The sequence below is a fragment of the Mesotoga sp. UBA5557 genome, from assembly GCF_002425715.1.
GTDB lineage: Bacteria > Thermotogota > Thermotogae > Petrotogales > Kosmotogaceae > Mesotoga.
Genome location: NZ_DIMV01000044.1, coordinates 1 through 86,873, shown reverse-complemented (window position 1 = coordinate 86,873; position 86,873 = coordinate 1). Strand labels below are relative to the sequence as shown.

The window sequence follows — 86,873 nt, the reverse complement described above, 5'->3', positions numbered from 1 at the left end:
GAGCGACAAGCAAGTACGCATTCTTCTAACTCACGGCCATGCCGATCACACGCACGATGCCGATCAGATTGCCGCAAGCGCGATTATTATACATGAATTGGACAGACCATTACTACTAGATCCAAGTAAAAGCTTTCTCACCTTTTTCGGAAAGACTCGTCTTCTTATAGAAGAAGGCTTGATTGTAACTCCCGAGATTCTTCACAGACCCTGGAAGTGTCTTCACACTCCCGGACATACAAAGGGTTCCTGCTGCTTCATGTACGGAGAGAGATACCTTTTTTCTGGCGATACAGTCTTCTCGAATTCGGTTGGAAGAACTGATTTGCCAGATGGCAATGGAATAGAGATGGAGAGGAGTCTTAGAAAGCTCAAGCAGTTCTTCATTGAAAGACCTGATTTGATAGTGCTTCCAGGCCACGGGCCGGAAACGACGGCTCAAAGTATTCTTAGGGAGAACCCCTTTTTCACGTAGGAATCTCCTTCTTGAAGTTCCTTGATTTCAGCTCCTGAAGCTTCTTGTTCTGTCTGTTCCAGTACTTTCTATTGAAGAAGCCTGCTTCTACCTCTTCTTCCTCTAGAAGCGAGGTCATTTTTCTCGCAATATTCCTGCTCTTATCGAATGCCTGCTCCGAGAGATCATCTGCTTTCATTTTCCCGGCAGTCAACAACAGATCCTGTTCAAACTGAAGGCAGTACTCTCTCCACAACTCTTTTGCCTTTGAGTCTCGTAGAATAGCTAGCCGGATGAATTTCTCCCAGCTCCCCCAGTAGTTGATCCCGTCTTCCGGTTCGTCAAATGGAAGGCTTGATTCGTAGCTATCAAACCATACTGGCTTGAACACAGATAGACAGGGGACACTACTATTAGTTATCCATATTTCTGGCTTCTCTCCCAGAACAACTACCATCGAAGAAGTAGTCTGACTGCTGACTAATGAGGCACCGGCGTGCATACAAATATTTCGCATTGAACCGAGGTGTTTGCTATTTTCGTGATCTCTAAGAATCTCAAAGCTTCTTTCGATACTTACTTCTCCCTCTTCCAGAAGCTCTTGCATTCTTCTAAGTCTTGTTCCTGCGCCCGAGAATTTCCTAATTAGTTTCTTTTCGTATGATTCGGCAAAGCTAAACGCTTTCCCGGGCTTATGCCATCCGTGATTTTCTGCGTTTCGAATGACCTGAGGATGACCGTCATCAAAGTCGTCTCCAAGAGTCAGACAGTTTGATATCGCGGCAGATCCTTTCACCTTCTTCGAAACCCAATAGCTATCGGAGGTTTCCAGAACCCACGCATTTTCTCTATCTGCTATCAGAAAAGAGTTGTGATAATATAAATATTTGGTGAAACCTCCGTTAGCTCCCTGACCGTAATCTTCAATCAACTCAACAATCGTTTTGACAGCATGTTCGGCACTTTCCGATCTCTCCAAAGCAATCCTCAATATGTCCATACCCAGGAGACCGTCTCTCCGGACCGTCTCCTTCGTGAAAACCGCTTCATTTCCTATAACAACTCCCTTGTCATTGACTCCCATTTCGCCACCCCACATCCACGATGGCTTCGAAATGAGGATCGCGTTAGTCTCGCTAACCTGGCTGACTCTCTGCGTTGTTGTGAACAAATCCGTTCCATTACCTGTTAAACGAGGAAAGAAATGGATCGATTGCGGCTCATTTGGCTCACGGTCGCTGTTCTTTCCGAAAATCGTTCTGCCATCTGCTGTAGAACTACCAAGAACTACAAAGGAATCACACATGATCTCACTTCTTATGGACTCTTCAGAAGATATCTCAACTGCCCAAAATACTCATGAAGAGCAGAAAGATTTGCATCGAGCGCCCGCTGGTTAGGAAGAAAATCTACGTAGCTGAGTTTTGTGTGGTCATACATGTAATCCGTTGGAAAAGGCGTAACACGTAGAGAGAACTTCTCAAACGAACTTACCGCCCTTTTCATATGAACGGCAGAAGTCACGAGAATTACACTGCTCCAGTTGAACTGACTGCAGATATCTGCCGTATAATGCGCATTTTCCCAGGTTGTCTGAGCTCTAGGCTCGACAATCACCCTGGCAGATGCGACACCTCGATCAAGAAGCCAATCCCTCATTAGCTCGGCAACAGTAGACGTTGATCGACCGGGCATGAATGATCCTGTCACAATTATCGGCAACTTTGTCTGAAGATGTAGAGTATATGCCTTCGATAACCGCGCTACGGTGTGATTGTCGAGCACCTGACCTTCAGGAGAAATGATTATCCCACTGCTTAGTACCACTATTGCCTGACCGTTCACGGCACGAGGAGCAGTGTATGCCCTCTCTAAAGGCTGAAGATAAAGGTGAGTACCAAGACCAGTTGAAAGTAGATACACAAAGAAACACAGAACAATAACAACAATTCCTATTACCTTTGTCCGTCTTTCTTCGCCCTTTCTGATCAAGATAACTGCAATTATTAGAAAGATGAGTATGAAAAGTCCTGGCGGTGTCAATATTGCCGAAGCGAATTTTTCAAGATACAGCAATGCCGTCACCTTCTTTCGCTCTTTCCTCCAAGTGCAGCCATTATACCTTGAAGATTGTCAGTTATTATTATGTCGGCTTCACCCTTGACCTTCATAAGTAGTCCAGGATCGTTTAGAGTCCAAAGCGCAACTTTTATCCCTCTGCTTCTGACAAAGTCGATTAGACTCACTCCCAGCTCAAAACCAATCTCATCAAACAGCTGAACCGGAAGATTAAATGAAAAGGGTTTGTACTCCATGAGTTCTTCAAAATACTTGGCAGGATTCTTTCCTCTTGCTTCTTCACCGATAAGAAGCCCAATATTCGCCTGAATATCACATTCCTTAACTCTTCGCATACAATCGTGATGGAAGGAAGAGAAGAGAGTTCTTTCCATCGCATTGAAGCTTTTCACCAACGGAACAACTACATCAGCGGCCCGGGGATCCTTGATCTCAACATTGATATAGGCCGTTTCGGGAAGCTCAAGATAAACTTCTTCGAGCGTGGTAAGGCCTTCTGGATTGACGAGATTCATCTTCTTCAAGTTCTTGAAAGTCGTCTCTCCGACTACAACATCTGCCCCGAATGTTCTCTTCAGATCGGGATCGTGATTCACTACAAGCACCCCATCACTGGTAATTTGAACATCAAGTTCTACACCATCTGCTCCAATCTGAACTGCCTTGATTAAAGAAAGGAGGGAATTTTCCCCATCCCCTATACCCATGCCCCTGTGTCCTAGAATTATAGGTCTGGAATCCATAAGAACCTCCGTCTCCTGCAAATGACTTTCATCAATGCAAATCAACTTGACTAACATCTGAAACCCCGTTTCTCGCTCCTCAATTCCGGCAACTGCACATATTTACAATTATAGCAGCATACTTTGCCTGTTCATGAGTATACGTGAATATGCTGATTTTCTTCAGGAGAAGAAAAGGAATTATACTTGTAATAGACATTATATGGAGGCGATACCTTGGAGAGAATTACTGAGCATCCATTGCTTTCGTTTGAGCGCAGCGAGAAGATCACTTTCTTTTTCGAAGGGAGAGAGCTTTTGGCGTATTTGGGTGAGTCCATTGCGGCTGCTCTACATGCAAACGGTATAAGAAATCTGCGATACAGCCCCAAGAAAGACCGCCCTCAAGGGCTTTTCTGCGCAATAGGAAAGTGTTCTTCCTGCTTAATGGAAGTAGATGGAAAACCAAATGTTCGCACTTGCATAACTCCGGTGAGACCCGGAATGAGAGTTAGAAGGCAGCCAGGTAAGGGTGAGATCAGTGAATAATCTCGATCTTCTTGTTGTAGGCGGTGGACCGGCCGGATTGTCTGGCGCATTAGAAGCAGCGAGAAGCGGTCTGTCGGTACTGCTGGTAGATGAAGCGGTTTCCACTGGAGGACAGCTCATCAAGCAGACACACAAGTTCTTTGGCAATGAGGGTTTCTTTGCGTCAGTTAGGGGATATGAGATAGCCGATAGATTGAACGAAGAGCTGAACTCATTCGAGAATGCCAGAATACTGACGGAGCACTCTGTCATCGCAATCTATCCCGACGGTGTCCCAGTAGTAGATATGAAAAGGGACACGACTGAAGTGTTAATGCCTAAGAAGATACTTCTAGCAACGGGCGCATCAGAGAAATTCCTGCAGTTCGAGAACAATGATCTACCAGGTGTATACGGAGCCGGTGCCGTCCAGACTCTCATGAACCAGTTCGGTATTCTTCCCGGCACGAACGTTCTGATGATCGGGTCTGGAAATATCGGTCTTATTGTCTCTTACCAGCTGATGCAGGCCGGTGCAGAGGTAAAAGCAATAATCGAGGCTTCTGACAAAATCGGGGGCTATCAGGTGCATGCCGACAAAGTGAAACGACTGGGTATCCCAGTAAATCTAAGGCACACAATCTCAAGAGCCATCGGAAAGGATTCAGTCAAAGGAGCTGTGGTTTCTGAGCTTGACGAGAGATGGAGACCGATTCCGGGAACAGAAAGAGAGTTCGTGGTCGATACCATATGCATCGCAGTGGGATTATCTCCATCGATAGAACTAGCTGCCCAAGCTGGTTGCGTGATTGAATACATACAGGAGTTAGGAGGTTATGTCCCTCTGAGAAATGATGACATGAGAACCTCAGTACCCGACCTGTTCGTGGCTGGTGATGTTTCGGGAATAGAAGAGGCAACAACGGCAATGATAGAAGGAAGAATCGCTGGACTTACAATCGTTGAAGACTTAACTGGCAGATGTGATCAGGAAAAGCTGAACTACTTGAAGGAAACATTAAGGAAGTTCCGCAGTGGTCCTTCCTCATCAAAGACGAGGTCCGGTATAAGAAAACTCGGAGGGAAAGTTGAGGAGGCTTCTTTTAGTGAAAGAATCGAATGTGACTTTGATAGCTACAAAGGGAAGTTGCGACCCATAATCGAGTGCTTTGAGCCGATCCCCTGTAATCCTTGCGAAACGAGTTGCCCGGTTGGAGCAATAAGAGTTGGAGAGAACATCAACTCTATTCCCACAATAGACTATTCCAGGTGTACTGGTTGTAGCATTTGCGCCACTAAGTGTCCAGGTCTTGCGATTTTCATGTTCAGAGAGAACAAAGACGGAACCTCATCGATCGGTATCCCCTACGAGTTTCTTCCCCTGCCCGTAAAGGGTCAGTATGTAAGTGCATTGGGAAGGAATGGGGAAGTGATATGTACGGCAGAGGTGGAAAGAGTAGCTAGGTCTCCAAACAAAACAAATCTTGTCTACATCATTGTTCCTTCGGAAGTTGCACAAGGAGTCAGAAACATTTTCGTGCCTTCACAAGAGGCAGAAACCATTGTATGCCGTTGTGAAGAAGTCACAGTTGATCAGATAAGAAAAGCGATAAAAGATGGGTATAAGGATTTCGAAGAACTGCGTAGGTACTTGAGAATAAGTATGGGACCCTGCGGGGGTAGGACGTGCAGACTAAATACTTTGATGATTCTGTCAAGGGAGACGGGAGTGCCTGTTGAAGAGCTTGCTCCAGGGATCTTCAGACCACCTTCTATGCCTGTAAGCTTCAAAGCAATAGCTGAAACTGGAGTTGATGATAGTGAAGAGTAGGTACAAAGTTGTTGTTATCGGCGGAGGTGTAATCGGAACTGCAGTTGCCTTCTATCTTGCAAAAAACGGTGTGAGCGATGTTGTTGTTCTTGAGAAAGACTATCTTTCTTCAGGTTCTACTGGTCGGTGTGGCGGAGGCATAAGACAGCAATGGTCTGAGAGAATGAATGTGAGACTGGCAATGCGGAGTGTTGAGCATTTTAAGAGATTCGAAAGCGAAGTGGGGTTCGATATCGAATACTTTCAGGGAGGTTATCTTCTTCTGGCCTACACAGAAGAAGAGGTTTTGCTTTTCGAAAGAAACACCAAGATGCAACAGGAAGAGAATCTTGATGTTGAGCTCCTGACAAAAAACGAAGCATCTTCGAGGTTCTCGTTTATCGACATGTCAGGTGTTAGAGCCGCCGCTTACTGTTCAAGTGATGGTCACGCAAATCCTCACCTGACAACGTTTGCATACGCTAGGGCCGCTGAGAGAATGGGGGTTGAGGTCTTAACTCATACATCTGCAGAAAATATCATTACCGAAGATGGAAGAATTGTGGCTGTACAAACAAGCAAAGGTAAGATCGAAACAGAAGTTGTCGTTAACGCTGCCGGCGGATACTCCCATGAGGTGGGAGCGATGGCTGGAGTTGAGCTTCCTACCGAGTCCTATAGACACCAGATCTTCGTAACGGAGCCTCTAGAGCATATTATGGATCCGCTGGTCATAAGTTTCGAGAACAACTTCTACATAAGACAGACAAAGGCGGGAAACTTCATCATGGGGCAGGGTGACAAGGACGAACTCCCTGGACATAATGTTACCCCAACTTGGAAGTTCCTAAGAGAAATGACCGAGAAGATGCCTAAATTCTTTCCATTCCTACGCGACGTTAGAGTATTGAGACACTGGGCAGGTCTCTATAACATGTCTCCCGATGCTCAACCCATCATCGATCGCGCCGTCGATATTGATAACTTCTACTATGCAATCGGGTTCTCCGGTCACGGATTCATGTTAGCACCGGCTGTTGGAGAGGCTGTCGCCGAATGGATAGTACATGGAGAACCGAGAAGCGTTGACATTTCAAACCTGAGCCTAAATAGATTCCAGGAAGGCTTTACAATAGAAAAAAACGTAGTATAGGAGGTTACGAAGATGTTTGAAGCGACAGATTTCCAGATAATTCCGCCTTTTAGAAACGAGCCTTATATCAATCCCGACGACCCCGACGTAAGATCCTTAATGAATCATGCTTTTGAGAAGATCCGATCTCAAGGTAAGGATTATGATCTGTTCATCGGAGGCAAATACTATTCGACCGACAAGAAAATCATCTCAACAAATCCAGCAAATCCAAATGAAGTCGTCGGGAGGGTTTCAAAAGCCAACAAGGACCTTGTTGACAAGGCAATGGAAACCGCTTATCAAGCATTCAATACATGGAGCAGGCTGCCGGCTTCAGAAAGGGTCAAGCCTTTCCTAAGAGCTGCACGCATTATGAGGGAAAGACGGTTCGAACTTGATGCAACTATGATTCTCGAAGTTGGTAAGAGTTGGATAGAAGCAGACGCCGATCTTGCAGAAGCGATAGACTTTCTTGAATTCTACTCTAGAGAAGCCCTCAGATACGCGAGTCCTCAACCACTTGTTCAGATTCCAGGCGAACTAAATGAACTGATATATATCCCGTTAGGAGTTGGGGCAATCATTCCTCCCTGGAATTTCCCTGGGGCGATTATGGCTGGCATGACAACAGCGGCCGCAGTTTCGGGAAACTGTGTACTACTGAAACCCGCATCGGACTCACCGGTGATAGCTGCTAAATTTGTTGAAATACTTAAGGAAGCGGGACTTCCAGATGGGGTAGTCAACTTTGTGCCAGGTTCGGGAAGTGAAATCGGCGATTATCTGGTAGAGCATCCGCTTACAAGGTTCATCTCGTTCACGGGTTCGAAAGAAGTTGGATTGAGAATTAACGAACTGGCGGCAAAGCATAACAATGGGCAGATATGGGTGAAGAGAGTGGTTCTGGAAATGGGAGGCAAAGACTGTGTGGTCATTGATGAAACGGCCGATATTTGTGCAGCTTCATCTGGAGCTGTAATTAGTGCGTTTGGCTTTCAAGGACAGAAATGTTCCGCCGGATCAAGGATTATCGTGGTCGAGGATGTCTATGACGAGATAGTTCGATTAGTGAAGGAGAAAACCGAGGCTCTAACCGTCGGAGATACAACTGATCCTAGCAACTACATCGGCCCCGTCATCAACGAAGACGCAGTGGCCAAGATTCTGAGCTACATTGATGTTGGGAAGAGAGAAGGCAAATTGATAACCGGAGGTAACTCTCTCCAAAGAGAAGGATATTTCATAGAGCCTACAGTGTTTGCCGACGTGTCGCCTGATGCAGTGATTGCACAAGAAGAGATCTTCGGACCGGTAACAGCGATTATTAGAGCACACGATTTTGATCACGCAATCGAGATTGCCAACGGTACGGAGTACGGACTAACTGGGGCGCTTTACAGCAAGGATAGGAAGAGAATCGAGAGAGCTAAGGCAGAGATTCACGTTGGAAATCTATACTTTAACAGGAAGTGTACTGGAGCACTTGTAGGCGTCCAACCGTTCGGTGGATTCAATATGTCTGGTACAGATTCCAAAGCAGGTGGAAGAGATTATTTGCTGCTTTTCCTCCAGGGAAAATCGATTAGCGAAAAAATCCTCTAGTATGCAAGAAGGCCCTTTGCGGGCCCTTCTTGCATTATCAATTTCGCTCCATAACTCTCTTGACCCAAACTGTTCCGCTGAGATGGATGGTTGCTGTTGAACTTGAAGTGGCGGCATAATTTTAGATTGCCACCCAATGGACATCTTCTGCCATTCCAGTGATAATCTCGAGAAACATTTCCAGAGTCTTGGAATCTCTCGATTCAATTTCGAAATAGTTTTCTCCCGGATTAATCACATTAAATAGTCAGTGATCTGCTATGAAAGACGGGCTGTCTAAAAACCTCGGCAGATCTTTGTTTTCTTGGCTCTCTGAACACGTAGAAGTCGATGTCTATTGAGTCTTGTGGGTGAGGCTTTTGGAGAGCCCATTCAACTCGCGCCATGACTTCAAGACCAACAACTGCGAAATTGTGAGGAAGATCCAACTGCGTCTGCTTTCTGGCCTCGTAAATGATCTCGTCCAACTAAGGAACTGTCTCGGTTCCGAAGGCAAAGCTCGAAAACGCAACGGGACTCCCGCGAAGTTCAAAATCAATGGCTTCTATTATCCCTTCAACGATCGGAATAGATACTGGAAACAAGTACAAGCATGAACTCGCGAGCATGATCACGAAAGATCAAGAGAGTAACAAGAATGCTTTCTTCAGTATTTATAACGCCTCCCTTCTCATTTTCCATTTATTGAGACGAAAATCTTAATCGATTATCGCCATTACTTCTTTCACAACATCGTCGGTCAATCTTTCCTTCAAATCTAGGGCTTTGAGGTTTTCTCTAAGCTGTTCAACCCTACTAACTCCAAGGATAATTGAACTAACGTTTTCGTTCTTGAGGATCCAGGCAAGTGCCAGCTGAGCGAGTCCCGTCTCGAGCTTCTCTGCGACATCTGCCAGCTTGGCAACCTTTCTTAGATTTTCTTCAGAGAATATTCTGTTCTCTTCAAGATGCTTTTTCAAACCGGGGAACTTGGCTAACCTACTGTTTTCCGGAATACCACTGTTGTACTTCCCCGTAAGAAGACCACTGGCAAGAGGGCTCCAAACAGTAAGACCAAGACCGTACTGTTTGTAGATAGACTGATACTCCGATTCAACCCTTTCTCTCACAAACATGTTGTACTGCGGCTGCTCAACAACAGGAGGAATAGCATTCAACTTCTCGGCAGCTTTGTGGGCTTCTTCCAGCTCTTTAGAACTCCATTCAGATGTCCCCCAGTAGAAGGCAAGACCGTTTCTGACAATGTAATCCATTCCAAGGACTACTTCCTCCATCGGAGTCTCGGGATCTGGTCTGTGAGCATATAGTATATCAACATATTTAAGCTGGAGTCGTTTGAGAGAATTCCAGGTCCCCTCAAGAAGGTGCTTTCTTGAGAGTCCCTTCTGATTTGGTTTGCTTCCTCCCCAGAAGATCTTCGTGGAAACGACAACTTCCTCTCTTTTGAACTCCTTCAGGATCTCGCCCATCATTGATTCGGCCATACCGCTGGCGTATGCCTCAGCGGTATCAAAAAAGTTAATTCCCGCTTTATATGCCTCTCTCATGGTTTCTCTTGCGTTATCGATATCTAGTTGCGCTCCAAAAGTAAGCCATGATCCGAGACTGAGCTCACTAATAAGAAGACCACTTCTTCCAACTTTGCGATATTCCATAACTTGTCGAACCTCCTTCTCAATGCCGATATAGATTGTTTTAATTATATCATTGTATTCTTTGATACAAATCATGTGGAGGGGGAAACGACAATCGGTTAGCGAAAAGCTTTTGAGAACACGAGAGCGTGGTTTGATGTCAAAAAGCAGGACGATAAGGGCTGGAGCAAGGTTTGGTTATGCAGCCAGAACGGCCAGTCAAACTGCGTATGGTAAGCCTCTGGTTGCCCGTCAACCGCTTCTTTCATGCACTCGGCAAATCCCTGATCTCATCAACAGTATCTGGACTTCGATTTCTACATATGAATTAGGATCAACGTTTGGCGACTTTTTATCATCGACAGAAAGAGTATTGGAGTGAACCCGTTACACACAACTCAGTTGTTGAATGGATTTTCTTTCTTCTCTGATAAACTTGGAGTGAGACTAGAAGAGGAGGTGTTGCATATGTTGGAGAGAACGGATGGGGCATCCGGCATAGAAGGTATCACTTATCAAACTTTGAGCGGTCTCAGCTATTGGGCTGGATTTGTCGGTATATGGACTATAGTAGGTGCCGTTCTTGGGATTATTGGGTCTATCGTAGGTATGGTGGCAAACCCCTTCTCGATTTTCGGTGCTATAAGCGCAGTAGTTGCTTTGATTATGGGGCTGAAACTTAGGAGTTCGAAGAAGGAATTAGACTCGTTTGTCCAATCAAAGGCGTCAATCAACTTGGAAATTGCGCTTGACAGCCTTAGACATTACTTCAGAATTCAGGGAATACTAATAATCCTAGCCCTTGTATTCATAGTTATAACAATAGTTTCCATGGCTGCTATGGGTAGTCTAATGGCAAATTACATGAATAGCTTCTGAAATAGCCAAACTTTGGAGGTGACTAGTTGTTCGTTCTGAATATAGTACTTTTCGCAATAATAGCTATACTCGTTTTCCTTTTCTTCCAGTCGAGAAAGAAGACGAGTTTCAAATCGGAATCGATAATCCATAAGGTAGAGAGAATCTCTGAGTTGAGCACTGCCAAGATGACTACCTTGCTGATTTTCGAACCCGAGAGAGGAAGTCTCGTTCCAGGAACGGTCCAACGATTCATCTTCATCGTTCCATTCCAGGTACGTGGTTATCTCGATCTGAGGAGATTAAGGGAAGATTCCATAGAGGTCCATGAAGGTGAAGCAAGAAGAATAAAACTCACCCTTCCTGCTCCCAAACTCGAAGTGACGATACCTCAGAGTAAGATTCCAGACATCAAAGTAATCAATCAAAGCGGAGTACTCGTAAGAATCTTTGGGAACAGGGATATGCTTAAGACATTTCAGTCATACAGTAAGGAGATTGAGAAACAGGCACTTCAGAGTGCATATGAGATGGGGGTTGAAGAGACTTCAAAAGAAAGCGCGAGAAATTTCTTTCATGGGCTCTTTCTTGGAATGGGGTTCGATGAGGTAGTTGTTCTTTTTGAGCAAGATCAGGTGCCTGACGCACAACCTTCATCTGAAACAATCAGAAGTGATAGAAAAGGTTGAGCTTATAGAAGCTGACGTCCACGAAATGAAAACATTTAGGTCAAGCAATACGAACGAACTCAGGTTTCGATTAGATAGAAAGGGGGATGTTTATGAAGAGATGGATGGTCTACGTTCTAGTTGTTGCTGCCGTGGCTGCAATAATACTTATTATTACGCTTCCCGGAGTCCTAAACAAGGAGCCGCAGATCGAATTACCTGTGCAGGTGGTCAACCAGGGTGAAAAGCTCTCTGTGAATCTGAAGCAATTTGTCAGTGATGAAAAAGTTGACGAGGTTGCTCTTGAACTGATAGATGGGCCCGGTGATTTGTCTGGCTTTTCTTACACTTTTGAACCAGGGTTTTCGTACGCTGGGGAGATCGCTGTCAGGATTCGCGCAACGGATGAACAAGGAAAGAGCTCTGAAGATGTAATGCTTGTTAATGTGATAAGGGTGAATCGACCTCCCGAAATCGATACATCTCCTGTTGTAGTGAATGAAGGAGAGACGCTTTCTATAGACCTGAATTCAATTGCCGTTGATCCAGATGGAGACAACCTGGAATTCTCGGTTGAGGGGCCGGGCGAGCTGGAAGGAAGTATCTACACCTATTCCCCAGGCTACAACGATGCCGGTGATGGCGTCTTGAGAGTAACTGCCAGAGATACTCACGGTAATGAGACAGCTCGCGACATTCCACTCGAAATCATTGATGTCAATGCTCCACCAGTAATGCAAATCAAGAATCAAGTAGTCAACGAGGGAGAACGTATATCGGTGGATATTGCCTCTGCTGCCGTCGACGTAGATGGAGATGAAATCTTCTTCAGTATAGAACAAGGTCCTGGACTACTTGAAGATGGTCTATTCGTATATGAGCCTTCTTTTGCAGATGCTGGAACGAAGAGCGTGATTATCAGGGTAGTAGACAGTTACGGGAACGAAGCCTTTTCAAGCTTCGAGGTCGAAGTCAAAGACTTTAACCGTCCCCCAGAGCTTCTCTTAAGTGACATTGTCTTGAACGAGGGGGATACATTGGAAATTGACTTCCTCGAAAGGGTTATCGATCCCGATGGAGACGAGGTAAGCTTTGCTATCGAAGGACCGGGAGAAATTGTCGATGGCAAGTACAAGTACACTCCTCGTTTCGGCGAAGCCGGCGAGGAATCAGTTACAGTATTCCTGGAAGACGAGAAGGGTGGAACAAGCACTACAGCTTTTAGGATAAGAGTGAACGAAGTCAACAGACCGCCAACAGTATCTATACCAGATTGGGGAGTTAAAGAGGGTGAGACCTTAAGGATATATCTCAGGGCTTTCGTTTTCGATCCCGATGGAGATGATTTGGATTTCGAAATCGTTGAAGGACCCGGCGCTATCGAAGATGGTCACTATCTTTACTCTCCCGATTTCGACTCAGAAGGCACTCATGAAGTCAAATTGCTTGCCAGAGACAGCAAGGGACTCGAAAGCATCGGCACATTTACCGTGGACGTTGAGAACGTGAACAGAGCCCCTGTCAAGGTCATCCCTTCGCTGAATACAACGATTATGGAGACATTCACCCTTAACCTGGACCTGAGCAGTCTCTTTTTCGATCCCGATGGAGATGATCTCGAGTTTGAGATGGAAGGTTATGGAAGAATAGAGGAGTCCAGTTATGTATTCTCTCCCGACTACAACGACCAGGGGCAGAAACTCGCCACTGTCACTGCATACGACAGCCTCGGTTTGTCGGATAGCCTTCTTATTAGAATAGACGTGAGAGACAAGAACAGACCAGCAGATCTATTCATACCAGACGGCATCGCGGAGGTAGGAAGCGAGTATTCTTTATACCTTAGAGAGTTCGCGAGCGATCCAGATGGCGATAATCTTGAATTCAGGCTTTTGTCGGGACCTGGCGAAGTAGTTGAAGGGAGGTATTCATTCATTCCCACCAGAAAAGATATCGGAAAGAATGAGGTCCTCCTGGAAGTCATGGACGAAAAGGGAATGAAAACAGAGAATCGATTCACAGTTATGGTTGAAACCTCAGAAAAGGTAACGATAATCTCATATGCACTTCGCTCAGTTGATAGTGATTTGGTAAGAATCGTTGCTGGTCAGCACGAGATTCTGTCTCAGGAAAGACAGTCAGTAGTTAAAACAGACTGGATCTTCAACTTCAATGAGATTCACTTCTTCGCGGTCAACGAATCGGGAGATACTTTAATCGGTACTGCGGTATTTGATGATGTTGATTCTCAACTCAACAGAAAGATATACTCTCCTGCAGGCGATTACATGGGAAATATCATTCTAGTGACCGAATAGAAATCCCGATATTTCACCAATACTAGCCCCTCTTTCCGGAGGGGTTTTTCACTTCTCTCTATACCCCCGAGGTGTATGGTCTTGTAAAGCTCATTTGAAGATCCATAATGAGATCATGCGTCGATCTAAGCGAGGCACAGTAGTTCATGTGTTATAATTTATCGTTATTTGTGCACAGACTCATGTTTCTTGAGTGCGAAGCTGGCTTACTCGTATGATTAATATCATTGATACTTCGTGTTCCTCTAGGATAAGTGTAGGTTCATGGTTAATGTTGAGTAGTCCAGTTGTTCGGGAATCTGGTTTTTTGTGATCTTCTCGATTTAGAAGAGAAGTGTTCTAGTGTAACCAAATCCAAATGTAAGGAGTGGTGAATTTGCATAGTCCTAAATACCTCACAAGTGTTGACAAAATCGAGGGCCTTAGTGAAGAACGGATAAGAGAAATGAGAAGGGTTACGGAAGTCTATCCCTTTAGGGCCAACGACTATTATCTGGGACTTATTGACTGGAAGGATCCTCACGACCCAATAAAGAGGATAATCGTTCCCGATCTTGAAGAACTCGACGAGTGGGGGGATTTGGATGCTTCTCAGGAGCACAAGTATGCTGTAGCCCCTGGAACGGAACACAAGTATACGGATACTGCTTTGCTCCTTGTTTCGAAGGTCTGTGGAAGCTTTTGCAGGTTCTGCTTTAGAAAGAGACTCTTTTCGACAGACAACAAAGAGATAGTGAATGACGTCAGGCCAGGAATAGAGTATATTAGGAAACACAGAGAGATTACAAATGTTCTTCTCACAGGAGGAGATTCACTAATACTATCCACAGAAAAACTCGGTGACATTGTGAGACAGCTAAGAGAAATAGATCACGTGGGCATAATAAGGTTCGGGAGTAAAATGGTTGCATTCAATCCTTATAGGATAATAAACGATCCCGATCTGCCAGAAATGATCAGTAAGTACAGTACTCCACAGAAGAGAATCTATATAATGTCCCACTTTAACCACCCGAGAGAACTGACAGATCAAGCGGTAAAGGGCCTAAACATTTTGAGGGATGCCGGAGCGGTAATATGCAACCAAACACCTATGATAAGTGGAGTGAACGACAGCGTTGAGGTCATGTCAGATCTATTCAAGAAGCTCTCGTTCATTGGGATTCCCCCTTATTATGTATTCCAGTGCAGACCTACAAAAGGCAATCACACCTACGCAGTCCCTGCCGAAAGAGGTTACGAAATCTTCAAGAAGTCAATAGACAGCGTCTCGGGCCTTGCCAAGAGAGCTCGATTTGTTATGTCTCATGCAACTGGAAAGATTGAATATGTAGGTCTTGATGAGAGCAAAATATATATGAAGTACCATAGAGCCGCAGATCCCAGAAGATACGATCTCTTTATGGCTTTCGATAGAAATCCTGATGCCTATTGGCTGGAAGACTACGTAGATCCAGATACTCTTGTTTAAGAAGGACGGCACACACCGTCCTTCATATCCACTCTGTTCTGGCTAGCGTCAGAAGCTTTTCACGCTTGCTTATTCTATGAAGGCCCTCAACGAAACTACTTTTATTTTGAAATACCCCGTCCACAAGAACCTCATCCTCTTTTCTAGATTCATGCCGGTACTCAATAGTAAGTCTTCGAAGTGTCTTGCCATCAAATTCTTCCGGAATCGCTTCCATAAGCCATTTAACATACGATACGTTATTCGAATGACCATTAGTGTCTAGATCTGACTTTCGAACTCTCAGAGTAGTCATTTCTCCCTTTGACTCAAACTCAGAGATCTTAGGGAAAGAAAGTGGTCGGTGAAAACCCTCGTCAATACCATATCTTCTGTAGAGCTCTTCTCCAATTCGAACAGGTCTTCGTCGATTCTGATCGATCAAGATCCACTGCGAATTTGCCTCAACAATACGTTGCCCTGAATTGTCGAATATCTCGAAACGCCTATAAGCATAGAACCTATCCATTGAATGCGGGGTAGTCCTGACAACCACGCTCTCCATGAAATCTGGATACCTGCTAACTGCAATATCCCAACGAAGCAAAAGCCAGGCATATTCGCCCTTACTCATAACCTCCACGCCGTGGCCGATCTCAACTGTCTGAAGAGTGACTATGTCGTTAAAATAATCCATAATAGCAGAAATTGAGGCCTTCCAATCGTTCTTCAGCTCGTAGTATCTCACTTTGTAAACCTCTTCGGTTACTATTGGTTTCAAGTTCTACCTCCATAGATTTGTCTTTTTCTCTCATAATGCTATGCTCTACTCATGTGTAGACGCTATTGATTGTCGCAGGTTCAGGTACTGGTATGAATATAATAGCATTCTGCGGGATCGACTGCACTCAGTGCGACACATACAGAGCCACTCTAGCCAACGATGATTCAATGAGAAGGGAAACGGCAAGTAGATGGTCAAAAGATTTCGGATTCGACCTCAGCTTCATGGATATCAACTGCAGCGGTTGCCACGGTGATGTGCATTTCAGACTGTGCGATGGTTGCCCTTTCAAGATCTGTTGTGAAAAAAGGGCTATTTCAAATTGTGGAGAATGCGATCGCTACCCTTGCGAGACACTTGATAGGTTTCTAAGAACTCTACCCGGCGCAAGGAGCAGGCTAGATAAGGTACACAGAGAACATTTCAAGAACAGTGAAGAGCAGGTACGATATGAAGGCTTTGCCGGAACCGCGATTATTCTTTTTCTCGAGAATATCTTTCTTCTAGTGTAACATCTATCTACTGCATGTTGCACTGTCCATTTCTATAAGCACCTATATAGTGTAGCTACAGCCATTGATTTCAGACAGCGCTATGTTAAAATCTCGAACGGGTATTAAGCAATAAGTAATTCATCCTGCATAGTGTTGCCCTATTAACACAAAGTGATATTAACAAAAACAAACTAGAATAATTATAGTTTATAACCCCCCTATCCCCCTTAGATAGGAACCCCATATAGTCCGGATCATTAGATCCGGCTTTTTTTCAATATCATGATTTTGGTTTATAATTGTTTTCATAACAAACCTTTGGAGGTGCTGTCGTGAAGCTGATCGATATTAGAAGTGATACAGTTACAGTTCCAGGAGAGGAAATGCGCAGGATGATGGCCAACGCCGAAGTAGGAGACGATGTTTACGGAGACGACCCGACAGTAAACAAGCTTGAAGAGATCGCAGCAAGTATTCTCAAAAAGGAGGCCTCTCTCTTTGTACCCTCCGGAACTTTTGGAAATCAGCTCTCAATTCTTACTCACACGCTCAGGGGTGATGAAGTAATAATCCCGGCCTCAAATCATATAATAGTTCACGAAGCGGGTGCTTCTGCGGTCATAGCGGGCGTTCAAATGAGAACCCTTGATTGTGACGATGGGATGCCCTCTGTGGAGAGAATAAGGAAAGCGATCAGATCAGAAGACCTTCATTATCCAAGAACCGGCCTCATTTGCCTTGAAAACGCGCACTCAAGCGGTATTGCACTCCCTCTAAAGTATATGAGTGAAGTCTACGAATTGGCAAGAGCGAGAAATGTCCCCCTCCATCTAGACGGAGCGAGGATTTTCAACGCTGCAATTGCCTCTGGGGTTAGCCCGGCAGAAATCGCCGCAAATTCCGATTCGGTAATGTTCTGCCTATCGAAAGGACTTGGGGCGCCGATTGGTTCAATGCTAGCCGGGACCAAGGAGTTCATTGCCAAAGCAAGAAAGGGAAGAAAGATTATGGGAGGAGCGATGCGCCAGGTCGGAATCATCGCGGCAGCAGGAATATACGCTCTAGAAGGGATGACAGATCGTCTTTCAATCGACCATTGTAATGCGAAGTATCTCGCCGAAGGCCTTTCGAAGATCCCGAATGTGGATGTTTTCAATAAAAGGCTGGATATAAACATGGTCTTCTTCAGAATCACGAAGAAAGTCAGTTCACAACCTATAGTAGAAACACTGCTGGATAAAGGTATTAAGATAAATCCCCCAGAAGGTGGAGAGTGGCGCTTTGTGACGAATCTGAATGTCTCGCGCGATGATATCGACAGAGTCCTGATAGAATTCGAATCTGCTCTCAATACTGCCTTAGCAAACTAGGCAAATCCTCCAAACTTTCGATTCTGGGTGCGTAATCAAAATAAGACTTTGAGCGATCAATAAGTATACCCTTTATCCCAGCTCCGGCGGCTCCAAGCATGTCGACCTGTATGCTGTCGCCAATGAACAAAACCTCGTTCCGGGCAAGTTTCAACATTAGAAGAACCTCGTTGAAAATCACTTCTGAAGGCTTATATGATCTTGCCGTTTCGGAAGTCAATAGCACATGATGAGGGATTCTATTTCTCTCAACCACTTTTCTGACAAAGACGTCATCGGCATTCGTCAGAATTGCGACTTTATAGTCCTTGCAGATCCTCTTCAAGACCCTTGAATCGGGATAAGCCGGCAGTTCTGAAAAAGAATCATACATGTAATTACAGTATGATTCCATATCTCCCGGCAACTTGTACTTGTCGATGAGATCCGCTATAAGGAGATAGTAGTAGTATCTCTCAGGTTGAAACGGCATCTTATGACAGTCATTGAAGTACCTTCTGTATAGACTGACAAAGTCTCTTTCTATCTCTTCCGATTGAACTTCAACGTCTTCTGCCATCTTCGAGCAAATTGGTCTGAAAAGCCTTCTATTACTTACAATAGTGCCGAACAGATCGAAAATGATCCCTCTAATCATACGCTCTCCATTGCCCTCTTCTGGATTTAGTCTATTCAATTCTGTATAATACTAATGCAATTCTATCATCTTCAAATACGGTTCTGCGAAGATGGCAGGCTTCATCCGAGCTACCGGAGGTGGCAGACATGTCTAGAGAAATGAGAATTATCTGGCTTCACAACCGCCTGTCAACCAACGACAAAGCCTCCATGAAAGAGTATACTCAGAAGTTCGGAATCTCAAGCCGGCAGGCATTAAGGGACTTCAGATACTTGAGAATAAACCTGGGAGCACCACTCAAGTACTCTAGAAAAAGAGGGAAATACTTCTACTCTGAGTCTTACCGCCTTCCTTCTCTCTTCGAAGACAGCATGAAATCACAGATGATAGCTGAGGATCGGGTGAGCTTCACTTTACTGAAAGCAGTCGAGCGGAAGAAAGCGGTGAGGCTAGTTCTTAGAGGGGGAAGTGAATTCTTATTCCATCCTGCTTGCTTTGACCAGAGGCACGAGGTATTCTACGGAATACACGAAGATGGACATCTATGTATCATAAGGACCGACACAGTTGAGACAGCAAGAGTCTCCAGCATACACTACGTTGAGGAGCCAATGCTGTGGAACAGAGTGGTTCCCCGCGAGGCTGAATTCAAAGAGGTTACCTTTGAACTTGACAGTAAGCTTCAAACTTATCGCTTCTTCCGATTTGGGGATCTGATAATGTTTATTGCTTCAAATGAAGCGATAAGGATCGTTGCACCGGATGATGTGATTGATAGGCTAAGAGTAGTTACCAATATTCTGGAAAAGGTATTGAGTGATTGATATGAGGATTATGTCATTTCGTCAATTTTGATTGCTGCAACTGCACTTTCAGGAGTCACGATAAATGCTTTTCTCCAAACACACGCTCTTCCTTCAACCCTCCAAGAAGCAAACTCACATGTTGTAGATACACCCTCGCAAGGACTGATAGAGATTGAAAAAATTCGATTCGATTCCGTTTTATGACAGGATATTCAGTGGCAGAACCACCTAATGATTATTAGACCGCCCAGCGTGAAATCTAATGTTGCGGTAGTATTCATCACAGGGAATTTCAAGTATTCTCAGGAAGAACTCTCCCTATTTAGATTGCTGGCACTTCAAAACCGAACATATGTTGCAGTCCTATTCGATATTCCAAACCAACCCCTCTTTGGTGGCCTTAGGGAGGATTGGTTATTGAGTTACTCATTCTCCTAATGCATTGAGACCGGTGACTACAGTTGGCCCGCTCTCTTACCTGTAGTTCAATCGACCATCATTTCCATGAGTCTCCTAGATAACTATGCGAGGAATAACGGAGACACTGTAGACGGCTTCATCTTGACAGGCGGGTCTAAACGGGGATGGACTTGCTGGCTCACCGCTGCCATGGATAAGAGAGTTACAGGAATCGTTCCCATCACGTTTGATAATCTGAATGTCGCTGCAAAATGGAACATCAGCTCGAGTTCTGGGGAAGCTTTAGTACCTCAATAAGAGAATATGTTGAAAGTGGAATCCTAGATGGTTTAGATGATCCGACAAAGAGAGATTTGCTTGAGTACATAGATCCCTTCACCTATCGTTCTGAACTGGATATCCCGAAACTCATTGTTGTTGGAACTAACGATCCCTACTGGCCAATAGACGCTTCAAGGTTGTACATAGACGAACTATCAGGCTATTCTTCCATGGTTTACGCTGCGAACGCAGGACATGAATACGAAGTCTTTACGGTAACCCAAGCAATCAGTTCGATGATCCATAATCTCAATACGGGAGAGATTCTCTCTTCATTGAGCATTTCAGAAGAACGATCCGGGAGTTCCACAAAGTTCATCCCGACAGTCGAGAGAGGGGACTCAGAGCTGAAGGAACTAAGAATCTTGACATCTTCTTCTCCTGAAGGCCACTTCAAAAGATCAGAGTTTGACTTCAAGGTTATCGAAGATAACCAGGAACTGAATCTCGTTTGAACAACCGACAGTCTATTACGTTGAGGGTGTTTTCACTTTTGGTGGTAAGGGCTTCTTATTTCAACGCCTGCGTGAGTATTGGGCAAATAACTTGACCAGTGCAGCCAAAAGAAGTATAATCGATTAGATAAGCATCTAATCGTTAAGGGGGTTTTTGATGAGCACTCTTTGCCCAAGTCGAGAAATCCACGTCGACAAAGAGAGATACAGAAAGTTTGCGGAAGAAGTCTCAGGTCTTTCGGAGCTTTTTAGGGTTATTTCCGATGAGACCAGAACAAAGATCGTCTTCCTCCTTTCAAATGCCGACCTATGCACATGTGATCTTGCAGAAATTCTTGGATTAACATTACCAACAATCTCTCATCATCTCAAGCTACTTAGGTCATTCAGACTCGTAACGAGTAGAAGAGAAGGGAAATCAGTCCTATACTCTTTAGGCGACTATCACGTTATTGATCTGATAAAGATCGCAAAAGAGCACTTTGACGAATTGGTTGAGGTTGAGTCGGATGAAGAAGTACAGAATTGAAGGTCTAGATTGTCCTAAATGCGCAGTCAAAATTGAAGACCGGCTTGAACGATCAGGGATTAATGCAAAGATTGATTTCTCTTCTGCAACTGTTGTTATATATGGTGAGAATAATCACTCACTGGACGAACTGAATGAGATAATAAAGAAACAAGATCCAGAACTCTCACTGCTAGAACACTCCAAGATTGTGAGAGACTTTCCCGTTGTGGAACTGACAAGACTGATTGTTTCAACAGCTCTGCTTCTAATTGCGATCGCTTTGTCCACAATTCTTCACGGAGACAGAGAGTTTCTCGAATATGGTCTGTTTGTGATTGCTTATCTCGTCGCCGGTGGCAATACTATCTTGAGGGCCCTGAAGAACCTCCTGAGGGGAGACTTTTTCGATGAGAATTTCCTGATGACTGTGGCGACCCTGGGTGCATTTCTGATTCACGAACTGCCAGAGGCAGTGGCAGTAATGATCTTCTACGGTCTTGGCGAGCTTCTGGAATCGCTGGCTTTGCAGAAGTCTAGGAGATCGGTGAAAGAACTCATTGATTTTCGAGCTGATGAAGTTGTCCAAATGGTAGATGGAGTGTTGAAGACAGTACCTGCAAGAGAGATTAGGCCCGGCGACAGATTCATTGTGAGAGTTGGTGACAGGATCCCTATCGATGGAGTAATAGACTCAGGAAGCACTTCACTCGACAAATCGCTTCTTACGGGAGAAAGCGATCCTGTTTTGGTCGGTGAAGGAGACGCTGTTATCGCAGGAACACTCAATAAGTCCGGTGTGATAGAAGTTGTAGCTTCAGCTACTCTTGAGAAGTCATATACAAGCAGAATGCTTGAATTGGTAGAAGAAGGAACTCTGAGAAAGTCGAGCAAGGAGCGTTTCATCACAAGATTCTCAAGAATCTATACTCCGTTTGTTATATTGATTGCAGCATCTGTCGCCATCTTCCCGCCTTTGCTTTTTGGAGGTACGATATCTGAGTGGCTTCACAGAGCGCTAATACTCCTTGTAATCTCATGTCCATGCGCTCTGGTAATATCCGTGCCATTAAGCTACTTCATAGGAATCGGAAAGGCTTCGAGAGAGGGAATACTCTTCAAAGGAAGCAACTATCTTGAGTCTCTAGGAAAAGTAGACTCGATCTTTTTTGACAAGACGGGGACACTTACTAAAGGAAAACCGGAAATCACTAGGATGGAAAAAGTGGGCCAATACAGTGAAAGAGAGTTGCTGGAATATGCAGCTCTTATTGAGAGCTATTCTACTCATCCTATTGCAGATCGTTTCGTTAGGTTGGTCTCTGAGATTCCCAGTTACAAGAGCGTTTCCAACTACTCAGAGATAGCTGGGAAGGGCGTCAAAGCCGAAGTCGACGGCAAGGAAATCAGTATAGGCAACTATCGCCTCCTAGAGGATCTTGGAATCGAGTACAAGGGAGACAATGGATCCAACAAGCTGTTTATGGTAATAGATAGCAGCATTGAGGGAGTGTTTGAGTTGTCAGATGCTCTTAAGGACGATTCATCAGAAGCCCTGGCTAGATTGAGAAGACTTGGGATCAAGGAGATAGTGATGCTTACCGGTGACCACTACGATGCTGCGGCCTCTGTGTCCACCAGCCTTGAGCTTGATGGTTTCGTTTTTAGAGCAACCCCCGAGGAAAAAATGAACATTGTGGAATCGGCTTTGAGAAGAGGGAAACATGCAGCTTTCGTTGGCGATGGCATAAACGACGCTCCGGTAATCGCTAGAGCTGACGTAGGGATCGCTATCGGAAATTCTGGAGCAGATGCAACGATAGAGACAGCAGACGTAGTTCTCTCAAGTGACTCCCTCACAAAAGTCGCGAGAGCGATAGAGCTTTCAAGACTGACAAATAGCATAGCTATCCAAAACATCGTAATCTCTTTGGGAATAAAAATCCTTTTCATCTGCCTTGGCGCTCTGGGTCTCTTGAACATGTGGGGGGCTGTATTCGCAGATGTTGGAGTAACTCTCGTAGCTGTTATGAACTCACTAAGACTACTTAGAGAATGAACGAGAAGAACCTTTTCTTTTCGCAATCCGATGTCTGCAGGAAGTCAAAGTTTCAGAACGAAGCAACAACTAGCCGCTAACTCATGATCACTCTGTATTTGTCTCCGGCAGCTTTTTCTATCGAAACCTTCGAGAAGAATTCAAGCGCAGTGATATATGCATGTGAAAGCACAATCCCAAGATCTATCCAGTGGCCCCCTCCAATCACGTTGCCTTTTGTCCAGATGTATAGATCGCCATTCTGAACGTTGAATCTCCAGGGTTGCCTATTCATCGAAGAAGGGGCAAGTCTGCATGATTCCAATATTTGAAGCAACCTCTCATCTTTGGGCAACGGTCCCTCGACAAGAGATTTCAACTCCTTCCTTCTCACCATTCCGGTAAGGACATCGTTTAAGGTTACCTTCCCTGAATCTTCCTTACCAAGGATAATCCCTGCAGGAGAGCCTTCCTCTCTAATCCCGGCATTCCAGCAACTGCCTAATCCCATCTTGGTCACTTCCAGAACAATGATTTCTCCCTGGAATCCGTATTCCACAAGGCAGTTCGGCTTTTCGGGACACGGTGCAAATATAACACCCGATCCTTTGTTTAGATCTCTAAGGGTCCATTTCAGGTGCAAAGAATGAAGAGTGGGAAGCTCCCTGAAGAAGTTCATTAGCCTTTCCTTCTCCTCAGCAGACAGGTCGTAACTGAGGAACTTCCTCGTTGAATGCCTCATTCTTATTGTCTCAATAATCATGTGCACCTTCGCAAAAACTACTCACCCGAAATCTTCAACCCCTCTATTGCTATCGAGATCGGTCCATAGTAATCTCCGTCCAGTTCTGTCTCTTTCGACAGATAGATTGAATCAAGTTCTCTTAGATTACCGGTTACTGAACCTCCCGACACCGCGATTCTCTCCGAACCATCGAAATACCAGCCTAATCTTATCTCTCCTCCGAAATCACCCGTTGTTTCATCAACGTCAACTGCCGAAAAATTACTAACCTCCAGATGATCAACTTTTCGCATCTCGTCAATGCTGAGACTGCCACGACCAACCGAGAAGTTCATAACAGCACCTGTTGGTTCGATTCCCAGGTAGTGGGAATATTTGATGTCACCCCAGTAATTCTTCAAGATCCCATTTTCGATAACCGTCCTCTTCTCAATGAGAAAACCATCATTGTCAACAGGAAGGCTGAAGTATGAACCTTCAAGTTCCGGTACGACTTCAAGCGTTATCTTATCTCCCGATTCTCCTGACTGAACAGAGTCTCCAGGTTCAGCTTCGGATATCCTGTCATACTTAAGACGTGCATTTGCCTGTTTCAAATAGTATCTCATTACCTCTTTCGCCGGCTCTCCCGTAAGTAATACCGGTATCCTGTCTAAAGTTGGCGTAGGAACAGCATTAGCCCTTTCACAGACCATCAGAAGTAGCCTGGAAATCCTTTCGCTTATACGTTCAACATCGGGAAGCGCAAGGAGAAACTGATCGTACAGCTCAACTTCTTCTCTGCCAGAAGCACTTACAATGCTTTCGATGTATGTTCTATATTTTGAAAAAGTCACATCGAGACCTTCAGAGTTGAGAATGTGGTACCCGTTTCTCGTCACAAAAATCTCAACAGAATTCAACCATGAATTGGACGGTTTTTCATTGTAAAAGATTGCTCCAATCGCGTCTCTTGAAAGATCGTGAAGGTCATGTTCGGCTGTTTCGAATCTCCGTGAAAATCTCGGTGCCATTGGATACCAGGGATTCTTAACGAACCCTGCAGCAAAAAAGGCCTCCTGTATTGACTGGACGATTTCCTCAACCGTTGTTCCCGGGTTTACGGTAACCGTCGAGCTTCCCCTGTATTTCTTTTCGCCCTCTTCAAAATCACGGTAGACAGTTACTTCATACTTCTTTACCTTTTTCGCCCTTCCAAGATCTGCCTTGTTCCCTACAAAGAAATACTCTTCACTCTCAATATTCTCTTCCCTTATTCTCCATGCATCTACTGAATTTGCTTCAAGGTTCTTTACAATTGTCTCTATCATTATCCCAACCTCGCTTTTGCCTTAATATACGGTCCGCCCGCAGAGACTTTAGCGAACTCCTTGTGACCTTTACCGCAGGCTCCCGTTCCTGAGAGCTTGAAATCTCCAGATACCATGGAAATCGACTTCAGCAATGAAGGTACATATCCTGTCATCATTACTGGAGATACTATGCGACCTGTAAACTGGCCTTTATTGATCTCGCGTCCGTAGGCTATGACACACTGAATCCCCCAGTTTTTGGGATCCTCCATTCCACTGTAATAGTCCTCAAGAAGAAAACCATAATCTATTGATTCGATCATATCTTTTAGATCATCTTTTCCCGGAGAGAAATATGTGTTCGTCATGCGTGCATATGCTTTTCTCTCAAACGATTCCCTCTTACCGTTGCCGGTCGGCTCAGTTCCAAGAACAGATGCAGAAATCAAATCTGAAATTCCCCTCTTGAGAATTCCCTTTTCTATTATCACCGTGTCCTTTGCCAGACTGCCTTCATCATCAAAAGCGTAAGATGAAACCTCTCTTACACCGGCCGCTCCGTCATGCATCGTAACTAACTCAGACGCAACCTGCTTTCCCAGATACTCGACGGCCTTTGCCCTCCCCTTCACAAACATGTCCATTTCGACTCCGTGTCCGAAAGCTTCGTGAGCAATCAGTCCCGCAACATCGGGCGAGCAAATTACATCGTACTCACCTGGATCTATTCTCTCGGCCGAGAGCAGAAGTCGAGCATTCTCGACGACTTTTCCGACGAACGCTTCCATCTCGTCTAGAACCTCCAGACCCTTCAGTCCCGAAAAACCTTTCATACTATACTTGGTCTTCTTGTTTCTTCTGGCAACGACGTACAAATAACCTTGAGACCAGATGTAGGATTGTGAGAGCTCCTTCCTGGAAGAAATGAAGAGCTTACTCACTTGCACGTTTTCCATGAGGGCCATTACGTTTATCACTTCATTGGAGAGTTCGTGAGCCCTATCCTTAAAAGAAGAAAGTCTATCGATTATCTCTCCTGCCGAAAGAGAACCCGGAAGAATTACAACTTCGTCATTGAAACAGAGTTTTGATTCCTCTTCTTCGAACATCGATACTTCTGAAGCGTCTAGACTTTTCTCATTCATACTTTTCCTGAACGCAGAAAGCTTTCTCTTGACATACTTGACAATTTCCTCAACTGATTGATTCCCCATTTGATTAAACGAGAATTCAAAGTAACCTCTTCCATCATGAATCCTGAGCACGAACCCTCTTTCGGACCATCTCGAATCGTTGACGCTAATCCCAGTTGTCATCACCTGGTACTGTTTACCCCTGACATCCGTGCCGAGAACTGAAACGTAAGGAAAGTCACGTTCCAGAGAACGCAAAAGTTTTTTCATCAAGTCCCGTTTATCGTTTAGATATCTTGAATCTTCTACCTTCATCTAGAACCTCCTAATGCAATGGTATTTTGTTCATCACTAAGCAAGCCTTCTCCGAAGAGTAGACTCTAGGATTTCCGAGCAGGTTTCTTATGACAAATTATACTATAATTTATCAAGGATTGAAATAAATGAATTCTGTTGTGAATATAATTAATCAATATCCACGCTATAATGAAATATTCTTTTGCGATTCTTATTTCTTCACTTCACATTAACAACAGAATGCTATTCTACACCCTGGAACAAACGTTTTTAGGAGGCAAAAAATGGTCAAGGTTGAGAAAATCACAAAGACTTTCGAAAGTCGAAGAAAAAAGGTCGTAGCAGTAGATTCGTTGAGCTTTTCCGCCGAGCCAAAGAGCATTTATGGCCTTCTAGGGCCAAATGGTGCCGGAAAGACTACAACCCTCAGAATTATCTCAACTCTTCTCAAGCCAGACAGAGGAAAGACAAGCGTAATGGGATTCGACTGCGTAGTTCAACCCACAGAAGTTCGGAAGAGAATCGGTTTCCTTACAAGCGATATGAAACTATCGGGAAACCTAACACCAAAGGAACTGCTTAAATTCTACGGCGAACTCAGTCATATGAGGGACACAGATATCTCTAGACGGACAAAGGAATTATCAGAATATCTGGATATGAATGACTTCCTTGACAAGAGAATCGGGAAGCTCTCTACAGGAATGAAGCAAAAGGCTGCGATCGCAGTCAGTCTTATTCATGATCCCAAAGTTATAATCTTTGATGAACCCACAAATGGTCTGGACATCCTTACGGCAAAAACAGTCACCGACTTTCTCAAAGACTACCGCGACCAGGGAAAGACGATAATAATCTCCACTCACATCATGTCTGTTGCCGAAAAGCTATGTAATAGAGTTGGAATTATCTTCAAGGGCAGGCTAGTTGAAGACGACACTCTTGAAGGGCTTTATGAGAAGTTTGGCGAAGACAATCTTGAAGACGTGTTCTTTAAGATTGCCGACAGAGAAGGGGTGATTGAGATTGTTTAGGGATGCTCTAATTATCTTTCGAAAGGAACTCAAGAATATATTCAAGGACGCCCGAACTGTCTTCGCAGTTCTTATTTTGCCGATGTTGATCATGCCAGTGATCTTCCTCGTAATGAACACAGTTTCTTCATCCCAAGCCAAAACCTACGAAAAAACAGTCTACAAGCTGAAGATAGTTAATTTGCCCGATGGGAGGTTCCTGAGTTTTCTTGACCAGATGATTTCATTTGAAATTGACGAAAATCTTAGCGAAGAATCGGTCAGAAACCAGGAGAACTCAATCATGGTAGAGTTTCCCGCAGATGCCGCGGAAAGAGTTCGTGGTGGAGAGAAGATAGATGCGCGTCTCTTCTATAATTCGACTTCAAGAGGTTCTTCGTATGGGGCTCAAATAGTTCAGAATGCCCTATTGTCATATTCATCTCTACTTCTTTCGGAGAAGCTTCTCGAACATGGATTGACACTCGAAGATCTCAATCTAGTAAGTGTAGAGAAAAGAGATGTTGCGCCGGAAGAATCTCGGGGAACAGAGTTGCTGGCCACATTGATCCCGTATTTCCTGCTCATTTACATCTTCGCCGGATCCATGAATATAGGCCTCGACACAACTGCGGGCGAAAAAGAGAGGGGAAGCATGCCTGTCCTGCTTGTTAATCAGGTGTCGAGATCATCAATTGCTGCAGGGAAGATTCTGTATGTAATGACTATTGCGATCCTGAACAGCATATTCACCTTCATCGGCCTGATAATCGCTTTTAGAGTTGGAGGACCTGCATTTGGGGCTGGTGAGCTCAATTTCTCATCCCTGTCAGCCACAACTCTCTTTGGTCTCTTCATTACACTGGTGACAATGTCTGGGCTCGCAGCCGCCTTAATTGTTCTCCTTGGCTCCTTAGCAAGAAACATGAAAGAGGGAAGCGGTTATGTGATGCCCATATATATTATCGCAATAGTACTGGGAGTTGCAACTATGCAGATGGAGTCACCCGATAACCTCCTGCTTTACTTCATCCCGCTTGTAAACTCCATCTTCGTCATGAAGGATATTATTACTGCTAACTTTGTGATGACGAGATTTGTGCTAATGTTGTTGAGTAATCTGGCTTACATATCTCTGTTCATATACTTCTTGACAAAGGTCTTCAACAGCGAAAAGATAATGGATAGTTCAGGTTCTTGAGATGCCTTTGGTATGAAGTAGCCTGATTATTGTAAATGGAGGGCAAACGCCCTCCGTTTTAATTTCATCAATTGAGGGCTGTTGGTTTATCATTGAGTTAGAAACGAAAATGTTGGAATCTTATTTTAGGAGAAGCCAGGGTTGAGAAGAATAATTTCATTAGGAATTGCTGCTTTTTTAGCTTTCACACTACTCCTTGGGTCTGAGGTACTGGCCGATAGGTACCTCCAGTTGTTGTTGCGTGGCAACTATTATCTTGCATACGAAATGCAGAGCGTGCGGGCAAAAGGTCTGTACAATGTTGAAGAAATGGAAAGAGAATTCCAGCAGCTAAGAGACGAGTACGGAAACTATCTTTTTGTCTTCTCGACAGAGAGGAGCGAGATAAGAGGTTTCACGGTCTTCATCTTTCACGCTCAGTTCGAGAGAGGATTTATAGATTTCAACGTAGTAATTGATGATCAGGGAAAGGTCGACACTTTTGTAATTCAACCGACTCTTCAACCGGGAAGTATAGCCGAGTATATCGATACAAGCAAGTTTGATGAGTTTGAAATAACAATTGGCGAGGGAAGATACCGGCTTCCCGCAGTAATTACCGTTCCCAAAGAGATTGACAAGTATCCACTTGTGATTCTCATACATGATTCGGGAGCTATGGACAGAGATTCTACAATTGGGCCGAACAAACCATTCAGGCAGATAGCCTGGGGACTGGCGACTCAAGGTGTGGCCGTTCTGAGGTATGACAAGAGATCCTTTGTATTCGGAGAGCGGCTGTCTCAATCCCCTCCTAGCATCGAAACAGAAGTGATTGAGGATGTCGTCAGTGCAATAACAGCCGCGTCGAGAATACCGTCAGTTTCATCAATATTTCTTGCTGGGCACGGACTCGGAGGCAGAGTTGCCCCAGTAATCGCCGCCAGAGACCCTAGAGTTGATGGGATTATTCTTCTTGCCACCCCGGCCAGAAGAGAGCTTCAAGTAATAATCGATAAGCAGAAGTACTTTGCATCGATTTACGAAACAGATAGAGGGCAGCAGACACAACTTCTTACAGATTACTTGCAGGCCGCGCTGGATGGCAAATTACCCCCAGGTACTCCTGTTCTTGCGGCAACGGCCGGCTACTACTATGAACTTGACAGAATGAATCATATTGAGACCATAAGGGAATTGGAAATACCGGTCCTAATAGTCCAGGGTGATGCAGATTTCGAGTCAACCGTTCAGGACTACATAATGTTTATGAATGCACTCTGGACACGAATCAACGTCTATTTCCAGTTATTACCCGGTCTGGACCACTATTTCATGCCTGTAAGAGATGGCTTGTCAACACCCGATCACTACTATGAGTTCAGACATGTCGACAGACAACTCATCGACACAATGTTCTCCTGGATATACATCTTCGACTAAGGAACGCTCATGGTGTTTCCGCAATCGAGCATTTAGGCCCATAGAAACTTTGATAGGCTGCTCACGGCAATCCTCATTCACCATAAAGAAAACACGATACAAAATGACCGTCACTTGCTTCTTTAAGCGACGGGCTTTCTTTACCGCATCTGTCGAAGGCTTTCGGGCATCTCTTTGCAAATCTGCATGTATCGGGCGGATCGACAGGTGAAGGTATGTCTCCTTTCACTATCTCTCTCTTTCCCGTCTTTCTCAAATGAGGATTCGGCACGGGGATAGAAGAAAGCAGTCCGCGAGTGTAGGGATGAAGCGCATTATTGAAAAGCTCGTCTGTCTCCGCGGTTTCCACTATCTTTCCCAGGTACATAACCGAAATCCTGTCACAAATGTGCTTTACTACCGCGAGATCGTGTGCAATGAATAGGTAAGTCAGCTCGAACTCATATTTTAGATCTTCAAGAAGGTTTATAACCTGTGCCTGGACAGATACATCAAGCGCTGAAACAGGCTCGTCGCAAATGACAAGAGCAGGATTCAGGATCATCGATCTGGCTATTCCTATTCTCTGTCGCTGCCCTCCGGAGAACTCGTGAGGGTAACGATACATATACTCTGGCCTCAGACCTACCTTTTCAAGGACATCGGATATCATAGACTTTCTCTCTTCTTTACTCTTGCCAACGGAGTGTACTCTCAATCCTTCCGCAATTATGTCATGTACTGTCATTCGCGGATTGAGAGATGCATATGGATCTTGAAAGACCATCTGTATCTCTTTCCTGAAGGGTCTCATTTTCGATTCGGAAAGAGAAAAGATATCTACGTTGTCATCCGTGGAACCTCCCCCTCTGTAAAGAAACTCTCCATCTGTAGGCTGGTAGATTTTTATTAGAGTTCTTCCTATTGTAGTCTTTCCACAACCCGATTCTCCGACAAGTCCTAAAGTCTCACCTTTGAATATGTGCAGATCCACGCCGTCTACAGCCTTAAGATACGATTTTTTCCTGAAACCGCTCTTTATAGGAAACCACTTCTTCAGATTCTTGATTTCTACTATTGGAGATGACATCATCGATCATTCCTTTCGAAAAGCCAGCAACGAACTGAATGCCCGTTTTCAGAATCGATCAGAGGAGGTTTTTCCAGGCACCTATCAAATGCCACCGAGCACCGGGGCCTGAATCTACATCCTTCAGGAAAGCTTGAAGGATGCGGAACATAACCACTTATAACATTCAGTTTTCTCTGTTCTTTCTTGGAAATTTCTATCTTCGGTATCGAGTTGATCAGCCCCTTTGTGTAGGGATGCATTGGACTGTCAAAGATATCGAATATCCCACCGCTCTCTACAATTTGACCGGCATACATCACAAGAACTCGATCACACATTTCGGCAATTACTCCCAGATCGTGCGTAATGATTATCGTGGCTGTGCTGAACTTATCCTTCAGCTCGTTCATTAGCTCCAAAACCTGGGCTTGAATGGTTACGTCAAGCGCTGTAGTTGGTTCGTCGGCAATGAGCACCTCCGGGCTGCAGGCGAGCGCCATAGCAATCATTACTCTCTGCCTCATTCCTCCAGACAGTTGATGTGGAAATTCCGTGACACTCTTCTTAGGCTCTGGAATCCCAACAAGCCGGAGCATTTCCACGCTCCTCGACATTGCCTCCTCCTCACTAAGACCTTCGTGCAGTCTATATACTTCGGAAATCTGCCATCCGATCGTGTAGAGGGGATTCAATGAGGTCATGGGTTCCTGAAATACCATAGATATCGACTTGCCTCTAATCCTCTGAAGCTCTTCCTTGCCGAGCGTCGAAATGTCCTTCCCTCTGAAAGCAATTCTTGTATCTTCACCGAGAAAGGAGTTCTTTGGGAGCAACCTCATTATTGAGAAAGCTGTGATTGTCTTGCCACAGCCAGATTCTCCCACGATCCCGAGAGTCTCTCCCTTTGATAGACTAAAGGAGACCCCGTCTAGAGGTGTTATCCTTCCAAGCTGGGTTTTAAAGGAAATCTTCAAGTTGTCAACTTCGAGTATTCTTTCCATGTTTTTCAACTCTCACTCACAAATTTCGGATCCAGAGCATCTCTAAGTCCATCTCCAAGAAAGTTCACGTTCAGTACTGTGATGAATATGAAGAATCCCGGGAAGACGGTAAGCCACCATGGATTTACCCCAGTAGTTGTGCCAAGAATATAGTTCATGGCTCTCTGAAGCATATTACCCCATGACGGCATGGGAGGCTGTATGCCAAGCCCAAGATAGCTAAGGGACGACTCGGCGAGAATCGCGTAAGACATGTTCAATGTTGCAGAGACAATTACAATTGGTACTACGTTTGGCAGAACGTGTCTGAGAATGATTCTCACATTTCTGACCCCCATAGCTTTGGCCGACATAACATACTCGGTCTCTCTTATCGATAAAACCAGTCCCCTGACCAACCTGGAAACACCCATCCAGCCGAAGACCGTTAACACTAGAATGATATTAGATATCCCGGAGCCAAAGACAAGTGTAAGGGTGATTAGAATTGGAAACATAGGGATAGAAAGCATCACATCCACAAATCTCATCAGGAATCTATCTACCAGTCCTCCATAGAAGCCTGAAAACAAACCTACGGCAGTTCCAATGAGAGTGGTTATGACTGCAGAGGCGAAACCCACGAATAGAGATATTCTTCCACCATACATTACTCTAACAAGCACATCATGTCCCAGTTCATCTGTTCCAAATAAATGACCTTCTGTAAACGGCGGAGAAAAGAGGTTAGAGAAATCCATATCCTCGTAGCCCACATCGATGAAGAGCGGACCTATCAGAGTGAATATAACAACTCCAATGAGCATCACGGCACCTAACACGGCAAGTTTATGACTCTTGAACTTTGCCCATACCAACTGCCTGTAACTGTTTATATGGATCGGGCGCGCCTTCTCCTCGATTTCGTCAAGTTTCCTTTTATAGAAGAATTTTCGCATAGCTAAGCTCCCTTTCTGCCCATTCTGATTCTTGGATCGACCAACACATACAGTAAATCGGCAACCAGATTCGATATTAGGGTTACAATCGCTAGAAACATCAGACAACTGATCGCCAAATTGTAATCGCTTGAAATAACCGCGTTGTACATAAGTCTCCCCATTCCCGGCCAGGAGAAGACCGTTTCAATGATCAATGCTCCGCCAAAGAAATACGGAATGTCTAGGGCGATTATGGTGATAATCGGTATCATAGCATTCTTAAGAGCGTGCTTGATGATGACCTTTCTATCGGGAACCCCTTTCGCATACGCAGTTCTAACATAATCCTGATCAAGAACTTCCAGCAGAGACGTTCTTATATACCTTACCCAAGAAGCAACCTGTACCAAACCTAGAACAAAGGCCGGAAGTACGAGATGTCTCAGTCTGTCAACAAAGACATTCCAAGTACCTGTGACCCCATAGGTTGACATACCGGAAACGGGAAACCAACCGAGACCAACGCTGAAAATTATTATCGCGATCAAAGCAAACCAGAATCCAGGCAAAGAGATTCCCACAAAAGCAAATACAGTCGTTGAGTAATCGAAAACAGAATATTTCTTTACTGCCGAAAGTATCCCAATAGGAAGAGCTACTACCAGCCCAATCAACCATGCGGTGATAGTAAGGATTAAAGTATTCGGCAGCCGTGAAACAATGAGGTCTATTACCGGAGTCTTGTACATGCTCGAATATCCCAGGTCGCCAATCATAACACTCTTCAGCCATGAGAAGTATTTCACCGGAAGAGGATCATCAAGGCGATAATACTCCCTTAGTTCCTTCATCCTCTGAGGATCGTTGGCCATTGCCCGAGGATTCTGCATTCTCATCTGGAGGAGAGGATCTCCCGGCATGGAGTTCATTATCACAAATATTATGATCGATATTGCAAAGAAGACCGGGATAAGTTCGAGAAACCTCTTCAGGAAATATACTTTCACGATATCCGGCTTTCCCTTCTCTGAATATAATCGGCAACATTCAAACCTGCAATCAGCTGAACACTGACAAGACTCTTTATGGGGATTGTAGTGTAGTTGAGATTTTCTTCAAGATACTCCATTTTCCTCTCAAATGCCTCATCAGCCATCTTGGAGATTGCCGACAGCTTCTCCGATCCGTCATCATTCTCCCTGACTAATCTTTTTAGCATCCCTAGCATCAATGATTGATAGAACTGGCTGACAATCTTATTATCAAAGACCTCTGCCATACTTGCCTTTCTCTCCAGAGACTGGTCATTTTCAATCCAATTCTTCTGCGCTTGAAGTTGATCTGGGTAGGTTTCAAGAACATTCTTGAAGACTCTGTAGAACGGCGAATTTCTGTCTATAACGTAAGGTTCAAGCGCTTTCAACACTTCGCTCACAAACTCAAAATTCTCGACGGACCTCTGATAGTTGAATCTCTGCGCTTCCTTCCTCGTAATCTCGGCTTCAGACATATCTTCGACCCTTGCATCATAATAGTATGGCATCTCACAAACCAAGGAAAACGTATCGGCCACGGATGAAGCAAAATCATCAGAACTAGTACCGGCTTTGATGACGTCTGCTGGGTCTTTGTTTGGACCAAGATTCTTCTTTAGATAATCGTACTCTTGAGCCATTCCGAAAAGCTTGAAAATAGCAGGTTCGAGCTGCTCCAAAAAAGGCGCTTCCGGCTCTCCAAGAGAAAGGGGCAAACCAAACAAACCTGGAAGTTTCCTGAAAGTTTCATGGAGTTCTGGAACTGCGTCACTCACATAATAATAGACCCCTCCAAACCCGGAATTGTGAAGAGAGTACATGAAATCCGGCTTCTTCTCTTCAATAAGCTTCATAAGCACTTCTGTCTCCGGCAATGGCGAGTGGAAATGCAGAGTTTTGTAATCAACAGGGAAGGTCCATTCAACCTGTTCGTGGCCCGGCGGTCTGTAGAAGTTGCCTGCATACTTTCTTATTGAAGAAGAGTCTTTGAACCATCCCTCATTCAGCTTTGTGCCATCGACATCAATTACCTTTATCAGATGCCAGGTGAAGTCGAATCCATCGCGAAAAGCGTCATCGCTTGCAAGCTTCTCACTCAGGAAATCCAGCATCATTGCACCTATCGGCTCGTTTGGATGGGGACAGCCGAACAGAAGTGCGTTCTTTTTACCTTTACCAATTTCCAGAACATAGATTGGATTTCCGGCACGTGATCTTCCTGCCTCATATATCTTGACTTTGTCTGGATACTTCTTTGCGAGTTCGAACGATCTCTGGTCCATTTCCTCGACTGTGAAGAACTCCTTGTAGTCGGGGACTGCATCGATAAGTTCTCTGAACTTCATGTCGAAACCTCCGAAAGATGATGTAAGAAAACATGGGGGAGAAGCTCATCTTCTCCCCCAAAGAAGCCAATTATCTATCTATGTACCAGTTCTGGATTATCCAGCCGAGTCCATTATCATATCCAGAGTTGAAACTCTTGATGTACTTCTTTGCAAAATGAGGTGTTGGTGCAACTACTAACGGCAGAACGGGAAGCTCATCCGTCCAGAGCGCGAAATGCCTTTCATAGAGAGCCTGTTTCCTCTCTGGATCAAGCTCCTTTGCGGCCGCGTTAATTATCTCATCGTTTTCAGCGTTTGCCCAGCCGGTATAGTTCATTCCTCCCCAGTAGTTCTCGTCAGAAGGTATCTGATCGGTGGTCCAGTAATTGGCTGCTTCGTCGCTGACACCATAACCCCAGCCGGAAAGCAAAGCATCATAGTTTCCGTAAGGGAAAGCCTCTGTCCATATAACGAGAGCAGGCTTCACATCGATCTCGACGTCCATTCCGACCTGTTTCAGCATGCCCTGGATAATCTGTGCCATCATCTGATAATCTCCACTTCCCGAAGCAAGAGAAAGCTTGAACTTAAAGGTTTTACCCTCTTTCTCATAGATACCTCTGTTGTTGAGCTTCCAGCCAGCCTCTTCAAGCAGTGCTTTGGCCTTTGCGGGATTGTATTCGTAATGTTTAACATCTGGCGCCTTAAGAGCTTCTCTCATTTGATGAAGATCAGTAATCCAGGTATCCACCACTTCGGCCAGTCCAGCGTATACTACATTGCTTATCTGCTCTCTGTTTATACCATAGAGAACGGCCTGCCTTACCCTCTTATCTCCAAAGATCGGATGGGGTTTTGTTGTATCCTCGGGATCCCTTAGATTCAAGTTCAGGTTATCGTAAGCAATGTTTGGTGTATAGAAAACGTTGAACATGTCTGCCCGTTGATTCTCCAGCTGTACCGACTGTTTGAGGGAGAGGGTGTACCTACCGAAATCGATTTCTCCATTTAGTGTGGAAGCAAAAACAACGTCCATGTCAGGAATGATTCTCATTACCAGCTGGTCGATGTTCGGCCTACCCATATAATAGTCATCAAAAGCTTCCATTATCACATACTGACCTTCAGCATATTCTTTGAACTTGTAGGGTCCTGTCATAATAGGATTCTTCGTAGCTTCTTCAACAAAACGATCCCAGTTTCCGCTTGCTTTTGCTGCTTCGAAGCTTGTTCTGTAGACATGTTCCGGCAGCTGGAACCAGCCGAAATAATAGGCATAGACGGAAGACCCCAGCTCGGCATTACTTAGGGGTTCAGGAAGGGTAATAGAGTATGTATAGTCGTCAATTACATTGACTTCGGATACTGACCTCTCGAAGTAGTTCGTCGTAACCGGGGCGCCGCTGTTCATAACTTCCCACTGGAACTTCGCATCATGGGCAGTCACTGGCTCTCCATCGTGCCACTTCATTCCCTTTCTTAACTCGTAAGTTATCGTAAGTGAACCGTCTTCGTTTATTACCATCAGCCCGTTTTCTAGACTTGGCATTCTCTTGACCATTCTCGGGAAGTAGAATCCGTCCTTGTCTGTTCCGGTTATTCCATCGCCAATGATATTGCAGATCGTCCATGTCAGTCCGGAAGAAGTGAACAAGGTGTTGAAACCAGGAGCATCGGCAGTAACCGCAGTCGTTGCCATTCCGCCCCTAACTGGAGGATTCATAGCCATGTAGATCGAAATGGCGGCCTCTTCCCTTGTGATGGGTGAGCTGGCCTCGATCAAGTGGCCATATCGGAAATCGAGAAGTTGGTGATTGCTCCTGTAAGCAACAGTGAGGGCTCCCCATGCCTCCACCGGAGCGTCCCACTCGTCAGTTGCTGTGGTGCAAATCTCATCGTAGGACTGAGCTTCAGACTTCAGACCGAGAACCTCAACCATCGCAACGGCGAAGTCTGCTCTCAAGACCTCTCCTGCTCCGGAGATCAGATTTCCCTTGCCGGGAAAGGCCTTTTCAACTGCATTCCTGAATTCTGAATAAGTTAACGGTGATTCATCGACTGAAGACATGATTCCTTTTGATTCGATTACAGGAATCGCCTCTTCCGGGAGAACCTGTCCCAACAAGAACGCTGAGAAGAGAATAATTAGAAAGAAAACCAGGAGCTTTTTCATCCCGCACACCTCCAAGAAAGATTATTTGGAACACGGAAAATTTATGTAATTATATACCAGTCACAGAGAAGATTTCCCAAAACAGGGAAGATTTATACGCATTGTTTACCTTCCAACACAAGTTAATACCAAATCATTCACCTGGAAGAGAAGAAGAGATCTTCGTAAGACTGCATTATCTGTCTAGTATAATCACCACAAACGCTAAAACAGACTTGGTCTATCGCTCTGACAGGCATCACCCTGGAGACTGTGCTTACGAGAAAGACTTCCTCAGCCTCAAGGAATTCATCTACGGTAACCGGTTTTTCGACAACCTGATAATCCAGTTTCTTAATAAGGTCGATCACTTTTCCCCGCGTTATGCCCGGGAGAATGTTATCGATTTCTGGAGTGAAAAAAACACCGTCCTTCACAAGAAAGTAATTCGAACTGCCACCTTCTGTGGCAACTTTCTTGCCTTCAAAGTCTCTAAACATCAAAGCTTCGTAGCCTCCTTTGCTATAGGCGAAGTTCTTGGCAAGAACGTTGGGCAGCAGATTTATCGTCTTGTGCTCACATAGCTTGTGTCTTAGATCAGGATAGGTTAAAAGCTTAACTCCATTCTTCCAGTTCTCTGCATCAATTCTTCTCAATGGAAGTGCAAGCATAAAGAACGTGCTTGGGGTTTTCTCTGAAGGAAATCTGTGTTCTCTGTGAAGATCTGTTCCTCTTGTAAGTTGTATATAGAGCTCCCCATCTTCAATTGCATTTCTTCTGATTAGTTCCGATGCAAACTCCTTTGTCTCTTGCGAAGTGAACGGAATCTCCATGTTGAAGAAAGCAGCGCTCTTAATCATCCTCGTGAAGTGATCTTCGAAGAATAATATCCTGCCTTTGATTGTCCTTACAACCTCAAAGAGACCGTCCGCAAAAGTGAGTCCCCTATTCTCCAGTTGAACATGCTTACCCTTTTCTTGAACAAATTCGCCATCGTAAAATGCCCACATAAGTGCCTCCTCCAGCTTCACTTCGTTCATAACACCATTATGCATCAACAGACTATTAGTTTGCGGTAAGACAGCACATCAATGATAGAATATAACGGAACCGTAAGCAGATTTTTCTTTTGGAGGTTTTTCATATGGACGATGTTTTGGCGGTCTTTCCAGGGGGCTCTTCGGGGCTTCTTGGAAGCAAGGCTTACGATGTTGTTGTGATTCCAGAGGGACTCTTGTTGGTGCAGTTGACTAAATCAATAACAAATGAAGCCGTTAAGAAGGCAAAGGAAGCCTCCGAAGAAAGAAACGAAGGGTTCTTTAAGAAGATGGCATCTGTGATGTCGGCAGGCTCTTCTATGCTTGACAGGTACAACGAAAAGACAAGAGAAGAGGTTTTGAACGAAACACCTGGCAATCTCTTCATTCCGAAAGATTCACTGAAAAAGGTCAAGGTCTCCAGTACTATGGACTCTTCATCAGGAGGTGCTAACACAGACAGTACCGTGATGAAGATAGTCTGGACAGGCGGAAAAATGAAATTGACCTTCAGGAGATACCTAAACGTAAGGGAAACTAAGCGTTTTTTTAGGGACACGTTTGGAGTATAACGTGTCGTTCACGGGTAGAACTCATTCACCTATGATCTGAGGCAGGAGGTATGCCATGAGAAAAACGATACTATTGGCAGCCGTGGCTCTAATCGCAGTCATTTCGCTGGCCAACAAAGTTCTTGAATTCCCAAATGCTGATATCTACTACCATAAGGGGTTCGAGGAGATCGCTATCCATGTAGGTAATGTTTTTGAATCTATAAGACCGAAAGCCGTTGAACTGGTGGGCAACGACCCCGGAAGAATAAACATCGTTCTGAAAGATTTCGGGGCAAATACGAACGGTATCGCTCAGCCTCAAAACCACAAGACTATTCAGATCTTTGTGTGGCCTGCCGACACAATACTCTCAACGAGAATGAATGTGTCAAATTTGTATAGACAGTTGTTGATGCATGAATTCACTCATATCGCCCACCTGACTTACACAACAGGTGTGCCTGCGTTCATTTCTAGAGTGCTCCTAGGAACGGAACTCTTTTCGCCGCAGATGTTCTCACCATTTATTGAAGGAGTGACCTTGTTCGCCGAATCCTCTAATTACTTCTCCGAGGGAAGATTGAACAACCCATTGTGGGGGAAAGAGATGACATATCAGAATATGAAGGCCGACTCCTTCGCTGGCCTGGACTATGCTCTGTCCGTATCGCGTGAGGACTACCGCGGAGGAGCTCTCTATTACAACTACATTGCCAGTTTCTATGATTATCTCGTCAGAAGGTTCGGAATAGAATCTGTGAAGGAGTTTCACAAAGAAGTTTCGGGGAGAATGCCTGTAATAGGGGTAATCAACGCCTCAAGAATCGCATTTGACGAAACACTAGACGTGCTTTATAGTGACTGGAAAGAAGAAGTGGAATCTGAAGCCGCAGACTACGGAACATTGAACGAAGTCAAGACAATCAAGAATGGACAGATACTTGACATGACCAAGACGGAAAACGGCGTCATTTTCTCTTATTCTGTTTTTGGAGAAGCAAGTTCATGGAATGGGGCAGTTGAAAGAGGAATTGAAGAGTTTGTTGATGGAGGTTTTTCTAGAAGACTCTCTGACTTTGGAGCAATTACCCTTAAATGGCGCGAAGGGAACATCTACCTGATGACTTCAGTCACTGAGAGAAGTACAACTTTTAGAGAGATCTGGTCGTACAGACCTCCTCTCTCAGTTAGGCTTCTGGACAAGGGCATGGTAACTGCCTTTGATATCTACAATGGAAGACTGATAAAAGCGCTTTATGACACGAAGACGGGATTTTCAACAATCTACTTCGAAGAAATGCAGCTAACAACAATCCCGTGGTTGATCAAGGACATAATAGCACTCGAAGACGGTAGTTTGATAATGCTCCTCTCGAAGGACGGTATCAACGGAGCGATCGCTAAATTTACCGAAGGTGAATTCAAGATCATTCTACAAGATCCATACCTCAAAGGAAGGGGTATCGACTATAACAATGGGCAAATAATCTTTACCTCCTCCTACGAAGAGGGGTTCATGGATGCCTTTTCCGTAGATGTTGAATCAGGTGAGGTTTTCAGACTTACCGAGGGAGCCAATCTCGAAAAGGCCGTCGTGCTCGATTCTACTGTATATGGATTTGGACATTCCAGACAAGAGAAAGGAATGTCGATATTTACCTTTGATCTACAGAGTAGCCCATACGTTGTCAAAGAAGTTGAACCCGACGACTTCGACCCTGCAGCGGCGGACTACACAGAAGGCAATTATCTTAAGAAAACCTTCCTTCACTTCTTGAATCCAATCCTGAGAGCGCCTCTTGTATCGTACGATGGCGAGCACTTTTCTTTGGGCTTTTTAACTCTTCACCTGTCCCATGATTCCAACCACTCTATGACGCTAATGCCATCGTTCACATTCGGAACCAATAAACTCTCTCTAACTGCCGAGTACAGTGGGCAGGTATTTGAAGGGGTCAATGCAATTCTTACTGTCAATCTGGGCGTTCCCGAAGCTCCTATTGCAAGCGCCGGCCTCTCTTCTGAGCTCTTCCAGTTGCCTCTCAATCCTTCCACAAGATTCAGATCGCATGCTTACATTGGACTGGACACATCGGGTGGAATAACAACTTCCGTCCCGTTGAGTCTAAACGGAAGTCTCTTCTCGATTTCCCTAGAACCGGGCGTAAGAGTCTCAAATGGAAAGATAACACCGTTGCTTGCTCTTGATGCAACATTCTCTCCAACCTTGGGAACGTCTGTCGGTCTTGGAGTGGGTTTCTACGAAGACTTCTACTGGTATATCAATGGAGCCCAACTACTATATCGGATCAACTGGGGATGGAGTCCACTCTTCTTTCTGAAAGAGATGGGAGTCGGAATTGAGGTAAATGGATCAAACACTAATCTAGATCATTCTGCTATGTATCTATTTGTAAATGTCGGTTCAACTATCGGTCTCGGAGATCTTTTCCCAAAGATTGGCATTCAATACAGCAATTCTCGATTGGGACTCTACTTAGGATTAGAGACCAGGCCCTGAAAGAGGTTTCGCGCTTCAGTCAGGACTTTGCATTAAGAGTAATCAAAGAGGGGGGATACTCCCCCTCTTCTTCATGTAGGTGTCTCTAACATTCTCATAGAAACTTGCATGCACCTGTTTTCCACAATACCCACAACCTTTGTTGGAAACGAAGAACCTGAAACATTTTTATTCAGGAGCACTATATCTGTACCGTTGACCGAGATCTCATGTAGTCACAAATCAGAAGTGAATGAAGCAAGAGAAGCGTGGGCCAAAGAGCTAGTTACACCCTGGCATTTTATTCGTAAAACTGAATCTTTCGATGATGGGGATTCAAAATCATTATGTTATCCTACTTGTTAAAGGAACTTAAAACTTGCCCGCCAGTCGACTTTGCTTAAACCACAACAACCGTATGAGGTATAATGCTGTTATCGGAGATAACAAAGAGAAAGGGGGAAACAACATGAAGACTATTGAGTACTCGGCTTTTCTTATAAGTGATTCAGGCTCAGTGTTTATTGAAGAATCGAAGCATGACGGAATAACTTTCACATTTCCTTCCGATCCAGTCTTTGCCAAATACAGAGACCGATTAATGGCCGTTATCGAAGTGAAAATGGAAGCTTCGAGATTCTCTCTAACCAAGAGCAAGCTGGACTTCAGTTCAGTTAAACTACATGGAATCAAAGTCGTAGGCGACAAACTTTACGAAGACTCGGTATCGCTCTGGGCATTCGAATCGAGAACTTTAGGCAAGACTATTAGAGTCGTATCGGACAACGAGGCATCGATGATTCCCGCAAAGAGAGATACAGATTACGTGGTTCCAATTATTGTTAACACAATAGAGTTTTCTTCAAAGGAAGAGCATTTGGGAAGATTTGTCTTTCCGCTACCTGACGAATGGTTTGTTCTTTCTGGAGTTTTCTTCGGACAAGACGGCGCAAAGATCCGCAAGGAGAACTCAAAGGTTTGTTTAGATTCATTCAGTACGGAGATTATTGTTGATGAATTGAAAAAGCACAGAGTCTTCAACGACAACTTGTGGGATCTTTATCAGCTGTACAAGTCTCTAGAGAGTTTTGAAACTAAGAATGAATCGCTGCCTGAACCGCTCGGTGAGGAAATATCAGTATCCTCTCTGGATCTGGAAGAAAGCATTCCAGAATCTGCAGACCTGTATCTGGCCGGGGATCGAAAGACTACCGACTCTCTCCATCGTGAAGTCGTGGTTCAATCAAGTATAGAGAAGGTCGGAACCTTCAGCAAGAAGAAGGGAGTTGTTCTGAGGATAAAAAATAATTCAGACCTTGGGACGGTTAAGGGAGTCCATATATCCTTCAGACTGCTTGATCCTATGGGCAAGGAGCTTTACGTTGCTGAGAAGGAGCTAGAGGGCCTAAGCGTAGGACCCGGGGAAGCAAAAAAGCATGATTTCACCGACTTTCCAGAATTTGCTGATCATCAGCTGGAAAGAGTGGCGATTAATCTGATAAGTATTTCGTGGAGTAACGGTCTAGAGACCTTCACTTCTGCTGAAAAATAGACAGATTTCTGAACTGTCTGTGTTCGGCCGCCTTCACTATTTCCATGATCCTCACGGCCTTCTTGTCGTGAGGGTTTGGTTTTTCTCCGGCTTCTATCTTTATGAGTGCCTCATCAAGCTCAGTAAAAGACATCCCAAAAGCAGTCTCATCGGTAACACCAGGAATAAGGTCAGGACTCGGCGGCTTCTCTATGATCCTCTCCGGAATTCCCAATTCTCTAGCAAGGCTAATGACCTCAGTTTTGAACAGATGCTTGATTGGCTCAATGTCGCTTGAATCATCTCCCCACTTCACATAAAGTCCGCAAAGCCATTCGGTCTTGTTTGTCGTGCCAAGTACAGCGTAACCCCTTTTCTCAGCTTCCAGATACAACGAAACCATCCTGACTCTGTGCTTAGCTCTATAGAAAGCCAGTCCCCTTTTGAATTCTTCACTGCCCCTGTCGGCCAGGTCGTCAAGGAAAGGGTCTGAAGAAAGCTGCTGCCACTTATCCCTTACATACCTTTCCTTAACCGACTGAGGTATTAAAAGCGCCGGCGGTTGGAGTCTATAGCAACCAACAGCACGGAGAATCGAACTTATGTTCTTGACTTTGAAGTCTATTCCCAGGAAGTGCGCTACGAGCTTCGAATCCTCCAGGGTATCCTTCGAAGAGTCGCGTTCGGGCATGAGAAGGCCAAATACGTTTCTATTACCTAGGGCGTCTACGGCTAGCTTACCTACCACCGCGGAGTCTATTCCTCCGCTTATTCCTATCACAGCCCCTCGATAGCCCCACTTCAGAACAGTGCTTCTTATAAAATCGACAATTTCTCGCATACGATCACCAATAAGATTATACTAGACTAATCCTCCGTTCTTGAAAACTGAATATTCAACTCAAAGAACCCATTGGGAAGTCTGACATCGAATGTTTGCTGCAGAATATAATCGAAGAAATTTCAGTTGCCGGAAATGCTAGACTTATACGTTAAGGTAATCTCATGTTTAAGGAGGAGGAGAGAAAAATGAGAAAAATCATGTTTCTTCTTGTATCAATACTAATCGCTGGGACCGTCCTGGCATCGAACCCTCTTAACCTTTATGGAAGGGATGCAGACGGAAGAAATGGAGTTGTTGCGGCCGCAAAACCCGAAGCCTCAGAAGTAGGCGTTAGAATTCTCGAGATGGGAGGGAATGCGGTAGACGCTGCGATAGCTGCGGCATTTGCGATAGGTGTTCTGGAACCTAATGCTTCTGGAATTGGCGGCGGAGGATTCATGATAATTAAGCTGGCCGATATGGACGAAGCAGTAGTTATTGATTTCAGAGAAACTGCACCGAACGCTACAAGCCCCACTTTTTTCAATCTTGACGAGAATAATCGCCCAGTAAACTATGAGAGCGTCATCGGAGGAAAGGCCGTCGGGGTTCCGGGTGAAGTCGCCGGCCTGTTGTACGCTCTTGAAAACTACGGAACGCTCTCTCGAGAAGAAGTAATTAAGCCAGCCATAGACTGGGCCGAGAAGGGAATCCCTGTAACAGTTAACCTTTTTTCAATTATTAGCGATAACTACGAGAAGATAATGATGATGGAAAATGGCGTAGACCTCTATTTGAAGTATGGAGGTATTCCTTATGAAGTGGGTGAGACTATTGTACTAAAGGACTTGGCCGATACGCTAAGATCTATCGTAGAGAACGGGAAAGATGCGATATATTCTGGGGAAATTGCCGAGAAGATTGTGGCCGAAGTTCAGAAACGCGGCGGAGTAATGACAATGGATGATCTTGCAAATTATGAAGTGAAGGTTCGAAAACCAGTTGTTGGCACGTATCGAGGTTACACTATTCTGTCAGTTCCACCTGCCAGCTCTGGAGGAACTCATGTGATTGAACTCCTAAATATTATGGAAAATTTCGATGTCGGATCGATGGGAGACAACACTGCCGAGACGATCCACATCTGGTCGGAGGCAATGAAACTGATTTTTGCAGATAGATCAAAATACATGGCAGATACTGACTTTGTAGATGTTCCTCTCGAGGGACTAACTTCGAAAGATTATGCTAGGATCCTTGCTGAGAAAATCGATAAGCGCATTCCACTTGATTCCGTCGAACCCGGTGACCCCTGGAAGTTCGAAAGCGGAAGCACTACTCATCTTTCTGTTATGGACAGAGAAGGAAACATGGTTGCTATTACAAAATCCATAAATTACTTCTTTGGTTCCGGCGTTGTTGTACCGACAACAGGAATTATTCTCAATAATCACATGGACGACTTCGTAAAAACCCCCGGCTCAGCAAACTCAGTCGAACCCGGGAAAAGGCCTCTCAGCAGCATGAGTCCTACACTCGTTCTTGATCCTGAAGGTGAACCATATATGGCTATCGGCGCGCCAGGAGGTACACGGATTATCACTACTGTGGCTCAAACGATAAGCAACATCATTGACCACGGAATGACTGTACAGCAAGCAATTCTCGCACCCAGAGTATTTAGGACACAGACTGGCCCGATGACCATAGAAGGAAGGATATCAATTAACGCTTACAATAGGCTAATCGAAATGGGACATGACATAACTGTAAGAAACGACTATGATCCCTACTTCGGTGGGGTTCATGCCGTCTTGTTCAACAGAGATATTGGAATACTATTTGGAGGAGCCGATCCCAGAAGAGACGGGCAGGCTGTCGCTTATTGAGATGATGTTTTGGAGTTCCCCGAAGCTCAATCGAAAGCAATGCAGAGTCTAATTTTAATAATGGTGTTGGTGAGTAGATCAAAACGAACCGCTTATTAAGAGTGTTTTGGACTTTGCTTTTGGAATTAAACCAGATTATAATCTTTTTATAACGTCATGGGTAGAGGGGGGTGAGTGGTGTGTGGAAAGAGTTCAAGAAGTTTATCAGTCGCGGCAGCGTCATTGATCTTGCTGTTGGTATCATAATCGGTGGTGCGTTTCAAGTAATTGTGAGATCTCTTGTAGACGACATACTGATGCCAATTCTCGGTCTATTCACAGGCGGCATTGATTTAAGCAACCTATTCATAAACATATCAGGGGAATCTTATGCAACACTCGCAGAGGCAAAAGCGGCCGGTGCAGCAACTATAAACATCGGTCTTTTCATCAACGCGATTATTAATTTCATTATTCTCGCTTTTGTGATCTTCTTGATTATAAGAGCAATCAACAAAATGCGGGACAGACTGAAGAAAGAAGAGGCTCCGGCTGCACCAACAACCAAGACCTGTCCTTTCTGTCACACATCGATTCCTATCGATGCAGTGAGGTGTCCTAACTGTACATCTGAACTTGGAAAGAAAACTTGAGATAATAACAAGCAAAAAGCGGCCTAGCGGCCGCTTTTTTTGTTTGCGTGTTTCCATTCGTGGTTGTTATCTAAATCGATTTGTCAAAGGAATACAATGCTTCAGAGATGATGGTACAATCTTTCTATCTAGATCCGGAGGTTCAGATGCTGCTTAGGAAATTTTTCGCGCTTTTGATTACGCTTTTTATTGTTCTTTGTTTTTCGCTAACGGGATGCATCAAACCCGAGGTTTATTACTCTCTTTCAGGTCAGGTCATTTTTTACTTTCCAGAAACTTCAGCAATCGATAATTTTCAAAGAACCGCGGCATATTCTCCCACGTTTTCCACTAAAGACATTGAGCAGGGTTTCCTGAGTAATCAATTCGTTGTCCTATTTGATAGAGGGTTTAATTCAGGAATAATCTCAGGCGTTTCTGGAGTAGAGATCCTTGATGAGTTCTATTCAAGAGACGGGTCTCTTGGCTATGCAGTTGTGAAAACAAACGATCCATCTTCGTTGTATGGCATTGAAGGAGTTAAATCAATCGAGCCGGAAAAGATTTTCACTCTTCAATCCGAGGAGAGTGTCCCCAACGATCCGTTGTATCCTTATCAGTGGAACTACCCGATGATTCAGATGCCTCAAGCCTGGACAATTGCAAGGGGATCGTCAACGGTTGTTGTAGCTGTTATTGACTCGGGCGCTAGGCTGGATCATCCGGATTTAGAAGGTGTCTTTCTTCCGGGATACGATCTAATAAACGGTGATGATGACCCTACAGATTATGATCCCGTTAGATCCCACGGAACCCATGTCATAGGTACGATTGCTGCGAAAACGAATAATTCTTTGGGTGTTTCTGGGATTACATGGGGAGAGTATTGCACAATCATTCCAATCAAAATTTTCGAAGCAGGAAAAACCACCGATGACATACTCGCTAGTAGCATCATTTTTGCGGTTGATCACGGAGCAAAGATTATAAACATGAGCCTTGCGGGGCCGGACTCTCCGGTTGTTGCAGCAGCCATCCAATACGCATCGGAAAATGAAGTCTTGATGATAGCTGCCTCAGGCAATTACTATTCCTCAAGGCCGTATTATCCGGCTTCCTACGAAGAAGTACTATCAGTAGGCGCAGTCGACAATACGATGCAAAGGGCAAGCTACTCGAACTACGGAGAACATCTTGACTTTGTCGCTCCGGGAGGTTCGTCATCCCCACAGATATTGAGCACGGGATACTCGTTTGGCGAGGGAAACACTTATTCCGCTATGTATGGCACTTCGATGGCGGCGCCACATGTAACGGGGCTTGCGGCTCTCTTGATGGCACAAGGTTACGCAGGCAGAGATTCTTCTGGCGAAGAGATTATCAGGAAGATCCTTCGGGGAACGGCCCTTGATCTGGGAGATCCGGGATGGGATCAGTACTATGGATACGGCCTTATTCAGGCATTCGATGCTCTAAATTTCGACGAAGAGCGGAGACCTCTCTTGGTCCAAATCCTCTCCACTTCGGGCCAGGTTCTGAAGGAAGCCGAAGTTGAGGCAGACGGTTCATTTTACGTAAGCGGACTCACGGAAAATTACATCAAAATAAGGGTCTGGAGAGATTTCAATGGAAACAAAGAGATCGACAAAGGCGACCTCCTGGGCTATTACGGTTTCTCTAGCTCCAGTGCAACTACAACCTGGCACCCGGAAATTGAGAACGCCGTGACTCTATCTTTTTTCAGCAGCGGGCATAATGAGCTCGAGACTCCGGTCCAGTTCTTTCCGGTCAACGAATCGTCCGGTTATTAGAATCTGAAAGGGCTCCTCTGAAGGAGCCCTCTCAGATTTATCAGACCTATGTAAGTTCTTTTGCAACCACCCTTACCGGTGTAGAATTTCCCAGGTTATCAGAGACCGGGCAACGGTCCTCCACAGCCTCGACCCATCTTTTGAGTGTCTCTTCATCTGCGTCGGTGTCAACCTTCATCTCTGCGGTTATTTCCTTGTAACCCGCTCTGTCTTCATACGATTTGCCAAACAATCTGGCCGGGTTCAGCGGGCCATAAACATCGATCTCCAGCTTGTCTATTTGAAAGCCCATCTCATTTGCTACAAGATGTCCGACTACATTCAAACAACCGGCCAATGCGGCCAAAACATACTCGACAGGATTGGCACCCTTATCGTCACCACCGAGATTTGGTGGCTCATCAACTATCATAGTAAAATTCCTTGCCTTTACGGCAACTCGCGTCGGACTTTCCGAAACTGCTCTCACTCTGAAATTCGCATCTGGCATACAAATACCTCCTAATTTGTTATATCTTTCACAAATATTCTAACAGCATGGAGATTCTTCTCAGTTAAGCCGATATAAATTATCAGTTAAATACCCGCAATAATGACGGACCAAGTCTGCAGAAACGCAATGAACAGAAGTCCTTTGTCATTTACCTACTGGTTCTGAGTTCATAAACTGAAGTATTTATATCGTACGATATGGTACGGATGGACAGATCGTTGTCTGAAGTGAGAACCGTGAAGAAAACCGAACCTGTAAGAAAAACCTCCTTCACAAGTCAAAAAACTCTGCTTGAAGACAGATCTTAGGCCAAGATCCTACTGCAAACGTGACATCGAGAAACGTTGAATTCACGGAAAACTCTTCATCTACCGGTGTTCGCTGCGATTCACTTCTTTCTTATCTTGTATCCGTCTCTTTCGTCCAGAACTTCATACCCCTTTTCGGAAATCAGTTTCCTCAGTTCATCTGCTTTCTTCCAGTCCTTGCCCCTTCGAGCCTGATCTCTCTGCTTTGCAAGCTCTTCTACTTCTTCGGGAATTACCTCAGTTTCGATTTCGGAAAGACCTAGTCCAAGAACTCTGTCAAATTCGTTGATCAATGAGAGCTTTTCGCCAGGACAAAGATCCTCGCTGTCTACTACCTTCCACAAAACAGCGAGTGCCCTGGGTGTATTCAGATCGTCGTTTATTGCTTCATGAAATTCATTCAGAAGCACTGAATTGAGTTTACTAACAGGTGCTTCTGATCCCTTCAGTTCTCCTATCTTAGTGGTAAGCCTCTTCATGGCGCTTTTCGCTCCATCGAGAGCCTCGAGTGTGAAAGCCAACTGCTTCTTATAGTGAGCTCCCAGAAGGTAGTATCGATACTCTGCAGGATCGTAACCCTTGTCGATCAGCGTCTGCAAAGTAATGAAGTTGCCCAAGGATTTGGACATCTTCTCCCCCTCGCCGATGACGAGGAATTCAGAATGGAGCCAGTAATTAACCCATTCATGACCGAAAGCGGCCTCGCTCTGGGCAATCTCGTTTGTGTGATGAATTGGAATATGGTCTATGCCGCCCGTATGGATGTCGAATCTTTCACCGAGGTACTTCGAAGACATCGCAGAACACTCGATATGCCATCCCGGAAAACCTCTGCCCCACGGAGAGTCCCACTGCATTGCATGGCTATCGTACTTGTATCGAGTGAACCACAGGACGAAATCAAAGGGGTTCCTTTTATAGGGATCGCTTTCCACTCTAGAACGCATCTTGTCCTCGTCAAGCTTAAGCCTTGCCAGCTTTCCATAGTCCGGCAGTTTCGAAGTGTCGAAATATACGTTTCCACCAGCGACATATGTGTATCCGTTAGATTCTATCTTGCTTATCATGTCAATCATGTCGTCTACGTGCCTGGTTGCCCTACATGTGACAGTTGGGAAGATGATGCGCAATCTCTTCAGATCGTCGAAGAAAGCCTTGGTATAGAAGTCCACTATCTCCCAGACGGTTTTCCCCTCGCGTCTTGCACCGGCTTCCATCTTGTCCTCGCCTTCATCCTCGTCTCCGGTCAAGTGGCCCACATCAGTAATATTCATGACATGATTGACCTTGTACCCGTTGAAAAGGAACATCCTTTTGAGGGTGTCGGCAAAGACGTACGCCCTTAGGTTACCAATGTGAGCGAAGTTATAAACAGTGAGTCCACAAGTATATATGCCCACCTCGCCTTCCCTTAGCGGCTTGAAGACTTCCTTTCTTCGTGACATCGTGTTCGTGAGTAGTATTTCCATTCTCTGCCTTCCCTCCTTCCCCAAAACCGGGCTATATGTTCAATATAAGATCGTTCCTGGTTTTCATCTCTTCAGTTTTCGGCCCATATGAGATATAGTCAATCTCGACACCCGTTTCTCTTTCGATAAAAGTCATGTACTTCAGGAAGTTAACGTGATCAGTAACGGGCCATCCACTAGCAGTTTCGTAAATTGGTTTTGCTCTGAAAAAATCATACGAAGTAGAAGGCAATTCCTTTATGACTCCATCGACATCATACGCCACACAGATTTTCACTTCATCCAGTCCGTTCAGTACGTCTCCTTTCGTAATAACGAGGCCCGTTAGACCAGACCTGATTTTTGCATACCTAAGAGCGGGAAGATCCAGCCAGCCTATCCTTCGCGCTCTACCAGTTGTTGCACCGAATTCCTTTCCTCTTTCGCGCAGAAGCCCACCTACCCCGGAGGACTCTTCTGTCGGAAAGGGGCCGGCTCCTACTCGAGTCGTGTAAGCTTTGAGAACCCCGTAGACACCGTCTAGTTCAAAAGTAGAAAAACCTACCGAGGATACCCCGTGAGCCATACACGCCCCCGATGTCACAAAGGGATATGTGCCAAAATCCAGGTCCAGAAGAACACCCTGAGCTCCTTCAAACAAGACGGAAGTACTCCTGAAGACTCTATACATATCTACCGCACTTGTGAAATTGACGCTGAGCCTTTCAAGCTCAGCTCTAAAACCTTGCAGATAGACCAACATTTCCTCTATAGAGACAGCGAAATCCCTGTTATACTTGCTCCGCTTCATGTGATATATCGCTTCGAGTCTTTCTCTCAAGAGTGCCTCGTCAAAGAGGACGAAGAGCTTCAGCCCCTCTCTCGATGCCTTGTCGGTATAAGCGGGTCCTATCCCTCTTCCCGTTGTGCCGATCGGTACCTTGCGCATCTTCTCAAGCAACAGGTCTTCCTCTTTGTGCCAGGGAAGAACGATGAAGGCTTCGGGATCAAGATAGAATCTACTGGAGATGCCTGGGAAATCTCTTTCCAGGATTTTCAGTTCCTCAATCAACTGCCCGACATCTATTACCATCCCTGCACCAAGAAAGCCCTTTGAATCAATCACGGGATTTATCGAGGGCAAAAGATGATTCACATACTTTTTATCCTCAACATAGATCGTATGACCGGCATTTGCGCCACCGGAAAACCTTACTATCCACTCAAAATCCCTGGAAAAGTAATTGACAACCTTTCCTTTTCCTTCATCGCCCCATTGGGCTCCAACAACGGCCAGTTTCTTCACTCGGTCAACCTCCATTAAGAACTCTCTCAAATACGCAATTAACGTTTCTCAAAAAATAATCAGGATTGAAAAGTCTTCCAATCTCTTCTGAATTCATGAGCCCTGTGATCACTTGATTAGTAAGAACCAACTGTTCGAAATCAAGATTGCCGTTCCAGCAATCCATTGACAACTCCTGTACCAACCTGTAAGCTTCCTCTCTCGACATACCTTTCTCAATCAAGGCCAACATGACCCTCTGGGAGAAAACAAGGTTTCTGGAGGCCTTGAAGTTTTCTCTCATTCTTTCGGGATAGATAACAAGATTGCTCACAAGATAAACAGACTTCTCAGCCATATAATACAGAAGCATTGTCGCATCCGGCAGGACTACTCTCTCTACACTGGAATGGGAGATGTCCCTTTCATGCCAAAGGGCGATATCTTCTAGTGAAGCACCTGCGTAACTTCTTATCAAACGCGCCATACCGGTGAGCCTTTCACATATAATGGGATTCTTTTTGTGAGGCATAGCGGAAGAGCCTCTCTGCCCCTTCTTAAATGGCTCTTGAACTTCCAGGACCTCTGTTCTCTGGAGATGCCTGAACTCCACAGCCATTCTCTCTATTGAAGAGGCCGTAATTGCCAGCGCCGAAAGAAACTCGGCGTGTATATCCCTCGGGATGATCTGGGAGGAAACAGCGGTCGGCCTCAGACCGAGCTCGCCAAGAGCAATACTCTCGATCTCCGGCAAAATATTAGCGTAGTTTCCAACGGCTCCACTCAGTTTCCCAACTGAGCAACCATCTATAGCTACGTTCAAGCGAAGGATTGCCCTCTCTATTTCAACAAAGAACGATAGAAACTTCAGCCCAAACGAAGTGGGTTCAGCATGTATGCCGTGAGTCCTACCCATACATACTACATCTTTATAGGCAACTGCTTTTTCTTTCAGTGCTCTCGAGAGCTGTTCCAGAGACCCGACAATAAGGCGCCCGGACTCTCTAACGGCAAGCGAAAGGGCAGTGTCCACAACATCGGATGATGTTAATCCAAGATGGAAATAACGGGCTTCATCCCCCATTCCCTGTGTCACGAACTTTATGAAAGCAATGACATCGTGATCTACTTGCTTTTCAATCTCGGAAATAGCTTCCAAATCAATTCTTGCAGCGGACTTCATCTTTTCAAGCGTTCCTTGAGGAATTCGCCCTGTCTTCTCATAGGCATTGACGACGGCCAGTTCCACTTCGAGCCATCTTTTGTACTGGGCTTCCAGTTCCCAAAGTTCTTTCAGGGGGGAAAGCGCATATCTCTCTATCATAGTCTACCTCCCATCCAACAGATAATAGTTTACATCAAACCATCTGCCATTGTTTTTCATATGTGTCATTCCAATGAAAAAGGTTATGGTCAAATCGGGGCAGATATGAAGAGAATTGGGAACCATCTTTGTCCAGCTTCTGCCGGGATTTGACAAGAGCAGACTGGTTATCATATCCGAAGAACCAACTCAGAATGAGATAGAAAAGTGGAGCTTCTAATGGGGGGCTGTCTCTAAGAGTCAATAAATCAGCCTAACGGCCCATTCAAATACGTCGCTTATTTCTTCACCTTTTGAGATCACAAAGTCAATTATCTGGTCTGCCGTTCTTGGCAATCTGAGAAGGTAATTCCCAACTCCATTCTGCTCGTATATTGCAACCACACCTCTTGCATCTCCTCCGATAGCCACTCTCGCAGATGAAAAGCCTCCTATCGCATAGTTTCTTGCAATAGCTGCTCCCCCCACTGCAAAATCAAAGGAAACCGCAAGGCCCCCGCCTCCAGATACAGCGCAATTGCCAATCCGCCAAATGCAGAGAAAAGACTGGCAGATGCTCCACCCAGAGAAAGCAGAAGAGAAAGCGCTACCCCTCCCAAGCTGAAAAGTCCGATTGAAACTCCACCAATGGCCAACACTCCGATTGCCACATTCACGACTGCAATGATGCCTTTTGCAACTCCAAACGGACGCGTATTTATGTGGATGAAAGGCAGGCCTAAAACAGTTGACTTTGAAATGAACTCATAACCGGCGTGGCCTCCGATACCGTAAGTCCGAGATAGCCTCGTGTGAACCTGGGTGTAAGTGGATTTCCTCTCTTCTATGAATTCTCTGGCATACGCAGAAGGGTCTCCCAGCACTTCAAAAGGGTTCTCTTTACCGCTGTCGAAGACCTTGTTTTGGATATCGTAGTTCATTTCTCTTCTAATTTTCTCTTTCGATTCTCTGTCGGCACTGATAGTGCTCAACGCGATTCGAATATACTGAGAGATTCTTTTCTCACTGATCATCTCTTCCCCCGGTTTCAGGCCCGACAAGATCGGGAGATTCCGGATCAGTCATACGCCTTCATTATCTCCCTATCCTCTTTCATCAGGTGTTCCGCTTTTTCATACATGTCTGATTTCTCCCAGAATGAAAGCTTCTCGTGGGCAGTGAGATATTTCATTGGTATGGGATGAGTCCCGATCACGACTGGAATCTCATAGTAACTCTCAATGAACTCCTTGAAATGACTTAGTCGTGGACAAGGTGGATAACCCACCACCGTTCCCGTTGCGAGATGAATTACTTCGGCTCCGTTCTTGATCATCTCTTGAGGCACGTATTCTACATTTCCCCCCGGACAGCCTCCGCAATAAGAATAACCGACAAGAACCAGTTCTTCTTCATCAGGATAAATGGAAAAACCACCCACATGTTCTCTCATTGCTCTGAGACACTTCCCTCCCCCACAACTCTGATAGCGACCACAAATGATTATTCCGATTTTCTTCACAGAGACACCCCTTTCTAACGTGAAATACTTATCATCATCATTATAGCAATTCATGATGCTTTAGCTTCTTCGGTAAATGCTACTACTATTGCCTATCTCGAGAAATAGCTGTATAATTCAACGGTTCATTTTTTGGAGGTCGATATGAAGGATTTCACTAAGCGAATGCTTTCCATTGCGATACCAATAACACTTCAAAACCTGATGTCTAGCGGCCTCAATCTCGTTGATAACCTCATGATTGGACAATTAGGCACAACCGCAATAGCTTCCGTGGGTCTGGTGAATCAGGTGGTTTTCATCCTCAATATTCTCACCTTTGGAGTTTCTAGCGGAGCCGGAATATTCGTTTCGCAGTACTGGGGAAAAAGAGACGAAAAGAACATCGAGAAGACGCTCGGGCACATTCTCTACATTACCATGGGAGCCGCCGTTGTATTCTTTGTGCTGTTGTTCTTTTTCCCCGAAAGAGTATTAATGATCTTCACTACCGATACTGAAGTAATAAGAACCGGCGCGACATATGCAAGGCCAGTAGCCTTTTCAACGTTCCTGACATCATTTTCTTTTATTATCGCGATGGCTTTGAGAACAGTGGAAAAAGCCAGAATCCCTATGTATGTAAGTCTTGTCGCTCTGTCGATTAACACAGTGGTGAACTACGTGCTGATTTTTGGTTTTGGGCCAATCCAACCTCTAGGTGTTTATGGAGCATCACTCGCAACTCTCCTGTCAAGATTTGTGGAGTTCGTGATTTTTGTCAATATTGTCTTGCGAAGGAAAACCCCCGTAAGGCTTTCAAAATTCGCCTTCAAGTTCGAAGCACCGTTTTTCAAAAGGCTTATGAAATATGCTACTCCGGTGATAGTAAATGAGTTTCTGTGGAGCCTGGGTATTACAATGTACTCGCTTGTCATGGCAAGAATGGGTACTGAGTTTATAGCTGCCAGGAATATCTCTAGCACCATCGAAAACTTCGGGTTCGTCATTTTTGGTGGATTAGCTTCAGCGACAGTTGTCATGGTTGGAGCAGAACTGGGAAGGAATAACTTCACTCAGGCAAAGTATAACGCAAAGAAGTTGCTTCAGCTTACTGTGATGACCGCAGTGGCAACCGGCCTTATCATCATTCTGCTTTCGAGGATCATCGTGAATTTCTACAATATTGATCAGGGACTTAAGAATATTGTCCTAACCATAATTATCATTGTGGGCATCTCCCAGCCAATCAAAATGTTTAATGCAGTGAACATCGTCGGGGTTCTCCGAAGCGGAGGAGACACCAGAGCAGCTATGATCATCGAGATTGCATCGCTTTGGGGAGTGGGAATTCCTCTTGTGGCCGTCACCGGACTGGTACTGAAATGGCCGCTCACTCTCGTCTACGTCGCGATGATGATTGAAGAGCTCTTCAAGGCAATTCTGGGAGTCAGAAGGACCTTGACCTGGAAGTGGCTGAAAAACGTTGTTGATTAGGAGCAACCCGGATCAAAAAAGGCCGAGTAACAGTCTCTTCGGCCCTAGATAAACTTGTCATGCAAGCTGCTTCTTACTCAGGTCTGCAGAAACCTAAGGAAGAGCTGAGCGTAAATTCTTGCCACGAGAAGAACATCTTCAATCGATATCCTTTCATTTGGCTGATGGGCCAGTTCAACGTTTCCGGGCAACAAAGCTCCGAAAGCCACGGCATTTGGTACTGCCCGGGCGTACGTACCTCCACCAATAGCTATCGGTTCTTCATCGTGTCCCGTCACTTCCTTATATACTTCCCTGCACATCTTTACCAATTCCGAATCGGGAGATACATAAAGCGGCTTCTGGTGATGGTAGGTTTCGACCCGGAATCCATTGAAAGCCTCTTCAATCTGCGATCTTATCATTGCTTCATTGAAGAAAACGGGGTATCTGATGTTAATTACCAGCTTCAGGACTCCGGCTTGAAGCCTGAGAGTTCCCATATTGAGAGTCAATTCTCCAGACATCGAATCCCTTCCGGAAATTCCTAACGATTCGCCATAGAATTCGTAACCAATCTTGTTTCTTATTGTACTCAAGAGCCTCTTCATCTCGGAATCCTCCAGGGGAAGCTCCGCGAGAAGATCTACCAGAGCTGCCAATGCGCTCTGCCCTTTATTTGGGGTTGATCCGTGAGCGGAGATTCCCGTTATCGAAATCTCAACTCTTCTATCCGACTTATTTATCTCTAGTTTAGTATTATTCTTCGGTGAGAAGGAGCGAATTTTCTCTAGAATCTCGTCGTCTGCACCCCTGAGAACGACCTTTGCTGACGAAGCAACCATGTTTGGTGCTTCTCCGGCAGTCAAGTTCTCGATTACCAGCCCTTTCTCTCTACTGATGGCAGGTGCTGAAATCCCGTAATTCACTATTCCTTTCTCCGCAAAAATCACAGGAAAATCGGCATCGGGTGTCACAGAAAAATCTGGGATCTCTTCGTGCTTGACATAGTACTTCATACACTCCCAGCCAGTTTCTTCGTTTGTTCCGAAAATAAGCCTAATTCTCTTGGAGGGCTTCTTAACATAGTTCTTTATTGCCTTGAGAGCATAAAGTGCTGCAATCATAGGGCCTTTGTCATCCTGAGTTCCTCTTCCCCAGATCTCTCCGTCCTTCACCAGGCCGCTGTAAGGTGGAACTTCCCAACCTTCTCCTTCTGGAACTACATCAAGGTGACCAAGAACACCGAAAGTCTCGCCCAATCCATAATCTACTATGCCCACATACCCATCGGCGTTCCTTGCCTCAAAGCCTAGCTTCTGCGCCAACTTGATAGTTTGATCAAGCGAATCCCTTACCCCTTTGCCAAAGGGACCGCCATCCACCGGAGTATCCTGAACCGACTTGATTTTAATTGAATCGGATATTGATCTTACCAGTTCCTCCTTCAGGGAAATCACAATTTCGTCAAGTTTTCTATCCACTTTTCTCCTCCTTACACTATTATCTCTTTTATTTCCTGTGACTCTCCTCTTTTGCATAATAGAGTTCCCTCACTACTTGCCACCAAAATATAGCCATCAATACCGGATATTGCCAGCTTCTTCTGTGTGTGATTGATCAGCAAACAGTTTTTCACCTCTCTTGTTGAGAATTCTCCTTCAATTGCGTTCCCGTTCTTGTCTTTAATTAGCAAATCATAAACCGCATCCCAGGACCCTATGTCATTCCAGTAGAAATTCCCCTGCACAGTAACAACTCTAGAAGACCTTTCCATTAGACCGTAGTCAATCGAAATCTTCGGAAGTCTCTCATAGATCTCTTCGATTTCTTCGGGCCTGTCTTTGATCTCGCAGATTACAGAAAATAGATCGGGGAAGTTCTCTGAAAGCTCTGAATCAAAAACGCTCTTCCTCCAAACAAACATCCCCGAATTCCAAAGAAACCTGCCTGACCGAAAATACTGCTGAGCAGTCTCGTAGTCAGGCTTTTCGTGGAACTTCTTCACCGCATAGACCTCATCGTTTTCATCAACCACATTTCCCCTCTCTATGTATCCATAGCCTGTGTAGGGATGTGTGGGAGTTATTCCTATAGTAACAAGCGATTCGTGAGACTCAGCAAATCTGATCGCCGTCCTTAACGTCTTAAGAAAATTTTCTTTATCTCTTATTACGTGATCTGCGGGAACAATAACCATAATGTCTTCGGGAGAAAACCTACTGCTCCCGAGAGCGATGGCGGGAGCAGTGTTTCTTCTCATCGGCTCGAAAATCACATTTTCACTCGGGAAGAGAGGCAGATAGTACTGCATAAGAGGATATTGCTCTCTTGTAGTAATTATGATTGTCTCGTCGGTAAGCTCTTCCATTCTTTCGATAGTCTCTTCAATCATCGTTTTGTTTGACCCAAACTTGTGAAATTGCTTGGGTCTTTTTTTTACGCTAACAGGCCAAAGCCTTTCCCCTATTCCCCCAGCCATTATTAGAGTCTTGACCATGCACATCTCTCCTTCCCGATAGATCCGATATCTATAGCATACCAGAAAGGTAGAGCTTTACCCGGCAAAGGCGGAGAGGTAATTTTTCGGAAAAATCGTGTATAACAGAATAGAAAGAGAGACATAGAAACTATTGTTCGACCCTGTACGTTTCTAATTAGCGCCGGCGAGCTTTGATAAAGTTACAGTTTGAAGGCAAAATAAATGAAGGGGGTGTTGTTTTGGAAAAGACGATGGTTAGAGTGAGAATGAGTCTTCATGATGCTCATTACGGGGGAAACCTTGTTGATGGAGCAAGAATCCTTCAGATGTTCGGAGACGTGGCTACTGAGCTCTTGATTACAAGCGATGGCGATGAAGGGCTTTTCAAAGCCTATGATAACGTTGAGTTTCTCGCTCCCGTCTACGCAGGGGATTACATTGAAGCAACAGGGGAAATTGTCTCTAGAGGCAACACATCTAGAAAGATGACATTTCAAGCCTTCAAAGTTGCTCAGGCAAGACCTGATATCAATAATTCCGCGGCTGAGAGCCTTTCTGAACCTGTCCTAGTATGCAGAGCTAGTGGTACATGCGTAGTACCCAAGAACAAGCAGAGGAAAAACGATGGATAAGTTGATAATCACTGCAGCTCTTACCGGTGCAGAAGTCACGAAAAAACAACAACCGGCGCTACCGGTTTCTCCTGAAGAAATCTCGGAGGCAGCATACGAGTGTTTTCTCTCAGGAGCGAGCATTGTCCACGTTCATGCAAGAGACTCGTCGGGAAAGCCCACACAGGATCGTGAAATCTATAGAGAAATTATGGAAAGAATCAGAAGCAAGTGCGATCTGATATTCCAGCCATCCACCGGTGGAGCAGTATGGCATAAAGTGGAAGAGAGATCTCAACCTCTTGAGATCAATCCGGAGATGGCGACCCTCTCTGCCGGAACGTGCAACTTTGGAGATGATGTCTTCTTCAATTCAGAGAAAACAATGGAGTATTTCGCTCTGGAGATGAAAGAGAAAGGAATAAAGCCTGAGATAGAGGTATTTGAAAGAGGCATGATAGAAAATGCTCTACGTTTGCAAAAAAAAGGACTGTTAGGAAGCCCAATACACTTTGACTTTGTTCTTGGTGTTCCGGGTGCCTGCCCAGGGAATATCGAAGACCTGATTCACATGGTTAACAATATACCGACTGACAGTACCTGGACCGCAGCAGGAATTGGTAGGCATGAGCTCCCTTTGGCAACAGTTGCCATCCTGATGGGAGGACATGTTAGAGTGGGATTTGAAGACAACATCTACTATAGAAGGGGAGAGCTTGCGGTTTCTAACGCTCAGCTGGTGGATAGAGTAGTGAGAATCGCAAAAGAGTTGGGCAGAGACATAGCAGCTCCTAACGAAGCAAGAGAAATACTTGGAATTAGGAGGAAAGATAAATGAAGGGATGTCCATTTGGGAGCCATAGAGTTATTGAGCCGCTCGGATTCCTCCCTCAAGCAGCGAGAAAAATTGACAACTCAGAGGATCTTTATGACAACGAAATCTCCGTTGATGTGGAAACCCTTAACGTTGACTCCGCTAGTTTCACCCAGATGAGAGAAGCTTGCAAAGACGATGAATTGGGAATCGCTGCCATGATAATTGATATAGTCAACAATAGGGGGAAGCTTCAGAATCCAGTTACAGGCTCAGGAGGAATGCTAATTGGTCGAGTCTCGCGGATAGGAGAAGCCCTTAAAGACCGTAAATTAGAAGTTGGCGACAGAATTGCCTCACTTGTTTCGCTATCCTTGACGCCGCTGAAAATCGAGAGGATTCTGAAGGTGCATCTCGAAAAAGATCAGGTGGATGTCGAAGGGAAGGCTATACTGTTTGAGAGTGGGATATACGCAAAACTGCCATCAGATATTCCCGCTAAGATGGCCCTTGCAGTTCTGGACGTTGCGGGAGCTCCGGCGCAAGTCGACAAGCTTGTGCAGCGTGGTATGAGTGTAGCAATACTTGGGGGTGGCGGAAAATCCGGAGTGTTATGTTGCTACCAAGCGATGAAGAAATGCGGTGACTCAGGAAAAGTGATTGTAGTAGAATATTCTGAAGAAAATGCGAAGAGGATCCAAGAGCTTAACCTTGCCCATGAGGTAGTTATTGCAGATGCAACAAAGCCTCTTGAAGTCTACAATAAGATTCACGAACTGACAGCAGGTAAGCTCTGTGATGTGGTAGTAAACAATGTGAATGTTCCCAACACTGAGATGAGCTCGATACTCGTTACCAAAAACGAAGGCATAGTTTATTTCTTCAGCATGGCCACCTCCTTTACCAGAGCAGCCCTAGGAGCAGAAGGTGTCGGGAAGGATATTACCATGATCATCGGGAACGGGTATACCAAAGGCCACGATGAGCTTGCGTTGGACATTTTGAGAGAATCAGACAGTATTAGAAGGCTTTTTCAGAAGCTATACATTTGAGGTGGAGCAATGCGAGATTACAGGGAAATTCCAATGTGGAAAGAGGTTACTACTGCTCAATGGAGTGACTGGCGCTGGCAGGTAGCCAACAGAATCAAGACTGTTGAAGCTCTCAGGCAGATAATCGAAATCACCGAAGAAGAAGCCCTCGGAATTGCCGAGTGCCTTAGAACACTTCGAATGTCAATTACACCGTACTATGCAACTCTCATGGACCCAATCAATCAAAGATGCCCGATAAGAAGGCAGGCAGTTCCCACGGACAAGGAACTGAGAATCGACAGATGGGATATGATTGACCCACTTCATGAAGATGAAGACTCTCCGGTTTCGGGACTCACTCACAGATACCCCGACAGGGTCCTCTTTCTAATTACAGACCAGTGCTCGATGTACTGTAGGCATTGTACACGACGAAGATTTGCCGGTCAACTCGATAAGCCAAGAACGAGAAAGGAAATTGACGATGCACTTGAATACATTAGGCAAACCCCAGAGGTAAGAGATGTGCTGCTCTCCGGAGGAGATGCATTGCTTGTAGGAGACGAATATCTCGAGTACATTCTTAGCGAGCTGAGAAAGATCCGCCACGTGGAGATAATCAGAATTGGCACCAGGACACCTGTCGTTCTTCCCCAACGAGTGACTCCCGAACTTGTAGAAATGCTGAGAAAATACCACCCGATTTGGATTAACACTCATTTCAACCATCCACTGGAGATCACTCCCGATTCTACGAGAGCATGCGAAATGCTCGCTGATGCAGGAATACCGTTGGGAAATCAATCCGTTCTCCTTCGAGGAGTGAATGATTCCCCCTACATAATGATGGAGCTCGTACACCAGCTTGTCAAAATACGAGTTAGACCCTATTACATATATCAGTGCGATCTCTCTCAAGGAATTGGCCATTTCAGAACTTCCATAAGGAAAGGAATAGGAATCATGGAGTCTTTGATTGGAAATACTTCGGGACTATGCGTCCCAACGTTCGTGGTCGATGCCCCCGGCGGAGGCGGTAAGATTAGAGTGATGCCCCAGTACAACATCTCCGAGTCAGATAGAGTAGTCGTTCTAAGAAATTATGAAGGGGTAATAACCACGTATCATGAGCCGGAGGATACTTCCAGCGACGTTGATGACAGTCTCTATAAAGAGAAATACGAGTTTACGGGTGTCTCCGACCTTCTTTATGGAAATTCCATGAGTTTCGAACCCACGACCCTTCAGAGAAGAGAAAGAATTAAGAAGTGGAAAGAAAAGAAGGTGAAGAAATGAGATTTCGAGATTTCTATGAAGGCAAAAGTTTCTCTACAAAGAGAGTGATCACAACAGCTATGGTAGATTCATTTGCCGAGTTGACTGGCGACAAGAATCCTGTTCATACTGACGAAGAATTCGCGAAAAACACACGTTTTGGAAGGAGGATAGCTCACGGGATGCTTTCTGTAGGAATCATCTCGGCCATCCTTGGAAATGACTTTCCTGGACCGGGTTCTATCTACATGAAACAAGAAGTCAAGTTCTTGAAGCCAATCTTTTTGGAAGAGGAAGTGAAGATCACTATCGAAATCCTCGAAAAGAACGAAGAGAAAAAGAGACTACTGGTTCGTACAACTGTCGAGAAGAGCAATGGAGAGAAGGCAGTTGACGGCGAAGCATTGCTGCTCTTCACTGGAGAATGAGACCTCCCATCAGCGTCATTGAATTAACCGATGGAATTGAAACAGTATCCGTGATCGGCCTGGAAAAGAACACCGGTAAGACGGTCGTACTTAATCGGCTGTTGAGAGAGTTTAGAAAAGAGGGAGTCTCTGTTGGACTGACATCAACGGGACTTGAAGGTGAGAAGATAGACCAGATTTACCTGAATAAAAAGCCCGAGATCAATGTCAGTAAAGGCACTTATTTCGCAACATCCGAGAAGGACTTCCACAACCGACGGTTTTCCGCCACTGTGTTAGACCTGAGGGATTACAGATCCCCTCTCGGCAGAACGGTCTTCGCAAGAGCAGAGACTGCTGGGAAAGTAATAATTTCGGGGCCATCTATTTTGGACTATCTGTGCGAAACTGTAAAGACGTTGAAATCCTATGGCTGTGATAAGGTTCTTATAGATGGTTCTACATCGAGACTTAGCCCCGGAGCTCCACGAATATCGGACGGAATAATCCTTGCAACCGGTGCCGCTCTGTCGATGAACTTAGAAGAATTAGTAAGAAAGACACGTTTTGCGGTGAAGCTGATCTCTCTTCCCGGTGCAGAAAGAGAGCTCCGAAATCGCCTACTCCCCCTCGAGATCGGTGTATGGATAGATGATAATGGGGTCTTTGAAAGACTATCCTCCTCATCCTTGACAGCATCGTACTCAAGCACAGATACTGTGGGGAAAACAATCTACATAAACGGATCACTGACATCTTCCGTTTTGCTTCGTCTTGCAGAACCCGGAACGAGAGTAGTAATTAGAGATTTTTCATGTATTTTCGTTGACGAACAAACTCTCGTGAAGTACGAAAGATCCGGAGGAAGACTTGAAGTTGTTTATCCAGCCAATCTCATCGCGGTAACGGTGAACCCTTATTCGCCAACAGGTTTCAGTGTCAAGTCAAGAGAGCTTGTAGAAGCCCTGGAGAAGTTTATCAGTGTTCCCGTAATCGATGTTCTGGAGGAGACGGCAAATTGAAATACCTTGACTGCGGATTTGAATACATAATCTCTCTCATTGAGCCAATAACACCTATTGGAAGAGAGGCGCTGCGTAATCTCACCTTTCTTACCAACAGAAAGTCAATAGAAGAAATTCACAGAAGGCAAGAGGAGATTCTCAAGAAGGAAGAGATCGTACCTTCACTTAAGCGAATTTTATCAAGGATCCGGGATGTTAGGGGTACAATCTCAAACCTCTCCGGTGGAAATTTGCTTGAGGATATAGAGCTCTTTGAAATCAAGAGCTTCACTTACTGGTGCGAAAAGCTAAGGGAAGAACTAGGAACTTGCGGCTCATGGATGCAACTTCCATGCCTTTCGCCCGTGTTTTCAATTCTAGACCCTGATAATTCCCAAACAGAGAGCTTCTATATCTCCAATAACTTCGACGATGCACTCGGTGAGGTTAGGAAGGAGCTTCACAGGTTACAGCGTATAGGTGGAGAACATACCAAGAGTCTTGATGAACTTGTTCAGAAGAACTTCGAGATTGAGAGGAGGGTGAGAGCCGATCTTTCGGATAGACTAAGAGAGTATCGTGACGTCCTCGAGGAAGCGATTAACAAGACCGGAAACATAGACCTAGTAATCGCTCTCACCGATCTGAATAAGAAGCTAGGCTTGAGGAAACCAGAAATCTCTTCTGGAGAGTATGAGTTCGAAGATCTCTTCAATCCAGAGATATCCGAGAGCCTCAGAAAAAAGGGGAAGGAGTTCCAGCCATTTTCAGCAAACTTTGGACGAAAGGTTGTCATCGTTGGCGGTAACATGACCGGGAAATCCGTTCTTCTCAGGAGTGTCGCTCTTCTTCAAACAATGTTTCAGTACGGTCTCTTTGTTCCTGCAAATAAAGCTTTTATTCCCGTGTACGAGTCGGTGGTTTATTTCAGCGGGGACAAACAGTCTTTCACCGATGGGCTGTCGTCGTTTGCGGGAGAAATTCAACACCTGAAAGAAGCAATAGAGATAGTTCAAGCGGAAATCGCGGGCCTGTTCCTGTTCGACGAGATCGGTCGGAGCACTAATCCTGTTGAAGGTCCCGCTTTCTTGATAGCCTCTGCCGATTATCTCGGTCGCAACCCCAAGTGCCGCTCCATTTTCACATCTCATTACGAGGAGGCACTCCAAATCAACTCCGCCCAGTTATTTATGATTAAAGGTGTTGATCACCACAGAATTGAAACCGAAAGAGACAGGGAGATTTCTTACTACGTTGACCACTCACTTATAGAAATGAGGGACAAAGTAATCTTTCCGAAGGAGGCTATTGCAATCGCCCGTATTATGGGACTTGACAAGGAATTCATAGAGCTGATAAAAGGCAGTATTGTGGGAGGCTGTGAATGAAAGGAAAACTGAACTTAGACTGGAATAAAGTAGAAGAAGCGCGGAATTACTCTCGAAAGATAGCTGACGCAGTGCACAATTTCGTCAACGAACATACTACAGTAAGTGTAGAGAGAGCAATATGTAGGCTTCTCGGGATAGATGGAGTCGATGAGTACGATGTTCCAATGTCAAACGTAGTTGTCGATCACCTCAAATCCGCGAACCTATTAAGCGAAGGCGCAGCATACGCAATAGGCAATGCCATACTCGTAACCGGTCTCTCTCCACAGAGAATTGCCGAGGAGATCTCACATGGCAGACTTGACCTAAGAAGTCTCGGTTACGGACCTGAAGTCGAAGTCTTTGGAGCTATCGACGGTTTAGTGGAAGAGACAGTTGAGAAGATTCGCTTGAATCGAGTTAAGCGCGACTCTCTTATACAGGAGCTGGGCGAAGGCAAGAAACCTTATCTCTACGTGATAGTAGCAACTGGAAACATTTATGAGGATGTGGTTCAAGCAAGGGCGGCAGCAAGGCAAGGCGCCGACATAGTAGCAGTAATCAGATCGACGGGGCAGAGCCTTCTGGATTATGTCCCCTTTGGACCGACAACGGAAGGCTTCGGTGGAACATACGCCACTCAAGAGAATTTCAGAATAATGCGGTCTGCGCTTGATGAAGTTGGAGAAGAAGTAGGAAGATATATCAGGCTCTGTAATTATTGCTCCGGACTTTGCATGCCGGAAATTGCGGCAATGGGAGCTATTGAAAGACTTGATGTAATGCTAAACGATGCACTCTATGGGATCCTCTTCAGAGATATAAACATGAAGAGGACCATAATCGACCAATACTTTTCAAGGGTCATTAATGGATTCGCCGGAGTAATAATCAATACCGGTGAAGATAACTACCTCACTACGGCCGATGCTTATGAAGAAGCACACACGGTACTGGCTTCCCAGTTCATAAACGAAAGGCTGGCATTAATGGCAGGTATTCCCGAGGAACAGATGGGTCTTGGGCACGCTTTCGAAATGGATCCCTCAATAGAAAACGGCTTCCTGTACGAACTTGCTCAAGCGCAGATGAGCCGGGAGATATTTCCGAAGGCGCCACTGAAATACATGCCTCCTACAAAGTTCATGACAGGAAACATCTTCATGGGTTACGCTCAGGATACTCTTTTCAATGTGATTTCCATCATGACTAATCAGGGTATTCAACTTTTAGGAATGCTTACTGAAGCGATTCACACTCCCTTCATGAGCGATAGGTACCTTGCAATTGAAAACGCACGGTACATATTCAATAACCTGCGAAATCTCAGTGATGAGATAGTATTCAAAGAAGACGGCATAATCCAGGAAAGAGCTTCCAGAGTGTTAGATGAAGCCGTGGATCTACTGAAGGAAATTCAATCAGTAGGTTTGTTTGAGACACTAGAGAAGGGAACTTTTGCAAACATAAGGCGATCACTCCACGGCGGGAAGGGACTGGAGGGAGTCGTAAAAAAGGGAAACAGCTACAGGAATCCATTTATCGAGAAGATGCTTGGAGGGAGTTGTGATGGATAAAAACTCATACAAAAAGAATGATCTTCCGGCTGCAGTAGATCTCACCAGGATCACTCCCTACGGAGACACGATGAACGACGGCAAAGTTCAGCTGAGTTTCACCCTTCCTGTCCCATTTGGTCCCGAGGCCGATGAGGCTGCTAGATTATTGATGCGAAAGATGGGCCTAAAAAATCCTCAGATCTCGTTTTCAAGAGAGATGACGACCGGATTCACTTTTTTTGTAGCATACGGAGAATCCTCCCATTCAGTTGACTACACTTCTATTAGAGTTCCCAAGATAGCAATGGAGAAACTGTCTATGGAGGAGATCGACAGGTTCATTGAAGAGCGGATAGGGAGAAAGGTAGTTGTGGTTGGAGCTAGCACGGGATCGGACGCTCACACTGTTGGCATTGACGCAATAATGAATATGAAAGGCTTTGCAGGTCACTATGGGTTGGAACGATACAGGAACATTGATGCTCACAATCTAGGTAGCCAGGTCCAAAACGAGGAGTTGGTAGCAAGGGCAATTGAACTAAAAGCCGATGCTATTCTGGTATCTCAAACTGTAACTGCCAAGAACGTTCATCTGAAGAATATGACTGCCCTTGTGGAGCTTCTTGAAGCGGAAAACATTAGAAAGAAGATCGTCTTGGTGGCAGGTGGAGCAAGAATAACTCATGAACTGGCAAAGGAATTAGGATACGATGCGGGATTCGGGCCAGGCACTTTTGCTGAAGATGTAGCAAGTTTCATTGTCCACAAACTCGAGTCTGTGGTCTGATAACTTGTGATAGAATCTACCATCGTAGCTTAAGCGGAGGTAAAGTGTTTTGAATACGCTCGTAGTAGTTAATCCAAATGCCAGTCATGGTCAAGCAGGCCGTGAGTTTGAAAGCTACATCTCCGAACTGATTCGCGAAAAACTTGGTGATTATGACCTACACATAACGACGGGTATAGGCGATGCTCTGCAGTTTGTGGCTCTTAACAGCGGCTACGAGAGAATAATAAGTGTTGGCGGAGATGGGACTCTGAATGAGGTCATAAACGGAATGAAAGCTGGCAATTCGGGAGCTTCTATCGGCATAGTCGCCGTTGGCTCAGGAAATGATCTCGCGAGAGCCATAAACCTTAAACAAGACTACAGAGAAATGGTGAAAATAGCATCTGGAAAGAGAATTCGCGAGATCGACCTGCTAAGGGTAAACTTCAAAGATTTCAACGGCACTAATTCAACTAGATATGCCGTAAACGTTGTTGGAGCAGGTTTCGATGCGGCAATCACTAACAGAATGAACAAATCGAGATTCAAGACCAGTGGAAAGATGGCATACTTGCTTTCCTTTCTGATCGAATTCATCACTTCGAGAACTTATCCGCTAAGTTTCACCATTGACGGAGAAAAGTTCTCGGACAGATTCTTTTTTCTTACTATGGCAAACGGAAACTACTTTGGAGGAGGAATGAGAATCGCCCCCAAAGCACTTGTGGATGATGGGCTCATGGACATAGTTGGTGTCTCAAAGATGTCAAAGCTCCGTCTTCTTTACCACTTCCCGAAGATCTATCGCGGTGAACATCTAGTCGTAGATACAGTAAGCTACAGAAACGCCAGATCTATTTCTGTCATAAGCGACAGAGATGTAATTATTCAGATGGATGGGGAGGTTGTCGGAACCCTGCCCATGGAAATCTCCATTTGCGACAAAGCTCTAAAACTGGCTTCAGCGTAGGACTCTCAGATTCATTATTGCACTGTCAAAAGTAAGATATGAGCTGAAGTCAAATGTTGAACCCTCAAACACATACTCTTTGTCTCCGGTATATGACAGATCTGTTCTAATATTCCGTATGGCAGCATTAGCTTTCAGAATAGACCTAATACCGTCTGGGATAAAAACCTCTGAGTTGATAATGGCAGCATTGACTTTAGTATTTGAGGGGCCCACTTCAGGTATAATCAATTTTGTCTTAATAACAGCCCCGTTCAACTTCAGTTCGTCAACTTTCAGCTCAGCCAGATTGAACCTGCCATTCATTACCGCGCTGTCAAACTTGAGCACATAGTTATAATCTGGGTTCAGCTTAATCACAACGGTACTTGTTCCAAGCCAAGAGACGTTTGAATCAGGTCTTATCACAAACCTTTGAGATAGCTGCGTACTATCCTCTTCAATCCTGAGATCGGTGCCTCGAACTGAATATTCGACTACCGCAAACGTTGAAGACGCTACATCTTCCATCAATGATTCAACAGTAATGTTAGCCATCGCAAGGTTGAGTAGAATCTCAATGCTTCTGGAAGACTCAGAAGCTTCAAGTGTCACAGAATTCCTAACGGCTTTCTCGCCCGAGAGAAATGGCGAGGGCCAAAAGAATATGAACAGCACAAAAGCGACAATAAGCAGGACATTAACGTATCTGATCCAGCGAAGGGCCTTTACGCTCGAAAGAATGCTTAACCCGACCAGGACAAGAATTACCGGCCAGTAATTTGCGAGATTGACCAGGGCATTGAGAAGTGTGTCTCCAGTGAACAATCCAAAGATCAGCAAGACACCAACCAAGACGAAAATCAATCCCATCGCAATTCTCATATAATCAGCTCCTGCTTACGGACTTATAGATTACGAACCCTCCACCTGCTATCAATACTATTCCAATAACAAACTTCCAGAATATCCCGCTGAAAATGTTCCAGGGAGTGAATGACCCCAACAAGAGTGCTATGCCAAAAACAATGAGAAGCCCAGCAATAATCAGCTTGCTTTTGTCATCCGAAAGCACCTCTTTCTCTCCCTCTTCTATCGGCTTACCCTCCTCATCCATTATCACAACATTGTTCTCTTTGTTGATTGGAGCCCTCGGCACTATGAACATGCCGATGATATAAATCAACAAACCGGCTCCACCTGCAAAAACAAGTGCAACAAAGACCAATCTTACGATCACCGGATCGATTCCTAAATACTCCCCTATTCCTGCAGCCAGACCGTCTATCACTTTGTCCTTTCTAGACTTGTAAAGCCTCTTCTCTAAGCTCACATAACCACCTCCCACGATGACTTCTGTGCAATAATACTACAAAAAACTCATACATCATAATACAATCTGATCAATTTCCACAAACACTAAGCCGAATGCGATTTCGAACAGTTTTCGTGTGAATAGTTTTTCGCTTCTGCAAAGCCAAACATTCAGATTATCCAATCATGGCGCCAGCTCCCACTGGTCAGAAACAAGCAGGCTCCGCGTTGAATACTTGCGATTTTCTAAGCAAAACTATTTTAATCACCCTCCTTCAAAGATAACTGCTTTCATTCAAACATGACTGGGTTTTGAATACAAGTTCATGGATGATACACTGTAGTTAAACGATTAACTAAACGTTTAACTAGAAATCGAGTGAGGGTCGATGAAATGGCTAATATGAAAGATGTTGCCAAACATGCTGGAGTATCGGTCGCCACAGTGTCAAACGTAATATCTGGGAAGAAGTTCGTGAGTCCTGAACTAAAAAGCACTGTCCTTGAATCCATAAACGCCCTTCAGTACAGACCAAGTAAAATTGCAAGAAGTCTGAAAATTCGAAAGTCATTCCTGGTTGGACTTCTGGTTCCAGATATAACTAATCCGTACTTCGCAGAAATTGCAAGAGGCGTGGAAAGCATTGCCCTCGATCACGATTATCAGATGTTTCTTTGCAACAGCGACGGAAAGAGTTACAGAGAAGAAGAGACGTTGATTTCCTTCCTTGGCCACGGAGTTGATGGTGTGATCAATGTTGCGCCCAGAATGGAAGAGGGGCTTCTAGCAGATCTCTCAGATGGAATGCCCATGGTGATTCTTGACAGGCATCTCACAATCGAGAATCCACTAATTGACGTAATCTACACGAATAATTTCAAAGGTTCTGCTCAATTAGCCAGACACTTACTAAACAAAGGCCACAAAAGATTCGCCTGCATAGCAGGGCCAAGAGATGTGCCCAGCGCAGTAAGAAGGCTTCAGGGATTCTGCAGCGAGCTCGAGAGAGATGGAATACGCAAAGGAGATATAAGAATCTATTACGGTAGCTTCAAATATGAAGACGGATTCAAGATAATGAAGCAGAAAATATTGAAACTTAAGAACAGACCTACTGCTGTTTTTGCCGGGAATGACATGATGGCGTGGGGGGCAATCGAGGCAGCAAAACAGCATGGTTTAAAGATTCCGATAGATATCTCCATCGCGGGGTTTGACAATGTTCTTTACTCGTCACTAGTAATCCCGGCGATGACGACTGTGAATCAGCCGAAGTATGAAGCCGGAAGGGCAGCAATGAAGTTGCTTCTTGAGAAGATAATGAAGAAGCAGAGTGGTGAAGATGTCCACACGAGAAAGATAGAGCTGGATTCACAGCTTATAGTGAGGGAATCAACTGAAATATGACAAATCAATGGAGGTGAAAGAATGAAGACAAAGGGTATTCTTCACAACGATCTTGCAAGAGAAGTGGCAAGACTTGGCCACGGCGACATGTTAGTTATTACAGACAGAGGGTTTCCATTTCCAAGGCACGAAAACACAATTTGCATCGATGTATCGGTAGGAAGGGATCTCCCCAGGTTCGTAGATGTCGTTAAGGTCGTACTCGAGGAACTTGAAATCGAGAAGGTAATTATTGCTGACGAAACCAAATCGGTAAGCCCCGAAATCTATTCACAACTGAAGGAAATTGTTTCGCAAATCAAGAACAAGGGGAACGACATAGTAGAGGAGAATATCCCTCATCCAGAATTTAAGGATCTAGTTCTAAATGGCAGTCTCCAAGGCAAAGAAGTCAAAGTATTCGTGAAGACAGGAGAGTTCACTCCCTACGCGAACATCATACTCGTTTCCGGAGTAGATTTCTAGATATTTTCTCTATTCATCGATCAAGGATACTGTTTTGCAGCTGCGCCGAAAGACAGAGAGGTGGTAATCGTGAAAAGAAACAAGGAAGTTCTTGAAGAAATATTCGAAATCGATAAACCCATTATTGGAATGATACACCTGCGTCCCCTCCCAGGTTCGCCAAGATATGATTCTGCCAGGTTTGGAATGAAGGAAATACTCAAGATCGCCGTTGAAGAGGCAATAACCATGGAGGATTGCGGCGTCGACGGACTTCAAATAGAGAATATCTGGGACTTCCCTTATCTCAAGGGTGAGAAGATCGGTCATGAAACCTCAGCAGCCCTGGCAGTGGCGACTCAGAAGGTTCGGGAAGCCGTCAGAATTCCAGTGGGAGTGAACTGCCATCTCAATGGAGGGAAGGTTTCGCTTGCAGCGGCTGTTGCAGCAGGAGCCAGATGGATAAGAGTCTTCGAATGGGTGAATGCATATGTTTCTCACGCCGGTTTGACAGAAGGTATCGGGGCAGAACTCGCAAGATACAGAAAACTCCTCGGCGCAGAAGACGTCAAGTTCATGTGCGACGTCAATGTCAAGCATGGAAGCCATTTCATCATTTCAGACAGAAGTGTGGAGGAACAGGCCCACGATGCAGAGTCTGAAGGCGCAGAAGTACTAATAGTTACTGGATTTGAAACAGGACAAGCACCCGATGCTGAGAAAGTAAGGAGTTTCAGCGATACCGTTGGCGTTCCCGTAATAATCGGCAGCGGCCTAACGGAAGCTAATGCGAGTGAGTTGCTGAAATTTTCTGATGGAGCGATTGTTGGCAGTTACTTCAAGAAAGACAACAACTGGAAGAATCCTGTGGATCCCGACAGAGTGAAGAAGTTCATGAAAAGTGTCGAGTCTCTTCGAAGGGAGGCTAAAGATGGTTGATTTCGACTTCAACGGAGAGATTCTGTGCATGGGAAGTATGAATATGGATCTTGTTATGGTAATGGACAGCCTTCCAGAGCCAGGTGAGACAGTTCTTACGGACAACTTCAGTACCTATCCGGGCGGTAAAGGTGGCAATCAGGCGGTCGCGGCTGCAATGAATGGCGCCAAGGTTCAGATGTTCACTAAACTCGGCGGTGACAGATTCAGCGTAGAGTTGGTTAATTTGATGAGTGAAAAGGGAGTCGACACTTCCAGAATTCTCAGAGATCCCGAAAGAACAGCCGGAATAGCAATGATACGAGTTGATAAGAAGGGCCAGAACTCGATTTCATTCACTCCAGGCAGCAACGCATTACTCTCTCCCGCTGATGTAGAGAGGAACTCGGATCTCTTCCAATCGGGAAGAATTCTTTTGCTAACAATGGAGATAGCAGAAGAGACTATCTACAGGGCAATAGAAATCGCTCACGAGAAAGGCATGTTTACCATTGTCGATCCTGCGCCTGCCCCAAGACAGGGATTTCCCGATTCCATTGCATCTTTGGTTCATCTCATAAAACCAAACGAAACGGAGGCGAGGATACTCACCGGTATAGAAGTACGTGATAAAGAGTCGGCACGTGATGCTCTTGAGAAACTTAGGCTGCTGGGTTTCAGATTGCCGATAGTTACTCTGGGCGAAAAGGGCATCGTGGGCCTCGATGAAGACTGCTTTATAGAGCTTGATCCCTTCAAAGTTAACTGCGTTGATACTACTGCTGCTGGAGATGTTTTTTCCGGAGCGCTGGCGGCAGCCCTTTCAAAAGGTGAAAGCCTGAGACAGTCTCTAGCATGGGCAAATGCAGCTGGAGCGTTAAGTACAACAATTTCCGGTGCTCAGACTTCTATCCCTTCGTCAGAGAGCGTACGGGATTTGCTAGGAAAGCGGGTGTAAGAAGTGCCTGAAACTGTGCTGAAGCTCGAAGGAATCCATAAATCTTTTGGAGGTATACACGCACTGAAAGATGTAAGTTTCGAACTTGCCGAGGGCGAAGTTCACGCGCTTCTTGGGGAGAACGGCGCTGGAAAATCAACGTTAATCAAAATCCTTACCGGTGTCCACAAAATGGATTCCGGATCGATTCAAGTGAGAGGGAAAAGTGTGACGATCGAAGACCCTGTCGATGCTAGGCACAAAGGAATCGGCGCAATATATCAGGAGCTTAGTCTGGTGGACTCTCTTACGGTTGCTGAAAACATTTTCCTTGGCCACGAGCCAACAAAGTCTTTCTTTGGCTCCATCAAAAAGAGAGAGCTTCTGGATAAAGCGGCAAAGTATCTTTCCTCCTTTGCAATTGCTGTGGATCCGAGTGCTTTTGTGGGCGATTTGGGACTTGGCAAGAAAAGGATAATAGAAATCATCAAAGCTCTCTCTATCAATGCGAATATTCTTCTTCTGGATGAACCTACAACCGGTATGAGCAGAGCGGAAATTGACACACTCTTCAAAATCATGGATGACCTGAAGAAGAAAGAAGTAAACATGATCTACATATCTCACCACCTAGATGAGGTTTTTCGCGTTTGTGATAGGGCGACTGTATTAAGAGACGGCCAGAACGCTGGAACATTCGACATTCGTTCGGTAGATCTGAAAACGCTTGTAAAATCAATGCTGGGAAGAACGCTCAAAGAGGAGTTCCCCGTTCGAGAAGGGACTTCATCAGAAGAGATGCTCTTTGAAGTGAGAGAGTTCAGAACAGAAAAGATGTTTGCTCCAATCAACTTCTCTCTGAGAAAAGGGGAGATACTGGGAATTACTGGAATAATTGGCTCTGGAAAGAGTGAGATAGCACTTGGACTCTTCGGAGCCGACAGGTCTGTGCAGGGTAATATTTCGATCGCAGGCATGGCCGTAAGTCTGAAGTCGCCTGATGATGCAAAGAAACGCGGCATTTCCTTCATCCCTGAGGATCGAAAGGGCCAAGGTCTTTTTCTAAGGCTTAACGTAGAGCACAATATCTGTGTTGCAAATATCGATCTTGCCATTAGCAAAGGGGTAGTTTCCAACAAGAAGAAATCGCAGCTCGCAAAGGATACATGTGAAAGGTTGAGAGTACGTCCGCTAGACATAAAGATGGCAGTCCAAAATCTTTCCGGCGGTAATCAACAGAAAGTAGTTATTGGGAAGTGGCTATGCGGTGAACCCGATATCCTGATTCTAGATGAACCGACCCGCGGAATCGATATTGGCGCAAAGACTGAGATCTATTCTCTGATAAATTATCTTGCCGACCGTGGCACGGGAATTCTAATAATGTCTTCTGAGTTCAGGGAGATGAGTGCGATCTGTGATCGAATACTTGTTATAAGAAAGGGTGAAATAGTAGGAGAGTTAGTCGGTAAAGAATCGTCAACAGAGCAGTTATTGACACTGGCACTTGGAGGTTAGGGCAGATGGAAAAGAATATCGAGAAAACGGATAGATCTGCGTTTTGGGCAAAATTTCTGAAGATGCTCAAAGGAGAGTTGGGACTGATTCTAATTCTTGTGATCCTGATGGTAGTCTTCTCAGTGATATCTCCCTTCTTCTTCAATTCCAGAAATCTGCTCAATATAACCAGGCAGGTGTCGATAACCCTAATAGTCGCCATCGGAATGACCTTCGTCATCCTAACTGGAGAGATAGATCTTTCTGTAGGTTCTTCCGCGGCATTGGTAGGAGTTGCAACCGCAGCGGTTCTGACCGCTACGGGCTCAATATTTATTGCTATGATTGCGGGATTGGCTATGGGAATCGGTATAGGGCTTACAAATGGCGTTCTCACCGTCTACGGAAGAGTTCAATCCTTCATAGTAACGCTTGCAATGATGGGAATTGCGCGAGGAGTAGCGCTAGTGTGGACGGGAGGAAAACCAATATCTAGATTGCCGGTTAATTTCGGTATAATGGGCGCTGGTTATCTCGGTCCAGTGCCGGTATCAACGATTATTGCCGCCGGGGTCTTCGCTCTTGCCTTCTTTGTACTGAACAAAACCAAACATGGTATATATGTTAAATCGATCGGAGCTAACAAAGAAGCTGCCAGGTTATCAGCAATTCCTGTCAAGAAGTACAGGGTGCTTGCTTTCGCAATTTCCGGCCTCACGAGCGCCCTTGGTGGCATTCTCATAACTTCCAGATTGCTATCGGCGCAACCGAACGCTGCAGAAGGGCTTGAGATGAATGTCATCGCTGCGGTGATACTTGGCGGAGCCTCCCTTTCAGGAGGAGTGGGAACCGTGTTGGGTACACTCCTGGGAGCCATGGTAATAGGTGTTATTGATAATGGAATGAATCTAGTTGGAGTTTCATCGTTCTTCCAGCAAATCGTTAAAGGAGTCATAATACTCGTTGCCGTACTGGCAAAACGTAGTGATTAAGATTACCTATCAAAAAGGAGGGGTAACATGAAACGAATGCTTTTGGTAGTTTTGATGGTTGGATTGCTGGCACTAACTGGCCTTGCGGCCAAGACCATTGGATTCTCAGTTTCCACGCTGGCGAATCCCTTTTTCGTAACCATGAAAGAGGGTGGAGAGGCAAAGGCAAGTGAACTTGGGTTGAAACTGATCGTTCTAGACGCACAGGACAAACCGGAAACTCAATTTGCTCAGATTCAAGATCTAATAACGAGAAGGGTTGATGTACTTATCATCAATCCAGTTGATTCAGATGCAATAGTCTCGGCAGTTCTTGAAGCAAATGCAGCCGGAATCCCGGTAATTACAGTTACAAGACCTTCGAATGGAGGAGTTGTGGCGCAGCATCTTGATATTGATAATAAAGAAGCCGGAATGCTGGCCGCAGTCGCCATGGCAGAGGCTCTTGACGGAAAAGGCAGAGTTGCGATTCTTGAGGGAATTCCCGGTGCGCCCTCGTCAGTAGACAGGCAAGCCGGTTTCATGGACGAGATGAAGAAGTACCCCGGTATTGAAGTCGTCGCATCACTGACAGCAAATTACTCAAGGGAAGAAGGCGCTAGAGTCGCTGACGACATTCTACAGGGGAACCCTGTTCTGGATGGAATTTACGCCCACAATGACGAAATGGCTCTGGGTGCTGTAAGATCGGCGATTGCCGCAGGAAGGCTGAATGAAATCAAGATCGTCGGAATCGATGCGACTGACGATGCAATTGCTGCAATTAAGGCTGGAGAAATGATTGCAACAGTTCAGCAGCAGCCCTACCTGCAGATGGAAATGGCAGTGATTGCGGCTCAGAGAATCATCAACGGTGCAAGCGTCGAACCAAAGGTTATCATTCCACTGAAACTAATAACTATTGACGTTCTTGAGTAAGCTGCAATTTCCTTGGAGAGCGGCGAGATGCCGCTCTCTTTTTTTATTCTTCGGTGACTCTTCATCTATCACGAATGATAAGTAATATATCAAAGCAAAGCCAACTGATTATTCGCTTCTTTTGATCTTGTGCAGTTAGCTTCAGATTCTGTACCAAGTGTGATAAGAGACCCTTCATGAGATCTAGCGAAATCGGCTTGATTCTGGACCTTTCCTTTAATCTCAACTTAACATGACCGTTCAGTCATGTTAGCGAAAGGTGTGTCTGGTAATGTATAATATGACTGATCGGTCATATGACTATCTGGTCATTAGGAGGTGAGTAGATGCCTACAGAGACATTTTTCAATTTGCCTGACGAAAAGAAGGAAAGAATAATCGAAGCAGCCGTAGATGAATTTGCCGAGAATGGTTTTGAAAACGCCAAGGTAAATGAAATAGTAAGAAAATCCTCTATTCCTAAAGGTAGTTTTTATCAGTACTTCAGAGACAAGAGTGATATCTTCAAGTATATACTGGACATTGTTTTCGAAAAGAAGATGCAGATGATGACCGGTATAAGAGACTCTCTTGAGAGATCAAGCATTTTCGAAATTCTGAGAATTATGGTTGGAGCCGCAATCAAGATGGCCGAAGATGATCCCCGGCTTTCAAAAATCAGCGATGATTTGGTCGCAAACAAATCATTGATGAACAAAATCCTGGGAGAGTACTCTCCCTCAAGCAACGACCTGATCAGTTCTTTGATTAAACGGGGAAAAGATACCGGTGAGATCGCTGAGTGGGTCGATCCAGAAATGGCTGCGAAGCTCATCACTGCCTTTATGCTCTCGCTGAGCGAAATGGTCAGATCCGACAGTGAAGGAATGCTTTCAGAACGAGCAAGAGATAAGTATCTTTCACTTATCAAGCTGCTCGAATACGGCATGAAAAGGAGAGAAGACTATGATTGAAGTCAATAACCTATATTATTCGTACAGTAGAAATACGGAATATGCGGTAAAGGGCATTTCATTTGAAGTAAAAGAAGGTGAAGTTTTCGGCTTCTTGGGTCCTAACGGGGCAGGAAAGTCGACAACCCAAAAGATATTGACCGGCCTGCTACCCCTCCAGAAGGGCTCTGCAAGGGTTATGGATGTAGATGTTTCAAAAACCACCTCAGAATTCTATAACAGGATCGGCGTATCTTTCGAAAATCCAAATCTTTATCTCAAGCTAACGGGTCTCGAAAACCTTGAATACTTTGCTAGCCTTTATGATGTACCCACAGCAGATCCAATGAATTTACTGGAAATGGTCGGTCTCAAAGAAGCTGCTAAAAAGAAGGCAGGGGAGTACTCGAAGGGAATGCAGCAAAGACTTGTCTTTGCCCGTTCTCTCATTAACAATCCGAAGATCTGGTTCCTTGACGAGCCCGTATCGGGGCTCGATCCCTCGACTTCCTCATCAATAAGAAAGGTTATCAAAGAAAAAAACACGGAAGGCACCACGATATTCCTAACGACTCATAACATGCATGTAGCAGATGAACTGTGTGATAGAGTGGCATTTATAGTTTCTGGAGAGATCTCCCTCATCGACTCTCCAAGGAACCTGAAACTGAAGTACGGGAAACGTCTGGTAGAAGTCGAGTACAAAGCGAATGGTTCACTAAGAAAGGAAAAGATCTCGCTGACCCATCCGGCTGACAGAGAAAGACTAAATTCTCTGCTCAACTCTGAAGTAATCGAGACGATTCACTCTAAGGAGGCCACTCTCGAAGAGATATTTATAAAAGCAACGGGAGAGGAGTTGAGATAATGAGACTCTTCACTAACACGCTGAAAGAGATCAAACTCGGCTGGCGAAGCCACTTCTTTCTGCTTACAGTAGGGTTGGCAGTCGCCTACTTTCTGTTAATGACTTTCTTGATTCCAGAAGATCTCTCAACTGACACACAACTAGTCCTAATGGTAGAACAGGAAGAGTTGGCTACTACTATGGGGCTCATCGAAGAAGACACTGAGATTTCGCTTTCATTCGCAAAAGATCGGGAAGAACTTGACAAAATGATGAACAGAAATTTCAATAGCATCGGTATTGTTATAGGAGGGGACCGGTCTTATCCATCAGTAGAGCTCGTGTTCCAGGGTCACGAAACCGCTGAGACAAGAGAATTCTTGAAACTCCTTGTATCGAGTTATCTTGCCGGGTCATTCAACTCAATTTCCGACAGCAACGTTGAATACCTACAGGAGATACAGGAGACAAGAGCAGAGATTCCTTTGAACAAATCCTTTCTTCCGGTATTCCTCATGTTTGAAGCAGTAATGATGGGTATGATAATGGTATTCGCAATGATATTTAGTGAGAAATCACAGAGCACTCTGCATGCGTACTCAGTTACTCCGGGAAAAATCTGGGAATATCTGGGGGCAAAGGTAATTCTTCTGGTAATCTTGGGAGTGATCTTCACACTGATACTCACCCCTCTAACGGTAGGCCTAAAAGCGAGTTTCCTTCCGCTCATTGTAGTTGTTGCCGTCGGAAGTTTTCTTTCATCATCCGTCTCACTAATTGCGGCCAGTTTCTACAAGAATCTTTCACAATCGATGGCAGCAATGCTCGCACTCACAGTTGTTTTCTCTCTGCCAATGCTTTCATATTTTCTGGATGGGTTTTCTCCCTGGTACTTGAGAGTCCTCCCAACCTATCCAATTCTCTTCTCCTTGAAGGCCGCTGTATTCCCCGAGCTAGGTTATGTTGAGACGTCCGCCGTTGTCCTGGTGACAATTGAAGCAGTTGCTGCCTTTTTGATAGCAGTAACCACCTACAAACTCCGACTGAGAAAAGGTTAGGAGGTAGAGAGATGAGCATTAAGAGAATATTTAATATCTTCAGAATCGATGTTGTAAATGGTAGCCGGGATAAGATGGTAATATACATACTACTTGCTCCAATCATTTTTTCATTCTTCTTCAGAGTAATTACGCCCGGGTTTCAAAACCTTTCTCTGAATTTCGTTACTATCAGCGAACAGGAAGAGACTGCGGAGACCTTAAAGAAGTTCGGCGATATTGAATTCGCTATATCTGAAGCTGAATTGAAAGAAAGAGTCGGAGGCACGAGCGATGTTGTCGGCCTATATTATGACGGAGAATCATATAACCTCGTTTTTCAAGGAAATGAATCGAAAGAAATCGAAGAAGCTGCGAAACTAATTCTGTCTGGAATTCAATTCGATGTATGGAGATCGCTCGAAGTGGAGGAGAGCGATAGAGGAAGACTCGTTCCTCCGATCACTGTATTTGGTTTCAGCTTTGTAGTCATTATTTCTTTTGTTCTTGGCGGTATGATTATAGGATTCAACATAATAGAAGAGAAAGAGTCCGGAGCCATGAGGGCTCTCATGGTAACTCCTATCACAAAGAATGAACTCATTTTCGGCAGAAGCATTCTGGGTGTGCTGATCCCTCTTGTCCATGCACTGCTTGCCGTTCTGATTTTCGACATACCCGGCATTGATCTTCTTAAGTTGATTATCGTAACCATTACTAGTTCAATAATTGGAGTCGTAGTTGGTTTCCTTATCGGCGTTATGTCCTCATCACAGATGAGCGGGATTGCAAACATGAAGATCAGCGGTTGGCTGCTTTTAATGCCCGTAATTCTTGCTTTCATCCTTCCAGAAGGAGCACAGATCATATTCTACTGGTCACCGACCTATTGGTCATTCGTTTCGTTGAGAGATATTCTGAATCAGAGTTCAAACTGGGCCAGCTTCGCCCTCCAGATCCTTTGGATCTGCGCGACAACTGCCGTAATATTCATTCTAATGAAGAGCAGAATCAAAAAAGGACTTCAAACTTACCTCAATTAGGGCGGGGTTCGCATCCCGCTCGTTTTTCATTTTTCACTTAAATATTTTTATGGGGCAAAAAATTAAAGGCATCTATCGATTATTGTTACGACACTCTTCTAAGCGCTCCAGGAACGATCTGGGATGATTATCCTCCGTATAGTGAAAACAGTGGAATCCAATGCTGTTTCTCACAAAATTCTTCCGTTTTCCTCCCGCTACTTTGCCAAATTATCATGCAAGAATTGAGTTCCATTTTAGCTATAATTTTAGAGAATAGGGGAAATTCGCCCTTTTCTTCGTACTACATCTGTGAGATTCAATATAGACGAGAGGTGAGTAATATGATTGAAGGCAAAGAAGTCTCCTCCGCGGGTCAGTTAAGATATGGCATGGTAGGCGGTGGCGAGGGATCTTTCATTGGCGACGTTCACAGAAAGGCAATAGCGATGGACGGTCTTGCAAAGCTTGTTGCTGGCTGTTTCTCGATCTATTACGACGACACAGTTAGAACCGCGAAGAAACTCTGTGTTTCTGACGATAGAGTCTACAAAGATTTCAAGGAAATGGCCTCCAAAGAGTCTGCTAGAGAAGATGGAATAGACTTTGTGAGTATCTGCACCCCAAATGCTACTCACTTCCCAATCGCAAAGGAATTTCTCGAAGCAGATATTAACGTTGTTTGTGAGAAACCTCTTACTGTCGATGAATCAGAAGCAAAAGAGCTGGCGGCTCTTGCGAAAGAGAAGAATCTTCTCTTTGCGGTCACCTACGCTTATTCCGGTTATGCAATGGTCAAACATGCCAGAGAAATGGTACGTAGGGGCGATATTGGAGAAGTCCGAGTTGTCATGGGCGAATATGCTCAGGACTGGCTGGCAACAAGGTTGGAAGATACTGGTAATATGCAGGCTTCCTGGAGAACAGATCCTTCTCAGACGGGAAAGTCGAACTGTGTCGGTGATATTGGCAGTCACATTGAAAACACTGTTTCTTATATTACGGGGTTGAAGCTAAAGTCCATCTGTGCCAGTCTTGACTCATTCGTTCCCGGAAGAACTTTGGATGACAACGCAGAGATTCTCGTCAGGTTCGACAATGGGGCTAGAGGAGTCTTCTGGGCATCACAGGTTGCAGTAGGACATGACAACGGCCTGAAGATAAGGATATTCGGAAGCAAAGGTTCAATCGAATGGGAACAGGAGAATCCAAACTACCTGAAGGTAGCATATGTAGGAGGGCCGGTTCAGATACTCTCTAGAGGCGGAGGTTACATGCTCCCGTCTGCGGCAAACATCTCCAGAATACCTGCGGGACATCCAGAAGGTTACTACGAAGCTTTTGCGAACATATACAGGAATTTCGCAACGACTCTTATAAAAAAGAAAAATGGGGAAGATCTGTCTGACGCCGACTTCCCCACAGTAGAGGACGGTCTGGCAGGAGTTAGATTCATTGGAAAAGCAGTCGAGAGCTCCCAGAAGGGAAGCGTCTGGGTAGATCTGTAGTCAGGAGGTTTTGACATGGGAAAAAGACCAGTTACATTATTTACAGGCCAGTGGGCCGATCTCACTTTCGAAGAAATCTGTGAAAAGGCCAGTTCATGGGGATATGATGGTTTGGAGATAGCATGTTGGGGCGATCATATGAATCTCGAAATGGCTGCGAAGGATCCAAAGTACGTCGATGAAAGAAGGCGAATCCTCGAAAAACACAATCTGAAGTGCTGGGCCATCGGAGCACACCTAATGGGGCAATGTGTAGGTGATCTGTACGATGTCAGACTTGACGGCTTCGCACCGGCAAGCTGTGGAGGAAGTCCCGAAAAGATTCGAGCATGGGGCATCGAGCAAATGATGTACGCACCAACGGCCGCGAAGAACATGGGCTGTTACACAGTGACCGGCTTTACGGGTTCTCCAGTATGGAAGTTCTGGTATTCATTCCCCCAGACAACGGAGAAAATGGTGGAAGATGCTTATCAAGAGATAGTTGATCTCTGGACGCCGATTTTCGATAAGTTTGACGCCGAAGGAATTACCTTCGCTCTCGAAGTTCATCCCACTGAGATTGCATTCGATTATTACACTGCCAAGAGGTTGTTGGAAGTATTCAATTACAGAAAAACGCTCGGGTTCAATTTCGATCCAAGCCACCTTATCTGGCAGGGAGTCAAACCCCACCTTTTCGTAAGGGACTTCGCTGAAAGGATCTATCATGTACACATGAAGGACGCCGCAGTGACCCTCGACGGCAAAGCCGGAATTTTAGGATCAATGATGACCTTCGGTGACACTAGACGCGGATGGAACTTCAGGTCGCTCGGTCACGGTGACGTTGATTTTGAAGAGATAATTAGAGAACTGAATAACATAGGTTATAGCGGCCCCTTATCAGTAGAATGGGAAGACAGTGGAATGGAAAGAGAGTTCGGAGCGAAAGAAGCAGCCGATTTTGTGAGAAAAGTTGACTTTGAGCCTTCAAACGTCGCTTTTGACGATGCAATGAGAAGTTGAGGAGTGACCTAATGGGTGATGCCCTAATAAAGACCCAAGGAATTTCAAAGGAATTCTCAGGGGTTAGAGTTCTCGACAATATAGACATCGAGATAAACAGGGGAGAAATCTTCGGGATAATCGGAGAAAATGGCGCCGGTAAGTCTACGCTTGTCAAGATTCTCAGTGGAATCTACACACCCACAGAGGGAAAGGTCTTCTTTGAGGGTAATGAAGTAGATATCAAGGACCCCTTGCATGCAAAAGCGATAGGCATCTCCATGATTCCACAGGAATTCAATCTGATCAACGAACTCAACGTCTATGAAAACATCTTTCTAGGTAGCGAAATTACTCGTAAGGGCTTTCTTAACAAGAGAGAGATGAAGAAAAGGACTGTCACGCTTCTGGAGGAGCTCAAGAAATCAATACATCCCGAGGAAAAGATTGAAAGGCTAAGCGTAGCCCAAAAGCAGATGGTTGAAATAGCAAAGGCAATTGCTTTTAATTCTAAGCTATTGATAATGGATGAACCGACAACAGTCTTAACTCTAAATGAGATTGAGACCCTCTTTGACCTAATGAGAAATCTCAAAGAAAGCGGTGTCACGATCATCTACATATCTCATAAACTTAAGGAAGTCAAAGAGATCTGCGATAGGGTTATGGTTCTGAGAGATGGAAAGACGATTAGCATCAGTCAAACTGACGAGGCAGATGAAGAAGAAATGGCAAGGAGGATGGTTGGTCGTGAACTGAGCCAGGTCTTTCCCAAGAAGGTTTCACCCTCTGAAGAGATTGTCTTTGAAGTTGAGGGTCTATCTTTGCATGGCCTTCTGGAAGACATTTCCTTCGGCCTTCGCAAAGGTGAGATTCTCGGCTTTGCTGGTCTGGTGGGCGCCGGAAGGACTGAGCTTGCCGAGACGATCATTGGTATCAGAAAGAAAGACTCCGGCAAGATCAGCATCAACGGAAAATCAGTCGAGATTAGGTCTCCTATCGATGCCGTGAAGAACAAAATAGCTTACTTGTCTGAAGACCGCCAGGGAAGCGGAGTTCTCACTTCGTTCGACATGATAAAGAACACCACTCTCATTTCACTGCCTTCCTACTCTAAGATACTTATTAACAACAAGTTGGAGAAGGAAAAGACAAAGAAGTACGTTGACAAGTTCAACATCAGGGCAGCATCTCTGAAGACGAGGCTGGAGTTCTTCAGCGGTGGTAATCAGCAGAAAGTGTCTCTCGCCAAATCCCTCGATCCGGAGCCCGAAATATTCATCTTTGATGAACCCACAAGAGGAATTGACGTTAACGCGAAGAGAGAAATATACAGATTCATAAACGAGCTAGTTAGGGAAGGTGTATCCTGTATTCTGATCTCCTCTGAACTTGAAGAAATCATGGGCATGTGTAATCGCGTGATCGTTATGAGAGAAGGGAGGATTATGGGAATCCTTGAAGGAGAACATATCAACGAAGAGGAGATAATGCTTCACGCCACTGGACTCAAGGGGGTTGCTTAGATGGCAAGAGAGAATGTCCGTAGACGATTCGAATACGAGAAGTTTGGTCCGTTAATAGCTCTTGCGATTCTGTTCGTGATATCCGCTTTCGCCAGCCCGTATTTTCTTCAGACTCAGAATCTTCTAAATATTTTGAGGCAGGTTTCTTATACTGGAATCATAGCGCTAGGTATGACCTTCGTTATAATTTCGGGAGGAATCGATCTTTCGGTCGGCTCGATGGTTGCACTGGTCGGTGGAATTGTTATCCTTGCACTGAACTGGCTTCTGGGAGTTTTTGGTGCAGGCGGGGAAGCATGGGCCATATTCTTTGCCCTTCTCATCGGGCTGCTTTTCGGTGCAGGACTTGGAGCTCTTAACGGATTGATGGTCACCCTTGGCAAGATAGCACCTTTCATTGCTACTCTAGGTACCATGGCCATATTCAGATCGATGGCGTTGTATATAGGAAGTGCCGGTGTATTCAGATCGCAGAGTAGGCTCTTCCCGGATCTTGGAATGGGGAGAATTCTAGGAATTCCGAACCCCGTTATCGTTTTCATAAGTCTTGCGGTAGTCTTTGCCATAATACTCAATAAGACACGTTATGGTAGGTACCTTTGTGCTGTAGGCTCCAATCCGAAAGTCGCAAAGTATTCTGCAATAAAGGTAAATCTAACGAGATTTATGTCATACGTAGCAGTCGGAATAACCGTAGGATTCTCCGCTGTCTTTCTCTCGGCCAGATTGAATTCTATGAGTTCCACTAACGGCGGTCTCAATTATGAACTTGATGCCATTGCAGCAGTCATAATCGGTGGAACACCTATGACAGGTGGTTCGGGTTCGATTTTTGGAACCGTAATCGGAGCGATCACTCTTGGAATAATAAACAACATGCTGAACATGCTAGGAGTCTCACCGTATCTGCAAGGAACGGTCAAGGGAGTAGTAATAATTGGCGCGGTCTTGATACAGAGAAAGAGAGCTCAATAACCCCGTTGGGGCCAAAGGAAATAGGAGGTGTTTTTTGTGAAAAAGGCATTAGTTCTCATGATCCTTGTAGTGTTTGTACTCTCGGCTTTTGCAATGGCCGCCGAGAAGATTAAGATTGGTGTCGCCATCCCGAGTGCAGATCACGGCTGGACAGGTGGAATAGTGTGGTGGGCACAGAGGGCAATAAAGGACTGGAACGAAAAGGATCCCGATGTTGAGTTCTTCCTGGTCACTGCCGATTCACCCGCGAAACAGGTTGGAGATGTTGAAGACCTCATGGTAAAGGGCATCGATGCTCTTGTAATTCTTGCTCATGACTCCGAACCACTCACGCCGATAGTTGAGAAAGCGTACAACAGCGGGGTATTTATTGTCTCCGTCGACAGAGGTCTCACCAAGCCTGTCGAAAACGTGTACGTTGCCGGCGATAACCCGGGACTTGGAAGGGTCTCCGCCGAGTGGATGGCAGAAGCTCTTGATTACAAAGGCGATATAGTGGTTCTAGAAGGCATTCCATGTGTAATAAACAGCGAAAGAGTCGATGCATTTAATGAAGTAATGGCTAAGTATCCAGACATAAGAATTCTCGATTCCCAGCCCGCTTACTGGGATACAGCCCGCGGACTGGAAATCATGGAAAACTATCTCCAGAAATACCCAAAGATCGACGCCGTTTGGGCACAGGATGACGACGTTCTCGTTGGAGTTCTTCAAGCCTACAGGGAGTCAGGAAGAAATGATATCAAGCTCTTCCTCGGTGGCGCTGGATCAAAGGAAATGATAAAGAAGATCATCGACAATGACCCTCTCGTGAAAGCAGATGTCACATATCCGCCGTCAATGATCGCTACCGGTATTTCGATGGCTGTATTCGCAATGAGGGGCCATCCACTGGAAGGATTCTACCAGCAGCAGATTCCTTCTAAGATAATTCTCGCCGCAGAGCTTATTACAGCTGAAAACGCCGAACTCTACTACGAACCTGATTCGATATTCTAGATTTTTTGGGTCAGCAAGATATTCCCGGAGATCTTTGATCTCCGGGTTTTTTGTTGGTAAAGACAAAAGGCATTGTCAAATCCCTTTTCTTGAGTTTATCACTTAA

The 86,873-nt window shown here is 45.0% G+C and carries 79 protein-coding genes and 1 pseudogene; 51 read left to right on the top strand and 29 right to left on the bottom strand.

All coding sequences use genetic code 11. From position 1 onward, the window contains the following. Positions 1–475 (top strand): MBL fold metallo-hydrolase (locus tag B3157_RS05865; protein WP_292589546.1); only part of this gene is annotated, 475 nt, incomplete at its 5' end. Here the strand turns inward: B3157_RS05865 and B3157_RS05860 are convergent. The 3 genes from B3157_RS05860 to B3157_RS05850 are packed head-to-tail and all read right to left on the bottom strand — an operon-like array spanning position 468 to position 3,276. After that, entirely contained in the window at positions 468–1,760 is a 1,293-nt protein-coding gene (locus B3157_RS05860) for a carcinine hydrolase/isopenicillin-N N-acyltransferase family protein (protein WP_292589543.1), read from the bottom strand. The genes B3157_RS05865 and B3157_RS05860 overlap by 8 nt on opposite strands. A gap of 11 nt (positions 1,761–1,771) precedes the next feature. Then, positions 1,772–2,539: a YdcF family protein gene (locus B3157_RS05855; protein WP_292589541.1), complete on the bottom strand. Its 768-nt coding sequence runs from the start codon at positions 2,537–2,539 to the stop codon at positions 1,772–1,774. After that, the gene (locus B3157_RS05850; RefSeq protein WP_292589539.1) at positions 2,536–3,276 is read right to left on the bottom strand and encodes a glycerophosphodiester phosphodiesterase family protein; all 741 of its coding nucleotides are present in this window, start codon (positions 3,274–3,276) and stop codon (positions 2,536–2,538) included. Before B3157_RS05850 ends, B3157_RS05855 begins: the two co-directional genes overlap by 4 nt. Positions 3,277–3,492: 216 nt before the next feature. Here B3157_RS05850 and B3157_RS05845 point away from each other — a divergent pair, with 216 nt between their 5' ends. The 4 genes from B3157_RS05845 to pruA are packed head-to-tail and all read left to right on the top strand — an operon-like array spanning position 3,493 to position 8,330. Continuing rightward, on the top strand, positions 3,493–3,804 hold the full coding sequence (locus B3157_RS05845) for a (2Fe-2S)-binding protein (RefSeq protein WP_214061245.1): 312 nt from the start codon (positions 3,493–3,495) through the stop codon (positions 3,802–3,804). Further along, on the top strand, positions 3,797–5,614 hold the full coding sequence (locus B3157_RS05840) for an FAD-dependent oxidoreductase (RefSeq protein ID WP_214061244.1): 1,818 nt from the start codon (positions 3,797–3,799) through the stop codon (positions 5,612–5,614). The genes B3157_RS05845 and B3157_RS05840 overlap by 8 nt, the downstream gene beginning before the upstream one ends. Next, positions 5,598–6,746, top strand: a complete 1,149-nt coding sequence (locus B3157_RS05835) for an NAD(P)/FAD-dependent oxidoreductase (RefSeq protein ID WP_214061243.1) — start codon at positions 5,598–5,600, stop codon at positions 6,744–6,746. Before B3157_RS05840 ends, B3157_RS05835 begins: the two co-directional genes overlap by 17 nt. 12 nt (positions 6,747–6,758) lie before the next feature. Further along, positions 6,759–8,330 carry an L-glutamate gamma-semialdehyde dehydrogenase gene (gene pruA / locus B3157_RS05830; protein WP_292589535.1) on the top strand — a complete coding sequence of 524 codons (1,572 nt, stop codon included), beginning with the start codon at positions 6,759–6,761 and terminating at the stop codon, positions 8,328–8,330. A 239-nt stretch (positions 8,331–8,569) separates the two neighbouring features. Here the strand turns inward: pruA and B3157_RS05825 are convergent, their stop codons facing one another. Then, complete coding sequence (locus tag B3157_RS05825; protein ID WP_292589533.1) at positions 8,570–8,797, bottom strand: hypothetical protein; 228 nt, start codon at positions 8,795–8,797, stop codon at positions 8,570–8,572. Positions 8,798–9,028: 231 nt separating this feature from the next. After that, positions 9,029–9,985 carry an aldo/keto reductase gene (locus B3157_RS05820; protein WP_214060587.1) on the bottom strand — a complete coding sequence of 319 codons (957 nt, stop codon included), beginning with the start codon at positions 9,983–9,985 and terminating at the stop codon, positions 9,029–9,031. 447 nt (positions 9,986–10,432) lie between these two features. On the opposite strand from B3157_RS05820, the gene B3157_RS05815 reads away from it, so the two are divergent. The 4 genes from B3157_RS05815 (at position 10,433) to B3157_RS05800 (ending at position 15,279) form a co-directional block, all read left to right on the top strand. Continuing rightward, a complete protein-coding gene (locus B3157_RS05815; RefSeq protein ID WP_214079569.1) occupies positions 10,433–10,843 on the top strand; it encodes a DUF5362 family protein in 411 nt (136 codons plus the stop codon). Positions 10,844–10,869: 26 nt separating this feature from the next. Then, on the top strand, positions 10,870–11,511 hold the full coding sequence (locus tag B3157_RS05810) for a DUF4230 domain-containing protein (RefSeq protein ID WP_292589529.1): 642 nt from the start codon (positions 10,870–10,872) through the stop codon (positions 11,509–11,511). A gap of 92 nt (positions 11,512–11,603) precedes the next feature. Beyond that, positions 11,604–13,808 carry an Ig-like domain-containing protein gene (locus B3157_RS05805; protein WP_292589527.1) on the top strand — a complete coding sequence of 735 codons (2,205 nt, stop codon included), beginning with the start codon at positions 11,604–11,606 and terminating at the stop codon, positions 13,806–13,808. A gap of 376 nt (positions 13,809–14,184) precedes the next feature. Beyond that, a complete protein-coding gene (locus B3157_RS05800) occupies positions 14,185–15,279 on the top strand; it encodes a KamA family radical SAM protein (RefSeq protein WP_349680369.1) in 1,095 nt (364 codons plus the stop codon). Positions 15,280–15,301: 22 nt separating this feature from the next. On the opposite strand, the gene B3157_RS05795 is transcribed toward B3157_RS05800, so the two are convergent. Continuing rightward, positions 15,302–16,039 (bottom strand): acyl-[acyl-carrier-protein] thioesterase, encoded by a 738-nt coding sequence (locus tag B3157_RS05795; protein ID WP_214079574.1) that lies wholly within the window; start codon positions 16,037–16,039, stop codon positions 15,302–15,304. A gap of 92 nt (positions 16,040–16,131) precedes the next feature. Here B3157_RS05795 and B3157_RS05790 point away from each other — a divergent pair, with 92 nt between their 5' ends. Then, on the top strand, positions 16,132–16,554 hold the full coding sequence (locus B3157_RS05790; protein ID WP_292589523.1) for a DUF3795 domain-containing protein: 423 nt from the start codon (positions 16,132–16,134) through the stop codon (positions 16,552–16,554). A gap of 314 nt (positions 16,555–16,868) precedes the next feature. Then, entirely contained in the window at positions 16,869–17,906 is a 1,038-nt protein-coding gene (ltaE, locus tag B3157_RS05785) for a low-specificity L-threonine aldolase (RefSeq protein ID WP_214061483.1), read from the top strand. Here the strand turns inward: ltaE and B3157_RS05780 are convergent. Next, entirely contained in the window at positions 17,884–18,543 is a 660-nt protein-coding gene (locus B3157_RS05780) for an HAD family hydrolase (protein WP_214061482.1), read from the bottom strand. The genes ltaE and B3157_RS05780 overlap by 23 nt on opposite strands. 128 nt (positions 18,544–18,671) lie before the next feature. Here B3157_RS05780 and B3157_RS05775 point away from each other — a divergent pair, with 128 nt between their 5' ends. The 4 genes and pseudogenes from B3157_RS05775 to B3157_RS05760 all read left to right on the top strand — a co-directional run bounded on the left by B3157_RS05775 (position 18,672) and on the right by B3157_RS05760 (position 23,094). Further along, entirely contained in the window at positions 18,672–19,349 is a 678-nt protein-coding gene (locus B3157_RS05775) for a hypothetical protein (RefSeq protein WP_099829973.1), read from the top strand. A gap of 213 nt (positions 19,350–19,562) precedes the next feature. Further along, positions 19,563–20,527, top strand: a pseudogene (locus B3157_RS12865) (PhoPQ-activated protein PqaA family protein). 157 nt (positions 20,528–20,684) lie between these two features. Then, a complete protein-coding gene (locus B3157_RS05765) occupies positions 20,685–21,056 on the top strand; it encodes an ArsR/SmtB family transcription factor (protein ID WP_214061479.1) in 372 nt (123 codons plus the stop codon). After that, positions 21,037–23,094 carry a heavy metal translocating P-type ATPase gene (locus tag B3157_RS05760; protein ID WP_292589517.1) on the top strand — a complete coding sequence of 686 codons (2,058 nt, stop codon included), beginning with the start codon at positions 21,037–21,039 and terminating at the stop codon, positions 23,092–23,094. The genes B3157_RS05765 and B3157_RS05760 overlap by 20 nt, the downstream gene beginning before the upstream one ends. 76 nt (positions 23,095–23,170) lie before the next feature. On the opposite strand, the gene B3157_RS05755 is transcribed toward B3157_RS05760, so the two are convergent. Genes B3157_RS05755 through B3157_RS05745 form a run of 3 tightly spaced genes read right to left on the bottom strand, consistent with a single transcriptional unit; the run spans position 23,171 to position 26,558 of the window. Continuing rightward, positions 23,171–23,836 (bottom strand): nitroreductase family protein, encoded by a 666-nt coding sequence (locus tag B3157_RS05755; RefSeq protein ID WP_292589514.1) that lies wholly within the window; start codon positions 23,834–23,836, stop codon positions 23,171–23,173. 17 nt (positions 23,837–23,853) lie between these two features. Beyond that, entirely contained in the window at positions 23,854–25,128 is a 1,275-nt protein-coding gene (locus B3157_RS05750) for a metallopeptidase TldD-related protein (RefSeq protein WP_292589512.1), read from the bottom strand. Continuing rightward, complete coding sequence (locus B3157_RS05745) at positions 25,128–26,558, bottom strand: TldD/PmbA family protein (RefSeq protein WP_214060114.1); 1,431 nt, start codon at positions 26,556–26,558, stop codon at positions 25,128–25,130. Before B3157_RS05745 ends, B3157_RS05750 begins: the two co-directional genes overlap by 1 nt. A 266-nt stretch (positions 26,559–26,824) precedes the next feature. On the opposite strand from B3157_RS05745, the gene B3157_RS05740 reads away from it, so the two are divergent. The 3 genes from B3157_RS05740 to B3157_RS05730 all read left to right on the top strand — a co-directional run bounded on the left by B3157_RS05740 (position 26,825) and on the right by B3157_RS05730 (position 30,176). Beyond that, positions 26,825–27,574, top strand: coding sequence for an ABC transporter ATP-binding protein (locus B3157_RS05740; protein ID WP_214060113.1), 750 nt, complete (start codon positions 26,825–26,827; stop codon positions 27,572–27,574). Next, entirely contained in the window at positions 27,561–28,754 is a 1,194-nt protein-coding gene (locus B3157_RS05735) for an ABC transporter permease (RefSeq protein ID WP_292589508.1), read from the top strand. Before B3157_RS05740 ends, B3157_RS05735 begins: the two co-directional genes overlap by 14 nt. A 141-nt stretch (positions 28,755–28,895) precedes the next feature. Beyond that, a complete protein-coding gene (locus tag B3157_RS05730; RefSeq protein WP_214060112.1) occupies positions 28,896–30,176 on the top strand; it encodes an alpha/beta hydrolase in 1,281 nt (426 codons plus the stop codon). Between the two features lie 73 nt (positions 30,177–30,249). On the opposite strand, the gene B3157_RS05725 is transcribed toward B3157_RS05730, so the two are convergent. From B3157_RS05725 to B3157_RS05695, 7 genes are all read right to left on the bottom strand, one after another. Next, positions 30,250–31,248 (bottom strand): ABC transporter ATP-binding protein, encoded by a 999-nt coding sequence (locus B3157_RS05725; protein ID WP_292589504.1) that lies wholly within the window; start codon positions 31,246–31,248, stop codon positions 30,250–30,252. Then, positions 31,245–32,228, bottom strand: coding sequence for an ABC transporter ATP-binding protein (locus B3157_RS05720; RefSeq protein ID WP_292589502.1), 984 nt, complete (start codon positions 32,226–32,228; stop codon positions 31,245–31,247). The genes B3157_RS05725 and B3157_RS05720 overlap by 4 nt, the downstream gene beginning before the upstream one ends. A 5-nt stretch (positions 32,229–32,233) precedes the next feature. After that, entirely contained in the window at positions 32,234–33,166 is a 933-nt protein-coding gene (locus B3157_RS05715) for an ABC transporter permease (protein WP_214060486.1), read from the bottom strand. 2 nt (positions 33,167–33,168) lie between these two features. Beyond that, positions 33,169–34,155: an ABC transporter permease gene (locus tag B3157_RS05710; RefSeq protein ID WP_214060485.1), complete on the bottom strand. Its 987-nt coding sequence runs from the start codon at positions 34,153–34,155 to the stop codon at positions 33,169–33,171. Then, a complete protein-coding gene (locus B3157_RS05705; RefSeq protein WP_214060484.1) occupies positions 34,152–35,528 on the bottom strand; it encodes a M14 family zinc carboxypeptidase in 1,377 nt (458 codons plus the stop codon). The genes B3157_RS05710 and B3157_RS05705 overlap by 4 nt, the downstream gene beginning before the upstream one ends. A 70-nt stretch (positions 35,529–35,598) precedes the next feature. Further along, positions 35,599–37,683 (bottom strand): peptide ABC transporter substrate-binding protein, encoded by a 2,085-nt coding sequence (locus B3157_RS05700; protein WP_292589496.1) that lies wholly within the window; start codon positions 37,681–37,683, stop codon positions 35,599–35,601. 137 nt (positions 37,684–37,820) lie between these two features. Next, on the bottom strand, positions 37,821–38,672 hold the full coding sequence (locus B3157_RS05695; RefSeq protein WP_214061207.1) for an aminotransferase class IV: 852 nt from the start codon (positions 38,670–38,672) through the stop codon (positions 37,821–37,823). Between the two features lie 134 nt (positions 38,673–38,806). Between B3157_RS05695 and B3157_RS05690 the strand changes: the two genes are divergently transcribed. The 3 genes from B3157_RS05690 to B3157_RS05680 all read left to right on the top strand — a co-directional run bounded on the left by B3157_RS05690 (position 38,807) and on the right by B3157_RS05680 (position 43,305). Further along, positions 38,807–39,271 (top strand): hypothetical protein, encoded by a 465-nt coding sequence (locus B3157_RS05690; protein ID WP_214061208.1) that lies wholly within the window; start codon positions 38,807–38,809, stop codon positions 39,269–39,271. Positions 39,272–39,326: 55 nt separating this feature from the next. Then, entirely contained in the window at positions 39,327–41,774 is a 2,448-nt protein-coding gene (locus tag B3157_RS05685) for a hypothetical protein (RefSeq protein ID WP_214061209.1), read from the top strand. Between the two features lie 448 nt (positions 41,775–42,222). Continuing rightward, complete coding sequence (locus B3157_RS05680) at positions 42,223–43,305, top strand: hypothetical protein (RefSeq protein WP_214061210.1); 1,083 nt, start codon at positions 42,223–42,225, stop codon at positions 43,303–43,305. Here B3157_RS05680 and nadE read toward each other — a convergent pair. Next, entirely contained in the window at positions 43,286–44,125 is an 840-nt protein-coding gene (gene nadE, locus B3157_RS05675; protein ID WP_214061211.1) for an NAD(+) synthase, read from the bottom strand. The two genes, B3157_RS05680 and nadE, sit on opposite strands and share 20 nt — an antisense overlap. Positions 44,126–44,313: 188 nt before the next feature. Here nadE and ggt point away from each other — a divergent pair, with 188 nt between their 5' ends. The 3 genes from ggt (at position 44,314) to B3157_RS05660 (ending at position 48,418) form a co-directional block, all read left to right on the top strand. Next, a complete protein-coding gene (gene ggt, locus B3157_RS05670) occupies positions 44,314–45,996 on the top strand; it encodes a gamma-glutamyltransferase (protein WP_292589491.1) in 1,683 nt (560 codons plus the stop codon). Positions 45,997–46,175: 179 nt separating this feature from the next. Continuing rightward, entirely contained in the window at positions 46,176–46,628 is a 453-nt protein-coding gene (gene mscL / locus B3157_RS05665) for a large conductance mechanosensitive channel protein MscL (protein ID WP_099829951.1), read from the top strand. A 146-nt stretch (positions 46,629–46,774) separates the two neighbouring features. Further along, on the top strand, positions 46,775–48,418 hold the full coding sequence (locus B3157_RS05660; protein WP_292589488.1) for a S8 family peptidase: 1,644 nt from the start codon (positions 46,775–46,777) through the stop codon (positions 48,416–48,418). Between the two features lie 46 nt (positions 48,419–48,464). On the opposite strand, the gene B3157_RS05655 is transcribed toward B3157_RS05660, so the two are convergent. From B3157_RS05655 to B3157_RS05625, 7 genes are all read right to left on the bottom strand, one after another. Beyond that, entirely contained in the window at positions 48,465–48,908 is a 444-nt protein-coding gene (locus tag B3157_RS05655) for an OsmC family protein (RefSeq protein ID WP_214078547.1), read from the bottom strand. Positions 48,909–49,299: 391 nt separating this feature from the next. Next, on the bottom strand, positions 49,300–50,688 hold the full coding sequence (cysS, locus tag B3157_RS05650; RefSeq protein WP_292589485.1) for a cysteine--tRNA ligase: 1,389 nt from the start codon (positions 50,686–50,688) through the stop codon (positions 49,300–49,302). Positions 50,689–50,719: 31 nt separating this feature from the next. Further along, complete coding sequence (locus tag B3157_RS05645; protein ID WP_292589483.1) at positions 50,720–51,973, bottom strand: adenylosuccinate synthase; 1,254 nt, start codon at positions 51,971–51,973, stop codon at positions 50,720–50,722. A 4-nt stretch (positions 51,974–51,977) separates the two neighbouring features. Further along, positions 51,978–53,276, bottom strand: a complete 1,299-nt coding sequence (gene purB, locus B3157_RS05640) for an adenylosuccinate lyase (RefSeq protein WP_292589481.1) — start codon at positions 53,274–53,276, stop codon at positions 51,978–51,980. 240 nt (positions 53,277–53,516) lie between these two features. After that, on the bottom strand, positions 53,517–53,660 hold the full coding sequence (locus tag B3157_RS05635) for a hypothetical protein (RefSeq protein WP_292589479.1): 144 nt from the start codon (positions 53,658–53,660) through the stop codon (positions 53,517–53,519). Positions 53,661–53,707: 47 nt separating this feature from the next. Further along, positions 53,708–54,289 (bottom strand): hypothetical protein, encoded by a 582-nt coding sequence (locus B3157_RS05630; protein WP_292589477.1) that lies wholly within the window; start codon positions 54,287–54,289, stop codon positions 53,708–53,710. Between the two features lie 44 nt (positions 54,290–54,333). Beyond that, complete coding sequence (locus B3157_RS05625; protein WP_214059733.1) at positions 54,334–54,777, bottom strand: CGGC domain-containing protein; 444 nt, start codon at positions 54,775–54,777, stop codon at positions 54,334–54,336. A gap of 144 nt (positions 54,778–54,921) precedes the next feature. On the opposite strand from B3157_RS05625, the gene B3157_RS05620 reads away from it, so the two are divergent. Then, on the top strand, positions 54,922–56,253 hold the full coding sequence (locus B3157_RS05620; RefSeq protein ID WP_214059734.1) for an MATE family efflux transporter: 1,332 nt from the start codon (positions 54,922–54,924) through the stop codon (positions 56,251–56,253). Between the two features lie 77 nt (positions 56,254–56,330). On the opposite strand, the gene pepV is transcribed toward B3157_RS05620, so the two are convergent. Both pepV and B3157_RS05610 read right to left on the bottom strand, forming a co-directional pair. Further along, positions 56,331–57,716, bottom strand: coding sequence for a dipeptidase PepV (gene pepV, locus B3157_RS05615; protein WP_292589474.1), 1,386 nt, complete (start codon positions 57,714–57,716; stop codon positions 56,331–56,333). An 11-nt stretch (positions 57,717–57,727) separates the two neighbouring features. Further along, on the bottom strand, positions 57,728–58,732 hold the full coding sequence (locus B3157_RS05610) for a mannose-1-phosphate guanylyltransferase (protein ID WP_292589472.1): 1,005 nt from the start codon (positions 58,730–58,732) through the stop codon (positions 57,728–57,730). A gap of 233 nt (positions 58,733–58,965) precedes the next feature. Between B3157_RS05610 and B3157_RS05605 the strand changes: the two genes are divergently transcribed. Genes B3157_RS05605 through B3157_RS05560 form a run of 10 tightly spaced genes read left to right on the top strand, consistent with a single transcriptional unit; the run spans position 58,966 to position 68,527 of the window. After that, entirely contained in the window at positions 58,966–59,346 is a 381-nt protein-coding gene (locus tag B3157_RS05605; RefSeq protein ID WP_214059743.1) for a hotdog domain-containing protein, read from the top strand. Further along, positions 59,339–60,163, top strand: coding sequence for a 3-keto-5-aminohexanoate cleavage protein (locus B3157_RS05600; RefSeq protein WP_292589468.1), 825 nt, complete (start codon positions 59,339–59,341; stop codon positions 60,161–60,163). Before B3157_RS05605 ends, B3157_RS05600 begins: the two co-directional genes overlap by 8 nt. Further along, entirely contained in the window at positions 60,160–61,191 is a 1,032-nt protein-coding gene (locus B3157_RS05595) for an L-erythro-3,5-diaminohexanoate dehydrogenase (protein ID WP_214059738.1), read from the top strand. Before B3157_RS05600 ends, B3157_RS05595 begins: the two co-directional genes overlap by 4 nt. A 9-nt stretch (positions 61,192–61,200) precedes the next feature. Continuing rightward, the gene (gene ablA / locus B3157_RS05590) at positions 61,201–62,469 is read left to right on the top strand and encodes a lysine 2,3-aminomutase (RefSeq protein ID WP_214059739.1); all 1,269 of its coding nucleotides are present in this window, start codon (positions 61,201–61,203) and stop codon (positions 62,467–62,469) included. Continuing rightward, entirely contained in the window at positions 62,466–62,876 is a 411-nt protein-coding gene (locus B3157_RS05585; RefSeq protein ID WP_214059740.1) for a MaoC family dehydratase, read from the top strand. The genes ablA and B3157_RS05585 overlap by 4 nt, the downstream gene beginning before the upstream one ends. Further along, a complete protein-coding gene (locus B3157_RS05580) occupies positions 62,873–63,877 on the top strand; it encodes a hypothetical protein (protein ID WP_214059741.1) in 1,005 nt (334 codons plus the stop codon). The genes B3157_RS05585 and B3157_RS05580 overlap by 4 nt, the downstream gene beginning before the upstream one ends. Continuing rightward, positions 63,874–65,247, top strand: a complete 1,374-nt coding sequence (locus B3157_RS05575) for a MutS-related protein (protein ID WP_292589465.1) — start codon at positions 63,874–63,876, stop codon at positions 65,245–65,247. The genes B3157_RS05580 and B3157_RS05575 overlap by 4 nt, the downstream gene beginning before the upstream one ends. After that, a complete protein-coding gene (locus tag B3157_RS05570) occupies positions 65,244–66,806 on the top strand; it encodes a lysine 5,6-aminomutase subunit alpha (protein ID WP_214078533.1) in 1,563 nt (520 codons plus the stop codon). The genes B3157_RS05575 and B3157_RS05570 overlap by 4 nt, the downstream gene beginning before the upstream one ends. After that, the gene (locus tag B3157_RS05565) at positions 66,799–67,575 is read left to right on the top strand and encodes an OAM dimerization domain-containing protein (protein ID WP_214060352.1); all 777 of its coding nucleotides are present in this window, start codon (positions 66,799–66,801) and stop codon (positions 67,573–67,575) included. The genes B3157_RS05570 and B3157_RS05565 overlap by 8 nt, the downstream gene beginning before the upstream one ends. Before the next feature lie 49 nt (positions 67,576–67,624). Beyond that, a complete protein-coding gene (locus tag B3157_RS05560; protein WP_214060353.1) occupies positions 67,625–68,527 on the top strand; it encodes a diacylglycerol/lipid kinase family protein in 903 nt (300 codons plus the stop codon). Here B3157_RS05560 and B3157_RS05555 read toward each other — a convergent pair. Together B3157_RS05555 and B3157_RS05550 are read right to left on the bottom strand one after the other, a co-directional pair. Next, the gene (locus B3157_RS05555; protein WP_292589461.1) at positions 68,519–69,391 is read right to left on the bottom strand and encodes a hypothetical protein; all 873 of its coding nucleotides are present in this window, start codon (positions 69,389–69,391) and stop codon (positions 68,519–68,521) included. The genes B3157_RS05560 and B3157_RS05555 overlap by 9 nt on opposite strands. 4 nt (positions 69,392–69,395) lie before the next feature. After that, positions 69,396–69,839 carry a PspC domain-containing protein gene (locus B3157_RS05550; RefSeq protein WP_214060355.1) on the bottom strand — a complete coding sequence of 148 codons (444 nt, stop codon included), beginning with the start codon at positions 69,837–69,839 and terminating at the stop codon, positions 69,396–69,398. A gap of 375 nt (positions 69,840–70,214) precedes the next feature. Between B3157_RS05550 and B3157_RS05545 the strand changes: the two genes are divergently transcribed. The 16 genes from B3157_RS05545 to B3157_RS05470 all read left to right on the top strand — a co-directional run bounded on the left by B3157_RS05545 (position 70,215) and on the right by B3157_RS05470 (position 86,767). Beyond that, positions 70,215–71,228, top strand: coding sequence for a LacI family DNA-binding transcriptional regulator (locus tag B3157_RS05545; protein ID WP_292589458.1), 1,014 nt, complete (start codon positions 70,215–70,217; stop codon positions 71,226–71,228). A gap of 21 nt (positions 71,229–71,249) precedes the next feature. After that, entirely contained in the window at positions 71,250–71,693 is a 444-nt protein-coding gene (gene rbsD, locus B3157_RS05540) for a D-ribose pyranase (protein ID WP_099829912.1), read from the top strand. A 69-nt stretch (positions 71,694–71,762) separates the two neighbouring features. Next, the gene (locus B3157_RS05535) at positions 71,763–72,611 is read left to right on the top strand and encodes a BtpA/SgcQ family protein (RefSeq protein ID WP_214061081.1); all 849 of its coding nucleotides are present in this window, start codon (positions 71,763–71,765) and stop codon (positions 72,609–72,611) included. After that, the gene (rbsK, locus tag B3157_RS05530; RefSeq protein ID WP_214061080.1) at positions 72,604–73,548 is read left to right on the top strand and encodes a ribokinase; all 945 of its coding nucleotides are present in this window, start codon (positions 72,604–72,606) and stop codon (positions 73,546–73,548) included. Before B3157_RS05535 ends, rbsK begins: the two co-directional genes overlap by 8 nt. Before the next feature lie 3 nt (positions 73,549–73,551). Next, positions 73,552–75,045 (top strand): sugar ABC transporter ATP-binding protein, encoded by a 1,494-nt coding sequence (locus B3157_RS05525; RefSeq protein ID WP_292589454.1) that lies wholly within the window; start codon positions 73,552–73,554, stop codon positions 75,043–75,045. Between the two features lie 5 nt (positions 75,046–75,050). Beyond that, complete coding sequence (locus tag B3157_RS05520) at positions 75,051–76,016, top strand: ABC transporter permease (protein WP_214059967.1); 966 nt, start codon at positions 75,051–75,053, stop codon at positions 76,014–76,016. A gap of 27 nt (positions 76,017–76,043) precedes the next feature. Beyond that, positions 76,044–76,934 (top strand): substrate-binding domain-containing protein, encoded by an 891-nt coding sequence (locus tag B3157_RS05515; protein ID WP_214059966.1) that lies wholly within the window; start codon positions 76,044–76,046, stop codon positions 76,932–76,934. 326 nt (positions 76,935–77,260) lie between these two features. Beyond that, the gene (locus tag B3157_RS05510) at positions 77,261–77,887 is read left to right on the top strand and encodes a TetR/AcrR family transcriptional regulator (RefSeq protein WP_214059965.1); all 627 of its coding nucleotides are present in this window, start codon (positions 77,261–77,263) and stop codon (positions 77,885–77,887) included. After that, positions 77,880–78,734 carry an ABC transporter ATP-binding protein gene (locus tag B3157_RS05505; RefSeq protein WP_214059964.1) on the top strand — a complete coding sequence of 285 codons (855 nt, stop codon included), beginning with the start codon at positions 77,880–77,882 and terminating at the stop codon, positions 78,732–78,734. Before B3157_RS05510 ends, B3157_RS05505 begins: the two co-directional genes overlap by 8 nt. Continuing rightward, positions 78,734–79,771: an ABC transporter permease gene (locus B3157_RS05500; RefSeq protein WP_214059963.1), complete on the top strand. Its 1,038-nt coding sequence runs from the start codon at positions 78,734–78,736 to the stop codon at positions 79,769–79,771. Before B3157_RS05505 ends, B3157_RS05500 begins: the two co-directional genes overlap by 1 nt. Before the next feature lie 11 nt (positions 79,772–79,782). Then, positions 79,783–80,793 carry an ABC transporter permease gene (locus B3157_RS05495; protein WP_214059962.1) on the top strand — a complete coding sequence of 337 codons (1,011 nt, stop codon included), beginning with the start codon at positions 79,783–79,785 and terminating at the stop codon, positions 80,791–80,793. 323 nt (positions 80,794–81,116) lie between these two features. Next, positions 81,117–82,280, top strand: coding sequence for a Gfo/Idh/MocA family protein (locus tag B3157_RS05490; protein ID WP_214060831.1), 1,164 nt, complete (start codon positions 81,117–81,119; stop codon positions 82,278–82,280). A 15-nt stretch (positions 82,281–82,295) separates the two neighbouring features. After that, on the top strand, positions 82,296–83,288 hold the full coding sequence (locus B3157_RS05485) for a sugar phosphate isomerase/epimerase family protein (RefSeq protein ID WP_103134710.1): 993 nt from the start codon (positions 82,296–82,298) through the stop codon (positions 83,286–83,288). Positions 83,289–83,299: 11 nt separating this feature from the next. Further along, positions 83,300–84,793 (top strand): sugar ABC transporter ATP-binding protein, encoded by a 1,494-nt coding sequence (locus B3157_RS05480; RefSeq protein WP_214060830.1) that lies wholly within the window; start codon positions 83,300–83,302, stop codon positions 84,791–84,793. Beyond that, positions 84,794–85,768, top strand: a complete 975-nt coding sequence (locus B3157_RS05475) for an ABC transporter permease (RefSeq protein ID WP_214078519.1) — start codon at positions 84,794–84,796, stop codon at positions 85,766–85,768. It abuts the gene before it with no gap. Positions 85,769–85,804: 36 nt separating this feature from the next. Beyond that, a complete protein-coding gene (locus B3157_RS05470; protein ID WP_099829892.1) occupies positions 85,805–86,767 on the top strand; it encodes an ABC transporter substrate-binding protein in 963 nt (320 codons plus the stop codon). Positions 86,768–86,873 lie beyond the last annotated feature (106 nt).

Coding starts and splice junctions, on each gene's coding strand:
- B3157_RS05485 (WP_103134710.1), top strand. CDS start 82,296: ATGGGAAAAAGACCAGTTACATTATTTACAGGCCAGTGGGCCGATCTC.
- B3157_RS05780 (WP_214061482.1), bottom strand. CDS start 18,543: ATGATTAGAGGGATCATTTTCGATCTGTTCGGCACTATTGTAAGTAAT.
- B3157_RS05570 (WP_214078533.1), top strand. CDS start 65,244: ATGAAAGGAAAACTGAACTTAGACTGGAATAAAGTAGAAGAAGCGCGG.
- ablA (WP_214059739.1), top strand. CDS start 61,201: ATGCGAGATTACAGGGAAATTCCAATGTGGAAAGAGGTTACTACTGCT.
- B3157_RS05490 (WP_214060831.1), top strand. CDS start 81,117: ATGATTGAAGGCAAAGAAGTCTCCTCCGCGGGTCAGTTAAGATATGGC.
- B3157_RS05595 (WP_214059738.1), top strand. CDS start 60,160: ATGAAGGGATGTCCATTTGGGAGCCATAGAGTTATTGAGCCGCTCGGA.
- B3157_RS05775 (WP_099829973.1), top strand. CDS start 18,672: ATGTCTAGAGAAATGAGAATTATCTGGCTTCACAACCGCCTGTCAACC.
- B3157_RS05580 (WP_214059741.1), top strand. CDS start 62,873: ATGAGACCTCCCATCAGCGTCATTGAATTAACCGATGGAATTGAAACA.
- B3157_RS05820 (WP_214060587.1), bottom strand. CDS start 9,985: ATGGAATATCGCAAAGTTGGAAGAAGTGGTCTTCTTATTAGTGAGCTC.
- B3157_RS05655 (WP_214078547.1), bottom strand. CDS start 48,908: ATGCCAGATGCGAATTTCAGAGTGAGAGCAGTTTCGGAAAGTCCGACG.
- B3157_RS05565 (WP_214060352.1), top strand. CDS start 66,799: ATGGATAAAAACTCATACAAAAAGAATGATCTTCCGGCTGCAGTAGAT.
- B3157_RS05690 (WP_214061208.1), top strand. CDS start 38,807: ATGGACGATGTTTTGGCGGTCTTTCCAGGGGGCTCTTCGGGGCTTCTT.
- B3157_RS05725 (WP_292589504.1), bottom strand. CDS start 31,248: ATGATGTCATCTCCAATAGTAGAAATCAAGAATCTGAAGAAGTGGTTT.
- B3157_RS05720 (WP_292589502.1), bottom strand. CDS start 32,228: ATGGAAAGAATACTCGAAGTTGACAACTTGAAGATTTCCTTTAAAACC.
- B3157_RS05685 (WP_214061209.1), top strand. CDS start 39,327: ATGAGAAAAACGATACTATTGGCAGCCGTGGCTCTAATCGCAGTCATT.
- B3157_RS05860 (WP_292589543.1), bottom strand. CDS start 1,760: ATGTGTGATTCCTTTGTAGTTCTTGGTAGTTCTACAGCAGATGGCAGA.
- rbsK (WP_214061080.1), top strand. CDS start 72,604: ATGGTTGATTTCGACTTCAACGGAGAGATTCTGTGCATGGGAAGTATG.
- B3157_RS05545 (WP_292589458.1), top strand. CDS start 70,215: ATGGCTAATATGAAAGATGTTGCCAAACATGCTGGAGTATCGGTCGCC.
- B3157_RS05520 (WP_214059967.1), top strand. CDS start 75,051: ATGGAAAAGAATATCGAGAAAACGGATAGATCTGCGTTTTGGGCAAAA.
- purB (WP_292589481.1), bottom strand. CDS start 53,276: ATGATAGAGAGATATGCGCTTTCCCCCCTGAAAGAACTTTGGGAACTG.
- B3157_RS05510 (WP_214059965.1), top strand. CDS start 77,261: ATGCCTACAGAGACATTTTTCAATTTGCCTGACGAAAAGAAGGAAAGA.
- nadE (WP_214061211.1), bottom strand. CDS start 44,125: ATGCGAGAAATTGTCGATTTTATAAGAAGCACTGTTCTGAAGTGGGGC.
- B3157_RS05610 (WP_292589472.1), bottom strand. CDS start 58,732: ATGGTCAAGACTCTAATAATGGCTGGGGGAATAGGGGAAAGGCTTTGG.
- B3157_RS05750 (WP_292589512.1), bottom strand. CDS start 25,128: ATGATAGAGACAATTGTAAAGAACCTTGAAGCAAATTCAGTAGATGCA.
- B3157_RS05815 (WP_214079569.1), top strand. CDS start 10,433: ATGTTGGAGAGAACGGATGGGGCATCCGGCATAGAAGGTATCACTTAT.
- B3157_RS05660 (WP_292589488.1), top strand. CDS start 46,775: ATGCTGCTTAGGAAATTTTTCGCGCTTTTGATTACGCTTTTTATTGTT.
- B3157_RS05745 (WP_214060114.1), bottom strand. CDS start 26,558: ATGAAGGTAGAAGATTCAAGATATCTAAACGATAAACGGGACTTGATG.
- B3157_RS05705 (WP_214060484.1), bottom strand. CDS start 35,528: ATGAAGTTCAGAGAACTTATCGATGCAGTCCCCGACTACAAGGAGTTC.
- rbsD (WP_099829912.1), top strand. CDS start 71,250: ATGAAGACAAAGGGTATTCTTCACAACGATCTTGCAAGAGAAGTGGCA.
- B3157_RS05585 (WP_214059740.1), top strand. CDS start 62,466: ATGAGATTTCGAGATTTCTATGAAGGCAAAAGTTTCTCTACAAAGAGA.
- B3157_RS05600 (WP_292589468.1), top strand. CDS start 59,339: ATGGATAAGTTGATAATCACTGCAGCTCTTACCGGTGCAGAAGTCACG.
- B3157_RS05790 (WP_292589523.1), top strand. CDS start 16,132: ATGAATATAATAGCATTCTGCGGGATCGACTGCACTCAGTGCGACACA.
- ggt (WP_292589491.1), top strand. CDS start 44,314: ATGAGAAAAATCATGTTTCTTCTTGTATCAATACTAATCGCTGGGACC.
- B3157_RS05700 (WP_292589496.1), bottom strand. CDS start 37,683: ATGAAAAAGCTCCTGGTTTTCTTTCTAATTATTCTCTTCTCAGCGTTC.
- cysS (WP_292589485.1), bottom strand. CDS start 50,688: ATGGAAATACTACTCACGAACACGATGTCACGAAGAAAGGAAGTCTTC.
- B3157_RS05835 (WP_214061243.1), top strand. CDS start 5,598: ATGATAGTGAAGAGTAGGTACAAAGTTGTTGTTATCGGCGGAGGTGTA.
- B3157_RS05515 (WP_214059966.1), top strand. CDS start 76,044: ATGAAACGAATGCTTTTGGTAGTTTTGATGGTTGGATTGCTGGCACTA.
- B3157_RS05755 (WP_292589514.1), bottom strand. CDS start 23,836: ATGATTATTGAGACAATAAGAATGAGGCATTCAACGAGGAAGTTCCTC.
- B3157_RS05765 (WP_214061479.1), top strand. CDS start 20,685: ATGAGCACTCTTTGCCCAAGTCGAGAAATCCACGTCGACAAAGAGAGA.
- B3157_RS05695 (WP_214061207.1), bottom strand. CDS start 38,672: ATGTGGGCATTTTACGATGGCGAATTTGTTCAAGAAAAGGGTAAGCAT.
- B3157_RS05850 (WP_292589539.1), bottom strand. CDS start 3,276: ATGGATTCCAGACCTATAATTCTAGGACACAGGGGCATGGGTATAGGG.
- B3157_RS05475 (WP_214078519.1), top strand. CDS start 84,794: ATGGCAAGAGAGAATGTCCGTAGACGATTCGAATACGAGAAGTTTGGT.
- B3157_RS05480 (WP_214060830.1), top strand. CDS start 83,300: ATGGGTGATGCCCTAATAAAGACCCAAGGAATTTCAAAGGAATTCTCA.
- B3157_RS05740 (WP_214060113.1), top strand. CDS start 26,825: ATGGTCAAGGTTGAGAAAATCACAAAGACTTTCGAAAGTCGAAGAAAA.
- B3157_RS05500 (WP_214059963.1), top strand. CDS start 78,734: ATGAGACTCTTCACTAACACGCTGAAAGAGATCAAACTCGGCTGGCGA.
- B3157_RS05495 (WP_214059962.1), top strand. CDS start 79,783: ATGAGCATTAAGAGAATATTTAATATCTTCAGAATCGATGTTGTAAAT.
- B3157_RS05760 (WP_292589517.1), top strand. CDS start 21,037: ATGAAGAAGTACAGAATTGAAGGTCTAGATTGTCCTAAATGCGCAGTC.
- pruA (WP_292589535.1), top strand. CDS start 6,759: ATGTTTGAAGCGACAGATTTCCAGATAATTCCGCCTTTTAGAAACGAG.
- B3157_RS05605 (WP_214059743.1), top strand. CDS start 58,966: ATGGTTAGAGTGAGAATGAGTCTTCATGATGCTCATTACGGGGGAAAC.
- B3157_RS05715 (WP_214060486.1), bottom strand. CDS start 33,166: ATGCGAAAATTCTTCTATAAAAGGAAACTTGACGAAATCGAGGAGAAG.
- B3157_RS05505 (WP_214059964.1), top strand. CDS start 77,880: ATGATTGAAGTCAATAACCTATATTATTCGTACAGTAGAAATACGGAA.
- B3157_RS05805 (WP_292589527.1), top strand. CDS start 11,604: ATGAAGAGATGGATGGTCTACGTTCTAGTTGTTGCTGCCGTGGCTGCA.
- B3157_RS05630 (WP_292589477.1), bottom strand. CDS start 54,289: ATGATCAGTGAGAAAAGAATCTCTCAGTATATTCGAATCGCGTTGAGC.
- B3157_RS05620 (WP_214059734.1), top strand. CDS start 54,922: ATGAAGGATTTCACTAAGCGAATGCTTTCCATTGCGATACCAATAACA.
- B3157_RS05680 (WP_214061210.1), top strand. CDS start 42,223: ATGAAGACTATTGAGTACTCGGCTTTTCTTATAAGTGATTCAGGCTCA.
- B3157_RS05555 (WP_292589461.1), bottom strand. CDS start 69,391: ATGAGAATTGCGATGGGATTGATTTTCGTCTTGGTTGGTGTCTTGCTG.